General features: G+C 61.5%; 103 protein-coding genes, 1 other RNA gene and 1 pseudogene (1 of these 105 running past the window's edge). 50 read left to right on the top strand and 55 right to left on the bottom strand.

The features are described 5' to 3' along the window. Nucleotides 1-246 precede the first annotated feature (246 nt). The 5 genes and pseudogenes from EQW76_RS20770 (at nt 247) to EQW76_RS20790 (ending at nt 3,594) form a co-directional block, all read left to right on the top strand. Nucleotides 247-1,836, top strand: coding sequence for an NAD(P)/FAD-dependent oxidoreductase (locus EQW76_RS20770; protein WP_143123185.1), 1,590 nt, complete (start codon nt 247-249; stop codon nt 1,834-1,836). Between the two features lie 25 nt (nt 1,837-1,861). Further along, complete coding sequence (locus EQW76_RS20775) at nt 1,862-2,368, top strand: MarR family transcriptional regulator (RefSeq protein ID WP_142830794.1); 507 nt, start codon at nt 1,862-1,864, stop codon at nt 2,366-2,368. Nucleotides 2,369-2,553: 185 nt separating this feature from the next. Continuing rightward, nucleotides 2,554-2,883 (top strand): annotated as a pseudogene (locus tag EQW76_RS20780) (MarR family transcriptional regulator); the annotation flags it as partial. A 61-nt stretch (nt 2,884-2,944) separates the two neighbouring features. Then, complete coding sequence (locus EQW76_RS20785) at nt 2,945-3,244, top strand: nucleotidyltransferase domain-containing protein (protein WP_143123186.1); 300 nt, start codon at nt 2,945-2,947, stop codon at nt 3,242-3,244. After that, nucleotides 3,244-3,594, top strand: coding sequence for a HepT-like ribonuclease domain-containing protein (locus tag EQW76_RS20790; RefSeq protein ID WP_142830790.1), 351 nt, complete (start codon nt 3,244-3,246; stop codon nt 3,592-3,594). The genes EQW76_RS20785 and EQW76_RS20790 overlap by 1 nt, the downstream gene beginning before the upstream one ends. A gap of 111 nt (nt 3,595-3,705) precedes the next feature. Here EQW76_RS20790 and EQW76_RS20795 read toward each other — a convergent pair whose 3' ends face one another. The 4 genes from EQW76_RS20795 to EQW76_RS20810 form a co-directional block, all read right to left on the bottom strand. After that, complete coding sequence (locus EQW76_RS20795) at nt 3,706-3,885, bottom strand: hypothetical protein (protein WP_142830788.1); 180 nt, start codon at nt 3,883-3,885, stop codon at nt 3,706-3,708. Between the two features lie 187 nt (nt 3,886-4,072). Beyond that, nucleotides 4,073-5,377, bottom strand: coding sequence for an MFS transporter (locus EQW76_RS20800; protein WP_142830786.1), 1,305 nt, complete (start codon nt 5,375-5,377; stop codon nt 4,073-4,075). A gap of 232 nt (nt 5,378-5,609) precedes the next feature. After that, nucleotides 5,610-7,169, bottom strand: a complete 1,560-nt coding sequence (locus EQW76_RS20805; protein ID WP_142830784.1) for an indolepyruvate oxidoreductase subunit beta family protein — start codon at nt 7,167-7,169, stop codon at nt 5,610-5,612. Between the two features lie 10 nt (nt 7,170-7,179). Further along, nucleotides 7,180-9,333: an indolepyruvate ferredoxin oxidoreductase subunit alpha gene (locus EQW76_RS20810; protein WP_142830782.1), complete on the bottom strand. Its 2,154-nt coding sequence runs from the start codon at nt 9,331-9,333 to the stop codon at nt 7,180-7,182. Between the two features lie 371 nt (nt 9,334-9,704). Between EQW76_RS20810 and EQW76_RS20815 the strand changes: the two genes are divergently transcribed. The 14 genes from EQW76_RS20815 to EQW76_RS20880 all read left to right on the top strand — a co-directional run bounded on the left by EQW76_RS20815 (nt 9,705) and on the right by EQW76_RS20880 (nt 25,746). Continuing rightward, complete coding sequence (locus EQW76_RS20815) at nt 9,705-11,240, top strand: ABC transporter substrate-binding protein (RefSeq protein WP_142830780.1); 1,536 nt, start codon at nt 9,705-9,707, stop codon at nt 11,238-11,240. Nucleotides 11,241-11,720: 480 nt separating this feature from the next. Then, a complete protein-coding gene (locus tag EQW76_RS20820) occupies nt 11,721-12,728 on the top strand; it encodes an ABC transporter permease (RefSeq protein WP_142830778.1) in 1,008 nt (335 codons plus the stop codon). Further along, a complete protein-coding gene (locus EQW76_RS20825) occupies nt 12,721-13,614 on the top strand; it encodes an ABC transporter permease (RefSeq protein WP_142830776.1) in 894 nt (297 codons plus the stop codon). The genes EQW76_RS20820 and EQW76_RS20825 overlap by 8 nt, the downstream gene beginning before the upstream one ends. Then, nucleotides 13,611-14,495, top strand: a complete 885-nt coding sequence (locus EQW76_RS20830; protein ID WP_142830774.1) for an ABC transporter ATP-binding protein — start codon at nt 13,611-13,613, stop codon at nt 14,493-14,495. The genes EQW76_RS20825 and EQW76_RS20830 overlap by 4 nt, the downstream gene beginning before the upstream one ends. Nucleotides 14,496-14,881: 386 nt before the next feature. Continuing rightward, nucleotides 14,882-15,724 (top strand): ABC transporter ATP-binding protein, encoded by an 843-nt coding sequence (locus EQW76_RS20835; protein ID WP_142830772.1) that lies wholly within the window; start codon nt 14,882-14,884, stop codon nt 15,722-15,724. A 155-nt stretch (nt 15,725-15,879) separates the two neighbouring features. Continuing rightward, nucleotides 15,880-16,449: a VOC family protein gene (locus tag EQW76_RS20840; RefSeq protein ID WP_142830805.1), complete on the top strand. Its 570-nt coding sequence runs from the start codon at nt 15,880-15,882 to the stop codon at nt 16,447-16,449. A 158-nt stretch (nt 16,450-16,607) separates the two neighbouring features. Further along, on the top strand, nt 16,608-18,926 hold the full coding sequence (locus EQW76_RS20845; RefSeq protein WP_142830770.1) for a bifunctional salicylyl-CoA 5-hydroxylase/oxidoreductase: 2,319 nt from the start codon (nt 16,608-16,610) through the stop codon (nt 18,924-18,926). Nucleotides 18,927-18,935: 9 nt separating this feature from the next. Next, nucleotides 18,936-19,724: an SDR family NAD(P)-dependent oxidoreductase gene (locus EQW76_RS20850; protein WP_142830768.1), complete on the top strand. Its 789-nt coding sequence runs from the start codon at nt 18,936-18,938 to the stop codon at nt 19,722-19,724. Further along, entirely contained in the window at nt 19,721-20,572 is an 852-nt protein-coding gene (locus EQW76_RS20855) for an enoyl-CoA hydratase family protein (RefSeq protein WP_142830766.1), read from the top strand. The genes EQW76_RS20850 and EQW76_RS20855 overlap by 4 nt, the downstream gene beginning before the upstream one ends. Nucleotides 20,573-20,575: 3 nt before the next feature. After that, the gene (locus EQW76_RS20860) at nt 20,576-21,757 is read left to right on the top strand and encodes an acyl-CoA dehydrogenase family protein (protein WP_142830764.1); all 1,182 of its coding nucleotides are present in this window, start codon (nt 20,576-20,578) and stop codon (nt 21,755-21,757) included. A 14-nt stretch (nt 21,758-21,771) separates the two neighbouring features. After that, the gene (locus EQW76_RS20865) at nt 21,772-22,959 is read left to right on the top strand and encodes an acyl-CoA dehydrogenase (protein WP_111222448.1); all 1,188 of its coding nucleotides are present in this window, start codon (nt 21,772-21,774) and stop codon (nt 22,957-22,959) included. A 7-nt stretch (nt 22,960-22,966) separates the two neighbouring features. Then, the gene (locus tag EQW76_RS20870) at nt 22,967-23,398 is read left to right on the top strand and encodes a thioesterase family protein (RefSeq protein ID WP_142830763.1); all 432 of its coding nucleotides are present in this window, start codon (nt 22,967-22,969) and stop codon (nt 23,396-23,398) included. Next, entirely contained in the window at nt 23,376-23,771 is a 396-nt protein-coding gene (locus tag EQW76_RS20875; RefSeq protein WP_111222446.1) for a RidA family protein, read from the top strand. The genes EQW76_RS20870 and EQW76_RS20875 overlap by 23 nt, the downstream gene beginning before the upstream one ends. A 10-nt stretch (nt 23,772-23,781) precedes the next feature. Next, nucleotides 23,782-25,746 carry a 3-hydroxyacyl-CoA dehydrogenase NAD-binding domain-containing protein gene (locus EQW76_RS20880; protein WP_143123187.1) on the top strand — a complete coding sequence of 655 codons (1,965 nt, stop codon included), beginning with the start codon at nt 23,782-23,784 and terminating at the stop codon, nt 25,744-25,746. Nucleotides 25,747-25,752: 6 nt separating this feature from the next. On the opposite strand, the gene EQW76_RS20885 is transcribed toward EQW76_RS20880, so the two are convergent. Next, nucleotides 25,753-26,961, bottom strand: a complete 1,209-nt coding sequence (locus EQW76_RS20885) for an adenylate/guanylate cyclase domain-containing protein (protein WP_142830759.1) — start codon at nt 26,959-26,961, stop codon at nt 25,753-25,755. A 214-nt stretch (nt 26,962-27,175) separates the two neighbouring features. On the opposite strand from EQW76_RS20885, the gene EQW76_RS20890 reads away from it, so the two are divergent. Together EQW76_RS20890 and EQW76_RS20895 are read left to right on the top strand one after the other, a co-directional pair. Then, complete coding sequence (locus EQW76_RS20890; protein ID WP_142830757.1) at nt 27,176-28,522, top strand: LLM class flavin-dependent oxidoreductase; 1,347 nt, start codon at nt 27,176-27,178, stop codon at nt 28,520-28,522. A gap of 52 nt (nt 28,523-28,574) precedes the next feature. Next, nucleotides 28,575-29,117: a hypothetical protein gene (locus tag EQW76_RS20895; RefSeq protein WP_142830755.1), complete on the top strand. Its 543-nt coding sequence runs from the start codon at nt 28,575-28,577 to the stop codon at nt 29,115-29,117. Between the two features lie 5 nt (nt 29,118-29,122). On the opposite strand, the gene EQW76_RS20900 is transcribed toward EQW76_RS20895, so the two are convergent. Continuing rightward, nucleotides 29,123-29,551 carry an OsmC family protein gene (locus EQW76_RS20900; RefSeq protein WP_142830753.1) on the bottom strand — a complete coding sequence of 143 codons (429 nt, stop codon included), beginning with the start codon at nt 29,549-29,551 and terminating at the stop codon, nt 29,123-29,125. 158 nt (nt 29,552-29,709) lie between these two features. Between EQW76_RS20900 and EQW76_RS20905 the strand changes: the two genes are divergently transcribed. The 5 genes from EQW76_RS20905 to EQW76_RS20920 all read left to right on the top strand — a co-directional run bounded on the left by EQW76_RS20905 (nt 29,710) and on the right by EQW76_RS20920 (nt 36,599). Continuing rightward, nucleotides 29,710-30,975, top strand: coding sequence for a glycerate kinase (locus tag EQW76_RS20905; RefSeq protein ID WP_142830751.1), 1,266 nt, complete (start codon nt 29,710-29,712; stop codon nt 30,973-30,975). 95 nt (nt 30,976-31,070) lie between these two features. Beyond that, nucleotides 31,071-31,226, top strand: a complete 156-nt coding sequence (locus tag EQW76_RS29070) for a hypothetical protein (RefSeq protein WP_153816486.1) — start codon at nt 31,071-31,073, stop codon at nt 31,224-31,226. Between the two features lie 349 nt (nt 31,227-31,575). Then, entirely contained in the window at nt 31,576-33,255 is a 1,680-nt protein-coding gene (ggt, locus tag EQW76_RS20910) for a gamma-glutamyltransferase (RefSeq protein WP_224127983.1), read from the top strand. A gap of 236 nt (nt 33,256-33,491) precedes the next feature. Continuing rightward, nucleotides 33,492-34,940 carry an MFS transporter gene (locus EQW76_RS20915; RefSeq protein WP_142830747.1) on the top strand — a complete coding sequence of 483 codons (1,449 nt, stop codon included), beginning with the start codon at nt 33,492-33,494 and terminating at the stop codon, nt 34,938-34,940. An 84-nt stretch (nt 34,941-35,024) separates the two neighbouring features. After that, complete coding sequence (locus EQW76_RS20920) at nt 35,025-36,599, top strand: VOC family protein (protein ID WP_142830745.1); 1,575 nt, start codon at nt 35,025-35,027, stop codon at nt 36,597-36,599. A 146-nt stretch (nt 36,600-36,745) separates the two neighbouring features. On the opposite strand, the gene EQW76_RS20925 is transcribed toward EQW76_RS20920, so the two are convergent. The 4 genes from EQW76_RS20925 to EQW76_RS20940 all read right to left on the bottom strand — a co-directional run bounded on the left by EQW76_RS20925 (nt 36,746) and on the right by EQW76_RS20940 (nt 40,410). Further along, complete coding sequence (locus tag EQW76_RS20925) at nt 36,746-37,777, bottom strand: hydroxyacid dehydrogenase (RefSeq protein WP_142830743.1); 1,032 nt, start codon at nt 37,775-37,777, stop codon at nt 36,746-36,748. A 126-nt stretch (nt 37,778-37,903) separates the two neighbouring features. Then, entirely contained in the window at nt 37,904-39,181 is a 1,278-nt protein-coding gene (locus tag EQW76_RS20930) for an L-fuconate dehydratase (protein WP_143123188.1), read from the bottom strand. 222 nt (nt 39,182-39,403) lie between these two features. Next, nucleotides 39,404-39,790, bottom strand: a complete 387-nt coding sequence (locus EQW76_RS20935) for a hypothetical protein (RefSeq protein ID WP_142830739.1) — start codon at nt 39,788-39,790, stop codon at nt 39,404-39,406. A gap of 236 nt (nt 39,791-40,026) precedes the next feature. Continuing rightward, nucleotides 40,027-40,410: a DUF427 domain-containing protein gene (locus EQW76_RS20940; protein ID WP_142830737.1), complete on the bottom strand. Its 384-nt coding sequence runs from the start codon at nt 40,408-40,410 to the stop codon at nt 40,027-40,029. Nucleotides 40,411-40,626: 216 nt separating this feature from the next. Here EQW76_RS20940 and EQW76_RS20945 point away from each other — a divergent pair, with 216 nt between their 5' ends. Continuing rightward, nucleotides 40,627-40,935: a hypothetical protein gene (locus EQW76_RS20945; RefSeq protein WP_142830735.1), complete on the top strand. Its 309-nt coding sequence runs from the start codon at nt 40,627-40,629 to the stop codon at nt 40,933-40,935. A 5-nt stretch (nt 40,936-40,940) separates the two neighbouring features. On the opposite strand, the gene EQW76_RS20950 is transcribed toward EQW76_RS20945, so the two are convergent. Next, entirely contained in the window at nt 40,941-41,144 is a 204-nt protein-coding gene (locus tag EQW76_RS20950) for a hypothetical protein (RefSeq protein WP_142830733.1), read from the bottom strand. A 351-nt stretch (nt 41,145-41,495) separates the two neighbouring features. On the opposite strand from EQW76_RS20950, the gene EQW76_RS20955 reads away from it, so the two are divergent. From EQW76_RS20955 to EQW76_RS20975, 5 genes are all read left to right on the top strand, one after another. Continuing rightward, entirely contained in the window at nt 41,496-42,407 is a 912-nt protein-coding gene (locus tag EQW76_RS20955) for a hypothetical protein (protein ID WP_142830731.1), read from the top strand. 132 nt (nt 42,408-42,539) lie between these two features. Beyond that, on the top strand, nt 42,540-43,052 hold the full coding sequence (locus EQW76_RS20960; protein ID WP_142830729.1) for a 2Fe-2S iron-sulfur cluster-binding protein: 513 nt from the start codon (nt 42,540-42,542) through the stop codon (nt 43,050-43,052). After that, nucleotides 43,049-44,065: a xanthine dehydrogenase family protein subunit M gene (locus EQW76_RS20965; protein WP_142830727.1), complete on the top strand. Its 1,017-nt coding sequence runs from the start codon at nt 43,049-43,051 to the stop codon at nt 44,063-44,065. Before EQW76_RS20960 ends, EQW76_RS20965 begins: the two co-directional genes overlap by 4 nt. Next, nucleotides 44,062-46,329 (top strand): xanthine dehydrogenase family protein molybdopterin-binding subunit, encoded by a 2,268-nt coding sequence (locus EQW76_RS20970; RefSeq protein WP_143123189.1) that lies wholly within the window; start codon nt 44,062-44,064, stop codon nt 46,327-46,329. The genes EQW76_RS20965 and EQW76_RS20970 overlap by 4 nt, the downstream gene beginning before the upstream one ends. 10 nt (nt 46,330-46,339) lie before the next feature. Beyond that, nucleotides 46,340-47,443, top strand: coding sequence for a catalase family protein (locus EQW76_RS20975; protein ID WP_142830724.1), 1,104 nt, complete (start codon nt 46,340-46,342; stop codon nt 47,441-47,443). On the opposite strand, the gene EQW76_RS20980 is transcribed toward EQW76_RS20975, so the two are convergent. From EQW76_RS20980 to EQW76_RS20990, 3 genes are all read right to left on the bottom strand, one after another. After that, nucleotides 47,440-48,729, bottom strand: a complete 1,290-nt coding sequence (locus tag EQW76_RS20980) for a DUF763 domain-containing protein (protein ID WP_143123190.1) — start codon at nt 48,727-48,729, stop codon at nt 47,440-47,442. The two genes, EQW76_RS20975 and EQW76_RS20980, sit on opposite strands and share 4 nt — an antisense overlap. A 51-nt stretch (nt 48,730-48,780) precedes the next feature. Beyond that, complete coding sequence (locus tag EQW76_RS20985; protein ID WP_224127981.1) at nt 48,781-49,263, bottom strand: GAF domain-containing protein; 483 nt, start codon at nt 49,261-49,263, stop codon at nt 48,781-48,783. A gap of 127 nt (nt 49,264-49,390) precedes the next feature. Further along, nucleotides 49,391-50,464 carry a hypothetical protein gene (locus EQW76_RS20990; protein WP_142830718.1) on the bottom strand — a complete coding sequence of 358 codons (1,074 nt, stop codon included), beginning with the start codon at nt 50,462-50,464 and terminating at the stop codon, nt 49,391-49,393. A 428-nt stretch (nt 50,465-50,892) separates the two neighbouring features. Between EQW76_RS20990 and EQW76_RS20995 the strand changes: the two genes are divergently transcribed. Further along, nucleotides 50,893-51,639: a heparin lyase I family protein gene (locus tag EQW76_RS20995; RefSeq protein ID WP_224127979.1), complete on the top strand. Its 747-nt coding sequence runs from the start codon at nt 50,893-50,895 to the stop codon at nt 51,637-51,639. Nucleotides 51,640-51,821: 182 nt separating this feature from the next. Here EQW76_RS20995 and EQW76_RS21000 read toward each other — a convergent pair whose 3' ends face one another. Then, nucleotides 51,822-52,274, bottom strand: a complete 453-nt coding sequence (locus EQW76_RS21000) for an NUDIX domain-containing protein (RefSeq protein ID WP_224127963.1) — start codon at nt 52,272-52,274, stop codon at nt 51,822-51,824. Between the two features lie 209 nt (nt 52,275-52,483). On the opposite strand from EQW76_RS21000, the gene EQW76_RS21005 reads away from it, so the two are divergent. Beyond that, the gene (locus tag EQW76_RS21005) at nt 52,484-55,786 is read left to right on the top strand and encodes a cellobiose phosphorylase (protein ID WP_224127961.1); all 3,303 of its coding nucleotides are present in this window, start codon (nt 52,484-52,486) and stop codon (nt 55,784-55,786) included. 49 nt (nt 55,787-55,835) lie between these two features. On the opposite strand, the gene glmM is transcribed toward EQW76_RS21005, so the two are convergent. The 10 genes from glmM to ybgC form a co-directional block, all read right to left on the bottom strand. Next, a complete protein-coding gene (gene glmM, locus EQW76_RS21010) occupies nt 55,836-57,188 on the bottom strand; it encodes a phosphoglucosamine mutase (protein ID WP_111222419.1) in 1,353 nt (450 codons plus the stop codon). Nucleotides 57,189-57,396: 208 nt separating this feature from the next. After that, nucleotides 57,397-59,340: an ATP-dependent zinc metalloprotease FtsH gene (gene ftsH / locus EQW76_RS21015; RefSeq protein WP_142830713.1), complete on the bottom strand. Its 1,944-nt coding sequence runs from the start codon at nt 59,338-59,340 to the stop codon at nt 57,397-57,399. A gap of 127 nt (nt 59,341-59,467) precedes the next feature. Continuing rightward, on the bottom strand, nt 59,468-60,772 hold the full coding sequence (gene tilS / locus EQW76_RS21020; protein ID WP_142830711.1) for a tRNA lysidine(34) synthetase TilS: 1,305 nt from the start codon (nt 60,770-60,772) through the stop codon (nt 59,468-59,470). An 11-nt stretch (nt 60,773-60,783) separates the two neighbouring features. Further along, nucleotides 60,784-61,785: a tol-pal system protein YbgF gene (gene ybgF / locus EQW76_RS21025; RefSeq protein WP_142830709.1), complete on the bottom strand. Its 1,002-nt coding sequence runs from the start codon at nt 61,783-61,785 to the stop codon at nt 60,784-60,786. A gap of 178 nt (nt 61,786-61,963) precedes the next feature. Then, a complete protein-coding gene (pal, locus tag EQW76_RS21030) occupies nt 61,964-62,503 on the bottom strand; it encodes a peptidoglycan-associated lipoprotein Pal (protein ID WP_142830707.1) in 540 nt (179 codons plus the stop codon). A gap of 156 nt (nt 62,504-62,659) precedes the next feature. Beyond that, the gene (gene tolB / locus EQW76_RS21035) at nt 62,660-63,967 is read right to left on the bottom strand and encodes a Tol-Pal system beta propeller repeat protein TolB (RefSeq protein WP_142830705.1); all 1,308 of its coding nucleotides are present in this window, start codon (nt 63,965-63,967) and stop codon (nt 62,660-62,662) included. A gap of 21 nt (nt 63,968-63,988) precedes the next feature. Next, nucleotides 63,989-65,176 carry a hypothetical protein gene (locus EQW76_RS21040; protein WP_143123191.1) on the bottom strand — a complete coding sequence of 396 codons (1,188 nt, stop codon included), beginning with the start codon at nt 65,174-65,176 and terminating at the stop codon, nt 63,989-63,991. 9 nt (nt 65,177-65,185) lie between these two features. Next, nucleotides 65,186-65,650, bottom strand: a complete 465-nt coding sequence (tolR, locus tag EQW76_RS21045; RefSeq protein WP_142830701.1) for a protein TolR — start codon at nt 65,648-65,650, stop codon at nt 65,186-65,188. 21 nt (nt 65,651-65,671) lie between these two features. Beyond that, nucleotides 65,672-66,391: a protein TolQ gene (gene tolQ / locus EQW76_RS21050; RefSeq protein WP_111222411.1), complete on the bottom strand. Its 720-nt coding sequence runs from the start codon at nt 66,389-66,391 to the stop codon at nt 65,672-65,674. Nucleotides 66,392-66,766: 375 nt separating this feature from the next. Next, nucleotides 66,767-67,243, bottom strand: a complete 477-nt coding sequence (ybgC, locus tag EQW76_RS21055) for a tol-pal system-associated acyl-CoA thioesterase (protein ID WP_142830699.1) — start codon at nt 67,241-67,243, stop codon at nt 66,767-66,769. A 131-nt stretch (nt 67,244-67,374) separates the two neighbouring features. Here ybgC and EQW76_RS21060 point away from each other — a divergent pair, with 131 nt between their 5' ends. Genes EQW76_RS21060 through EQW76_RS21070 form a run of 3 tightly spaced genes read left to right on the top strand, consistent with a single transcriptional unit; the run spans nt 67,375 to nt 70,348 of the window. Further along, nucleotides 67,375-68,595, top strand: a complete 1,221-nt coding sequence (locus EQW76_RS21060) for an NAD-dependent epimerase/dehydratase family protein (protein WP_143123192.1) — start codon at nt 67,375-67,377, stop codon at nt 68,593-68,595. Continuing rightward, entirely contained in the window at nt 68,592-69,422 is an 831-nt protein-coding gene (locus EQW76_RS21065) for a glycosyltransferase (RefSeq protein WP_224127959.1), read from the top strand. Before EQW76_RS21060 ends, EQW76_RS21065 begins: the two co-directional genes overlap by 4 nt. Beyond that, the gene (locus tag EQW76_RS21070; RefSeq protein ID WP_142830696.1) at nt 69,419-70,348 is read left to right on the top strand and encodes an NAD(P)-dependent oxidoreductase; all 930 of its coding nucleotides are present in this window, start codon (nt 69,419-69,421) and stop codon (nt 70,346-70,348) included. The genes EQW76_RS21065 and EQW76_RS21070 overlap by 4 nt, the downstream gene beginning before the upstream one ends. A gap of 38 nt (nt 70,349-70,386) precedes the next feature. Here the strand turns inward: EQW76_RS21070 and EQW76_RS21075 are convergent, their stop codons facing one another. The 6 genes from EQW76_RS21075 to ruvC all read right to left on the bottom strand — a co-directional run bounded on the left by EQW76_RS21075 (nt 70,387) and on the right by ruvC (nt 73,594). After that, nucleotides 70,387-70,605 (bottom strand): DUF2945 domain-containing protein, encoded by a 219-nt coding sequence (locus tag EQW76_RS21075; protein WP_142830695.1) that lies wholly within the window; start codon nt 70,603-70,605, stop codon nt 70,387-70,389. Nucleotides 70,606-70,669: 64 nt separating this feature from the next. Next, nucleotides 70,670-71,710, bottom strand: coding sequence for a Holliday junction branch migration DNA helicase RuvB (gene ruvB / locus EQW76_RS21080; RefSeq protein WP_111222405.1), 1,041 nt, complete (start codon nt 71,708-71,710; stop codon nt 70,670-70,672). Beyond that, a complete protein-coding gene (locus EQW76_RS21085) occupies nt 71,707-72,105 on the bottom strand; it encodes a type II toxin-antitoxin system VapC family toxin (RefSeq protein ID WP_142830694.1) in 399 nt (132 codons plus the stop codon). Before EQW76_RS21085 ends, ruvB begins: the two co-directional genes overlap by 4 nt. Further along, nucleotides 72,102-72,362 carry a type II toxin-antitoxin system PrlF family antitoxin gene (locus EQW76_RS21090; RefSeq protein ID WP_143123193.1) on the bottom strand — a complete coding sequence of 87 codons (261 nt, stop codon included), beginning with the start codon at nt 72,360-72,362 and terminating at the stop codon, nt 72,102-72,104. Before EQW76_RS21090 ends, EQW76_RS21085 begins: the two co-directional genes overlap by 4 nt. A gap of 59 nt (nt 72,363-72,421) precedes the next feature. Then, nucleotides 72,422-73,036: a Holliday junction branch migration protein RuvA gene (gene ruvA / locus EQW76_RS21095; protein ID WP_143123194.1), complete on the bottom strand. Its 615-nt coding sequence runs from the start codon at nt 73,034-73,036 to the stop codon at nt 72,422-72,424. 42 nt (nt 73,037-73,078) lie between these two features. Further along, nucleotides 73,079-73,594 (bottom strand): crossover junction endodeoxyribonuclease RuvC, encoded by a 516-nt coding sequence (ruvC, locus tag EQW76_RS21100; RefSeq protein WP_142830691.1) that lies wholly within the window; start codon nt 73,592-73,594, stop codon nt 73,079-73,081. Between the two features lie 235 nt (nt 73,595-73,829). Between ruvC and EQW76_RS21105 the strand changes: the two genes are divergently transcribed. Continuing rightward, nucleotides 73,830-76,145, top strand: a complete 2,316-nt coding sequence (locus tag EQW76_RS21105; protein ID WP_143123195.1) for a methyl-accepting chemotaxis protein — start codon at nt 73,830-73,832, stop codon at nt 76,143-76,145. A gap of 129 nt (nt 76,146-76,274) precedes the next feature. On the opposite strand, the gene EQW76_RS21110 is transcribed toward EQW76_RS21105, so the two are convergent. Beyond that, the gene (locus EQW76_RS21110) at nt 76,275-77,021 is read right to left on the bottom strand and encodes a YebC/PmpR family DNA-binding transcriptional regulator (protein WP_142830689.1); all 747 of its coding nucleotides are present in this window, start codon (nt 77,019-77,021) and stop codon (nt 76,275-76,277) included. Nucleotides 77,022-77,178: 157 nt separating this feature from the next. Here EQW76_RS21110 and EQW76_RS21115 point away from each other — a divergent pair, with 157 nt between their 5' ends. Further along, nucleotides 77,179-77,682 (top strand): pyridoxamine 5'-phosphate oxidase family protein, encoded by a 504-nt coding sequence (locus EQW76_RS21115; protein ID WP_142830688.1) that lies wholly within the window; start codon nt 77,179-77,181, stop codon nt 77,680-77,682. 57 nt (nt 77,683-77,739) lie between these two features. Here EQW76_RS21115 and EQW76_RS21120 read toward each other — a convergent pair whose 3' ends face one another. From EQW76_RS21120 to EQW76_RS21155, 8 genes are all read right to left on the bottom strand, one after another. Further along, on the bottom strand, nt 77,740-78,564 hold the full coding sequence (locus EQW76_RS21120; RefSeq protein WP_142830687.1) for a YmdB family metallophosphoesterase: 825 nt from the start codon (nt 78,562-78,564) through the stop codon (nt 77,740-77,742). Nucleotides 78,565-78,581: 17 nt separating this feature from the next. After that, on the bottom strand, nt 78,582-79,154 hold the full coding sequence (locus tag EQW76_RS21125; protein ID WP_142830686.1) for a 5-formyltetrahydrofolate cyclo-ligase: 573 nt from the start codon (nt 79,152-79,154) through the stop codon (nt 78,582-78,584). Between the two features lie 43 nt (nt 79,155-79,197). Further along, nucleotides 79,198-79,869, bottom strand: a complete 672-nt coding sequence (locus EQW76_RS21130; protein WP_142830685.1) for an HAD-IA family hydrolase — start codon at nt 79,867-79,869, stop codon at nt 79,198-79,200. A 152-nt stretch (nt 79,870-80,021) separates the two neighbouring features. Next, on the bottom strand, nt 80,022-81,371 hold the full coding sequence (locus EQW76_RS21135; protein WP_224127978.1) for an AcvB/VirJ family lysyl-phosphatidylglycerol hydrolase: 1,350 nt from the start codon (nt 81,369-81,371) through the stop codon (nt 80,022-80,024). A 26-nt stretch (nt 81,372-81,397) separates the two neighbouring features. Beyond that, nucleotides 81,398-83,941: a bifunctional lysylphosphatidylglycerol flippase/synthetase MprF gene (mprF, locus tag EQW76_RS21140; protein ID WP_224127976.1), complete on the bottom strand. Its 2,544-nt coding sequence runs from the start codon at nt 83,939-83,941 to the stop codon at nt 81,398-81,400. A 328-nt stretch (nt 83,942-84,269) separates the two neighbouring features. Next, nucleotides 84,270-84,428: non-coding RNA, 6S RNA (gene ssrS / locus EQW76_RS21145), on the bottom strand. Nucleotides 84,429-84,590: 162 nt separating this feature from the next. Next, nucleotides 84,591-84,968 carry a cell division protein ZapA gene (locus tag EQW76_RS21150; RefSeq protein WP_142830682.1) on the bottom strand — a complete coding sequence of 126 codons (378 nt, stop codon included), beginning with the start codon at nt 84,966-84,968 and terminating at the stop codon, nt 84,591-84,593. 54 nt (nt 84,969-85,022) lie between these two features. After that, a complete protein-coding gene (locus EQW76_RS21155; RefSeq protein ID WP_111222393.1) occupies nt 85,023-85,298 on the bottom strand; it encodes a DUF4164 domain-containing protein in 276 nt (91 codons plus the stop codon). A gap of 391 nt (nt 85,299-85,689) precedes the next feature. Here EQW76_RS21155 and tkt point away from each other — a divergent pair, with 391 nt between their 5' ends. From tkt to EQW76_RS21180, 5 genes are all read left to right on the top strand, one after another. Beyond that, the gene (gene tkt, locus EQW76_RS21160) at nt 85,690-87,672 is read left to right on the top strand and encodes a transketolase (protein WP_142830681.1); all 1,983 of its coding nucleotides are present in this window, start codon (nt 85,690-85,692) and stop codon (nt 87,670-87,672) included. A 73-nt stretch (nt 87,673-87,745) separates the two neighbouring features. Further along, nucleotides 87,746-88,756, top strand: coding sequence for a type I glyceraldehyde-3-phosphate dehydrogenase (gene gap / locus EQW76_RS21165; RefSeq protein ID WP_142830680.1), 1,011 nt, complete (start codon nt 87,746-87,748; stop codon nt 88,754-88,756). Between the two features lie 267 nt (nt 88,757-89,023). Further along, the gene (locus tag EQW76_RS21170; RefSeq protein ID WP_142830679.1) at nt 89,024-90,862 is read left to right on the top strand and encodes a potassium/proton antiporter; all 1,839 of its coding nucleotides are present in this window, start codon (nt 89,024-89,026) and stop codon (nt 90,860-90,862) included. An 85-nt stretch (nt 90,863-90,947) separates the two neighbouring features. Next, nucleotides 90,948-92,156: a phosphoglycerate kinase gene (locus EQW76_RS21175; RefSeq protein WP_142830678.1), complete on the top strand. Its 1,209-nt coding sequence runs from the start codon at nt 90,948-90,950 to the stop codon at nt 92,154-92,156. A gap of 330 nt (nt 92,157-92,486) precedes the next feature. Next, a complete protein-coding gene (locus EQW76_RS21180; RefSeq protein WP_142830677.1) occupies nt 92,487-93,383 on the top strand; it encodes a fructose bisphosphate aldolase in 897 nt (298 codons plus the stop codon). 104 nt (nt 93,384-93,487) lie between these two features. Here EQW76_RS21180 and EQW76_RS29450 read toward each other — a convergent pair whose 3' ends face one another. Continuing rightward, the gene (locus EQW76_RS29450) at nt 93,488-93,649 is read right to left on the bottom strand and encodes a hypothetical protein (RefSeq protein WP_162854775.1); all 162 of its coding nucleotides are present in this window, start codon (nt 93,647-93,649) and stop codon (nt 93,488-93,490) included. Nucleotides 93,650-93,782: 133 nt separating this feature from the next. Between EQW76_RS29450 and EQW76_RS21185 the strand changes: the two genes are divergently transcribed. From EQW76_RS21185 to EQW76_RS21195, 3 genes are all read left to right on the top strand, one after another. Further along, nucleotides 93,783-95,060 (top strand): MFS transporter, encoded by a 1,278-nt coding sequence (locus EQW76_RS21185; protein WP_142830676.1) that lies wholly within the window; start codon nt 93,783-93,785, stop codon nt 95,058-95,060. 13 nt (nt 95,061-95,073) lie between these two features. After that, the gene (locus EQW76_RS21190) at nt 95,074-95,265 is read left to right on the top strand and encodes a DUF1192 domain-containing protein (protein WP_142830675.1); all 192 of its coding nucleotides are present in this window, start codon (nt 95,074-95,076) and stop codon (nt 95,263-95,265) included. Between the two features lie 380 nt (nt 95,266-95,645). Continuing rightward, nucleotides 95,646-96,158 carry a DUF1465 family protein gene (locus EQW76_RS21195; RefSeq protein ID WP_111222385.1) on the top strand — a complete coding sequence of 171 codons (513 nt, stop codon included), beginning with the start codon at nt 95,646-95,648 and terminating at the stop codon, nt 96,156-96,158. Between the two features lie 138 nt (nt 96,159-96,296). Here EQW76_RS21195 and rpmE read toward each other — a convergent pair whose 3' ends face one another. Then, entirely contained in the window at nt 96,297-96,518 is a 222-nt protein-coding gene (gene rpmE / locus EQW76_RS21200; RefSeq protein ID WP_111222384.1) for a 50S ribosomal protein L31, read from the bottom strand. A 192-nt stretch (nt 96,519-96,710) separates the two neighbouring features. Here rpmE and EQW76_RS21205 point away from each other — a divergent pair, with 192 nt between their 5' ends. Continuing rightward, the gene (locus EQW76_RS21205; protein WP_224127955.1) at nt 96,711-98,513 is read left to right on the top strand and encodes an ABC transporter transmembrane domain-containing protein; all 1,803 of its coding nucleotides are present in this window, start codon (nt 96,711-96,713) and stop codon (nt 98,511-98,513) included. Nucleotides 98,514-98,681: 168 nt separating this feature from the next. Continuing rightward, complete coding sequence (locus tag EQW76_RS21210) at nt 98,682-98,870, top strand: YegP family protein (RefSeq protein WP_142830673.1); 189 nt, start codon at nt 98,682-98,684, stop codon at nt 98,868-98,870. Nucleotides 98,871-98,964: 94 nt separating this feature from the next. Here the strand turns inward: EQW76_RS21210 and EQW76_RS21215 are convergent, their stop codons facing one another. From EQW76_RS21215 to EQW76_RS21280, 13 genes are all read right to left on the bottom strand, one after another. Then, a complete protein-coding gene (locus EQW76_RS21215; protein WP_142830672.1) occupies nt 98,965-99,996 on the bottom strand; it encodes a peptidoglycan -binding protein in 1,032 nt (343 codons plus the stop codon). Between the two features lie 2 nt (nt 99,997-99,998). Next, nucleotides 99,999-101,039 carry a MotA/TolQ/ExbB proton channel family protein gene (locus EQW76_RS21220; protein ID WP_142830671.1) on the bottom strand — a complete coding sequence of 347 codons (1,041 nt, stop codon included), beginning with the start codon at nt 101,037-101,039 and terminating at the stop codon, nt 99,999-100,001. A 135-nt stretch (nt 101,040-101,174) separates the two neighbouring features. Further along, nucleotides 101,175-101,975, bottom strand: a complete 801-nt coding sequence (locus EQW76_RS21225) for an inositol monophosphatase family protein (protein WP_142830669.1) — start codon at nt 101,973-101,975, stop codon at nt 101,175-101,177. 259 nt (nt 101,976-102,234) lie between these two features. Next, nucleotides 102,235-103,329 (bottom strand): chemotaxis response regulator protein-glutamate methylesterase, encoded by a 1,095-nt coding sequence (locus EQW76_RS21235; RefSeq protein WP_142830667.1) that lies wholly within the window; start codon nt 103,327-103,329, stop codon nt 102,235-102,237. Between the two features lie 15 nt (nt 103,330-103,344). Then, nucleotides 103,345-104,199: a CheR family methyltransferase gene (locus tag EQW76_RS21240; RefSeq protein ID WP_142830665.1), complete on the bottom strand. Its 855-nt coding sequence runs from the start codon at nt 104,197-104,199 to the stop codon at nt 103,345-103,347. 11 nt (nt 104,200-104,210) lie between these two features. Next, on the bottom strand, nt 104,211-104,699 hold the full coding sequence (locus tag EQW76_RS21245) for a chemotaxis protein CheW (RefSeq protein WP_142830663.1): 489 nt from the start codon (nt 104,697-104,699) through the stop codon (nt 104,211-104,213). Nucleotides 104,700-104,701: 2 nt separating this feature from the next. Then, on the bottom strand, nt 104,702-106,513 hold the full coding sequence (locus EQW76_RS21250) for a methyl-accepting chemotaxis protein (protein WP_142830662.1): 1,812 nt from the start codon (nt 106,511-106,513) through the stop codon (nt 104,702-104,704). Nucleotides 106,514-106,720: 207 nt separating this feature from the next. Further along, entirely contained in the window at nt 106,721-108,670 is a 1,950-nt protein-coding gene (locus EQW76_RS21255) for a methyl-accepting chemotaxis protein (RefSeq protein WP_143123196.1), read from the bottom strand. 260 nt (nt 108,671-108,930) lie between these two features. Further along, entirely contained in the window at nt 108,931-110,625 is a 1,695-nt protein-coding gene (locus EQW76_RS21260) for a methyl-accepting chemotaxis protein (protein WP_142830658.1), read from the bottom strand. 38 nt (nt 110,626-110,663) lie between these two features. After that, on the bottom strand, nt 110,664-111,161 hold the full coding sequence (locus EQW76_RS21265; protein WP_142830656.1) for a chemotaxis protein CheW: 498 nt from the start codon (nt 111,159-111,161) through the stop codon (nt 110,664-110,666). Then, the gene (locus EQW76_RS21270; protein WP_143123197.1) at nt 111,158-113,173 is read right to left on the bottom strand and encodes a chemotaxis protein CheA; all 2,016 of its coding nucleotides are present in this window, start codon (nt 113,171-113,173) and stop codon (nt 111,158-111,160) included. Before EQW76_RS21270 ends, EQW76_RS21265 begins: the two co-directional genes overlap by 4 nt. Further along, nucleotides 113,170-113,538, bottom strand: a complete 369-nt coding sequence (locus EQW76_RS21275) for a response regulator (protein ID WP_111222370.1) — start codon at nt 113,536-113,538, stop codon at nt 113,170-113,172. The genes EQW76_RS21270 and EQW76_RS21275 overlap by 4 nt, the downstream gene beginning before the upstream one ends. Next, nucleotides 113,535-113,864, bottom strand: coding sequence for a hypothetical protein (locus tag EQW76_RS21280; protein WP_224127953.1), 330 nt, complete (start codon nt 113,862-113,864; stop codon nt 113,535-113,537). Before EQW76_RS21280 ends, EQW76_RS21275 begins: the two co-directional genes overlap by 4 nt. A 351-nt stretch (nt 113,865-114,215) precedes the next feature. On the opposite strand from EQW76_RS21280, the gene EQW76_RS21285 reads away from it, so the two are divergent. After that, nucleotides 114,216-115,343, top strand: partial view of a chemotaxis protein gene (locus EQW76_RS21285; RefSeq protein ID WP_142830652.1) — the 5' portion only. Its footprint extends 615 nt past the window's final position; 1,128 of the gene's 1,743 nt are visible here — the first part of the coding sequence; it begins with the start codon at nt 114,216-114,218; the stop codon falls past the right edge of the window.

Consider the following 115,343-nt stretch of genomic DNA (forward strand, 5'->3'; position numbering starts at 1 on the left):
AGAGGCAGCAGAGGCAGCAGAGGCAGCAGAGGCAGCAGAGGCAGCAGAGGCAGCATCATTGCAAGCGCCTATCCCACTAAGGCAAGCCATCGGAAGCACCACTTCCCTCCCTCATTCCTGTGCACGTCACAGGAATCCAGCCACGGCACGTCCGCGCCGTGAAGGGACGTCTCTGGGCTCGTCATATACCCTCCCGGCCTCGACGAGCGGGCCCCATCCTCCAACCACTCTTTGCGGGACAACGGCATGAGCAGCCATGACTACATAATCGTTGGCAGCGGCATCAATGCGCTGGTTGCGGCGGCCATGCTGGGCAAGAGGGGTCGCAAGGTTCTGATCCTCGAGCGCAACGAGCGTATCGGCGGATGCCTGCGCAGCGAGGAGATCACTGAGCCCGGCTTCGTCCACGACGTCATGGCGACAACGATGGTGCTGTTCCTGACCTCGCCGGCCTACGGGGCGCTCGGTAAGGATCTGGAGGCGCGCGGCCTTGCTTTCTCGCATGCCGACCTGCCAACCGGCGTGCTGCGTCCGGACGGATCGAACGTCATCTTTTCCAGGGATCGCCAGCGCAACATAGCAACATTCGAAGCCCTCTCGGCAGGCGACGGCAAGACTTTCTCCGACGAAATGGACAAGCTCGGAGCCGATGCGCCATTCCTGTTCTCCCTGCTCGGCGGCGCTCTCTGGTCGGGCAACATCTTGAAGACTGTGTCCCGGCAGGCCTGGGGGCGAGGCCTTCGCAACCTTGCTGCCTGGTTCGGCAACGCTCTGACGCCCGCGCGCGGCTACCTGCAAACAGCCTACGGCTCGGACCTTGCCCGCGCACTCTGGGCACCTTGGGTGCTGCATTGCGGCCTCAGCCCGGAAGATGCCTATTCCGCCGAAATGCTGAAGGTCATCGGGTTTGCCATCGAACTTGCGGGCTGCCCGGTAGCGACAGGGGGCGCCGGCGTTCTGGTCACTGCTTTCGAACGGCTGATTGCGGACCAGGGCGGCACCATCCGTACGGGTGCCGATGTCGCAAGCATCCTGCCCGGCCCCGGCAACGTCGCCGGCGGCGTTCGCCTTGCGGGTGGTGAAACCCTCACCGCCACCGGCGGCGTCATCTGCTCGACGACCCCGAACCAGCTTTATGAGCGCCTGATGGCCGACTGGCCCGGGCCGCTGCCGGCACAGATCCGCAAGGATGTCTCCCAATATCGCTATGGCAAGGGCAACATGCAGATCCACTACGCGCTGTCCGCCCCGCCCCGCTGGAAACATAACCCTGAGCTCGGCCAGGTCGCGTTGCTGCACCTGACCCCCGGCCTCGACGGTGTCTCGCGCGCCTGCAACGAATGCGAACGCGGTCTACTGCCGGCGGAACCCACCGTTTGCGTCGGCCAGCCGGTATCCTTCGACCCCAGCCGGGCGCCCGAGGGCAAGTCCATCCTCTGGCTACAATTGCCGGAAGCGCCGCGCCTGCTGAAAGGCGATGCCGCGGCCAAGATCGAGACACCGGCGGATGGCCGCTGGACGGAGACGGTGCGCGAACAGTATGCGGATCGCATAGAGGCGTTGCTGGCGAGCCACATCGAAAACTTCGCCGAAATCAGGCTTGCCCGCCGCGCCTACTCTCCGGCCGATCTCGAGACGATGAACATGAACCTCGTCGGCGGCGACCCCTATGGCGGCCATTGTGGCCTCGACCAGTTTTTTCTCTGGCGGCCCTTCAAGTCTTCGGTTAATCACCGCACCCACATCAAGGGCCTGTACCATATCGGTGCGTCGTCCCACCCGGGCCCTGGCCTCGGCGGCGGTTCGGGTTTCCTGCTCGCATCCTCGCTGAAATAACAGGAAGACGAGGAGGCGTGTGTTCATGGAAGAACGGTTTTCAGGTGTCGTGCTCAGGCGCAAGGACGATGGCTACGATGCCCGCCCGACCATGGGCGAGATCGGCCTGAACCATTTCGCGCCCTATCTGATGAACCGGCTGATGTCCCGCTGGAACGCCAACATGGCCGACGAGCTGAAGGAACTGGACATCTCGACCGCCAAGATGCGGGCGCTGGCGGTGCTCAGCGTCTCGACCTCAGTGACCATCAACGAGCTGTCGATCTTCGCCGTGACCGAGCAGTCGACAATGAGCCGGACGCTGGATTCGCTGGAAACCCAGGGCTACATCCGTCGGCAACCGCGCGCCGAAGACATGCGCATCCGCGATGTCTCGATCACCGAGGAAGGCCGTGCCGCCTTCGAAAAAGTCTGGCCGACGATGTACGACCTGTTGCTGCAGATGTTCGACGGCGTCGAGGAAGCCGAATACCGCGCCTTCATCGGAACGCTGCACAAGGTGCTGCACAATATCCGCAAGCACGAGATCTGAGGACCGCAGAGCGGCTGTGGCGCGTCGTGACAAAATCTGCGGGAGTTGGTACTATCGGACCATGGACCGGAAAGAAGTCATTACCCGCCTGAAAGCCACCGAGCCGCAGATACGCGCGCTGGGTGTTGATGCTCTCTATCTGTACGGCTCATATGCCAGCGACAGCGCGCGCAGTGATAGCGATCAAGATGCGGGCGCTGGCGGTGCTCAGCGTCTCGACGTCAGTGACCATCAACGAGCTGTCGATCTTCGCCGTGACCGAGCAGTCGACAATGAGCCGGACGCTGGATTCGCTGGAAACCCAGGGCTATATCCGCCGGCAACCGCGCGCCGAAGACATGCGTATCCGCGATGTCTCGATCACCGAGGAAGGCCGCGCCGCCTTCGAGAAAGTCTGGCCGACGATGTACGACCTGCTGCTGCAGATGTTCGACGGCGTCGAGGAAGCCGAATACCGCGCCTTCATCGGAACGCTGCACAAGGTGCTGCATAATATCCGCAAGCACGAGATTTGAGGGCCGCGGAGCGGCTGCGGCGCGTGATGACAAAATCTTCGGGAGTTGGTACTATCGGACCATGGACCGGAAAGAAGTCATTACCCGCCTGAAAGCCACCGAGCCGCAGATACGCGCGCTGGGTGTTGATGCTCTCTATCTGTACGGCTCATATGCCAGCGACAGCGCGCGCAGTGATAGCGATATTGATGTCTTGGTCGATTTTGGTCCGGAGAGCGGCAAGGGCCTGACAGCTTTCATGATGCCTTACCAACTTTTGGAAGACCAGTTCCCAGGCGTCGAAATTGGTTACGGTACGCGGGAGTCAATTTCGCCTGCCTATCGCGCCTCTGTAGAGCAAAGCGCGATCAGAGTATTCTGATGACCTCAGCGAAGAGTGTGCATGTCCGCTTGCTGCACATTCTGGAGAACATCGATGGCATTCTGTCTGCCACAAAGGATGTGAAGCCGGATGCGATCGCCGACGATTTTTTGGTCCTGCGCGCCATAGAGCGCTGCATTCAGATTATATCCGAGGCAGCGAAGGAATTGCCCTCCAAAATGCGTTCGAGCGAACCCGATATTTCCTGGCGTGCCATCATTGGCATCGGCAATCTGCTGAGACATGAATATTACCGCATTCGACCGGGCGACCTATGGGACATTATCCACGTCCACTTGCCCAAACTACGACCAGCCATTGCAAGGCTTCTGTCAGAGGCAGAACAATGACTGCTACGCCAGTCAGTCCAGCAAATTATCACGCCTTCGACCCCAGCCCCAAAAGCATGGGGCCAGAGTGTGAGGTAGCCGCTACACATGTCCGGTTCGGACGCGGGCGTGCTATTGGGTCTGGGTGGTGACCGCAGGCTGCGGAGTGGTTGCGTCGGGGGCATTGGCCTTTCCGACGAAATACATTCCGCCCACAAAGATCACGCAGGCAACCACCGTGATCGCTGCCAGCTTGGCAATCGATCCCACGCTGGTCCGTTCCGTACCAAAACCCATCTCTTCTGAAGTCATCGTTTAAAAACTCCTCCGTTGATGCGAGCGCTTCTCCTCTTCGCCCGCATCTGGGAAGGGTAACACAGCTTTTCCCCGGTTACATCCCCTAAGATGTAACCCAGGCATATCTACACGTATTGCGGTGCAACATGCAGTGGCCGGAGAACTGGCGCAGTGCAACATCGACCGGTTTCCGACCGCCACGTTAACCTGCTGGTTTGTTGGGGATCAGCGCGGTTGCGCCGGCTGCAATTGCCGCGATGATCGCGAAGACGTAGAAATTCCACTCGGGCGCAACCGCGATGCTGGCGATATAGCCGCCGATCAACGGCCCCAGCAATGCTCCGATCCGCGCGAAGCTCAGAGCCCAACCGGTGCCGGCCGCGCGGACAGAGGGCTTGAGATAGTGGGCGAGATAGCCGGTCAGGATGAGCGACGCCGACACCGTGCCGAAACCCGCCACGGCTACGACCGCGTAGTTCAGCAGGATCGAACCCTTGAAGGCGAGTGCGGCGATACCGATAGCGCCGAGCAGGTACGACAGGGTGACCGTCAGCTTCACGCCGAATCTATCCGCCCATTGCCCGAGCACGATACCACCGATCGCCGACGTAAAGGAAAAGACGGCAAGGAAGAGCAGGCTGTCGCCAAGATCATACCCGCTCTTGCGCATGATCTGCGGCAGCCATTGCGCCAGCCCGTAGACCAGCAGCAGCCCCATGAACAGCGCTAGCCAGAAACATATCGTCGCAAAGGCGTTTTTCGGTGAGAAGATTTCGCCGAGTGCAGTTCGCCAGCCGACCATCTCCCTGGTGTGGGAAGGTTCAACCGGGACCGGCAGACGGAGCCGCGTGGCCAGCTTCGCAGCCGCCTCGTTGCGCTTGCGGGAGACAAGATAGTCCAGCGATTCTGGCAGCAACCAGGCCATGACGGGGACACAGAGCAACGGCAGCGCGCCGATCAGCACCACCGGTCGCCAACCGTAATCCGCAAGCAGCCCCCGACCGACCAAGGCCGCCGCAAACAGCCCCAGCGAATAGCCGGAATACATTATGCCGTAGTTCAGGCTCTTCCTCCTGGCCGGGGAATACTCGATAGTCAACGCCGCGGCGATGGGGATTATGCCGCCGAGACCGAGCCCCGCCACGAAGCGGCTGATGGCAAAGACGGTGGGCGTCGGCGCTGCCGAGGTGACGATCATGCAGACCGCGAACAGCGACAGGCAGCACAGAAACATCGGCTTGCGTCCGTAGAGATCGCTCAGCGTACCGATCAGGATACCACCGACCAGCATGCCGAAAATGGTGTAGCTGCCCATGGCGCCAAGCTGCATCGGCGTCAGACCCCAGGCGCTGTCGGTCGAGAGCGCCGGCAGGATGGCACCGAGCACGCCAACGTCATAGCCCTCAGCAAAAATGGCAAACCAGCACAGGAGTACCACCATCAAACCGGTGTTCTGGCGTCTGGCAGAGGTACCCGCGTCGACCCCGGATGCTTGAAGATCGTCCATCCAGTTCCCCTTTATTTTCAACCGTTCCGTCCTCACCCTCATCGCTGTGCTTGTCACAGCAATCCAGCCACGGTGCGCTGCGCCGTGAGGAGACCCTTGCCGCTCTGGAAAAAAAGCAGCTCGCCCAACGAATTAGGCACCTGACAACGGTGACGGGCACTAGAACGAGACAAAAGCGCCTCTCCCGCACACGATGGCCTTCGCCCCAAAGCGTCGGCAATCCCTCCACCCTCTAAAGCGTTGCCACCGTCTTTAGCGCGCCATCGAGCGCGATACCGCTTTCGTCGAGCAGGGCTGCTTGGCGCAGGCGCTTCATCCAGGCGGCACCGTCCTCCCGATCTCGCAACAGCGGCAGCGCCGACATGACACGGTCGAATTTCGACAGGCCGCGGGCGTGGGTGTCGGAGTAGCCCTTGACGAGGCGCCTGTTGTTGAGCACCTCGACGGCGAGATCGTAGTTGGCAGCGAGCAGGCCGGTGGCCATTGCGAGCCAGGCGTCACGGTGTGCCATCTCACGGGAATGGCGCAATGTTCCCCGGCGTGTCCCGCGCAAAGCCGAAACGGCATAAAGGCTTAGGAACCAGAACAGCGTTCCCGTTTGCACCCTTCGCCCCTTGTTGACGAGGCGATCGAGCCGGGCAAACAGCTTCGGCCGGTTTTCGATCCACAGGCCCAGCCGCTTCGGAAGAGTGCCGCAGATCTCCTCCATGCGCGGATGCATATACTCTGTCATGTAGACGATCTGGTCGGCCTTTGCCCCGACCTCCTTGCGAACCCGGTCGAAACGGGATGCCCGCACCTTCAGGTCGGCAACGCGGATGACATCGTCATAGGCCATCGAGATCGCGACGTATTTCGCTGCCTGAACGGTGAACGCGAAGCCTTTTCCCGCGCCGCCATATCTGCGGTCGAGTTCAAGCAGACTTGCCACGCGGCTCAGATATTCGTCGCCATAGGCCGGATCCTGGAAATCCGTCAGCTTCCTGGCGCCGGCAAAGAGCAGCGGATGAGCCTCTTCCGGAAATTCGGCACGGATGCGGTAGACGATCCTGTCGAGAGAGGGATGTCCTGCCGTCTCGGGCAGCGCGTCGAAATGCTTGTGCGGCGTCGCCGAGACCACATCGTTGGTCCTCGCCGTCGCCCGCTCGAAGGCGGCATTGAAAGCCTTCAGGCTCGGCTCGATGCCTTTTCCGCCGCCGCGAATGGTCGCCTCGAATGCCTCCCTTGAAAAGGGCAGCACACCGGCGGCGGCCAGCGCCCCGAACATGGACGCGGAAATGACGCTGCCGTTTTTGGCCGCCAGCGTATCCATGTCGAAGGCGATAATCCGCTTGGCGGCAAAATCCGTGGCTTCGACGACAACTTCGGGATTGCCGATGCCATCACCCGGCTTCTCCTTCTCGCCGACCGCCAGCGCGCGGTGCGTCGAGGCAATCAACGTCGTACGATCCGGCGTCACCAGGCCGCGCAGAACGGAGCGTCCGGCTTCCATCAGTTCGGCGGCCAGCACGATATCGACGTCGCCCGGCGTCGGCATCAGCGCAAAGATCGGATGGCGGCCCTCGCGGGCGGGCAACAGTTCGAGATAGTAGATGGTGGCGCCGGTACGCTGGGCGACGCCGGGGACAGACGTCGTCTGTGCCATCCAGCCTTGGCTTTCCGCCAGCCCGACGATCCAGTCGGCAAGCACCCCGCCGCCCTGGCCGCCCATGGCGAGAATGGCAATCGAGATCGGCTTGTCCGTCGACAGGCGAATGGCGCCGACGGCCGTTGTAGCAACATGCTCGTTCATGGCGATCCCCTCAATCTGCAAAGACGATGCGGCTTGCCTTGCGGCGGGCCTGCAGCCAGCCGATGACGGCACTGCGCATCCTAGCGAGAAAGCGGTCCCAGCCGGTCGGGTTGTGGATAATATCGGCGCGGTAGAACGACGGACAGAGGATGGCGGCCTCCGCCACCTCGCCGCAATTGCCGCAGCCGACGCAGCTGTTGTCGATGGCAGCGACCGGATCGTCCTTCAGCGGGTCGTCGGTGTGCTTGACCGACAGCGACGGACAGCCCGACAGCCGGATGCAGGCGTGGTCGCCGGTGCAGACATCCTCGTCGACGCCGAAGCGCTCCTTGACCATACGCTTGCCGTCCTTCACCGCCTTGTTGAACAAAGGCTTCACCCGGCGCTGCTTGTTGAGCATGCATTCCGACGAGGCGACGATGATCTTCGGGCCCGGCTCCTTGGTCGTCAATGCCTCGCGCAGGGTGTCGCGCATCTTGGCGACATCGTAGGTCCGGTCGATCTGGCGGACCCAGGTGGCGCCGATGCCCTTGACGGCATTGACGATGGAATTGTTGGTCTTGCGCCGCGGATTGTCCGCGCGCGACGACAGGATGTCCTGGCCGCCAGTGGCTGCGGAGTAGAAATTGTCGATGACGAGGATGACGCCGTCCTGCTTGTTGAACACCGCATTGCCGACTGAGGTCGCCAACCCGTTGTGCCAGAAGCCACCGTCGCCCATGACCGAGATCGAACGCTTGTCCGCTTCGACATTGAAGGCCGAGGCCGAGGCTGGTCCAAGACCGTAGCCCATCGTCGTGCCACCGATGTTGAACGGCGGCAGGATCGAGAACAGGTGACAGCCAATATCGGCGGCGACATGGTGCTCGCCCAGTTCCTGTTCGACCAGTTTCATTGCTGCAAAGATCGGCCGCTCCGGACAGCCGATGCAGAAACCGGCAGGCCTCGGCGGTACGACCTCGGCCAGCGCCCTGACCTTCGGATCGTTGAGAACGGGCGACGGATCCGGCAGCGGCGGCTGGTTGCCGAGCAGCACGCGCGCATGGGTCTCGAGGAAGGTCTTGATGCCCTTCATCAGCACCTGCGTCGTGTATTCGCCGCCCATCGGCAGGGTGTCCTTGCCGGCGATCCGCGTCTGGATGTCGCGGCGGCGCAGGATCGTGTTCAGCGACTGCTCGATATATTCCGGCGCCCCCTCCTCGACCATCAGAACGGCCTTTTTGCTGGCGCAGAATTCGGCCAGCTGGTCGTCGATCAGCGGATAGGCGACGTTGAGCACATACAGAGGCACGGAACAGTTGCCATAGACATCGGCAAGGCCAAGCTGCTGCAACGAGCGCATGACGCCATTATACATGCCACCCAGCAGTATGATGCCGACATCGCCTTCGCTGGGACCGAAATATTCGTTGAGCCTGCGGCGCTTGATGAACTCTACGGCAGCCGGCCAGCGGTGCTCCAGCTTCTGCTTTTCATGGACGAAGGTCGCTGGCGGCAGGACGATGCGGTTGACGTCGCGGACCGGATTTTCCAGCGCCTGGCGCAGCGTGAACTCCGGCCGCTTATTGTTCTTTGCTTCGAACTGGCCGTGCACATGGCAGCTGCGGATACCGACCTGCAGCATCACGGGTGTATTGGAGGCCTCGGAAAGCTCGAAGCCGGTTTCGACAGCATCGACGATCGACGGCAGGTTGGGGCGTGGATTGAGCAACCACATCTGCGACTTCATCGCATAGGCATGGCTGCGCTCCTGCATGATCGACGATCCCTCGCCGTAATCCTCGCCAATGATGATCAGCGCGCCGCCGGTCACCCCGCCGGACGACAGGTTGGAGAGTGCGTCGGAGGCAACGTTGGTGCCGGCCGTCGACTTCCAGGTGACGGCGCCGCGCACCGGGTACATCACCGAGGCCGACAGCATCGCCGCCGCCGCTGCCTCCGAGGCCGATGTCTCGAAGTGGATGCCGAGGTCTTCCATGACATCCTTGGCGTCGGCCAGCACGTCCATCAGATGCGAGATCGGCGAGCCCTGGTAGCCGCCGACATAGGAGACGCCGGACTGCAGCAACGCCTTGGTAATCGCGAGAATTCCCTCGCCGCGGAAGGTGTCGCCCTCCCCCAGCTTCAGGTCCTCGACTTCGCGGGCAAAAGACCGTTCAGCCATTTCAGTTCCCCTTCGCCCTTGTCAGGCGTTTTCTTCAATCATTTGCAAAAGCATATTTTGCGCTTCGACCGGCTGTCAATCAGCAAATGGCGTGAAGCCATCAACATGCGTTACCGCACGCCCGTTTGATCGGAGTAAAAGCAAACTGAGCCGAATAAATATGCAAAAGCATACATTATGCTCAACTGGATCTTGCGCAGTCTCCGGCAGATTCCGGGAGATGGAGACCGACACTGCTATTTTTCTACAACGCCAGAGAATCCGCTTGCGCTTCCCGATGGTTATTTTAAGATTAAAACATTCCGATAATAAATCGCCAGCGGCAGGCCGGCCACAGGTCATCTACCGCTGAACAGGGGAACGGAGTGACCATGGACCATCTGACACGGCGCCAGGCGTTGAGCCTAGGCGCGGCTACTTTCATCACGGGCATTCTCGCTGGCCGGACGGTCGTCGAGGCGGCCGATGTGAATACGCTGACGATCGCATTCAACGTCAACCTGCCGGCCTTCGACCCGACGACAGGCCCCTCGGCCGTCAATCCGACGATCCAGGCGATCTACCGCTCGGTCTTCGACCAGTTCATCGGCCAGGGCCCGGACCTGAAGTTCCAGCCCGGCCTGCTCACAAAATGGGGTTGGAACGACGACAAGACCAAAGTCTGGATGGACGTCCGCGAGGGCGTTACCTGGCACGATGGATCCAAATTTACCCCGGAGGATGTCGTCTGGTCGCTCAACCGCGCTGGCGACCAGAAGGGCGGCAACCCGATCTCCTTCATCTGGTCGACTGCCACCAACTACAAGATCGAGGGCAACCGGATTACCGGGGACGTCGTTCGCTACGAGCCGACCTATTTCATGTGGATGGCCTTCCTGACAGGCTATGTCCTGCCGAAAGACTACTTCACGAAAGTCGGTCCGGAGGGCTTCGAGAAGAAGCCTATCGGCACGGGCCCGTATATGGTCGATGCCTACGAGGGCAATTCCTTTCTGCGCCTCAAGGCCAATCCGAACTATTTCGGCGGCAAGCCAGCCTTCGAGACGGTCATCTACAAATTCGTCCCGGATACGACAAGCCGCGTCGCCGAGATCGAATCCGGCTCCTCCGACGTGACGCTGGAAGTGCCCTACGAGGATTTCGACCGCCTCAAGAAGAAGAAGGGCCTCGACGGCGTCGCAACGCCTGTCTCCGACATCGGCATGATCTTCATTTCCAATGTCGGCCCGATGCTCGACAAGAACGTCCGGCTCGCCGCCAACATGGCGATCGACAAGGACGCCATCATCAAGCGCCTGCTGCGCGGCTACGGCAAGCCGTTGTCGACGCTCGAGGCGCCGGAATATTCGGCATATGACGCCGCCATCAAGACGCCTTACGACCCGGAAGGTGCCAAGAAGCTTCTTGCGGCCAGTGGCTTCTCGCCGGAAAAGCCCGTGAAGTTCGCCATCAAGACCACCCGCGGCTTCAAGCCAAAGGACTACGAGATGATCCAGGCGATCGTCGGCATGTGGCGCAAGGTCGGCATCGAAGCGGAAATCGAAGTCTACGAGATCGCCAAGCACTACGAGCTTCGCGCCGCTCACCAGCTCGGTCCTGCCGCCTTCTACAACTGGGGCAATGCCATCGGCGATCCAACGACCTCGACCGGCTTTGCAATGTACAGCAAATCGCCGCATTCGGGCTGGAAGACGGACGATGTCGACAACCTGATCAACCCTCTCTGGGGCGAAAAGGACGAAGCCAAGCGCATCGCGGGCTGGAAGGCGGTCGATAAGTATATTGCCGAAGAGGGATACGTCATCCCGCTGCTGCAATATGCCCAGCCGATCCTCTACAAATCGAGCGTCAAGGTCACCCCGAACATCTCGGGCGCCCTGCAAGCAGCGCAGGTAGCGAAGGCCTGATAGAGGTTTGGACGCAAGCCACGGGCTAATCTCCCCCGTTGCGGGGGAGATGTCAGCAAAGCTGATAGAGGCGGGTTGGTCGCCACGCACTTCCACAGTGACGAGCGACACCTGTGCCTTGTCCCGAACATCCACAGGCGCCCACTCATCAGTCATTCCGGTCATCTTCCTTCCCGCCGGCGGGGAGATGAATTCCTCTTCATTGGCCAATTCAGCCTTATTCGATCGAACGGGCACCGACATGAACATATGGCGGCACCAGACCATCCTCCCTCACTCCTGTACTCGTCACAGGAATCCAGTGCGCCCAATTCCTTGGGCGCGGGAGATGTCACGGCTAGACTCATGGCGTTCTCTAACGGTGCCCCTATGGCGACGATCAACAGGTGGCAGGATGACCAAAGCTGATGCCGCGACTTTCACCAGGAAGCGGCCGAGAATTGGTTTATGCCGCTGCCTGACGGCCGGAAGCCATAATCCATGATAGCCATTGCCATTCTCAATCGCCTGGTCATGGCCCTTGTCACGCTGTTCGGTGTGGCGCTGATCGTCTTCGTGCTTTTGCGCGTTGTCCCCGGCGATCCGATTGCCATGATGATCTCGCCAGGCGCCACACCGGCCGACATCGCCGCGATGCGCGCCCATTACGGGCTCGACGCCAGCCTTCCGGTGCAGTTTGGCCTGTGGCTGAAGGCTGTCGCGATCGGTGATTTCGGCACCTCGATCTCGCTGAAGCGCAGCGTACTCGGCCTGCTCGGCGACCGGCTCCCGGCGACCCTCGAGCTGGCCTTTGCCGCCCTGGTGCTGGCAGTTCTGCTCGGTGGTCTTGTGGCGATTGTTGGCACACTGGTACGCCGTACCATCCTCGAGCCGATCATCGACAGCCTCAATGGGCTTTTCCTCGCCGTCCCCGATTTCGTCTGGGCGCTGGCCCTTGTGCTGGTCTTCGGCGTTGCCTTTCCGCTGTTTCCGCTGTCGGGCCGCATCGATCCCAGTATCGACGCGCAGTTCCACACGCCCTTCTACCTGATCGAGAGCCTTGTGACCCTGCGCTTTGACATCTTTGCCGACGTTGCCGCCCATATGGTAATGCCGGTGCTGGCTCTCGGCCTGCCGCTGGCCGCCATCGTCGCCCGGGTGCTGAAAGCAACGCTTTCGGAGGCTATGCTGCAGGACTACATCCTGCTTGCAAGGCTGAAGGGCATGTCCAACCTGCGACTGGTGCTGCAGGAGGCGCTGCGCAATGCCGTCGGACCGACCATTGCGCTGACCGGCGTGCAGTTCACCTTCCTCATCGGCGGCACCGTCATCGTCGAGCGCATCTTTGCCTATCCGGGCATCGGCAACATGGCGATCGACGCGGTGATCAACCGCGACCTGCCGCTGATCCAGGGTCTGGTGCTGGTCTTCGGCCTGCTGTTCATCGTCATCAACCTAATGGTCGACGCGCTCGTCGCGGCCTTCAATCCGAGGCTGGCTCATGGCTGAGATCATTACATACACCGCGCCGAGAACGCCGTCACGCTCCGCAAGACGCCTGCTGGCCCTGCTGCGCGAGCCGAAAGTCCTACTGGGCGGCGGCATTATCCTTTTGCTGGTCATCCTTGCCGTCTTCGCACCCTTCATTGCCCCGAAGGACCCGCTCGAGCAGGACCTGATGTCCGGCACCCTGCCCCCCGCTTGGATGGATGGCGGCGACCAGAACTTCCTTCTCGGCACCGACGATCTCGGCCGCGACGTGCTGTCGCGCATGATATTCGGCACCCGTATCGCCCTGACCGTTGCCTTCGTGGCCGCCGGGCTTTCCGCACTGATCGGCACCTTGCTCGGCCTGTTTGCCGGCTGGTACGGCGGGTGGCCGGACCGCATCATCTCGCGGCTGGTCGATATCTGGATGGCATTCCCGCCGGTGCTGCTGTCGATCCTGCTGGTCGCCGTGTTCGGCTCGGGCGTCCATTCGGTAATCGCCGCCATCGTCATCATCGACTGGACCCGCTTCTGCCGCGTCGTTCGCTCGGAAACCCAGGCGCAGGCGCAGATGGATTACGTCACCGCCGCCCGCACCATCGGCTTCTCCAGGCTGCGCATCCTGTTCTCCGAAATCCTGCCGAATGTGGCACCCGTCCTCATCGCGCTCGTCAGCCTTGAAATGGGCATTGCGGTCATCGTCGAAGCCATCTTGTCCTTTGTCGGACTCTCCGTCTCATCGGACACGCCGACCTGGGGGGGCATGATCGCCGAGGGCCGGCAGATCATCCATGACGGCTGGTGGGTATTGGTGGCGCCGCTGCTGGCGCTGTTTGCGACGGTGCTGGCCTTCAACCAGCTCGGCGATGGCCTGCGTCGCGCCCTGGACCCCGTGATGCGCCGATGAACCAGCCGCTTCTCTCGATAACCGGCCTCAGCGCCGTCTCCGACCGCGACGGCGGCGCGCCGATCCTGCGCGATGTCGGGCTGACGCTAGAGCGCGGCGAGGTTCGCGGCCTCGTTGGCGAAAGCGGCGCCGGAAAATCGACCATCGCCAAGGCGCTGCTCGGCATCCTTCCGCGCACTGTTCGAGTCGTGGGCGGGTTTATCAATTTCGAAGGTCGTGACTTGCTGCGATTGCCGCAGAAGGAACTGCGCTCGATCATGGGCAGCGAGATCTCGCTAATCCCGCAGGATCCGCAGACGGCCCTCAACCCCGGACGCCGCATCGAGGCACAACTGACGGACGGCCTGCGCCTGAAGCGCGGCCTGTCGTCGAGGGAGGCCGGTCAGCGGGCGCTAAACCTGCTGGAAGAAGTTCATATCCGCGATCCCGGACGGGTGCTGCGCTGCTATCCGCACGAACTTTCCGGCGGCATGCGCCAGCGCGTACTGATTGCCGCCGCCTTTGCGCTGGAGCCGAAGCTGGTCGTCGCCGACGAGCCGACGACGGCGCTCGACGTGACCGTGCAGAAGCAGATCCTGCGGCTGATCCGCCGACTGCAGGAGGCGCACGGCACCGCCGTCATCTTCGTCACCCACGACCTCGGCGTCGTCGCCCAGATCTGCGACAGCGTCACCCTGCTCTACGCTGGCAAGGTCATCGAGGAAGGTCGTACCGCCGAGGTGCTGTCGACCCCGCGCCACATTTACACGCAAGCCCTGATCGCAGCCGGGCCACGCTACGACCGTCCAAACGCCGGCCTGACGCCGGTGCCGCCCGAAATCTTCGAAGAACTCCGCCGCGAGATTGGCCTTCACGACGGGAGGCTGAGCAGCCATGCATGAGCGCTTTTGTAACCCGGCCGCCGGCTGCGACGTCAGCGATCGAGGACGGCAACCGTTGCCCATCCGGCATGATCTAAAGCTAGAACCATCACCAATGACTGCTTCCCGGCTGTCAATTGACCAACCGCAGGCCGACCTCGCTCTCCCTCATCCCTGTGCTCGTCACAGGGATCCAGTCACGGCGCGTCCGTGCCGTGGGGGAACTCGACCTCTCAATCGGAAGGGCCTTCTACGCCCAAGGACTTGGGCATGCCGGATTCCTGTGACAGGCACAGAAATGACGGACGGAGCGAGGCATCCGCTCCAATTTCCGCACCGAAGTCCGGCCTCTGAAAGCCTCCTCTCCCCTTCTCATGCGATAGCCCTGCACGACGGGAGCCGCCGCCATGTCTGAGCCCCTACTCACGGCCACTGGCCTCGAGGTCACCTATGGCGGGCGGCGCACACTGGCCGGCCGTCATGTCGATGGCGTCAAAGTGCTGCACGGCGTCGATATCGCCGTCCATCGTGGCGAAACCATCGGCATCGTCGGCGAGAGCGGCTCCGGCAAAACGACGCTCGGGCGCGCTCTGCTGCGGCTGGTCGACACCTCGGCCGGCGAGATCTGCTTCGACGGGACGGATATCACACGTCTGCCGGATGCCAGGATGCGACCGTTGCGGCGCCGAATGCAGATGATCTTCCAGGATCCGATGGCCTCGCTCAATCCGCGCCACTCGATCCGTCGCATCCTCGTCGAGCCGCTGCTGCTGCACGGCGTCGCCAAGGATCGGCGTGAAGCCGAGCGCAAGGTCGCTGCGATCCTCGATCGGGTGACCCTGCCGCAGGCCTGCCTCGACCGCAATCCGCACGAACTCTCGGGCGGCCAGCGTCAGCGGATCGGCATTGCAAGGGCGGCGCTGCTGGAGCCGGATTTCGTGCTCGCCGACGAGATCGTCTCCGGCCTCGACGTCTCTACGCAGGCTCAGGTACTCAACCTGCTGAAAGAACTTTCGACGGATCTTGGCCTGTCGATGGCTTTCATCAGCCACGATCTCTCCGTCATCCGCGCCATCTGCGACCGCGTCTATGTGATGCGGCAGGGCCGCGTCGTCGAGGAAGGTCCCTGCGAGCGAGTCTTCTCCGCGCCCGCCTCCCAATATACGCGCCTGCTGCTCGACGCCATTCCACTGCCCGAGGTCGACCCGGACTGGCTCTGGCGCGTCAGCGAAAACGAGGACTCGGCCTGACCTGAGGCCGAGCAGTATGTGCTTGCCATAGCCATGAGATACGCACCGGGGCCGCGGGCCTTCGGGGCGGAGGAAGACTGTTGCCTTCCGGAACACGCCCGCCAAAACAGGGGAACGTAGAAATGAAGAAGCATATCACTGCCTTCGCATTCGCCATGACCACTGCCCTCGCCAGCGCCGGTGCTGCCTCCGCAGACGGCATACCCGGCATGCGCGGTCACGACCACACCGGCATCACCGTGCCCGACATGAAGCAGGCGCTCGACTTCTTCGTCGGCGTCGTCGGCTGCGAAAAAGCCATGTCCTTCGGCCCGATCTCCGACGACAAGGGCACGCTGATGACAGACCTCGTCGGCGTCGATGCCAAGGCCAAGATCGACCAGGTGACGCTGGTGCGCTGCGGCTACGGCTCCAACATCGAGATCTTCCAGTACGAAGCCCCTGACCAGCGCGACCTCAAGGCCCGCAACAGCGATATCGGCGCCTTCCACATCGCCCTCTATGTCGATGACGTCGGAGCCGCCAAAAAATATCTCGACGGCAAGGGCATCGCCACCCGCATGGGGCCTGTGCCGATGAACGACGGCCCGATTGCCGGGCAGACGATCATGTATTTCCAGGCCCCCTGGGGCCTGCAACTCGAAGCCATCAGCTATCCCAAGGGGATGGCCTACGAGAAGGAGTCGAAGGTAATCCTGTGGTCGCCCAAGGACCCCGCGAAATAGGGCTGCGACACTTTGGCTGCCTGGTTTCGCTGGAAATCGGGCAGCCGGCGGTCAATTCCCGCAATTGCGACTTGACGCCCAGACGCCGCGTTTATATTTTAAACTTCAAATAACTTGCGACGCGCAGCGACCTGCGGGATGACAGGGAAGGATTGGCGATGAAAATCGTTTGTATCGGCGGCGGCCCGGCCGGGCTTTATTTCGGGCTGCTGATGAAGAAGCTGCATCCCGGCCATTCCATCCGCATCGTCGAGCGCAACAAGCCCTATGACACCTTCGGCTGGGGCGTGGTGTTTTCCGACGCAACAATGGAATCCATGAAGGTCTGGGATCCGGAGAGTGCGGCCGAGATACAGGATGCCTTCAATCACTGGGACGATATCGAAGTCTGGTTCAAGGGCACGAAACAGCGCACCTCCGGCCACGGTTTCGTCGGCATCGGTCGCAAGAAGCTGCTCAATATCCTGCAGCGCCGTTGCGAGGCGCTCGGCGTGGAGCTGATCTTCGAAACCGACGCCACCTCTGACCTCGATTACCCCGATGCCGACCTCGTCATCGGCTCTGACGGGCTCAACTCCAAGATCCGCAACCATTATCCCGAGATCTTCCAGCCCGACATGATCACCCGGCCGAACCGTTACATCTGGCTCGGCACCAACAAGCTGTTCGATGCCTTCACCTTTGATTTCCGCAAGACGGATCACGGCTGGTTCCAGGCACACATCTACAAGTTCGACGAGCAGACCTCGACCTTCATCATCGAGACGACGGAAGAGGCCTACCGCGCACACGGTCTCGACACCATGGAGCAGCAGGCCTCGATCGACTTCTGCCAGGACCTGTTTGCAGAAGCGCTGGACGGCGCGCCGCTGATGACCAATGCCCGCCACATGCGCGGCAGCGCCTGGCTAAATTTCAACCGGCTGATCTGCGGCAAGTGGAGCCATTTCAACGGCAATTCGCACGTCGTTCTGATGGGCGATGCCGCCCACACGGCGCATTTCGCCATCGGCTCCGGCACAAAGCTTGCCATCGACGACGCCATCGAGCTCGCCCGCCAGTTCGAGATCCACGAGCACAGCGCCGACAAGATCCCGGCCGTTCTGCATGCCTACGAGGAGATCCGCCGGGTCGACGTCGCCCGCATCCAGAACGCCGCGCGCAATGCGATGGAATGGTTCGAAGTGGTCGGCACCCGCTATGCCGACGCGCTGGAGCCGGAACAGTTCATGTATTCGATGCTGACCCGCTCGCAGCGTATCAGCCACGAGAACCTGCGGCTGCGCGACAGGCACTGGCTGGAGGGCTATGAGCGCTGGTTTGCCGAGAAATCAGGCCTGACGGTTGGCAATGGCCGCTGCCTGCCGCCGATGTTCACGCCCTTCACCCTGCGCGGCGTCACCCTGCCGAACCGCCTCGTCGTCTCTCCGATGGCGATGTATTCTGCAAAGAACGGCTTGATCAATGACTTTCACATGGTTCATCTCGGCGCCCGCGCTCTGGGTGGCGCCGGGCTGATCTTTGCAGAAATGACCTGCGTCTCGCCGGATGCGCGCATCACGCCCGGCTGCCTCGGTCTCTGGAACGAGGAACAGGCCACCGGCTGGCGCCGAGTCGTCGATTTCATCCACGGCAATGGCGATGCCAAGGTCGGGATCCAGATCGGCCATGCCGGCCGCAAGGGTTCGACCAAGCTCGCCTGGGACGGCATCGACCAGCCGCTCACCGATGGCAACTGGCCGCTGATCTCGGCCTCTGCCATTCCCTACCTGAAGAACAGCCAGGTGCCGAAGGCGATGGACCGCGTCGACATGGACCGCGTCAAGGCCGACCACGTCCGCTCGGTGGAGCTTGCCGTCACCACCGGCGCCGATTGGCTGGAGCTGCACTGCGCCCACGGCTACCTGCTGTCGAGCTTCCTGTCGCCACTGACCAACCAGCGCACCGACGACTACGGCGGCAGCCACGAAAACCGCGCCCGCTACCCGCTGGAAATCTTTGCCGCCATCCGCGCCGTCTGGCCGGACGACAAGCCGATCTCCGTGCGCCTTTCCTGCAACGACTGGGCCGACGGCGGCAATACGCCTGAAGACGCAGCCATCTTTGCGCAGATGTTCAAGGATGCCGGCGCCGACCTGATCGATTGCTCCTCGGGACAGGTATCGAAGGAGGAAAAGCCGGTCTATGGCCGCCTGTTCCAGACGCCGTTTTCCGACAAGATCCGCAACGAGATCGGCATCCCGACGATCGCCGTCGGCGCCATCTCGGAGGCCGATCATGCCAATTCCATCATCTCGGCTGGTCGCGCCGATCTCTGCGCCATTGCCCGGCCGCATCTTGCCGATGCCGCCTGGTCATTGCATGAGGCCGCAAAAATCGGCATCACTTCCATTCCCTGGCCAAAACAGTACCAGTCGGCCAAATCGCAGTATGAAAACAATCTCGCCCGTGCGGTTCCCGCCGCGCCGGCCAAGTGAGAGCCTGACATGACCCATTCGGGCAGACTTGGCGGCCGCCACGCGCTCGTCACCGGAGCCGGAAGCGGCATCGGTGCGGCGATTGCCCGTGCTCTGTCCGCCGAGGGCGCCAACGTCACGCTGGCCGGGCGGCGGCTGGAGCCATTGCAGGCGCTGGCCTCCCAACTGGGCGTGGCGACCTTCGTTGCGGACGGCTTCGACGTCACCAGCGCAGACGCCATCGCCGCAGGCTTTGCAGCCGCGAAGGCTAAATTCGGTCCGATCGATATCCTGGTCAACAATGCCGGCGAGGCACCGAGCGCGCCTTTCGAAAAGACCAGCCTCGAGATGTGGTCGCGGGTCATCGCCGTCGATCTCACCGGCGTCTTCCTGGTGACGCAGGCCGCGATGTCAGATTTGCGCGCCCACGGGCAAGGTGCCCGCATCATCAACATCGCCTCCACGGCCGGCCTCACCGGCTATGGCTATATTTCTGCCTACACCGCCGCCAAGCACGGCGTGGTCGGGCTCACCCGGTCGCTGGCGGTCGAGCTCGCTCGGACCGGCATCACCGTCAACGCCGTCTGCCCCGGCTTCACGGATACGCCGATCCTCGAGCAGTCAATCGACAGGATCGTCGAGAAGACCGGCCGAACGCGCGAACAGGCGAAGGCGGAATTTACCAGATCCAATCCGCAGGGGCGGCTGGTGAGACCCGAGGAAGTGGCCGACACCGTGATATGGCTGGCCTTGCCCAGTAGTGCCTCTATCAACGGCCAGGCAATAGCCGTCGCCGGCGGGGAGGTTCTGACAGGATGAGCGAGCGCGACATGACGATGCGGGGCCATCTGCGCCCTTTCAGGGACTATCGGCCGAGGACCTTCCTCTGGGATGTCAGCGAAGACGGACGGGTGGCATTGCTGCGGCTGAACCGCCCGGAACGCAAGAACCCGCTGACATTCGACAGCTATGCCGAGCTGCGTGATCTCTTTCGCGACCTCGCCTATGCCTCCGACGTCAGAACCATCGTCATCACAGGTGCCGGCGGCAATTTCTCATCAGGCGGCGACGTGTTCGAGATCATCGAGCCGTTGACACGCATGGCCATGCCCGAGCTGCTGGCCTTCACACGCATGACCGGCGATCTCGTCAAGGCGATGCGCAAATGCCCGCAGCAGATCGTCGCCGCCGTCGATGGCATCTGCGCAGGTGCCGGCGCCATCCTCGCCATGGCCTCCGACCTGCGCGTGGCGACGCCGGAGGCCAAGACCGCCTTCCTGTTTTCCCGCGTTGGGCTTGCCGGCGCCGACATGGGTGCCTGCGGAATGCTGCCGCGCATCATCGGCCAGGGCCGTGCCGCCGAATTGCTCTATACCGGCCGCTACATGTCCTCGGCCGAAGGCCATGCCTGGGGCTTCTACAATGCCCTGCATGCAAGCGCGGATCTCGAAGCCGAGGCCACAAAGCTTGCCCGCTCGATCGCCGATGGCCCTTGGTTTGCGCATGGCATGACCAAGACCATGCTGAACCAAGAATGGGCGATGGGCATCGACGAAATGATCGATGCGGAAGCCCAGGCCCAGGCGATCTGCATGGCGACACAGGATTTCCGCCGCGCATTCGAGGCCTTCGCCGAAAAGCGCCGGCCGGAATTCAAGGGAGACTAGGCGATGCAGCCGGTAGCCACCCTGAAAGGACCGACCCGCGACCATCTCGACTGGCCGTTCTTCGACGCCCGTCATCGGCAGTTCGCCGAACGGCTCGATGCCTTCGCCGCATCGACACCGATGGCTGCCATCGATCACAGCGATGTCGACGGCGCCTGCCGCAAGCTGGTACGCGCACTTGGCGATGCCGGCCTGCTGGAAGCCGCCGTCGGTGCGCCCGACGACCCGACGCCGATCGATTCCCGCAGCGTCTGCCTCGCCCGCGAAACGCTCGCCTGGCACGATGGACTGGCCGATTTCGCCTTCGCCATGCAAGGCCTCGGCACCGGCGCTATCGGCCTGTCCGGCTCCGGGGAATTGCGGTCGGCCGTATTACCGAAAGTCCGCTCCGGCGAATGGCTTGCTGCCTTCGCTTTGTCGGAAAAGGATGCCGGCTCCGATGTCGCGGCCATGAGCTGTGCCGCCCGCCTGGAGGGCGACCACTACATTCTCGATGACGAGAAGACCTGGATTTCCAACGGTGGCATCGCCGATGTCTACACCGTTTTTGCCCGTACCGGCGAAGCACCGGGCACGCGCGGTATCTCTGCCTTCGTGGTCTTTGCGGACGACCCCGGCTTTTCCGTCACCGAACGTATCGAGGTGATCGCGCCCCATCCGCTGGCAACGATCCGCTTCGATGCCTGCCGCATCCCGGCATCGCGACGCTTGGGCTCACCCGGCGAGGGCTTCAAGATCGCCATGCGCACCCTCGATATCTTCCGTGCCTCGGTGGCAGCCGCCGCCCTCGGCTTTGCGCGCCGGGCCTTGGATGAAACGCTCGTTCATGTCCAGGAGCGCCCGATGTTCGGCGCCAGGCTTGCCGACCTCCAGTTGACGCAGGCAGCGCTCGGCGATATGGCGACCGGCATCGACGCAGCGGCTCTTCTCACCTACCGCGCCGCCTGGCGCCGCGACGTGCAGCAGCTGCCGACGACCCGCGAGGCGGCGATGGCCAAGATGACGGCAACGGAGACAGCGCAAGTCGTAATAGATCGCGCCGTCCAGCTGTTTGGCGGGCGCGGCGTGAAAACGGGCGAGATAACCGAGAAACTCTACCGCGAGATCCGCGCGCTGCGCATCTACGAAGGTGCGACCGAAGTGCAGAAGCTGATCGTCGCGCGCGAACTGCTGAAATCAAAGTGATGGGAGAGAAACCAATGGCGCATAGCCGCGAGATATTCGACTGGGCCGACCCTTTCCGTCTGCAGGACCAGCTGACCGACGACGAGCGCATGGTCCACGACACCGCACGTGCCTATGCGCAGGACAAGCTGGCGCCGCGTGTGCTGGAAGCATTTCGCCATGAAAAGACAGACCCGGCGATCTTCCGCGAAATGGGCGAACTCGGCCTGCTCGGCCCGACCATCGCACCCGAATATGGCGGCTCCGGCCTCGGCTATGTCGCCTACGGCCTGATCGCCCGCGAGGTCGAGCGCGTCGATAGCGGCTATCGCTCGATGATGTCGGTACAGTCCTCGCTGGTGATGGTGCCGATCGATGCTTTTGGCTCGGAAGCGCAGAAGCAGAAGTACTTGCCGAAGCTTGCCACCGGCGAGTGGATCGGCTGCTTCGGCCTGACGGAACCGAACCACGGCTCCGACCCCGGCTCGATGGCCACCCGCGCCAAGAAGGTCGACGGCGGCTACCAGCTGACCGGGTCGAAGATCTGGATTTCCAATTCGCCGATTGCCGACGTCTTCGTCGTCTGGGGCAAGACCGAGGACGGCGTCATCAGGGGCTTCATCCTCGAAAAGGGATGGAAGGGCCTGACGGCACCGGCCATTCACGGCAAGGTCGGCCTGCGCGCCTCGATCACCGGCGAAATCGTCATGGACAACGTCTTCGTGCCGGAAGAAAACCTGCTGCCCAACGTCACCGGCCTCAAGGGCCCGTTCACCTGCCTGAACTCGGCCCGCTATGGCATCGCCTGGGGCACGCTCGGGGCTGCCGAGGATTGCTACGCCAGGGCACGCCAATACGTCCTCGACCGGCATCAGTTCGGCCGGCCGCTCGCCGCCAACCAGCTGATCCAGAAGAAACTCGCGGACATGACGACCGAGATCGCACTTGGCCTGCAAGGTTGCCTGCGGCTCGGCCGGATGAAGGAGGAAGGCCACCCGCCGGTAGAGCTGACGTCGATCCTGAAGCGCAACTCCTGCGGCAAGGCGCTCGATATCGCCCGCAACGCACGTGATATGCTCGGCGGCAACGGCATTTCCGACGAGTTCGGCATCATCCGCCACATGGTCAACCTCGAAGTGGTCAACACCTATGAAGGCACCCACGATATCCATGCCCTGATCCTCGGCCGTGCCATCACCGGCATTGCCGCCTTCGCGAACTGAGGCTGTCGTGGCATTCAAGACGACAAGACCGTTGCGCTTCGGCGATTGCGATCCCTCCGGGATTGCATATTTCCCGTCCTACCTGAACATCCTTGTCGGTGTTCTCGAGGACTATTTCGCTACGCTCGGTTTTCCCTGGAAGACGATGATCGATGAGCGGCGGATCGGCGTGCCGACCGTCCGCCTGGACCTGACCTTCTCGTCTCCCGGCTTTCAGGGCGACGAACTGGAATTCGCCGTGATCGTCCGCCGCATTGGCCGCGCCTCCCTCGATCTCGAGCATCAGGTTTCGGCCAGGGGCAAGATCCTCTGGACCGCCACCCACCGCGTCGTTGCCACGCACCTCGACACACAGCAATCGCTTGCCTGGCCGGACGACATCAGGGCCGCGCTGGAACACCATCTGGAGAAGACCGATGCACACGATCCTGCAGCCTGAGGGCTGGGCCAAGCCGATCGGATACGCCAACGGTGTCGCCGCGACTGGTCGCACGGTATTCGTCGGCGGCCAGATCGGCTGGAATGCCGCTTGCGAGTTCGAAAGCGACGATTTCGTCGATCAGGTTCGCCAGACGCTTTCCAACATCGTCGCCATCCTCGCCGAAGGCGGTGCCGGGCCGCAGCACATCACGTCGATGACCTGGTATTTCACGGACAAGGCCGAATACCTCGCCAACCTCAAGGGCGTTGGCCAAGCCTATCGCGACGTCATCGGCCGGCATTTTCCGGCGATGGCTGCAGTGCAGGTCGTCGGCCTCGTCGAGGACCGCGCCAAGATAGAGATCCAGGCCACTGCCGTCGTTCCGGAATAGGAGAGCGGCGATGTCGGTAACGACCTTTTCGGAGAGCGTCTCGGGCGAGACGTCGGACGGCGTACTGGTTGTCACCCTCGACAATCCGCCCGTCAACGCGATGTCGAGCCACGTGCGCGCTGGCATCATGGCAGCGCTGGATCACGCAGCGGCGGCGGCGTCGATTGTCGGCATCGTCATCACCGGTGCCGGTCGCACGTTCGTCGGCGGCGCCGATATCAGGGAGTTCGGCAAGCCATCGATCGAGCCCCATCTGCCAGATCTCATCAACCGCATCGAAGCCTTTGAAAAGCCTGTCGTTGCAGCCGTCAATGGCGCGGCGCTGGGCGGCGGTTGCGAAATCGCTCTTGCCTGCCACGCCCGGATCGCTAACCCAAGCGCCAGTTTCGGACTGCCGGAAGTCAAACTCGGCCTTGTGCCCGGCGCCGGCGGTACCCAGCGTCTTCCAAGGCTCATCGGCACGGTTGCCGCTATTGACCTGATCGGAACCGGGCGGGCGGTCAAGGCTGCGGAAGCAGCATCGCTCGGTCTTGCCGATGCCACCGATGCCGACGAGCGGTCAGCGGCGATTGCCATGGTCCAAAGGCTTGCCGGAACTCCGCTACGGCGCACCGGTCAACTGGCCGTACCGCAACAGAATATCGCAGCGGTAGAGGCTGCAGCGGCGAAGGTCGTCGGAAAATCTCGCGGCCAGACAGCGCCCGTCGAAGCCGTGCGGCTTGTCAGGCTCGCCACCTACGCAACCCTTGCCGATGGCCTGTCGGACGAACGGACGACATTCCTTGGCTTGCGGGACTCCGAGCAATCGGCAGCCCTCCGCCATGTCTTCTTCGCCGAGCGCGCCGCCGGCAAGGTCGATGGGCTCGCAGGCATAGCGCCCCGCAGCATCGAGACCGTCGGGATCGTCGGCACCGGCCTCATGGGTTCCGGCATTGCGGTGGCGACGCTTGGCGCCGGCTTCCGGGTCGTCGCCGTAGAGCAGACCGAAGACGCCGCTGACAAAGGTCGCGAGCGCATCGCAGCCACGCTGCAAAAGGCGGTGCAGACCGGCCGTCTCGACACCGACGGCCTTGCCGATCAGCTCGGCCGCCTGACCGTCACCAGCGACATGACGGCCCTCGCCGATGCAGATCTGGTCATCGAGGCTGTGTTCGACGACATGGCGGTCAAGACGGCGCTGTTCCAGCGGCTCGACGGCATCGTCCGCGCAGATGCCATCCTTGCCACCAACACCAGTTATCTCGATCCCGACGCCATTGCCGCAGAAACGCTTCATCCCCGTCGAATCCTCGGCCTGCACTTCTTCTCCCCCGCCAATATCATGCGGCTGGTGGAAGTGGTGAATTGCGCGGAGACGGCACCGGATGCGCTGGCCAGTGCCCTGGCCTTTGCCAAGCGGCTCGGCAAGCTGCCGGTCGTCTGTGGCGTCACCGAAGGTTTCATCGGCAACAGCGTCTTTTCCGCCTACCGCCGGGAGGCCGAGTTCATGCTCGAGGATGGCGCGCTGCCCCACGAGATCGACGCAGCGCTCGAAGCTTACGGCTTCCCCATGGGGCTCTTTGCCGTCTACGACATGGCAGGCCTCGAAATCGCCTGGGCCCGCCGCAAGCGTCAGGCGGCAACGCGCAATGCGGATGAGCGCTACGTCCCCATTGCCGACCGGCTTTGCGAGGCTGGCCGATTTGGCCAGAAATCCGGACGCGGCTGGTATGCCTACCCGGACGGCACGCGGACTGTCGATCCCGAAGTGACAGCGTTGATCGAGCGGGTGCGGGCCGAAAAAGGCATCACCCCGCGCAGTTTTTCGTCGGACGAAATCGTCGCAAGGCTATTGCGGGCGATGGCCGACGAAGGCAAGGCCTTGCTCGAACGTGGTATTGCCGCCCGCCCGGGCGACATCGATCTGGTGATGATCAACGGCTACGGCTTCCCGCCTCACAAGGGCGGTCCGATGTTTGCCGCCGGCAAGCGCTGAAGCCCCTCAGGCCGCGTGCATCAGCGTGAACAGTTCCTGCGCCCGCTTGACGCCCCGCAACGCGTAGCGGCCGACGGAGACGAGATCGTTGCGCTGCGAGACCTCTGCCGCTGCAACGAAGTTCGACGACATGAGCACATCGCGGTCGACGGAATGGCACATCGAGGCGATGCGGCTGACCTCGTTCACCGCCGGCCCGATGACGGTGAAATCAAGCCGGTCTTGGCTGCCGATATTTCCGTAGAACACCTCGCCGATATGCAGGCCGAGATAGATCTCCGTCACCGGCCTGCCCTCGACCTGCCGCTGGGCATTGAGATTGCGCAAACGCTCCCGCAGCAGCGATTCTGCCTTGAGGGCCGCCGCACAGGCATCGCGTTCGTCACGCGCCTTGAAGATCGCCAGCGTGCCGTCGCCGATCAGCTTCAGCACGTTGCCGCCTGCCTCGTGGATCGACGAAATGACGGCGTCGGCGTAGTCGTTGAGCATCGGGATGATCTCGTCGGGCTCCGCCGTATCCGAGATGCGCGTATAGTTGGCGAGATCTGAAAACCAAAGGGCCGCCGAGATGCGCTCCGTCTTGCCGCGCGTGATCTTGCCACCGAGCACATGCTGCGCCGCGTCTTCGCCGAGATAGACCTCGGCGATCGTACGGGCAATCCGGTCGAGCGCGGTGCACTTGATCGCCAGCGCGAGCGCAGGCACCAGCCGGCGCAGCGTGGCGATGTCGTCGTCCAGGAAACCATCCTTGTCGGCAGTGGCGAAATGCGCAAAGAAACAGTCCATGTCGCCGATTGTACCGGCATCCTCGAATGGGTGGGCAAAGGCGATGAAGTCCGTAACGCCCGCCTCCTTCAAGACATCCAGCGTGTAAAAATCGACAGGATCGCCAAAGCCTATTCGGCGGCGAACTTCCGATGTCATGGTTTCCTGCAGATAGTAAAACGCCGATTTCAGCCAGTTTTCCGCAGCGATACCCTGGTTGGTGGAGCCATATTCGAACACAGGCTCGATGACCTCGGTGCTGTCCCAGCGAAACACGCGACCTTCGTAGACCGGATGCAACGTGTCCATCAGCGCCATGCCGCGACTAAGTTGCAGCCCGCTTCGGCGACAGGCCTCGCAGAAGCCGCTCAAAAGATCGATTTCAGTCGCGCCCTTCAGACCTCGCTGCATCAGCCATGCGGTAATATCTGCGATGTCTTTCTCATGCATGGATTGGTGTCCCCGAGGCTTGAAAGCTTGGTCTATTCCCAATTGGCCGCACGGAAAAGGCGAACAAGCAAAAAAGATTGGTCACCTATGTATTTTCGACGCGCCACTTCTAGCTCCCGGCCGTTGATTGATACGAAGGCGTCCCCCATCTCAAGTCATGGTTTTGCTGCATCGCAGTCAAGCTGTGCCAAGAGGTTTTGAAAAGGATCCCCTGATGTCCGGCCAAAAGCAAATGAAGCTCGGCGCTTTCATGCGTCCTGTCAGCCTGCACACCGGCGCCTGGCGCTACCCCGGAGCCTATCCGGATGCCAATTTCAACTTCAGGCACATCAAGAGTTTTGCCCGGAAACTCGAAGCTGCCAAGTTCGACGCTTTCTTCATGGCCGATCATCTGGCCGTCCTCAACATGCCCATCGAGGCCCTGAAGCGCAGCCATACGGTGACCTCCTTCGAGCCGTTCACGCTGCTCTCGGCGCTGGCTGCGGTCACCGAGAAGATCGGCCTGGTCGCCACCGCCTCCACCACCTTCGAGCAGCCCTATCATATCGCCCGGCGCTTCGCCTCGCTCGACCACATCAGCGACGGACGCGCCGGCTGGAACATCGTCACCACGTCCAACCCCGATGCCGCCCTCAACTTCGGCCTCGAAGATCATGTCGAGCACGACGAGCGCTATCGCCGGGCGCGCGAATTCTATGACGTCGTCACCGGCCTCTGGGACAGCTTTGCCGACGACGCCTTCATCCGCGACACCGAAACCGGCATCTTTTTCGACCCGGACAAGATGCACGTGCTCGACCACAAGGGCGAAAGCCTGTCGGTGCGCGGCCCGCTCAACATTGCCCGTACACCGCAGGGCTGGCCGGTCATCGTACAGGCCGGCCAGTCCGAGCCCGGCAAGCAGCTGGCAGCCGAGACCGCCGAGGTGGTGTTTGCAGCGCCCCGCGATCTCAAGACCGCAAAGTCGCTCTATGCCGATATCAAGGGCCGCATGCCTCGCGTCGGTCGCAACCCGGACCACCTTAAAATCCTGCCGGCGGCATTTGTCGTCGTCGGCGACAGCGTCGAGGAGGCGCGCGCCAAGCGGGCCCGCCTCGACAGCCTGGTGCATTACGACAGCGCCATCGCCTCGCTGTCGATCTCGCTCGGCCACGACGCCTCGAAGTTCGACCCCGACGCCCCTCTGCCGCAAATACCCGAAACCAACGCCAGCAAGAGCGGCCGCGAACAAGCGATCCGTATGGCCCAGCAGGAAAACCTGACCGTCCGCCAGCTTGCCCAGCGGCTGGGCGGCTACGGCGGACTGGCCTTCGTCGGCACGCCCGAGACCATTGCCGACGAAATGGAAACATGGCTGTCGGAAGAGGGCTCGGACGGCTTCAACGTGGTCTTCCCCTTCCTGCCGCAGGGCCTCGACGATGTCGCCGACCGCCTGGTGCCGGAGTTGCAGCGGCGCGGCCTTTTCCGCAAGGAATACGAAGGCACCACGCTGCGCGACCATCTCGGCCTGCCACGCCCGGAAAATCGTTTCTTTCCGGCTGTTTCGGAAGCCGCGGAGTGACAGAGTTGCGGAAATCGGCAAAAAGAGTGCGATCCCTCCGAGAGCAGCACCGATGAGCCATCTGTCACACTTCGACTACGCCACAGCATCCGATGAGGCCCGTGCCGAGCATGACCGCGAGGTACTCCTTCGCGGCCGGATGACCAACATGAAGCGGACGCTGCTGCATTCGCCTGTGGCCCACCGCATCTATGCTGAATGGTTTACCCTCCGCGAAGAGCTGCGCCCCGATCTCGACGACCGCGCCGTATGGCTCTTCTGCCAGGCAATCGCCATCGAGTGCCGCTCCATCATCCCCGTCGGCTTTTTCCGTCGCGCGCTGATCAATGCCGGCCTGAAACCCGAGACGATAGAGCCAAGCCCAGACGAGGCCACGCTGATCGCCTTCGGCAAGGCAATGGTCGCGGATTCGAACGCCATTCCTGACGAGATCTGGGCGCGCCTCAAAGCCCGCTACGATGAGCCGACGCTGGTCAACCTCGTGGCCTTCGGGGGCATCATGATCGCTACGGCGATCTTCAACAACACGGTCAAGATCGACATCGATCCCGAACTTGGCCCCTTTCTTGAAGGTTTCGTGATGCCGCCCCGCTAATGGGCCTAGCCAACCACCACCGTTGAAAATTCGGGGTTGCCGCGGATGGTGTTGCTGACGGTGCAGATCTCGCCTTCGGCGGCGTGAGCGATGGCGTTACGGGTTTTGTCGTCGAAGTCGCCCTTAATGGTGAAGACGATGTGGAACGTCTCGACGCGCGACACGCCCGAGGCTGCCTTCTGTCCGGTTACCTCGGCCGTCACTTCGGACAGCTTGTCCAGCACGCCCATCTGTCCTGCGGCCATGCGGGCGCTGAGCACGAGGCAGGCGGACAGCGATGCGTAGAGCAGGTCGAGCGGGTTGAAGCCGACCTGCGACGGCGCCGTCACCACGTTGATCTCGCCGCCGGTAACCGACGTCACCTGCGGAAAGCCGGTGCGGCCGAGCACGGCCCTAGCGCCCGTCTGCCGTTCCTTGCCCTTCAACTCAACCATGTCGAAAACCCCTGCCTGCAATTTACCTGTCGATGCGAAACAGATAGGCATTTCGCGTCAGGGAAACAATCGCCGTCCTTGTGTCAATCCCGCCGTTGAGGCTTGCAACGCGAGCGGCGTTGGTTCATGCCCGTGTTAACGACATCAGGCAGACAACCATGACCGTCACCGATCCCCGCGCCTTTCTCACAGCCCTGTTCGATGTGGCCGTCGCTGCGGCCGATCCACTGGCAGGCATCCGCCGCCATCTTCCACGGCAACCGAAAGGCCGAACCATCGTCATCGGCGCAGGCAAGGGCTCGGCGCAGATGGCCGCAGCGCTGGAAAGCTGCTGGGACGGACCGCTGGAAGGGCTCGTCGTCACACGCTACGGCTTTGCCGTTGCCTGCGAGCGCATCGAAATCGTCGAAGCGTCGCACCCCGTCCCCGATAGATCTGGGCTCGATGCCGCGACGCGGCTGCTGCGTCTGGTGCAGGGGTTGAGTGCCGACGATCTGGTGATTGCGCTGATATCGGGAGGCGGCTCGGCGCTGCTGCCTTCGCCGGCCGTAGGGCTGACGCTTGACGACGAGATTGCCGTCAACCGCGCCCTCCTCGCATCCGGCGCGCCGATCTCCGTCATGAACACCATCCGCAAGCATATCTCGACCATCAAGGGCGGCCGGCTTGCCGTCGCCGCCTATCCCGCCAAGGTCGTCACCCTTGTCGTCTCCGATATCCCGGGCGACGACCCGGCGCTCGTGGCCTCCGGCCCGACGATTGCCGGTACCGGCGATCGCTCCGACGCACTGGACTTCATCCGGCAATATTCTCTCGCCCTTCCCGCCAATGTCCTCGCGCACATCGGAAGCCCGCAAGCCGATGCACCGGCCACCGACGACCCGCGTTTTGCGCGCAACGAAGTCCACGTGATCGCCTCGGCAGGCGTTTCGCTGGAAGCAGCCGCGAACGCATCCCGCGCCTTCGGCATCGAAGCAGCCATCCTGTCCGATTCGATAGAAGGCGAGGCCCGCGAGGCGGCCCGTGTGCATGCTGCCATTGCCCGCGAAATAGCGGCGCGCAATCGCCCGTTCGCAAAACCCGTCGTGCTTCTGTCAGGGGGCGAGACCACGGTGACGGTGGCCGGCGACGGCAAGGGTGGCCGGAACTCGGAATTCCTGCTGTCTCTCGCCATCGATATCGACAGTTTTGAGGGCATCGACGCCATCGCCGCCGATACGGATGGTATCGATGGGAGCGAGGACAATGCGGGAGCCTTTGCGGACGGCAGCAGCGCTGTCCGCATGCGCGCGGCTGGCATCGTGCCCGCCGATCGCCTACGCAACAACGACGCCTGGTCGGCTTTTCACGCCATCGGCGATATCTTCGCCCCGGGTCCGACCGGCACCAACGTAAACGATTTCCGCGCCATCCTGATCCGCTAGCGCAGCAACCCTGCGGGCCTATTGATTTAGGATTTGGAGCAATCGTCGCATCGACCATAGGCAGCGGCGGTGGATGTCCAGCGGAAGAAATGGCTGTGGCAGCCAACGCATTCGATTTTGGTGACGGGACTTTTCTTGGCGGGACGCGCAAGAAATGGCAGGCGATTCTCGGTCTTCCACTGCTCAAGCCTGGTGACGATCATGTCGCCCTCCCGCAAACCGCGTTCTGTCTCGAAACAAGACTGCCCTAGTTTGGAAATTTTGCGAGAGCCCGGCCTGTCCAGACACATTAAATTTTTTCAACAGCGTTAATCGATAGTAAAAATACAATAAGTAGCCCGTGAGAAATAACGTTTCTATTGTTGAAATCTGCAGACAAGCTCCACCATACAGCTGTTCACCAGCCGATTTTCAAGCGACTCACATCCCTGCGCCACAGGACGGTATCGCCATTACTTCCGATTCAATTATGACTGGACATATGGGGAAGGCAGCGCTCTTCTGGCGTTTATCCTGTTTCGGAGAACCGACGACATGCACCTGACTGCCAAGCGCTTGACCCTGACCGCCCTGATCCTGACGCTCGACCTGATAGCAGTGATGCCGGCCTCTGCAGCTTCCCCGCAACCGGTGAAGGCAGATCACGGCATGGTGGTCACGGCCCAGCACCTGGCAACAGATGTCGGGGTCGCAGTCCTGAAAAGCGGTGGCAACGCTATCGATGCCGCTGTCGCGGTTGGCTATGCCCTCGCGGTTGTCTATCCGACAGCTGGCAACATCGGCGGAGGCGGCTTCATGACCATCCGCCTGAAGGACGGCAGGACAACCTTTCTCGACTTCCGCGAGCGGGCGCCGCTTGCCGCCACCAAGACGATGTATCTCGATGACAAGGGCAACGTCGTCAAAGGCGCCAGCACCGAGGGCTACCTTGCCGTCGGCGTGCCGGGATCGGTGATGGGCCTCGAGACGGCGCGCGAAAAATACGGCACGAAATCGCGCGAGGAGCTGATGGGGCCGGCAATCCGCTATGCCCAGGAAGGCTTCACGCTCGACCAAGGCGATGTCGTCGAACTCGGCGGCGGCCAGAAGCGCCTGTCGCGCGACCCGGCTGCGGCTGCCATCTATGTCAAGCAAGATGGCAAGTCGTTTGCGGTCGGCGACCAGTTGCGCCAGCCGGACCTCGCCGCCACCTTGTCGCAGATTGCCGAGAACGGTCCTGACGGATTCTACAAGGGCCGGACGGCAGATGCGATCGTCAAGGCGAGCCAGGACAAGGGCGGCGTCCTCGCCAAGGCAGACTTCGACCAGTACAAGGTCCGCGAACTCGCACCGGTCACCTGCAATTACCGGGGTTACGAGATCGTCTCTTCGCCCCCGCCCTCCTCCGGCGGCGTCATCATCTGCGAAATCCTCAACGTGCTCGAAGGCTATCCGCTGTCCTATCTCGGTTACGGCTCGGCAGAAACAGTACATCTGATGGTCGAGGCCATGCGCCACGCCTATGTCGACCGCAACGCGCCCCTTGGCGACCCCGACTTCGTCGACAACCCGGTCGCAAAGCTGCTCGACAAGGGCTACGCCAAGCAGATCCGCGACAGCATCGATCCCTACCGCGCCGGCGTCTCCAAGGACCTGATGCCGAAGGGTTTTGGCGAGAGCCACGAGACCACCCATTATTCGATTATAGACAATGACGGCAACGCCGTGGCCGTCACCTATACCCTGAACGGCTCGTTTGGCGCCGGCGTCGTCGCACCCGGTACCGGCGTGCTGCTCAACAACGAGATGGACGATTTCACCTCCAAGCCCGGCGTGCCCAATCTCTATGGCCTAGTGCAGGGCGAGGCCAACGCCATCCAGCCGAAGAAGACGCCGCTGTCGTCGATGAGCCCGACCATCATCGCCAAGGACGGCAAGCCCTTCATGGTCATCGGCAGCCCTGGCGGTGCCCGCATTATCACCATCACGCTCGAGACGATCGTCAACGTCATCGATTTCGGCATGGATATCCGCCAGGCCATCGATGCACCGCGCATCCATCACCAGTGGCTGCCGGACAAGGTCTTCACCGAGCCCTACGCGCTGTCACCCGACACGATGCGGCTGCTTGCCGCCATGGGCTACAACGTCGCGGTCGACAAGGACTGGCCGATCTGGGGCCAGGCAGCCGGCATCTTGGTCGGCGGCAAGAGCGTTGCCGAGATCGCGGCCGGCGGTGGTGCGCGCTACAACGGCGCGATGGACAGCAGGGCCGGTTCCGGCACGGCGAGCGGCTACTAGCGCGGTATCTGCCGGCAAAATCCGGCCGTCGCCTGCCAGATCCGGGCAAAACTGTTGCAGGTCTGCAAAATAAGTCTGCCTTTCTAGTTTTGCGGGGTTGATCTGCATAATTGCATATAGCAAAGCTGGAAAACGAGGCGTATACCGGCCCGGTTCAAATGCGGCTCTTGCGCCGTTACCAGATTTGCGGGTCTGCCCCCGGGCTCCCACCGCACCACCGAGAGCGATAACCGACGATGTCGGATCAGACCTATCCGTCCGCCTCCCGGCCGGCGGCACCAAATTTCCGTACGATTGCGCTGATCGTCGCCAGTTCGATGTTCATGGAACAGCTGGACGCCACCGTGCTGGCAACGGCCCTGCCGACGATGGCGCGCGACTTCAACGTCAGCCCGCCGGCAATGAGCATCGCGCTGACATCGTATCTGCTCAGCCTGGCGATTTTCATTCCCGCCAGCGGCAAGATCGCCGACCGCTTCGGCTCGCGCACCGTGTTTCGCAGCGCCATAGCCGTGTTCGTATTCGGCTCCATCCTCTGCGCACAGGCTCCGACATTGTCCTTCCTCGTGGTCGCCCGGCTGATCCAGGGGATCGGCGGCGCCATGATGATGCCGGTCGGCCGTCTCGTGCTGATGCGCAGCGTCGACCGCAAGGATCTGGTCTCGGCCATGTCCTGGCTGCTGGTGCCGGCGCTGATCGGCCCGATCGTCGGACCGCCGGTGGGCGGCATGTTCGTCACCTACCTCGACTGGCGCTGGATCTTCTACATAAACGTGCCCATCGGCATCCTTGGCTTCGTGCTCGTCAGCATCTTCATCGAGGACGTCAAGGGACCGGCGAACGGACCGTTCGATCTCTCCGGCTTCATCCTGTCCGGCATTTCGCTGGGCTCCCTGCTGTTCGGCTTCGAGATGTCCAGCCGCTCGGGCGAAGGCTCCATGGCCATCATGCTGATTGCGATAGGGGTGCTGTTCGGCATCGCCTATCTCAGACACGCCAAGAAGCATCCGTCGCCGATCATGGATTTCTCGCTGATGCGGGTGCCGAGCTTCGGGGCGTCCGTCATTGCAGGCTCGCTGACCCGCATCACTCAAGGGGCACAACCGTTTCTGATCCCGCTGATGCTGCAGCTCGGCTTCGGCATGTCGGCAGCCGCTGCCGGCCGGATCGTCATCGCCACGGCCATCGGCTCCATGGCCATGAAAGCCCTGCAATCAAAGGTGCTGAAACGTTTCGGCTTCCGCAACAGCCTCATGGTTTTCGGCGTCATCGGCACGCTCGGCTACGGCACCTGCGCCGCCTTCCGTCCGGATTGGCCGATGCCGCTGATCTTCGTGATCCTGATGCTGTGCGGCTTCTTCATGTCGTTCCAGTTCACGGCCTACAACACCATCGCCTATGACGAGATCGACAGAGACCGGATGAGTGCTGCCACCAGCTTCTACACGACCTTCCAGCAACTGATGCTGTCGCTCGGCATCTGCGTCGCAGCCCTGGCGCTGCACGGCTCGATGTTCATCCAGGATCACCAGCAGGCCGAACTCAACGACTTTTCAGCCGCCTTCATCGTGGTCACGCTGATTTCGCTGAGCGCGACGATCTGGAACTCCCGCTTTTCGAAGACCGCCGGCGCCGAAATGAGCGGCTACAAGAGCAAGCGTCCGTCGCCGATCAGTGAACACTGAGGGCTCGCCGGGCGCATTGATGCCAACCCTCCTTCCGGTCTAGATGAGCTCAGGTCGCAAAGCGGGCAGAGCCCTGGAGCAGAGATGGTCGCCGGTATCCACCACATCACGCTGATTACCCGCAAAGTGCAGGCAAACGTCGATTTCTACGCGGGCTTCCTCGGGCTGCGGCTAGTTAAGCGTACTGGCGGTTTCGAGGATGCGACGCAACTGCACCTGTTTTACGGTGACGCCAGCGGCTCGCCAGGCTCGCTGGTAACCTTCCTCGTCTGGGAAGACGGGTCGCCCGGCCGCGCCGGCTACGGACAGACCGGCGAGATCTCGCTTGCCATTGATCCCCTCAGCATCGGCTTCTGGCTAACCCGATCCCTCACCTTCGGCCTGAAGGTGGAAGGGCCCATGGATGAATTCGGCGAACCGGTGCTGCGGCTGAAGGACCCGGATGGCATGATCGTCAAGCTGGTCGGGAACACCGGATTGCACGCCGGCACGCCATGGGCATCGGACGGCATTCCCGGGGAACACGCCATCCGCCGCCTGCGCGGCGCGACTCTGTTTACCGAGAAGCCCGGGGAGACGCAGTCTTTCCTCGAACGACATTTCGGCTACCGGCCGCAGGCGACCGCCGGCAACATCCGCCGCATGGTCTCGGAGCCCGGCGACATCATTGATGTCCGGGATGCCGCCGGCTTCTGGTCGAGCGCGCCGGGAACAGGCACCGTCAATCACGTCGCCTTCCGCGCCAACGACGATGCAGAACTGCAGGCCGTTCTCGGCACTCTGCAGGATTCAAATTCGGGCACCGTCAACGTCCACGACCGAAAGTATTTCCGGTCGCTCTACGTCCGCGAGCCCGGCGGTATCCTGTTCGAACTCGCGACCGATACGCCCGGCATGCTGATCGACGAGGAGAGCAGTACACTCGGAACGAAACTGTTCCTCCCGGCCGGCAATATCGAGCGGGAGCGCGAACTGACACTGCTGATGCCGCAATTTGCGATGCCCGGCGAGCCGAGGGTGATCTATCGCGACCTGCCCTTCGTCCACCGCTTCTATACGCCCGAAGACGCCGACGGCAGCGTGATCGTGCTGCTGCACGGCTCCGGCGCCAACGAAACCAGCCTGTTGCCGCTTGCCAACCGCATCGCACCGCGCGCCACGCTGCTCGCAGTACGCGGCTGCGCCGAAGAGGACGGGCTACCGCGCTGGTTCCTGCGCCTCACGCCTTTCACCTTCGTCCAGAGCGATATCGTCAGCGAGGCCGAAGCCTTTGCCGCCTTCATCGAGGGCGCTATCAAGGCCTATGGTCTCAAGGCTCAAAGAACCGTCTACCTCGGCTATTCCAATGGCGCCAACCTCCTCAACGCAATGCTGTCGCTCCATCCGCACGTGATCCACCGTGTCGTACTGCTGCGTTCGATGCCGGTCCTCGACCAGCGTCCGCAGGCTGATATGAGTGATGTGGACGTGCTGATGATCTCGGGCGAATTCGACGACTACGGCCGCTACGCTGAGACGCTGCGCACCGAACTTGCCACTGCCGGTGCCGACGTCGAGCTCCGGATCGTGCCGCACGGCCACGAGTTGACCGATGACGATGTGGGGATCGTGCGGGCTTGGCTGGATAAGACGCATCGAGCCGAGGACAGCGTGGTCTGAGACACTGCTGAGTTAGGTCGTTCGACGCAAGACGCCCCCCTCTGTCGGCGACGCCGACATCTCCCCCACAAGGGGGAGGGGAGATGAGCCGTAGGCTTCCGGGCTGCCTTACAAGAAATCCGAGCACCGGCGTTAAATCCAACCCCTCAGTTCTTCGTCACCGGCTTGGAGCGCATCCGCGATACCGTTTCGCGCTCGGCGCGCTTGCAGCGCATCGGCGGCAGGCCTCGGTCCATGAGGTCCATGTCCTCGATGACCATGTCGCCCATCTTCTTGAAGGCGCTATTCAGCGCGCCTGCGCGGTGTGCGGAGCGGATGAAGCCCTTCAAACGGCGCACCGGGTGGTCCTTGCCCAGCGGCTCTTCCGGATAGACGTCACTGGCAGCGACGATGTGGCCCGAGGCTACGGCGGCCATCAGCGCGTCGAAATCGACGACGTCAGCGCGGCTGAGCAGGATGAAGGCCGCCCCCTTGCGCATGCCGGCAAAGGCCTCGGCACCAAGAAAGCCCTTGTTCTCGCTGGTGACGGACGCGACTACGAAGACGAAATCGCTGTTCGCCAACACGTCGTCGAGGCTGGCAGGCTGCACGCCAAAATCCTCGAGAATGGAGCGCGGCATCCAGGGATCGTAGACCTTTATCTTCACCCTGAAGCCACTGAGGACCCTGTTCAGCGCCTTGCCGAGATCGCCGAAGCCGACAATGCCGATATCGGAGCCACTGATCTGGCGGGCGCCGGCATTGCCGTCGCCGCCCCAGAGTTCGTTGCCTTCGCGAAACGCGACGTCCGCATCGACGATATCGCGCGCCAGACTGAGAGCGAAACCGAGACCGATCTCGGCCACGGGCTCGGCAAACACCTGCCCGGTGGTCACGACATGGATGCCGCGCTGGAACAGCACGTCATAGGGCATGTTGTTCATCAGGTTGCTCTCGACGTTCAGAATGCAGCGCAGCTGCGGCATCCGGTCGAGCGTTTCATGGGAAAGCGGCGGCTGACCGATGATGTAGCGAGCCCTGCCGAGAATATCGTCGCCAAGGCCGGCGATGTTTTCCGGGTCGGCTTCGACGATCTCGTATGTCGCCCTGAGATGCGCTAGCGCTTCCGGCGTGAAGATCAGTTCGAGCGTGCGCGGCTCGGGCGCGCTGATGGCCAGCGGCCGGTGTGTGGTGGGCATAGAATCTCCTGTCGTCTGACGCCACTCCCCGGGCGCGTCTCGGTGAAACATGGCGAGTAACGGAAAAAACCGCAATGGCCGCGAACGCTCCTCTCGTCCGCGGCCCGCCGCAGGCCTGAAACGCGTTCAGCCGCGGAATGTGTATGTTTCGATCGATTGCGGCTTCATCTCAATCGAGAAGCCCGGCATGCTCGGCGGCATGTAGGCGGCGTCCTTGATGATGCAGGGATCGAGGAAATGCTCGTGAAGATGATCGACATATTCGATCACACGGCCGTCCTTCGTGCCGGAAACCGCGATGTAGTCGATCATCGACAGGTGCTGCACGTATTCGCAGAGACCGACGCCACCGGCGTGCGGCCAGACCGGCAGATTGTATTTGGCCGCAACCAGCAGCACAGCCAGCACCTCGTTCAGACCGCCCATGCGGCACGAATCGATCTGCACGATATCGATCGCCCCCTCGGCGATAAACTGCTTGAACATGATGCGGTTCTGGCACATCTCCCCAGTCGCCACCTTCACCGGCGCCACGGCTTCGCGGATCTTGCGATGGCCGGCGATATCGTCCGGGCTGGTCGGCTCCTCGATAAAGAACGGTTTGACAAAGGCCAGCTGGTTCACCCAGTCGATGGCCTCGCCGACTTCCCAGACCTGATTGGCATCGATCATCAGATAGCGGTCGGGGCCAATGACCTCGCGGGCAATCGTGAGGCGACGGATATCGTCCTCGAGGTCGCGGCCGACTTTCATCTTGATATGATTGAAACCGGCATCGATCGCTTCCTGGCAGAGACGTCGCAGCTTGTCGTCGCTATAGCCGAGCCAGCCGGCCGAGGTCGTGTAGCAGGCATAACCGTCGCGTTCGAGGGTGGCGATGCGCTCCGCCTTGCCGCTTTCGGCTTTCTTCAGCAAAGCCACGGCCTCGTCGCGCGTCAGCACGTCGGTCAGGTAGCGATAATCGACGATATCGGCGATCTGTTCGGCGTCCATCTCGCTGACCAGCCGCCAGACCGGCTTCCCCGCCTGCTTGGCGAGCAAATCCCAGACCGCGTTGACGACGGCGCCGGTTGCCAGATGCATGGCGCCTTTCTCAGGGCCGATCCAGCGAAGCTGGCTGTCGCTGGTCAGGTGCCGCCAGTATTTTCCGGGATTTTCGAGCACAGTCGCAAGATCGGTGCCGACAACCAGATGCGCCATCGCCTTGATTGCCATGCAGCAGATCTCGTTGCCGCGGCCGATGGTGAATGTCAGGCCATGGCCGGAAAGGCCCGGCTGGTCGGTCTCGAGAATGACGTAGGCCGCCGAATAGTCCGGGTCGGGGTTCATCGCATCGGATCCGTCAAGGCTGAGCGAGGTCGGGAAGCGGATGTCGAATACGCGGAGATCGGTGATACGCGTCATGGCGGCTGCTCCTTGGAATCAGCGACTGGGCGCTGGCGCTAACGGGCCGCAAAATCCAGCAGGCGCCCATGCGGATTGTTCTTATGTGAAGAATATTTTCACAGATGGGTCGCGCGTGCAAGATCGCCAAGCGCACAGAGAGGTCGGGAGTGCCCTTTTCACGACACTAAAAAGCCGCCGGTCTTTGCAAACCGGCGGCCTTTCAATCCATCCCGAACCGACCTAGCGGTCGGAAATATCTTCCGCCTGGCGCTCGGCCACTGCGGCAACCGGCACTGCGCTGTCATCGGCCAGAAGCCGCTTGCGCACCAGGACGCTCATTACGCGGGCGGCTGTCGAAAATGTCATCGTGTCGAGCGGGCCTTCGCCTTCCCAGGGTTTTGTGAGACGCTCGGTCACCGCGCCGAGCAGGTTGCTCGGCATGATGTCGGTGCAACCCCGCATCGCCTCGAAGGCGGCACTGATCGGAAAGATCCGGCCTTCAAAGGTGACCAGCGGCTCGGAGCTGTCGGCGCCCCATTCCTCGAAAGCATGGATAGCTTCGCGAAAAAGCTGCTGCAGGGTGATCGGTGCGTGCCCGTCATGGAGGGCTGGCAGTACATTGGTCATGGCTGTCTCCTTCTATGAAGGTCCGAGGACCTCCGGTAAGGCCGGCAACATGGGTAACGAAACGTATTCCCGTTGGCCAACTAACACGACCGAGTCTATAGATTAATCAGGATTAGGAAAGCCCCCAATGGGCAGTTCGTCGATTACGCTTCACTTTCAAGAGCTTATTTAGAATATCATGCTGATGAAAGTTGATGCAGCGCACCGGCTGAGCGCCTCCGTGGGGGCATATGCTGTCACGTCGCCGGGGTGATTTTGATATCATCGACGCGATTGGGATAGAAAGCCATGAAGCCCTTTATGGCTGCAACTGCCTCGTGGGGCGTCTCGTAGGTCCATATCGCATTCTCCGAGCGCTCGCCGCCACCGGGTATGCTGTAGTAGGAACAGTCGCCCTTGTAGGGACAATGGGTGCTGTGATCGGTTCTCTGCAACGCCGTCATGTCGACGTCCTCGCGGGGTATGTAGAGCACCGGCGGATATGACGCCTCCCGCAAGCTGAGCGCGCGGCGCGTGTCGGCGATTGTCTTGCCTGCCACCGTAACGACGACATGATCGTTCGTTTGCTCGATCGAGATGGGGTGGTCGGGTCCGGGGATCTTCATCGGGTTTTGCGGCATGTCCATTCCTCCACCGTGCCCGGCGCCTTGCCGGGCTATCTTCACGATATAGGGTGGCGCGGCGTCGACGCAATGCACGCCTCGGGCGTACCCTCTTCCCTTGTGGTTACGCGTTAAGGTTTACAGCGGAAGCGGCTGGAAGTAGCAATCGCGCTGGCATAGGGATGCCCGGTAAATAGCTGCAATGATTGCAGTCCAAGCCGGGAGGCCCGATCCATGCTCATGACCTCGCGCGAAGCTGCAGATCTCGGTTTTCAGGTAATCCTGGCGATCGGCGCAGTCACCTGGGGCATGGCGGTGGCGGATGTCTCGCTCAGGGGCCGGCAAACGACAGTTCACATCATAGACATCGGACGTCCCGTCCTCTGGGCAGCTGTGCCCATGCACATCGATCGACTTGATCAGATGTTTGCCGTCAACGCAGCAACACCGATGGCACCCCGGCCGGAAAACGACATCTGTATCGACGCGATCGGACTGAGAATGGCGTGCGACCTCATCGCCCCACGTCCGCGATCATCGTAAGCCGTTCAACCCTCGAGCATGGTCCTGAGTTCGGCGGGGTCGCTGATGCCGAACTCGTACCAGTCGATCAGCGAACGTGCGGCCACCTGAGCATCGGGGCTGTGGATGTCGACAGACTTGTCCACGCACCAGGCGTCGAGCACCGCCTGCAGCATGCCGAGATCGCTGGATTGAATGCCTTCCTTGGGCCAGTCCGTCGTTGTCGTCATCACTCGCCCTCGCCTTCGATCCCTGAAGCACAGACCTTACCCGCAATCGCCACATTTTCAACAAATTTGCTCAGCTTGCCGGGCTGTTAACTCCGACCCGTGGGATATTTGCCGCATTTGGGCAAGCCACAAGGCGAGCTGCAACTTTTGCCATGAAATCAGGAACCAACTTTCCACTTGCTAGTTCCTGCTACGGTTGGTCGCGCCACATTTGCGGCAACTCAAGATAAATGCATAAGGCCAGTCATCTGGCAGGAGGTTATTATGGGTCGTGGTATTTTGCTTTGGTTGCTCGGCATTCCGATTCCGCTCATCATCATCATTCTCCTATTCGTTCGATAGGAGGTCGCAGTGACCATTCCAACAACCGGCTACGAGGCGGCTGCCCCAGTCGAATCGTCGGCCTCCGCCGTAAGCTGGGCACCGGTGATCGCCGGTGCCGTGGCTGCCACGGCGATCACCCTGATACTTCTGCTGGTCGGCTCCGGCCTTGGCCTGACGATGGTGTCTCCTTGGGCTAACGCAAGCTCGTCGGCGGCTACTGTCGGCGTCGCTGCAGCCGTATGGCTCATCGTCATCCAGTGGCTTTCGGCTGGCGTCGGTGGGTACCTGACCGGCCGGCTTCGCACGAAATGGACCGGCGTCCATACTTACGAGGTCTTCTTCCGTGACACTGCCCATGGGTTTCTGTCATGGGCAGTGGCAACGATCGTCGTCGCCGGCCTGTTGAGCTCGGCTGTCAGCTCCGTTATCGGTGCTGGCGCGCAGGCAACGGCAGTTGTCGCCGGCGGTGCTGCAGCAACGGCTGGTTCCGCTGCTGCCTCGAGTGCTTCCCAGTCTTCAAGCACCTTCTCGCCTGCCTACTACACCGATGCACTGCTGCGGCCTTCGCGTCCTCAGGCTGCTCCCGGCAGCGACAGCAACGAGAACGTCACTGCCGAAGTGTCGCGCATCTTGCTGACTGGCGCGGCCGATGGCGGTATTTCGCCTGACGACCGCACCTATCTGCAGCAGGTGGTCGCCTCGCGCGCCGGCCTGTCCGATGCCGACGCCAAAGCCCGCGTCGATACCGTCCTCAAGCGTATCGACGATGCCAAGGTTGCCACGCAGCAGGCAACCGACAAGGCTCGCAAGAGCGCATCGGTCGTTGCTCTTCTTGGAGCCCTGTCCCTGCTTGTCGGCGCCTTCATCGCCGGTGTAGCCGGCGCCATCGGCGGCCGTCAGCGCGACGAGGACGAAGAACGCATGGCGCTCAACGCCTGAGCCAGCTTTGCAATTGATCCGGGAGGCGGCCTCAAGCGGGCCGCCTTTTTTATTTGCTCTGCAACCGGTGAGCGTCTTCGGAACAAACTGCGCCTTTTGAGGTTTGACCCCTGTCCCACTGAAAGGTTTCCTATGCAAAACCGATCCCCAACGCCGTCCGGCTTCACGGTGCCGGTCGTCCTCACCATCAATGGCGAAAAGCATGATCTTCAGGTGGCGCCCTGGACGACACTGGTCGATCTCCTGAGGGAAGATCTGCATCTGACCGGAACGAAGAAGGGCTGCGACCACGGCCAATGTGGCGCATGCACGGTGCTGATTGACGGTGTTCGCCTGAATTCGTGCCTCATCCTCGCTGTCACCCGTGACGGCGCCGAAATCACCACCATCGAAGGTGTCGGCGAACGCGACAATCTCCATCCGATGCAGCGCGCCTTCGTCGAAAACGACGCCCTGCAGTGCGGATACTGCACCCCCGGCCAGATCTGTTCCGCCATCGGCCTCGTCAACGAGGGCAAGGCCAGCAACCGAACAGAAATCCGCGAGCTCATGAGTGGCAACATCTGTCGGTGCGGAGCCTACACCAACATCGCCGATGCGGTCGAAGACGTGCTGTTTGAAGACCACCGGGAGGCAGCCGAATGAACCGGTTCGAATACATCAAGCCCGCCAACGTCAGCGAAGCGGTTGCCGCACTCGCATCGAACGCCGGTGCGCAGGTTATCGCTGGCGGCACCAACATAGTCGATCTGATGAAATACGACGTTGTCGCCCCTTCCGTGCTCGTTGACATCAATGGCCTCCAGCTGAAAGACATCGAAGCGCTGCCCGACGGTGGATACCGGATCGGAGCACTCGCATCCAACAGCGACATCGCCTATCACGAAGGTATCCAGCGGGACTATCCGCTGCTCTCCAGCGCAATTCTTGCCGGCGCTTCCCCGCAGCTCCGCAACGCGGCCACAGCGGGCGGAAACCTGCTGCAGCGGACACGTTGCTATTATTTCTATGACCCGTCGACGCCGTGCAACAAGCGCGAGCCGGGCAGCGGCTGTTCCGCCATCGGCGGCCTCAACCGGATCCATGCCATTCTCGGCACGAGCGATAGCTGCATTGCAACCCATCCATCCGATATGTGCGTCGGGCTGGCGGCGCTCGATGCGGTTGTCGAGGTCACCGGCCCGGACGGCGAACGCACCATCGAATTCGCCGATTTCCATCGGCTTCCCGGCGATATGCCGGAAAAGGACAACACGCTGATGCACGGCGAAATTGTTACCGGCATCCGGATCGATGGCAAGCCGAGCACCACCCATCACACGTACCTGAAACTGCGCGACCGTCTTTCCTATGCCTTCGCGCTGGTATCCGTGGCCGTGTCGCTGGACATGGACGGGGGTGTTGTATCCGGCGCCCGTATCGCGCTCGGCGGCGTTGCCCACAAGCCATGGCGTGACAGGCAGGCCGAGGCAGCGCTCATCGGGCGCCAACCTTCGGAGGCCGATTTCCGCGCCTTCGCCGCTACGCTGCTTGCACCCGCAAAGGGCCAGGGCAGCAATGATTTCAAGATACCGCTGGCAGAGAAGGCCATCCTGCGTGCCCTGAGGCAGGCCGTTGCCGGAACCCCGCAGGTCCAGTCCGTAAAGGCGATCGCATGAAAGAGAGCCCCTTGAGCACCAACACACGCCATATCGGCCATCCCGTCCCGCGCGTCGACGCAGGGCTGAAAGTCACTGGCCAGGCGACGTATTCCGCCGAATATTCCGAACCTGGCCTGCTGCACGGCGCCGTCGTGCTGAGCACCATAGCCGTCGGCAAGATCGTCAGCATCGACACCACGGCCGCGAAGGCCTTTCCCGGTGTCGTGGAGGTCTTCACCCACGAAAACCGGATGGACGTCGCCACGTCGGACAAGAAGTGGCAGGACGATACCGCAGCCCCGGGCCATCCCTTCCGACCGCTCGATTCCGACAAGATCCTCTTCGACGGCCAGCCCGTCGCTTTCGTCGTCGCCGATCGATTCGAGACCGCCCGCGATGCGGCGGCACTGGTGAAGGTACAATACGAGGCAGCCGAGGCGCATACCGACATCGAGGCGGAGCGCGGCAACAGCTACGTGCCGCCTACCAAGAGAAACGGCATAGCACCTCCCCCGAAGCCCCGCGGCAAGGCAGAAGAAGCCTATGCATCGGCGCCCTTCAAGGTATCGGCGGATTACGCGCTGGAAGGTGAACACCACAATCCGATGGAGATGTTTGCCACCACCGTGCTGTGGGAAAATGACAAGCAGCTGACCATCTACGACAAGACGCAGGGCTCGCAGAACTCGCAAAAATTCGTTTGCAATGTCTTCGGGCTGGAGCAGGACGACGTGCGCGTCATCAACGCATATGTCGGCGGCGCCTTCGGTGCCGGCCTGCGCCCGCGCCACCAGCTTTTCCTCGCTGTCATGGCAAGCCTGCAGCTGAAGCGCTCCGTGCGTCTGGAACTGACACGTCGCGAAATGTTCTATCTCAGCTTCCGCCCGCTGATGTTGCAGACGGTGTCGCTTGGCGCCGATGCCAACGGCCAGCTGCAATCCGTCATGCACGACGTGGTTTCCGGCACGTCGCAGTTCGAGGACTACCAGGAAGTCGTCGTCAACTGGTCGGGGCTCGCCTACCGCTGCGAGAACGTCAAGCTGGGCTACGAACTCGCCAAGCTAGACACGATGACACCGGGCGACATGCGCGCCCCGGGCGCCGCCTCCGGTTTGTTCGCGCTGGAATCTGCGATGGACGAACTCGCCTATGAGATCGACATCGATCCGCTCGAACTCAGGACCCGCAACTTCATCCATTTCGACCAGAACGACGACAAGCAGCTGACCAGCAAGGCGTTGCATGCCTGCTACCGGCAGGGTGCGGAACGCTTCGGATGGTCGAGGCGCCAGATGCAGCCGGGCTCGATGCGCGACGGCAACGAACTGGTTGGCTGGGGCATGGCCACAGGCTTCTGGGACGCGATGCTCAGCCCCGCCGAGGCCAAGGTTCGCTACACCGGCAATGGCCAGATCGTCGTGGAAGCGGCAGCCAGCGATATCGGCACCGGCACCTACACGATCCTGATGCAGATCGCCGCCGAAGCCTTCGACGTTGCCATGGACCAGGTCGTCGTTCAGATCGGCGATTCCACCCTGCCGACGACCACGGTCGAGGGTGGCTCCTGGACAGCCGCCTCCACGGGTTCAGCCGTACAGGCCGGCTGTCAGGCTGTAATCCAGCAGATCCTGACGCTGGCACAGAAGACCAAGGGATCGCCACTCGACGACGCCAAGATAGGCGATGTCGTCATCCGCGAGGGCCGCCTGGTGCTGAAGACGGACGAAACCAAGGGAGCGACCATCGCCGATCTCCTTGCCGCCGAGGGGCTGTCGTCTCTCGAGGGCGACGGCTCGGTGGCACCGGACAAGATGCAGATGATGAAGTTCATCAGCTACACCCATTCCGCAGTGTTTGCGGAGGTGCGTGTCGATGCGGAACTGGGTGTCGTTCGTGTCACCCGCATCGTCAGTGCGATCGCTGCCGGCAAGATCCTCAACCCGAAAACGGCACGCAGCCAGATTCTCGGCGGCGTCGTCATGGGGATTGGCATGACATTGCATGAAGAAGGCATGTGGGACCACCGCAGCGGCCGGATCATGAACCACAACCTTGCCGAATATCACGTGCCGGCCCATGCCGACATCGACGATATCGATGTGATCTTTGTCGAGGAATTCGACGACAAGGCAAGCCCCATCGGCATCAAGGGCCTCGGCGAAATCGGTCTCGTCGGCGTCAGCGCGGCGATTGCCAACGCGATCTTCCACGCCACTGGCAAGCGCCAGCGAAACCTGCCCGTGACCATCGACAAGATTATCGACCAAACGATGCCAGCCTGAGGACGACCCCATGACAAAGAGCCCACCGCACAATCCGCAGGCCTACCGCGACGATCTGGAAACCGTCGAAAAGGACGAACCGGAGACCGCCCGCGCACTGGCGGACACCATGCTGTCGATCTCGCACAAGACCTACCGCGACGGAGGCCATGCCATCCGCAGCGTCCATGCTAAGAGCCACGGCCTGCTGGAAGGCGAGTTCCGGGTCATGGACGGCCTGCCGCCCGAACTGGCGCAGGGCCTGTTTGCAAAGCCTGCCAGCTACAAGGCTTTCGTGCGGCTATCGACGACGCCCGGAGACATTCTCCATGACAGCGTCTCGACACCGCGCGGTCTGGCGTTGAAAATCGTTGATGTCGATGGCCCGAGGCTTGACCCGGAAGACGACAGCGCATCCCAGGATTTCCTGATGGTCAACGGCAAGCAGTTCAACGCGTCGAGTGCAAAGGCCTTTCTCCTAAACCTCAAGGCACTGGCGGCAACCACGGACCATGCCGACAGCCTGAAGGAAGTTGCCTCAAAAGTCCTGCGTGGCATCGAAAGCGTTATCGAGGCTGTAGGAGCAAAAAGCGCCTCGATCATCTCGCTGGGCGGCCACCCCGAGACGAATATCCTCGGCGAAAGTTTCTTTGCACAGCTTCCCCTTCGCTACGGCGATTATGTCGCCAAGTTCGCGCTCGTTCCACAATCCGAAGAGCTGAAAGCGTTGACCGGCCAGGAGTTGGATCTCAACCACAATCCAGACGGGCTGCGCGAGGCCGTATCCGACTATTTCCGCAGAAACAAGGCGGTCTGGGAGTTTCAGGTGCAGCTCTGTTCGAACGCGGAGGAGATGTCGATCGAGGATGCCGCTGCCGTCTGGGACGAGGAAAAAAGCCCGTTTATCACGGTCGCCACCCTGACGGTCGAGCCGCAGCCGTCCTGGACGCAAGAGCGCGACCGCGAGATCAACGACGGCATGTCCTTCCGCCCCTGGAACGGCCTTGCCGCTCACCGTCCGCTCGGCAGCATCATGCGGATGCGCAAGCTTGCCTACGCCCGCTCCGCAGCCTTCCGCTCGGAACGCAACCAGACCCCGGTCGAAGAGCCTACCGAGAAGGCCCTGACCGCCTAGCTAAGATCAGCCTTGCGGCGGCCGCTTTCAGCATCCCTAATTTCAACACTGTCTTCGGCTGATTCCCAGCCGAAGACGCTCCGGCCGCCCCACTCCGCCGAGCGGCGGAATTCGCCGGCGACGATCTCCTTCAGATCGGGGCCGGTAACGTAGCGCTCCAGCTGGCGTGTCTGGTCGTCGAGCCGTTTCAGCGCCTGCATCTCCTCGTCACGACCGAGGCGCCCTTTGCGCACCGCCGATTTCATCACGTTGATCGTCTCGTCATAGACCTTTAGCGGCACCGGAAACGGATGCCTATCCTTGCCGCCATGGGCGAGCGAGAAACGCGCCGGGTCGGAAAACCGGCAGGGCGCGCCGTGCACCACTTCCGCCACCATGGCCAGCGCCCGCACCGTGCGCGCGCCGACACCGGGCACCAGCAGCAATTGCGAAAAGTCCTTCGGACCACGATCGGCCGCAGCAGCTATCGCGCCATGCAGCCGTCGCATGTTGACATCCTCCTGCCGAACATCGTGATGGGCGGGCATTATCAGATGCGGCAGCGTCATTTGATCGGATAGTTTGCGCGGTTTTCCGGCAGCCTCGAGATCGATGACTTCGCGCAGGATGCGGTCGGGACCGAGGGAGGCCAGCAGATCCAGCTGGCCGGAGCGCGATTGGTCCGCTCGCCGGTCTGCAAGATTGACGATCTCGCCGAGGCTATGACCTTCGATAGCGGCGTGCGGCGAATCGAGGAAGCTTTCGAGCCCGGCCGATTGCCAATGGTAGCGCCGCGCCTGCCTCGCCTCGCCGTTCATGCCCTGCTGCACCACCACCCACTTGCCGTCGTCGGTGACGATGAAGCCGTGCAGATAGAGATCGAAGCCGTCCTGCAGCGCTGCACTGTCCACCTTGGCGACGAGCCGGCTGGTCGTCGCCAGTGCTGCGCCATCGATGCCGACACGCCGCCCGATGGCCATCAGCTCGTCCGGCGTCTTGCGCGATTGCGCGCCTCGACCGCCGCAGACATGGATGCCCAGTTCACCGGCCATCGGCGCCAGCCCGCGCTTCAGCGCTCCGATGACGCTCGTGGTGATACCGGACGAATGCCAGTCCATCCCCATCACCGAGCCAAAGGATTGAAACCAGAAGGGATGAGCAAGTCGGCTGAGAAACTCGTCGCGACCGTAATGCTGGACGATGGCCTCGGTGATCAGCGCACCCAGCCGTGTCATGCGCTGCCCCAGCCACGGCGGCACACGACCACCATGCAGCGGCAGATCCGCGCTTCCCGCCCTTTTCGTCACGAACCCATTCCTCTCAGCCGATTACCCCCAAATCACAGGCGACGATGGTTGTCAGCCATCCCAAGCCGTCGCACCGATAAAGATCGCCGCCATCGCTTCGATGCCGGCCTGATCGACACGGTCGAAACGGCCCGGCAGCGGGCTGTCGAGATCGAGCACCCCGAACACCTGGCCATCGCGGATCAACGGCACGACCAGCTCCGAGCGCGAAGCGGCATCGCAGGCGATATGGCCGGGAAAGGCATGGACATCCTCGACCAGCATGGTCTGCGCCTTCTCCACCGCCGTCCCGCACACACCACGGCCCACGGCGATCCGCACGCAGGCAGGCTTGCCCTGAAAAGGCCCGAGCAGCAATTCGTCCTCCGACTGGAGAAAATAGAAGCCGGCCCAATTGATATCGGGCAGCATCTGGAAGATCAGCGCCGAGGTATTGGCAGCATTGGCAATCGCATCCGTCTCGCCGGCAAGCAGGCCGCCCAGCTGCGCCTGCAGCGCATGGTAGAACTCCGCCTTGTCGGCATGTGCAATCATGGTTTCCTGGAACATCGCCTATCCCCCGCATTTCTGTACTGCCGATGGCCGGGGATGCCTTATCCCCATGCCCGCACCTGTCGTCTTGCCCTTTTATCGTCCCGGACCGTGTATAGGCCAATTCGCATCACGCTGACAGGGACTGTCGCGGGCGGCCCAGCCGCCATAGCCAGCGGAGAATGCGATACCCCGCAAATACCGCTGCCAGCACCCACATCAGCCCCGCCAAAAGCCAGCCGGATACGGTTGCAAGAAGGCCTGCCGCGGTCAAAGCGGCACCGCCGACCAGCACCAGCGCGCCACGGAACCGCGGGCCGAAGCTTTCGGCAAGCCGCCGGAAACGCGAGATATCGGCGGGACTGTCCGCAAGCTTCAGCACATCGTGCGTGGCACGGTAGCCCGCGCCCTTCGCGAGGGCGCCGAGTTCGGTCGCGGTGGTCGTTAGCGCCGCCAGCGGTTTCGCACGCACCGAACGGGAGAGCGTCAACCGGGCCGCGCCAAGATCGCCGGCGGAGGCAAGATCGACCGTTTCCCGCACAGCGTTCGCGTCGATAAGATCAGTCGCCACCGAGGTCATTGCTCGGCGGAATGGCGGCCGCAGCAAATCCGCCTTGTCGGCGGCCTTCAGCACCGTGACGCCGACCCGCGCCGGCGATGCCATGCCGAAACTCGCGATCGTCACGCCCGTAATCACCAGCCCTGCGGCGGCAAGCCCCATCGTCAGCGGACTGTAGGCCTCACCATTGATATAGGAGCGGCCTTCGTGCACCAGGTCGCGGGCGTCGCTGATGCCGGTGAGATCTGCTGTAACGGCACCCGCCAGCGCCTCGGGGCTCCTGGCGTCACCGCCGGCAAGCCCGCTCCAGGCATCCCGCAGGCTGCGTCCGGCATCAAAACCCTGTGCCGCCGCGACACGCTGCCGAAGATCGGCTGGAATGATGACATCACGGCTATCGGCGAGTGCCAACAGGCTTGCAGCCAGATCCGGATCGTCATCGCCAAGCGCCTTGCCGATCGCATCCTGGTAGGCAGTGGCCGGAACCCCGCGCAGGCGATAAGCGACAATCTCCGCCTCGCTCGCCCCCGACCGCAACACCGCAACCCCCTCCACCGCCTCCGGCACGATGACAACCCCCGCAACCAGCCCGCAAGCAAGGATCACAGAGAGCGCAAAGCGGGATACGGAAGAAAGTAAAACCACGAAAACCTCGCTGGCTCGAAGGCTTCGGCCATGCGCAGGATATAGGGAGCGCAGGGGAAACGGCAAATTTGGGTGGGGAGATCTGGGCAACCGTGAACAACACAGTTTGCGCTTTTGCAGACCGCCAGCCGCGCTCTTCAGAGCGCGCCCTGACTTGCACTTTGTGACTGAGTGAGCAGGATTTGAAACTTTGCTGTCGTGATCTTGTCCCATAAGCTGCTTGTAGCCACCGGCTCGCAAGCCCTGCGCTCTCGAGGGAAATGCTGATGATGATGACCACGAGATCCATAAAACTCGCATCCATCCTGTTGGGCCTGCTTGGTTTCGGTCTATCCTCAGCCGTTGCGCAGGATGTAGCAGCACCGCTCTCGGCGGGATTTTAGGACCTGTGTGTCGCTGATAGCGCCCATCCACCGAAGCTCTGGAAGATCAGCGGCAAACTCGACCCCAATGCATGGAGATCGCGTATTGTCTGCGACCTCTCGTCGCCTGCGCGGCCCTTCTTGCATATCACGGTGCATCCCGGCGACGCGCCTGACCAGAGCGTCGGTGACGCACCGATAGAGCGCGTCGAAATCCAGATCAGGAAGCAGGTCATCAAGTTCGACAAGCCGACCTGGTATCACTTCACCTTCAGGCTCGACGCGCCATGGTCAGGGATTGGCAATCGCACCGTCATCCATCAGGTAAAGCAGAATATCCCGACAGAAGAGACGAAGCCTCTCGGTTCCTGCCAGTCAGCCAACCCGCTGTTCAAGATCGAGGCGATCCCCTCCAAGACCGGCGCAGATTTCGTTGCAAAGGTGAGGGGAACATCGGACTGCAATGCCGGTACGTCCCAGATCGTCTGCGGACCCTGGCCCCTAGAGATAGGCGAATGGAACGATGTCAACGTCATGCTGAAGCCAAGCCTGCAGGAAGGCGCAAGCGCCTTGCAAGTCGCCCTCAACGGACGCGCCTGCGCAATTTCCTACACCGGACGCCTCGGCTATCTCGATCACGGCATGCGCGACGAAGACGGGCACCCGTACATCGACGTCCAGCCACGCTTCGGCATCTACAGGGACACCCTGCCCGATCTCATCCAATCCATCGACTTCGCCGATATTAAATTCTGGTCCACCGACCCTACCGGCGATCCCGCCTGGTCGAAACTGGCAGGATCCGGCAGGTAAGGAGAGCCGCCGCAAAAGCATTTTTGCTTCACGCTCAGAATGCTCTTGTGGAATTCCTCCTGGCTTGATCCACGACTATCATCGCCAGAGGTGGCACTGGTGGTCTCACGCTGGGGGATGTCAAATCGGACGGGAGGTCGGCATTCGGAGCTAAGGGAAATAGTGTTTATCGGGTCATCCCCTTAGTTCGGATCTGCCAACTTCAATTTGGCCAGCGCGCTCTTCAGCCCCTTGGGATAGAGTTCAGGGTAGCCATCGCGATCGAGATCGTCAGGGTGGTACCAGCGCGCGACGTTGGGGGTGCCGTCGCTTTCGTGAAAGACGATGTGATCGCCTGTCATGGATTCTTTGAGAGGGAATTTGACCTCGAAGACGAAAATCACTTCATGACCGGGCACGCCGCCAAACGTGTAGAGGTTTTCAAAAACCTGCGGTCCACCGACAATTTCGATCTCGACACCCAGTTCTTCCAGGAACTCACGCTTCAGTGCGACTTCGGAAAGTTCGCCGAACTCGATACTACCACCCAGCGGACGAACGCCTGCAACGCGACCTTGGCCGTCTGAAACCTCGGCTGCAAGAAGGCGCCCTTGGTGCCAGACCAGGCCTATTGCCTTCACGCTGATTGGCGTCATTGGATGCGATGTGCTCATCGTCGATACAATTAGAAGAGTAAATTAACGGCCGCAAGTCGTCGAACCGCGCTCCGGCGGCAGATAAAAGACAACCTCCGCCGTTTCCCCGAACCCACTATCCCGCTCATCCCGTTTTGCCGCAGATTTTACTGCGCTTTCTCTGCGGCTTGTGATGTAGTCCCCGCAGGCCGCAATCAGCGAGAGACATCATGGCATCCGACCTCGACCGTAGTTTCCAGACATCCCGTCGCGAAGATCTTGGCCTTACGACGATCGGCAATCCGGCCGGCCTCTCGGTATCGGCGCTTGCCAGTGGCGCACTGTTTGCCATCGAGCATCGCGACGCCGCAGGCGTGCAGGTGATGATCAATCAGGTGCTGGGCTCACCTATCTATGGCGGCATCGGCCGGCTTTATTTGAGAACCGGCGGCCCCGATCCGGTGTTGGCCGAGATCGTCGGCCCGCGCGCAAAGGTTCGCTTCGCCAGCAGCGACAGCGCATTCTCATGGACCGGCGAAACCGGCGGCATCCGTCACCGCGTCCGCCTCGAGTTGCACCCAGCCGAGCCGATCTGGCTTTGGCGCGTCTCGCTGGAAAACACCCGCTCTGAACCCGTCGATGCCGACGTCGTGCTGGTCCAGGATATCGGGCTCGGCGACCGCGGGTTTCTGATGAATAGCGAAGCCTACGCCTCGCAATATATCGACCACCACGTCGCGACGCATGAGCGCTTCGGCCCGGTGATCATGAACCGCCAGAACCTCAAGCAGGGCGGCGGCCACATACCGTGGCTGGCACAGGGTTGCCTCGAAGGAGCCGCGGCCTTTGCCACCGATGCGATCCAGCTCGTCGATACCCGCAGGCCGGACGGACAGCTCGTGCCCGCCTTCGGGGTGGCCCTGCCGAGCGAACGGCGCCAGCACGAGGTCGCCTGCCCGGCGCTCCAGTCGCCACCGATGTCGCTTGCGCCCTCAGCCTCCGGCAGCGCGACGTTCTTCGGCCTGTTTGTCGCCGATCATCCGGAGGCATCGAGCGATGCCGATCTCGCACTCCTGGCACCGCTGGCGGATCTGCCAACCGCCACCACCGGTCCGCTCATTGAGGCGCCACCCGTGCGCAGCCTGGTGCAGGATGCGCTGCTGCTGGCGGCGGCGGCCCTCGACGACGCAGCCGTTGCCAATCTCTACCCAAACCGTGAGCTGGAGGAACGTGTGGACGGCAAGCTGCTATCGTTCTTCGTGCCCGGCGGTTTTCGGAACCGCCACGTGGTTTTGCTCGAAAAGGAGCTCCGTGTCGCGCGTCGCCATGGTGCTATCCTGCGCAGCGGACAGAGCATGCTGCCGGACGACAACACGCTGGCGGCAACATGCTGGATGCAGGGCATCTTTGCCGCCCAGCTGACCATCGGCAACACCTCCTTCCACAAGCTGTTTTCCGTCTCGCGCGATCCCTACAATCTCACCCGCAACAGCGGGTTGCGGATCATGGTCGATACCGGCTCCGGCTGGCAGCTGCTCGGCGTCCCCTCGGCATTCGACATGGGCCTCAGCGACTGCCGCTGGATCTACCGGCTGGCCGACCGCACCATCACTGTCTCGGCAGTTGCTGCCGGCGACGATCCCGCCATGCAGTGGACCATCGCCGTCGAAGGCCCGGCCTGCCGCTTCCTTGCCTACGGCCAGGTGACGCTCGGCGAGCGCGAATACGAGACGAGCGGGCGGATCACCCTCGATGCCGAAGCAAAGCAGGTCACCCTGCAGCCGGATCCGAACTGGCTCTGGGGGCAGCGCTATCCCGATGCCAGCTACCGGCTGGTGTCATCGACGAAAGACGCCGTCGATGTCGTCGGCGGAGATGAATTGCTCTATATCGACGGTGTCGCGCGGAACGGACCTTTCATCGCCCTCAGATCGCATGCGACGCAATCGCTGACCTTCGCCGTCGTTGGGTCGATGGTCGATGCCACCGAGGCCGAGCGCCTTGCCAGCCGATACAAGGCTGGCGTCTCCAAAGCCGCCATGCTCGACCCCGCAGACCGCTTCTGGAAACACGCGACACGCGGCCTCGAAATCACCGGCACCGGCCCGGATCTAGCAGCCCATGCGGCGATCCTGCCCTGGATGGCCCATGATGCCATCGTCCATATTAGCGTGCCGCACGGGCTGGAGCAGTATACCGGCGCCGCCTGGGGTACGCGCGATGCCTGCCAGGGGCCGATCGAATTCCTGCTCTCCTACGAGCACGATGCGGAAGCCAAGCAGGTCCTGAAGATCATCTTCGGCGAACAGTTCCGCGACCGGGGCGACTGGCCGCAATGGTTCATGTTCGAGCCCTACGCCAATATCCGCTCGAGCGAAGCCCATGGCGATATCGTCGTCTGGCCGCTGAAGGCGCTCTGCGACTATATCGAGGCCACCGGCGACCTCGGGTTCCTTAACGAGACCACGGCCTGGCGCGATGATGGCAGCATGGAGCGGACGCCGGAGAAGGCATCGATCGCCGACCATGTCGAAAAACTGCTGGCGACAATCCGCACCCGCTTCATCCCCGGCACCAGCCTGATCCGCTATGGCGAAGGCGACTGGAACGATTCGCTTCAGCCGGCCGATCCGCACCTGCGCGACTGGATGGTCAGCAGCTGGACCGTGGCCCTTCTCTACGAGCAGATCGTCCGCTACGGCGCGATCATGGAAAGCATCGGCAAGATCGCCGAGGCAAGGCGGCTGAGGACCAGCGCAGCGGCGATGCGCAGCGATTTCAACCGGCTGCTGATCCGCGATGGCATCGTCGCGGGCTATGCCATCTTCGATCCCGCCCACGACGGTGTCGAGCTACTGCTGCATCCGGAAGACCAGCGCACCGGCCTGCATTATTCGCTGATCTCCATGACCCAGCCGATGCTCGGCGGCCTGTTCACCGCAGACCAGCGCCACGATCACAAGGCTCTCATCCGCGACCACCTGCTGTTTCCGGACGGCACCCGCCTGATGGAAAAACCCGCCACCTATTCTGGGGGTCCCGAGACGCTCTTCCGCCGCGCCGAATCGTCGTCCTTCTTCGGACGTGAGATCGGCCTGATGTATGTGCACGCCCATCTGCGCTACTGCGAGACCCTGGTGCTCGACGAAGATGCCGATGGTCTCTGGCTGGCTCTGGCGCTCGCCAACCCGATTGCCGTCACCGACCGTCTTGCGCACGCATCCCTGCGCCAGCGTAACACCTATTTCAGCAGCAGCGATGCCGCATTCCATGACCGCTACAGCGCAGCGCGCGAATGGGATGAGGTGAAGGCGGGCTCCATTGCCGTCGATGGCGGCTGGCGCATCTATTCGAGCGGCCCGGGCCTCTACACCAAAGGCCTGCTGCAAAACGTCTTCGGCTTTCAACGGAAAGCGGGCAAGCGTCTCGCGAAGCCGTTGATCTCGTCATCGATCAACGTCTCCCGTATGACCCGGGAAGATATGCCATCGGATAGCGCCACTCAGGGTATCGAGACCTCAAAGCCGATATAATGAAAAAAGGTCCCGCCGGGAGAACTCGGCGGGACCTTGGTCTGCAACGTCAAGCGGCAGTCCGAACGTTCGAAATCACGCCGATCAGGTCGTTGACGATGCGCTCGACCTGAACGCGGTCGTCGCCCTCGGCCATCACCCGGATCAGCGGTTCGGTTCCTGACGGGCGGATGACGAGGCGACCGTTGCGGGAAAGCTCGCTCTCCGCATCGGCAATCGCCTGCTTGACCTCGATATTTTCCAACGGCCGGCCGCCGGTGATGCGCACGTTGCGCAGCAGCTGCGGCACAGGTTCGAAGCGGCGGCAGACTTCGCTGACCGGCTTGCCGGAACGCTTGGCACAGGCAAGGATCTGCAGAGCCGCGACCAGGCCATCGCCCGTCGTGCCATAATCCGACAGCACGATATGGCCCGACTGCTCGCCGCCGACGTTGAAGTCGTGCTGGCGCATGTGCTCGACGACATAGCGGTCGCCGACCTGCGTGCGGGCCAGCTCAAGACCCTTGTCGCCAAGGAAGCGCTCGAGCCCGAGGTTGGACATGACGGTGGCGACGATGCCTTTGCCGCGCAGGCGCTGGGTATCGGCCCAGCTCTCGGCAATGACAGCCATCAGCTGGTCGCCGTCGATGACCGAACCGTTCTCGTCGACGATGATGACGCGGTCGGCATCGCCATCGAGGGCAATGCCGATATCGGCACGCACCTCGTCCACCTTCTTCTGCAGCGCCATCGGGCTGGTGGATCCGCAATTGAGGTTGATATTGATGCCATCGGGCTCGTTGCCGATCGTCACGACCTCGGCGCCAAGCTCCCAGAGCACGGCCGGCGCTACCTTGTAGGCGGCACCGTTGGCGCAATCGATGGCGATGCGCAGGCCCTGCAGCGTCACGTCGCGCGGCAGGGTGCGCTTGGCGTTCTCGATGTAGCGGTCATGGACGCCGTCGATGCGCTTGGCGCGGCCGATGTCGTCCGATTTCGCCAGCTGAAGGCTCAGGTCCTGGTCGAGCAGGTCCTCGATCTGCATTTCGATATCGTCGGAGAGCTTGTAGCCATCGGGGCCGAACAGCTTGATGCCGTTGTCCTTGTAGGGATTGTGGGAGGCGGAGATCATCACGCCGATATCGGCACGCAGCGAGCGGGTCAGCATGGCGACGGCAGGCGTCGGGATGGGGCCGAGAACGAAGGCATCGATACCGGCAGCCGTGAAGCCTGCCACGAGCGCGTTCTCGAGCATGTAGCCGGACAGCCGCGTATCCTTGCCGATCACGACGCGATGGCGATGATTGCCACGGCGGAAGATCGTGCCGACTGCGATGCCGACCCGCATGGCAAGATCGGGCGTCATGGGGAAGACGTTGGACTGCCCACGGATTCCGTCCGTGCCGAAATAGCGACGCTTCATAGTGTCTCCCGCAAATTTAAGCGCCTCCCCCACGGAGGCGCGTCCCGACTTGGTTGATGTCCGGGTCATCGAATGCGACGCTCATGCCACAGATCGCCGTCTTCATCACGTCAATTAACGCAAAGAACTATCACATGTCGTGACCGACGAAAAAGGCCGGCTCCCGCATGACGGGAACCGGCCTGATGTTATGAACGCTATTTTGAGATCAGCGCGGCTGCGGCTCGAGACCGCCTTCGGCTTCGTCGCCCTTGGCACCAATGGAACCGTCCTTCTTCGTGCCAGTCTTCGGCACGGCGGAGCCACGGCTTGGCGGCGTATCGTCGCCCATATCGCGCGCCGGCTTTTCGCCACGGATCAGCGCCTTGATCTCCTCGCCGCTCAGCGTCTCGTATTCCAGCAGCCCTTCGGCCACGATGATGAATGCGTCGTGCTGTTCGGTCAGGATAGTACGGGCCTGCGTGTAGGCTTCGTCGATCAGGCGACGGACTTCGTTGTCGATCTTCTGTGCCGTCGCTTCGGAAACGTTCTTCGACTGCGACACGGAGTGCCCAAGGAAGACCTCCTGCTGGTTTTCGCCATAGGCAACCTGGCCGAGCTGGTCGGAGAAGCCCCACTGCGTCACCATGGCGCGGGCAAGCTTGGTGGCTTGCTCGATATCCGAGGATGCACCGGAGGTGATGTTTTCCTTGCCGAAGGTGAGTTCTTCCGCGACGCGGCCGCCCATCATGATGCACAGACGCGAAATCATCCACGTGTAGCTCATTGAGTAGCGGTCGCCTTCCGGCAGCTGCATGACCATACCGAGCGCACGGCCGCGCGGAATGATCGTCGCCTTGTGGAGCGGATCTGCGACAGCAACATAGAGCGCCGTCATCGCATGGCCCGCTTCGTGGTAGGCGGTCAGCTTCTTTTCTGCCTCGGTCATGGCCGACGAGCGACGCTCGGCACCCATCATGATCTTGTCCTTGGCGTCTTCGAATTCAGCCATGGTGACCATGCGCTTGTTGCGCCGTGCCGCCATCAACGCCGCCTCGTTGACGAGGTTCATCAGATCGGCGCCCGAGAAGCCCGGAGTACCGCGAGCGAGAACCTTGAGGTCGACATTCGGTGCCAGCGGCACGTTGCGTGCGTGCACCTTGAGGATACGCTCGCGGCCGATGATGTCCGGGTTCGGTACGACGACCTGGCGGTCGAAGCGGCCCGGACGCAGAAGTGCCGGATCGAGAACGTCGGGACGGTTGGTAGCGGCGATGAGGATGATGCCTTCATTGGCTTCAAAGCCGTCCATCTCGACCAGCAGCTGGTTCAGCGTCTGTTCGCGTTCGTCGTTACCGCCGCCGAGACCGGCGCCACGATGGCGACCGACGGCGTCGATTTCGTCGATGAAGATGATGCAAGGCGCGTTCTTCTTCGCCTGTTCGAACATGTCGCGCACGCGGCTTGCGCCGACGCCGACGAACATTTCGACGAAGTCGGAGCCCGAGATCGTAAAGAACGGCACATTGGCTTCACCGGCGATGGCACGGGCCAGAAGCGTCTTACCGGTACCGGGAGGGCCAACCAGCAGCACGCCGCGTGGAATACGACCGCCGAGGCGCTGGAATTTCTGCGGATCGCGCAGGAATTCGACGATTTCCTCGAGATCCTGCTTGGCTTCGTCGACGCCGGCGACATCCTCGAACGTGACGCGACCATGCGCCTCTGTCAGAAGCTTTGCCTTCGACTTGCCGAAACCCATGGCGCCGCGCGACCCGCCCTGCATCTGGCGCATGAAGAACAGCCAGACACCAAGGATCAGCAGCATCGGCAACAGCGTGCCGAGATAGCTGAGGAAGCTAGACGAGCCATCCGATTCCGGACGAGCCGAGACGACGACGTTCTTCGCCTGCAGCTTGTCGAGCAGGCCGCTGTCTATGACCGGAGAGTAGGTCTGGAAGGCAGCGCCATTCTCCACATAAGTGCCGACGACACGGTTGCCGGTGATCACGGCATCGCGGACGCGACCGGAATCAACTTCGCGAAGGAACTGCGAATACGGGATATCCCGCGAACTCGTCTGCGAGGGCGAGGTCTGGAACATGCTGAACAAAGCGATCAGCAACAAAGCGATAATCGCCCAGAGAGCGAAATTACGAAAATTAGGGTTCATTGAACTCCCCAGGGACTGAAACAGCCCGGCCTTTTGGCGACTGCATTACTTGGCTGCTAACATAGGGTTACGCCGGGCCCTTGCCAAGGCAGTCAGCGCAACCACATGCGATTTCCGTCAATAACTCTTAAAACGGAGGTGACACATAGGCTGACCGACCGAAAGCATTCGCCAGCCGATCCGCGAGAGTGAGATCGAATCGTGTCAAAAAGCGGTCGAATGGCGCCAGATGCGGTGCAAAACGGACCGGAGAGTGCTCGTAACGCGGGTCTTCATCGTCGAAACGGATTGTTGGCGCCGACGCCGCTGCGCGCATCGCCGCACCTTTTGGGGTGCTCGCAGCGAAAGCCATCCGCGAAGTTGCGCCGGCTGCGACAATTTGCACCCCGCCATGGCCGTCATTGAAAACCTCGAAACGGCCATCCCAGATGCCCCTCGCTCCCGGGGCAAGATGCAGAGCGTCGATGTTGCGGCTTTCGCGCATGAGGAAGAGACCGTTGCGCCTGAGGTCGAAGACCACTCCGCCCGCCGTTCGCCGACCGGGCTCGCCGGTGCCGATAAACCCAAGGATACGCTCCATCCTTTCCTGCCCAAGTCCATAAGGCTGGCCGCCGAAGATGGCTGCAAGGCAGGAGAGCCCGTAGGCAAACTCGGGCGCTGCAGCATCGATGCCCTCGGGAGAGATGCGGCAGAGCAAACCGCCTTCTATCACGACAGACTGTTCCACCCAGCGCGCCGCTGCCGATGACAGATCGGCCTTAGCGCTCCCGCCGCCATCCGATGCCATGAGGTTGCCGGTGGCGAGACCCGCCCGGACACGGACGCGCTCGTAGTGAAGGTCGAGATTGCTCGGGTCGTCGATCCAGCCGATATTTCGTTCGGTGAGAAAAGCCCGAATGTCATTGCGCAGGCAGGACAGAAACGGGCGTACCACCCAGATGCGCCGATCGAACAGCACCGCATCGGCAATACCGGTCGCAGAAACCCGCCCTGCCCGCACACGCGCAGTGCGCATCGCCAGCGTCTCCTGCTGGTCGTCAAGCGTATGGCCGGTGACGATCATGTCGGCTCTGACCTCGGCCGCAACGTCGGCCAGCAGGTCGTAACGGGCCTCGCGCGCGGCGGCCATGATGCCGGTCGCAGGCTTCTCACCAAGCCAGCGACGCGTGCTGTGGGCGATCCCCAGTTTTAGGCAGAGATTGGCCACGGATTTCGCCTCGTCGGTCGAACCGGGGCGCAGGTCGTGATCGACGGTGGCAGCGGAAAGCCGGTGCGAGGGGTGGCTGGCACGGATCGCATCGGCAAGAGCTATCAACAACCCGGTCGAATCGCTGCCGCCAGAGATAGCGACCAGGATGTGCGAGGGCTGGCGAAGCGATGCCAGCAGGCGGGCTGCAGCGGCCTGGGGTGAAGAGACCGGACCGCCGGCCATGACCTTGCCGCTCAGCAGGCGAGACGTTTTTCTTCGCTGGCGACCTTGGCCACGACGGGCTTGGAAGCCTTTGGATATTTCTTGGTCACTTCATGCAGCGTCGCGCAGGCCGTGTCCTTCTTGTCGAGGGCAGCGAGCGACATGCCAAGCTTCAGCAACATTTCCGGCGCCTTCTCGGAGGTTCCGTATTTTTTGTAGGCATTGACGAAAGTCGTCGCCGCATCGTTGTATTTGCCCTGCGAGTACAAGGCTTCGCCCAGCCAGAAATTGGCATCCGGCGAGCGTGCGCTTTCCGGATAGGTACCGAGATACTGGCGGAATTCTTTTTCGGCGATGGAGTAATCACCCGACAGCACATGGCCATAGGCAGCCTTGTAGGTATCGCCCTCGTTGCCGAGCGACGCAGTCTTGTCGCCGACGGCAGGCGCCGGGCCAGACCCAACGTCATCCGTATTGACATTGCCGCCGACCGGCTGGCCGTTCTGGTCGAACTGGATCGAGCCGAGCTGTGCAGGCGGTGGCGCGAGAGTGCTGCCCGCAGCGCGGTTGGCATCGGCACCCTGGGGTGTCTCGATCACCTTGGCGACATCGTCGGACTGGCCTGCGCCTGATGTATCCGCTTCGCTCTTCTTGATCGGCGCGCCCGCGGCCGGTGCGACACCCGTGGCGCCACCCTTCTTTTCCAGCATCTGGAAGCGAATTTCGTTGTCGGCCTGCGCCTTGCGGATGGTCTCCTGCATCTGCAGAAGCTGATAGCTCATTTCCTCGATGCGACCGTTCAGCTGCCGCATCTGGTCTTCCGCCTGCTGGAGGCGGATTTCCGCGTCGCCGCTCTGAACCATGATCGGCTGCTGCGGCTGCTCGCGCTGCTGCGAGAGCGGCGCCGGCGGAACCTGGTCGGACGAACTGCGGTCGCCGAGGTGAAGGCCGAACAGGTTCATCGAATAAGCTTCACGTTCCGTGCCGGACAAGGCCACCAGACAAACCATGCCTGCGACGACGAGTTTTCTCATAGGTTCGATCCCGTCTCTTTTTGATTCTTGTGCCCAACGGCACCAGCCGGGGATTTTTAACAATTGCCGTCAAAAAGCAACGGAGTTCGGCCAAAGTGTGGTTGAAAATACAAACCCGCGTTGAAAACGAAGAAGGCGACCTCTCGGCCGCCTTCAAAATCAAGTGATATCGAAGATATCAGGAGCCGGCGCCGTTGAGAACGGTAACTGCGCGGCGGTTCTGCGACCAGCACGAGATGTCGTCGCAAACGGCGACCGGACGTTCCTTGCCGTAGGAAATCGTCTTCATGCGACGTGCGGGCACGCCCTTTGAAATCAGATAGTCCTTCGTCGAGGCGGCGCGGCGCGCACCGAGAGCAAGGTTGTATTCGCGGGTGCCGCGTTCGTCGGCATGGCCTTCGACGGTGATGGCGTAGTTCGGATAGCGGGCAAGCCACTGTGCCTGACGATCGAGCGTCTGGGCAGCATCGGCGCGGATCGACGTCGAATCGGTGTCGAAGAAGATGCGGTCGCCGACATTGACGGTGAAGTCCTGAGCCGAACCCGGGGTTGCCGAGCCGCCATTGGCACCGTTGAGGCCAAGATCGCCTGCGTTGTTCGGCAGGTTCTTCTTGGATGCGCAGCCCGCCAAGGACAGGCCCAGGAAGAGGGCAAGCATCATCGGGTTGCGGGCGAAGCTCTGCATGCGGCTTGTGGCCGAATTGTCAATACGGCTCATGGCCGGTCTCTCCTTACGACATTATCACGGTTGCCAGACTGTAACCGCACGCGGTTAATGCTGTTTCAACGGTTATGGTTAATTTTTTCTTATAGCGTCCCGCCGCATGAAGTCACAGAACTTTTTGCGGCGGGAAGTTGCAGGCGTATTTACGAACTATTCCATCAGCGGCGACCAGGCCGGGTCCGAGGCGAAGGACGGGGTCTTGATCTTCTGCTCATTATAGCCGGTCAGGTCGATCGAGTAGAGTTGCGGGCCGCTCGATCCGGCCGGCTCGCGGAAGAACATGATGACACGGCCATTCGGTGCCCATGTCGGGCCTTCATTGTGGAAGCCGGACGTCAGCAGGCGGTCGCCCGAACCATCCGGCTTCATGACGCCGATACCGAAAGTTCCGCCCGACTGCTTCGTGTAGGCAATCAGGTCGCCGCGTGGCGACCAGACCGGCGTCGAATAGGAGCCGTCGCCGAAGGAAATGCGGTGCTGGTTGGAGCCATCTGCATTCATCACGTAGATCTGCTGCTTGCCGCCGCGGTCGCTTTCAAAAGCGATCTGGGTGCCATCCGGCGAATAGGACGGCGACGTGTCGATGGCAGCCGTCGAGGTCAGCCGGGTCGTCGTGCGCGAGCGCAGGTCCATCGTATAGATGTTGGCATTGCCTTCCTGCTGCAGCGACAGCACGACGCGCTGGCCATCCGGCGAGAAGCGCGGCGCAAAGGTCATGCCCGGAAAATTACCGACAACCTCGCGCTGACCGGTGGCGATATTGAGCAGGTAGACCCGCGGCTGCTGGTTGGCAAACGACATGTAGGTCACTTCCTGCTTGTTCGGCGAGAAGCGCGGCGTCAGCACGAGGTCGCTGCCGTCTGTCAGCATACGGGCGTTGAAGCCGTCCTGGTCCATGATGGCCAGCTGGTTCTTGCGGGCAGTCTTTGGTCCGCTTTCGGACACGAACACGACGCGCGTGTCGAAATAGCCCTTTTCACCGGTGATCTTCTCGTAGATCGCGTCGGCGATGATGTGGGCAACGCGGCGCCAGTTTTCCGGCTGGGTGTAGAACTGCTGGCCGGTCATCTGCGTTCCGGCAAACGAGTCCCAGAGGCGGAACTCGGCGCGCAGGCGACCATCGGGCTGCTGCGTCACGCGGCCGGTGACCAGCGCCTGGGCATTGATCGACTTCCAGGACGCAAACTGCGGCGCTGCATCAGGATTGGTGATCTTCTCGATGAACGCGGCTTTGTCGATCGGCGCGAAAAGCCCCGAACGCTTCAGGTCGGCGGCGATAACGCCGGAGATCTGGGCTCCGAGGTCGCCGTTCGAGATGAAATCGGTGATGGCAATCGGCAGGGGCTGAACATTGCCCTTGTTGATGTTGATTTCCACCAAGGCGTAGGCCGGCGAGATGTAGGTCGCCATCAGGCCACCCATCACCAGCATCAGACGAACGAGAGAACGCATTTTCATGTGTACACAGCCTTTCAGCATTTATAGTCCCAGGTCACTGGGGTCGAAATTGACGATAACTTCGTTCCAGGCGTCGTATTTGTCGCGCGGTAGGTTCTTGAAGGGCGAGGACATCATCACCGCCCGGGTGGCACTGCCTGACAGGGCCTGTTGAGCCGACTCGGAGCCGCCCGTCACCTGCACGTCCGGCATTCCGACGATGGTGCCGGATTCGTCGAGCTTCATGTGTACCCGGATCACCATGCCCTCGACGCCCGACATGCCCGCCGGAACATTCCAGTTGTTCTGGATCTGGCTGCGCAGGGCATCGATCTCGCTCTGGCTCAGCTTTGCGCCGTTCGCGGGCTTGTCGGTACCGAGGGCTGCCTGCTGCTGCTGGCGCTTGGCGCCGCCGCCGGTGGCCTGCTGCTTGTTCAACAACGCTGAGATCTCGTCGGCGTCGAAGTCGCTTTCCTTGGAGGACGCGGCCTTGGCCATCTCGCGCTTCTTGTCGTCCTTTTTCTTGTCGGTATCGGACGACTTGTCCGCCGTCTGCACAGGCTTTTCGGCCGGCTTTGTTTCCGGCTTCTTCTCCGGCGGCTTTTCAACCGGCTTTTCGGCAACCTTCGGCGGCGCCGGCGGCTGCGGCTTGATTTGCGGCACGGGAACGTTGTCGGGCGTCGCCTGGTCGCTGGGCGCCAGTTCGGCCTTGTCCTGCGCCGGCACGGGCGTTGGCGGCGGTGGAGTCGGGGTCGGGATTGGGGGCGGTGTGGGGGTTGGCACCGGTGTCGGCGTCGGCGGCTTCGGAGCCTCCGTCGGGGTCGGCGGCGGCGGCGCGACGTCGGTCTCTTCCTTTTCGACGGACTTCACGTCGTTCGGGGTCGGATCGACCTTCGGCGTCGGCGCCTCGACTTTTTTCGGCGCACCCGTGGACTGGTTTTCGGTAGGTTTGGGAACCGGCTTCGGCGCGGATTTCAGGTCGACATCGTTCTCGCCGGCATTCTGCGCATTGGCAATTTCGGTCTGCTTTGTCGTCGGCTTGGGCGCCGCCTTGTCCTTCTGCGGGGCCTTCTTGTCACCGGTCTGCGTCATCGACACGTCAGTCACGATCTCGACCGGCGTCGATTCGTCAGGCTGTACCTCGAAGGATTTGGGAGCGCCAATAGTCACCAGCGCCCAGACGAGGACCAGGCCGTGAACAACCGCCGATGTGACAATGCTGGCCTTCATTGAATGGGTTTACTTCGTCTTTTCTTGCTGGGTTACCAGACCGATGTTCTTAAAGCCTGCAGACGATATCCGCGCCATCACCTTCATGACGGTGCCATAGCCGGCGGCACTGTCGCCGCGCACATAGATCCGCTCGTTGTAGCCGGTCTTGGCGATAGCCTGTAGCTTCGGGACGATCTCATCGAGCGCGATCGGCGATTCCTGCATGAAGATGTCGCCGGCCGGATTGACCGACACGGTGATCGGCTGCGTGTCCGAATTCATTTCCTTGGCGGCCGTTTCCGGCAGGTCGATCGGCACGCCGACCGTCAGCATCGGTGCAGCGACCATGAAGATGATCAACAGCACGAGCATGACGTCGACCAGCGGCGTCACGTTGATTTCCGATATAGGTCCACCGCGGCCATGACCGCCACGACGGCTGCCGCGACGACCACCGCCGCCACCGCTACCGCCTCCACCTGACATTCCCATAAGCTTACTCCGGTTCTGTCGTTACTGCGCGGCCGCGCGGGGCTGCAGCTTCTCATCGATCTGGCGCGAAAGAATGGCGGAGAACTCATCCGCAAAACCTTCCATGCGGCCAGACAACTTGCCGGCATCTGCGGAAAACTTGTTGTAGGCGATAACCGCAGGGATAGCCGCGACAAGGCCGATGGCTGTCGCGAGCAGCGCTTCCGCAATACCGGGTGCAACGACCGCGAGATTGGTGGACTTCGATCCGGCAATAGCCTGGAACGAGGTCATGATACCGACGACCGTACCGAACAGGCCGATGAACGGGCCAGCCGAACCGATGGTAGCCAAAGAACCGAGACGGGCACCGAGATGTTCCGATTCCCGCGCCAGCGTCACGTCCATGGCGCGGTCGATACGCATCTGCAGGCCAATCGGCGAGCGTGCGCCGCGCTCAAAGGACTTTTTCCACTCGCGCATGGCGGAGACGAAAATCGCTGCGAGCCCGGTATTGGTGCGCTCGGACAGCGTCCGGTAAAGCTCTTCCAGCGACTGGCCGGACCAGAATACCTGCTCGAACTGGTCGAACTGCCGGCGAGCACGGCTGAAGCTCAGATATTTGTCGATGACGATTGCCCAGGTCCACACGGATGCCGCTATCAGTCCGAGCATCACCAGCTTGACGACAAGGCCAGCCTCCATGAAGAGAGACAGAAGCGTCACGTCACTTGTCGCTGCAGCCAATCCAACTTGTTCCATTTGATCCAAATTCCCCGAATCCAAACGCCCGGTGCAGGACCGGGCGGCAAAAAAATGATCGCACAAGAAATGTCTGGCAGCTGCCGCTGAACGCCGTCGTCAGGCTTCCAAGTCTACATCTGCCTTCTTGCCGTCAAATTTGGTCAAAGGAAGGCGTGCACCGCACAATCTCTGACCATAATATTAAGACACTATTATGGTTAAGAGATCGTTAGTGTCCGCGTGATCGGTAATTTTTCTTGCACGCGGATACACGTTGTAGAGAAACACAAGGCGTAAGCAGCAGCGAACGAGAACTTCCCGCACACCGCGGAAATTCCTTCTCACGCCAGTCATGTTTTAACAAGACACGTTTTCAGGCATCTGCCCCGCGTTTCAGGCAACCGCACCTGATGCATCGACCGACCCTGAAGCCTGCAGCAGCTGAGCCGCCAGCGCTTCCGGCAACCGGCGGGGACGGCCGCTGGCATTGATGACGGCAATGATCACCCTTGCAGCGATCAGCAGCGCACCGTCACGACGTATCTCCTGCGTCAGCACCATTTTGGCACCACCGGCCTTTTCGGTCACCGTCTGAATAGTAAGCACATCGTCCATGCGGGCCGGTCCCTTGAAGTCGATCTCCATGCGATGGACGACGAACACCAGACCTTCCTCATCGGCGGTAATTAGCTCACGCTGCTCCACGCCGAGGCAGCGCAGATAATCTGTGCGGCCGCGTTCGAGGAAATGCAGGTAGCGGGCGTGATAGACCAGCCCTGAAAAATCCGTATCCTCGTAATAAACACGCTGCAGCAGCCGGTGGCTGCCTTCGATCAGTTCCCCGGCAATCAAAAAGGGACCATTCGTCATCAAAAGCTCCAAAACCTGTGGAGAGCCTGTTTGGCCGAAGTCGGTTTGGCAGGCAAGTATTGAACAATTGTCATACTGCCTAATTATTTGAAAACAAGCGGTCGGCGACCGGCCAGCAAGGAGACGATGTGATGAAAATTGCGATCATAGGCGGCGATGGATTTATCGGATGGCCAACATCGCTGCATCTGTCCGATGCCGGTCACGACGTTCATATCCTCGATAACCTCTCCCGCCGCTGGATCGACACAGAGCTCGGCGTACAGTCCCTGACCCCTATGGACAGCATCCAGGAACGCACCCGGATCTGGCACGCAGAGACAGGTCGCCGCATTCACTTCAACCTGATCGACCTTGCCAAGGACTACGAGCTTTTAAAGAACTGGCTCGCCGAGCACCGCCCGGATGCCATCGTGCATTTCGCCGAGCAGCGTGCCGCCCCCTACTCGATGAAGAGCGACCGGCACAAGAACTACACCGTCAACAACAATGTCAGCGCTACCCACAATCTCCTGAACGCGCTGACGGAGCTGAACCTCGACACCCACCTCGTGCACTTGGGCACGATGGGAGTCTACGGCTATTCAACGGTCGGCGCCGCTATTCCGGAAGGCTACCTGCCGGTCGGCATCGAGACGGTCGACGGCCGTACAGTCAGCCAGGAAATTCTCTACCCGGCCAATCCGGGCTCAATCTACCACATGACAAAGTGCCTGGATCAGCTGCTGTTCCAGTTCTACGCCAAGAACGACGGCCTGAGGATCACCGACCTCCACCAAGGCATCGTCTGGGGCACGCACACGGAGCAGACACGGCGGCACGAGCAGCTGATCAACCGCTTCGACTATGACGGCGACTACGGCACCGTGCTCAACCGCTTCCTCATCCAGGCGGCGATCGGCTACCCCCTGACGGTGCATGGTACCGGCGGCCAGACGCGCGCCTTCATCCACATCCAGGATTCGGTCCGCTGCATCGAGATCGCCTTGAAAAACCCGCCGTCGCGCAATTCCAAGGTGGAGATCTTCAACCAGATGACCGAGACGCACCGCGTCCGCGACCTTGCCGAGATGATTGCCGGCATGACCGGGGCCGAGATCGCCTGGCTGCCCAATCCGCGCAAGGAAGCGCCCGAGAACGACCTCGTCGTCAGGAACGAGAAATTCCTCGGTCTCGGCCTCGAGCCAACAACCTTGAAAACCGGCCTGCTCGGCGAGATCGTCGATGTTGCCCGCAAATACGCCTACCGCGTCGACCGCGCTCGGGTGCCGGCTGTTTCGGCATGGACAAAGGACCTTGCGGCCAAGCTCAACCACGATCCGGAAGGCAAGCGGCTGAAGTCGGTTTCGTGAACGCCTCCCCCCGCGCGACGAGAGCCTACGTCACGCTCGTCACCAATGCCGATTACGCCATGGGCGCGGCGGCACTCGTCCGCTCTATAAGGCGAACCGGCACGAAAGCCGACATCGTCGTGCTGCACACCGCCGGAGCCAGCTCCGACGATCTTGCGCCGTTAGTGTCGCTCGGATGCCGGCTGGTACCCGTGGACCATCTGCCGCTCTCCGACGCGTTCAATGCGCGCCATGGCCGCACCGCCCTGCATTCGGCCGCTCCCTTTACCAAGGGTCGCAAGCCGTCCTTCCACTCACCGCTCGACAATTTCTGCAAGCTGCGACTTTGGCAGCTGGTGGAATACGAAGCTTGCGTCTTCATCGATGCCGATGCCCTAGTGCTAAAGCCGATCGACAAGCTGTTCGATTACCCGGAATTCTCCGCTGCGCCGAATGTCTACGAGGGACTGGCAGACTTTCAAAGGCTGAATTCGGGCGTCTTCGTTGCCAGGCCGTCGCTGCAAACCTTCGATGCGATGATCGATAGTCTCGACCAGCCGGAGGTCTTCTGGAAGCGCACCGACCAGACCTTCCTCGAGACCTTTTTCCCGGATTGGCACGGCCTGCCCGTTTATATGAACATGCTGCAATATGTGTGGTTTACCATGCCCTTGCTTTGGGACTGGAAGAGTATTTCGATCCTGCACTACCAATATGAAAAGCCCTGGGAGACGAATCATCCCAAGGCTGACAGACTGGCACCGCTGATCGATCTCTGGCAGCGATTCCATCAGGATCTGGACATTCCGGACATTGCTGCGCTGGCAAACCCGAAAGTGACGACATGAAAGTTTTGGTAGCGGGTGGGACGGGCCTCGTCGGTCGCTATATCGTCGAGGATCTTCTTTCCCATGGCTATTCGGTCGCTGTCGGCGGCCGGCATCAGCCGGAGCCCGGCCTGTTTTCAAAGCCCGTCAGCTTCGTTCCGCTGCGGCTCGATCCGAACGCAGACCAGGGTCACGCCTTCGACGACGCCTATTTCTTCGTCCACGCCGGCTTCCATCATGTCGCTGGCCGTTATCGTGGTGGTGAAGGCGACGACCCCGCAGCCTTCCAGAGGCTCAATCTCGATGGAAGCGTCAAACTGTTCGAGACTGCCCAGCGCGCCGGAATCCGCCGCTGTGTCTTCCTGTCGACGCGCGCCGTCTATGGCGATCGCTCCGCCAGCGAGGTGCTTTTTGAAACCTCGGAGGCCAACCCGAATACGCTCTATGGCCGCGTCAAGCTGAATGCCGAGCGCGCGCTTTCCGCGATCAATGCCCCCGGCTTTGCCGCCGCAAGCCTCCGCCTGACCGGCGTCTATGGCGATCTCCGGCCCAACAAGTGGACCGACATCTTCAGCAACTACCTCGCCGGCAAGCCTGTCCCGTCGCGCGCTGGTACCGAGGTTCACGGACGCGACGTCGGACAGGCTGTCCGTCTCATGCTCGAAACCGACACCGCCCGCATTGCCAATGAAGTCTTCAATGTCTCCGACGTCCTGACGGAAACCCACGAGATCCTCGCCATTCTCCAGCGCGTCACCGGCAGCCCTCACCCGCTGCCGGCCCGAGCACCGGGCAACATCATCAGCGAGATGGACACATCCAAGATCGCAGCACTGGGCTGGCGCGGCGGCGGCAGGGCCCTGCTGGAAAAGACGGTTGCCTCGCTGGCGCAGGGACTGCCGCATGCCACCGAGGCGGTTCCGGCCACGGTGTCCAAGCGGGGATAGTCGTTTCGTCAGCGGCGCAGGCTTGTAGCCGTCCGATCTCAGGAAGCAGCCTTGATTTCGGAGTGGCTTTTCAGGACACGCCCGCCGTCTTCCTGTTCGATGAGATAAGCTGGCTCTTCGGCGCTGGCCTTGCGCTTGATCACCGACCCCTCGATAGTTTTCTCCACATCGTCGGTGAAACTCTCCGTCACCTTGCCGGTGCCCGTTCCCTTGCCCCACTTCCACTCGACCTTGGACCCCACGCGAAATTTGTGCATTGCGATGCTCCTCTCGAAGCCTCCCAAATGCAGATGCCGGGCTCGTTGTTCCCTGAACGGGCGATCACTCCTCTTCCTGGAACAGCCGGAACTGCGCCGCTTCCAGGTCTTTCGGCGGCTGCAGATCCAGATGCCGCCAGGCGGTCGGTGTCAGCACGCGGCCACGGGGCGTGCGCTGGATGAAACCCTGCTGGATCATGTAGGGCTCAATGATATCCTCGATGGCATCGCGCGGCTCGGACAAGCCGGCTGCGATGGTCTCGATACCCACCGGTCCGCCACCGAAGTTAACGGCGATCATGTTGAGGTAGCGCTTGTCGAGCTGATCGAGCCCGAGATTATCGACGAGCAGCCGCGTCAGCGCCTCGTCGGCAATCTGCCGCGTGACTGATTCCGCCCGCGCCACCTCGGCGAAATCGCGAACGCGGCGCAAAAGCCGGCCTGCGATACGCGGTGTCCCGCGCGCGCGGCGGGCAATCTCCCGCGCACCGTCATCGGCAATCGGCAGACCCATCAGCCTTGCGCCACGCCGGACGATCAGTTCCAGCTCCTCGACCGTGTAGAAGTTGAGCCGCACGGGGATGCCAAACCGGTCGCGCAACGGTGTCGTCAGCAGACCGAGCCGAGTGGTGGCGGCGACCAGCGTGAATTTTGCCAGGTCGATTTTCACGGAACGCGCCGCTGGGCCCTCGCCGATGATCAGGTCCAGCTGGAAATCCTCCATCGCCGGATAGAGGATTTCCTCGACTGCAGGGCTCAGCCTGTGAATTTCGTCGATGAACAGGACATCGCGGTCCTCGAGATTGGTCAGAAGTGCTGCCAGGTCGCCGGCCTTGGCAATGACCGGCCCTGAAGTCGAGCGGAAATTGACGCCGAGCTCCTTGGCCATGATCTGCGCCAGCGTCGTCTTGCCGAGACCGGGCGGACCGACGAACAGCACGTGATCCAGCGCCTCGCCCCGGTTCTTCGCCGCCTCGATGAAAACTTTCAGGTTGGCGCGGGCATCCGCCTGGCCCGTGAACTCGTCGAGCGACTGCGGCCGCAGCGTCGTATCCAGGTCTTCGCCACGCTTCTCGGGCGTGATCAGGCGGGCGGGTTCGGTCATGCGAGCAGTTCCATTCCCTCGATCGTCTTGGCGGCGCGCTCGTCGAATGTGAAGGTTGCGCTACACCCGGCATTGCGATTGCGGACGGCAATGAACGCGTCTGCAAATTCAGCCTGCGAGCGGCTCATTACGTCAAGAACCTCTTCGACAGCTTCTTCGTCTTCCAGAATTATGTCTTCCGAATCCAGCAGATCCGCAATTCCGTCAGCGATCTGCTCTCTCGTGAGCTTGATACGCTGTCGCAAAAACCAAGCGAATTCCATAAGCGTGATACAGCTTATATATCCGGGACCTATTTCACCGAGACGCGCAAACAGTTCAGCGACCTTAGCGCTTTGCGCCACATCGTCTTTCAAGAAGACGCGAAGCAAGATGTTTGTATCCAGACCGATCATTGCGTTCCAACAATATGGTCGAAAATAGCCTCGCCAACGGCACGTTTCATTTCGTCCACGGGGATCGGAAGCCGATCCGGGTCGTAGAACTTGCCCAGAAGATCGACAGCACGTTTGTTTTTAGCCTTGATAAAGATTTTGCCATCCTGGTGGACATAGCGAATTTTGTCCCCGGGCTTCAAATTCAGTATGTCACGAACTTCTGATGGCACGGTAGTGTGCCCCTTTGATGTTATCGTTCCATAGTAAATCTTCATTGGCAGCATCTCCTTACTTTCCAGCGATAGCAAGGAGTTTCGGGGGCCGCAAGGAATTCTCACTTCGACAACTCCCTCAGCCCCAGCCTGATGAGCTTGGCGCTGTCGGCACCCTCGCCCGCCGTCTTCATGGCGGCGGCAACGGCGTTGGCGGCCTGGTCGCGCGAGTAACCGAGATTGGTAAGGGCCGACATGGCATCCGACACAGGCGCTGCAGCAACGCCCTCGCCGATCTCCTGCTTGAGGCCCATGTTCAGCGCCTCGCCTGCAAACGCCGGAGCCTTGTTCTTCAATTCCAGTACCATCCGCATTGCAACCTTCGGGCCGACACCGGGTGCTCGCGAAATGACGGTCTTGTCCTGCAGGGCAATGGCGTTGGCAAGCTCCGAGGTCGTCAGCGTCGACAGCACCGCCAGCGCCACCTTCGCCCCGACGCCCTGGACGCTCTGCAGCAGAATGAACCACTCCCGCTCCAGCACTGTGAGGAAACCAAACAGCTTCAGCTGGTCTTCGCGCACATAGGTTTCGATGAACAGCACGCAGGCCTCGCCGACGCCGCCTAACCTTGCCAGCGTCCGGCTGGAGCAATAGGCGACATAGCAAACGCCGTGAACATCGACGAGCGCGTAGTCCTCGCCGATTTCCTCGATGGTGCCTTTGAGTTTGCCGATCATGGGATATCCGTCAGGTTTTGGTGGTGGTGACGTATCAAAACGCTATCCGGCGGCCAGCAAGGCCTGTCGCATGCGGTTGCCACCACGATTATGCGCATGGCATATGGCGATGGCCAGCGCATCGGCGGCATCGTTGCCCTTGAACTCCGCCTTCGGCATCAGGATCTTCAGCATCATGTGGATCTGCTGCTTTTCGCCGTGGCCGACCCCGATGACCGCTTTCTTGACCGCGTTCGGAGCATATTCGGCGACCGCGAGCCCCGCCCGTGCCGGCACCAGCATGGCGATGCCGCGTGCCTGGCCGAGCTTGAGCGTTGCGACAGCATCCTTGTTAACGAAAGTCTGCTCCACCGCGGCTTCATGCGGCTGGTGAGTGTGCACCACATCAGACAGCCCGTCATGCAGCTGGCAGAGCCGCGACGCCAGGTCCATGTCGCCATCGGACAGCACTGTGCCCGATGCGACAAACCGCAGGGAGTTTCCGAGCACGTCGATGATGCCCCAGCCCATGCGGCGCAGGCCTGGATCTATGCCGATGATACGAATCGTGTTCTGCATGGTCGTCAACCTACCGTTCATGGCAACCATGTGCCAGAAAAATGTGAACAAAGCGAAAACATCAAGATAATTCATCACGCGTCTTTACGTGCGATTAAGCCATTTTGCCGACTCTTCCCGGATATTGCCTTCGCAGGTGGTTCGGCTGCGGCCGCACCCCAGTTTACATCTTGACAACTTTTTCGCTGCACATCGTTTCGCGCTATCGACGAAACGAGAGTCTAGAGGTTACGCCATGTCTCGCCGGTTCCAGTCGCTGTCCTTCAAGGTGATCGCCACCTTCCTGCTGCTGACGCTCCTCTCCGTCGCCGTTCTAGACGGCCTCGCCTATATCGCCAGCAACAGGCTTTCGGACGATCAGGCGCTCGAGGCAAAGAAGAGCGTCCTGGTTTTCCGCGGCGACATGCTGCAGGACCAGTTGCAGCAGATCGGCACCCAGGCGGATTCGATTGCCCGCATCGAGGCGGTACAGATGACAATCACCAGCCTTAGAAGCGGCTGGAAAACCATCGAGAAGACCTCCGGCGACGCGCGTGCGGAATTACAGAGAGTATTCGTCAGCCAGAACCCCAATCCGGCCGACCAGCGTGAAAAGCTTCTGAAGCCCGTCGGCCCCAGCGGGTTCTATTACTCCAGCCACGAGACTGCCCAGACGGAAATCGGCCGCGACCTCCAGGGCTCGCCTTTCAGCGACCTGCTGATTGCCGACATGGATGGCGCGGTGATCTATTCCTACAAGAAGGGCCCCGCCTTCGCAGAAAACCTCAAGAGCCCGGCCTGGGTCGCATCGAGCCTCGGAAAAACCTACGCAGATGCTGTCGCAAACGTCGCCAAGGCAACCAACGACACCGCCCCGAGCGCCTTTTCCGGCCTGCGTGTAGACCCCGCGACCCAGAAGGGCGCCGTCTACTTTGCCGTCCCCATCCTCAAGCTTGGCGCACCCAAGGGCGTGATGATTTTCCAGGTGCGCGACGATATCCTCGCCTCCATCCTGTCCAAGGGCAACCCGGCCACGAGCACGGCGAGGTCGGTCGTCGTTTCGGAAGACGGTTCGGTTATCGGCGTCGACGAAGCCGGACACCTCGTAGCTGTCGATGGCGCCGCTTATGGTTTTGCTGCCGAGGCATTGGCCGGCAACGATATCAGCGTTGCTGACCTCATGCGTCCCGATGGTGAGGCGCGCGCCTATGCCCGCCCGATCGCGTTTGGCGGCAAGCATTTCCTGATTGTCGAGAGCCTTCTGAAAAGCGAACTCAATGCCGGCTCGATCGCGATTGCCAAGTTGTTGACACTCATCGGCCTCGGCGTACTCATCCTCGTGGCGCTGGCAACCGGCCTTGTGATGAAGCTTCTCTTTGCGCCGCTGGCCCGTCTGGCCGCGGTTACTCGCGATGTCGCGGATGGCAAGCTGGACAACGAGATCGGCAGTCAGGATCGCAACGACGAGATCGGCACGATGGCGAAGGCCCTTGCACGCTTCCGCCAGTCGCTCATTGACCAGCGCCTGCTGGAGGCTGCCAGCGCCGAGGCTCAGAAAAATGCGGCAGCCGAGCGCCAGGCAAGGCTGACGGAGCGCGAGGCGGAAGCCCGCGTGCTGCAGGATGTCGTCGAAAACCTGGACGAGGGTCTGCATCATCTGGCTGCCGGCGATCTCGCCTACCGCTTCGATACCGCCTTCCCCGCCGAACTCGAAGGCCTGCGCGTCAATTTCAACAAGGCCCTGGCAACGCTCAGCGACACCATGACGGCGATCGGCGGCAACTCCATGGCCGTCCATTCCGGCTCTGAGGAAATGCGCGGCGGCGCAACCGAACTTGCGGGCCGCACAGAACGCCAGGCGGCCTCGATCACCGAGACCGCAAGTGCAGTCGGCGCCATCACCGATGCCGTCCGTGTGCAGATCACCCGTGCGGAGCAGGCCGAGCGCATAGCACGCGACGCACAGGCCGAAACGCAAGGGTCGGGTCGCATCATGCGCGAGACGATCGCCGCCATGGAAGCCATCCAGGGCTCGTCGCGACAGATGAACCAGATCATCAGCGTCATCGATGGCATTGCCTTCCAGACCAATCTTCTGGCGCTCAATGCCGGCGTCGAAGCGGCTCGTGCGGGTGAAGCTGGCAAAGGCTTTGCAGTCGTCGCCCACGAAGTGCGGGAACTGGCACAGCGCTCGTCCAGCGCCGCCAAGGAAATTGCCGGCCTGCTGGCGAAATCGACCGGGGAAGTCGAAAACGGCGTAGCGCTGGTCGAACGCGCCGGCGTCGCACTCGACGGCATCAGCACCCATGTCGAGAACATCAACGTTCAGATCCGCGAAATCATGCGCTCGACACACGAGGAAGCGGAGACACTTCGGCAGATCAACCTTGCCGTCACCGATCTCGACGCCATGACACAGCAGAACGCCGCCATGGTGGAAGAAACGACCGCCGCAATCCATCGCCTCGCCTCCGAGGCGGGCGAGATGGACAACAGGCTGGGCAATTTCACGCTGACAGATCCGGTGCGACGCAAGACCGCCGAGATCCACATCCTGCACCGCCGCCGCTGAGGCTGCGGGCATGGACGACGGTTTGGCCACTTCTCCAGCTTGCCACAACGGACCTGGCCTCAAAACAGAAACACCCACCTTCCGCAGAAGCGGGTGGTGGGTGTATCAACTCGGTAGCCCGCTAAAACGTCAGGCCGACAGCTTGGCCATGACCTCGTCGGAAACCTCGAAGTTCGAATAGACGGACTGGACGTCGTCGTCGTCCTCGAGGCTGTCGATCAGTTTCATCACCGAAACTGCCTTTTCCTCGTCGACCGGCACTGTGTTTTGCGCCTTCCAGACGATCTTGACAGTTTCCGCCTCGCCCAGCGTTGCTTCCAGCGCCTTGGAGACCTCGTTCAGCGCTTCGAAGCCGCAGATGATCGTGTGGCCTTCATCATCGGTAGTCACGTCGTCGGCGCCGGCCTCGATTGCCGCTTCCATCACCTTGTCTGCATCGCCGACCGCGAGCTTGTAGGTGATTTCGCCAACGTGGTCGAAGGAGAAGGAAACCGAGCCTGTTTCGCCAAGCGTACCGCCGGCCTTGGTGAAGGTCGAGCGAACGTTCGAGGCGGTGCGGTTGCGGTTGTCGGTCAACGCTTCGACGATCACTGCAGTGCCGCCGGGGCCGTAACCTTCGTAGCGGATCTGCTCGTAGTTTTCGCCTTCGCTACCCGATGCCTTCTTGATCGCACGGTCGATGTTGTCCTTCGGCATCGACTGCGCCTTGGCGTTCTGGATAGCGAGACGCAGGGCGGCGTTCATCGTCGGGTCGGGCAGTCCGGCCTTGGCGGCGACGGTGATTTCGCGCGCCAGCTTGGAGAACATTTTCGACCGCACGGAATCCTGGCGACCCTTGCGATGCATGATGTTTTTAAACTGTGAATGGCCAGCCATGGCACCCCTGCTCAGTCTTTTGATATGAATGGCGCCTTATAGGTGCGAAGCCACCGGCATTCAAGCGAAAAGCCCTGCCACGCCGGAGGTTGACTGAAGGAACAAAGGTGGCCCACCTCACGTTTCAGGACGCATTATCAAATCGAAAGGATTGGCCATGGCCAGCTTCAGCGAAGCACAGGAACATCCGGCAAAGCAGTTGTGGGAGCAGATCGATGCGGTGCACGCCGGCATGCTGGGTATCGACGGCATCGACATGCACATGCAGCCAATGGCGCCGCACGCCGATCCGACGACAAACACCATCTGGTTCTACACCAAGACGGATGCAGATATCGTCAAGAGCATCAAGACCGGCGCACGCGCCCGCTTCTGCGTGGTCGGCAAGGATCACGACTACCATGCCAGCCTCGCCGGCAAGATCGAGGTCCGCGCCGACCAGGCGAAGATCGACGAGTACTGGAGTTCGGTGACCGCCGCCTGGTATCACGACGGCAAGAAGGACCCGACCCTGACGATGCTTGCGATGCATGTCGAAGACGCGGAACTGTGGATCTCGACCGGCAGCAAGCTGAAATTCGGCTGGGAGATCGCCAAGGCCAATCTCGACGACGACAAGATGCCGGACGTCGGCGTCAAGCGCCACCTGACGTTTGCCTGAACGAGAATAGCCCGGGCCGTCAACGGACAGCCCGGGCTACTTCAAAATCTGTTTGGGTCAGTTCCAGAACGAGGGAACGGTCTCAGCCAGGCGAGGCCCGATCCGCAGCGGCGCTATATTTTCCGCCAGCCCGGTCGAATCGGAGATTTCCACGCCGACCCCACATATCGTCGCCGGCCCGGATGCGGCCTCGAAGCGGCCTTTCGGCATCTTCGAAATGAACCGGTTGAGCGGTTCTTCCTTTTCCATGCCCAGCGAGGAATCATAGTCGCCACACATGCCAGCATCGGACATGTAGGCGGTTCCGCCGTTGAGGATCTGCGCATCGGCTGTCGGCACATGGGTGTGGGTCCCGACGACGAAGCTCGCGCGGCCATCGACGAAATGGCCGAAGCATTGCTTTTCGCTGGTAGCCTCCGCATGGAAGTCGAAGACGATCGCGTCGGCCTGCTCCTTCAGGGGGCAGGCAGCCAGGATGGCCTCGGCCGACTTGAAGGGATCGTCGAGTTCGGGATGCATGAACACGCGGCCCATGATGTTGGCGACCAGCACGCGGGCGCCATTGCGCGCATAGTAGAGGCCGGAGCCGCGTCCGGGCGTTCCGGCCGGATAATTGGCCGGGCGCAGGAACTGGTCATGTCGGCCTGCAAAGGAAACCGCTTCCTTCTGGTCCCACACATGATTGCCCGTCGTCACCACGTCGGCGCCGGCATTGATGGTTTCCAGGAAGATTTCTTCGGTGATGCCGAAACCGCCGGCCGCATTCTCGCCGTTGACGATGACAAAATCGAGCTTGAGATCGGACACCAGCCCCGGCAGGCGGTTCCAGACACTCACGCGCCCGGTCTTGCCAACCATGTCACCCAGAAATAGCAGTCTCATTCCACGTCGGTCTCCGGTCAGAAAATGCGAAGGCCGCTTTCGGTCAGAATGGCGTCAAGGGGAACGTCGTGCGGCTCGGCGGGTACTGATGGCACTTCTTGGCAATCGAATGCAATGCCGATCAGGCGCCGCGCAAGGCCTTTCCGTCGTAAAAGCGCAATCGCCCTGTCATAATAGCCGCCACCATAGCCAATCCGCCGTCCGCTAGCGTCGAACGCCGATAGCGGCACCAGCAGGATATCGGGTTCCAGCAGCGCTGCGGTCTCGTCAGGTCCGAGGGTACCGAAGGCACCGGGAACAAGCGAACGGGCATCTGCCAGTTCGCGAAAGACGATCGTTTGCCTGTCGATGACGACGGGCAGGCAAACGCGCGCGCCCCGCGATCGCAATTGATCGAGCAACGGCCGGATGTCCGCCTCGGAGCGGATGGGCAGGAAGCCGGCGATAACCGCTCCCGGCTCGAAGCGGATTTCCGCATCACCACACCGCACCATGGTGGCGCTTTTTTGCGCCCGCAAATCCGCCGGCAGCGCGTCGCGAGCCGCCAGCCGTTGCTTGCGAACCTGTGCTTTCATCTCACTCGAAGCCATGTCGTCCATCCCGCAAGCCAACGCCCGGGCGTGGCTGCGCCCCTCAGGCGCGCACCACCGACAGCTTTCCGTTGGCGCCGATACGGGCGCGGACGCTATCATAATTGGGGATCGTCGTGTGCGGTGTCTGCATCGGGTGGCCATGCGTCGCGGTGATGACCATGACGTCGGCGCCTGCCGCCTCGCCAGCCTTGATACCAGCCGGCACGTCCTCGAACACCAGGCATTCGGTGACGCTCACGCCCAGCCGTTCGGCACCCAGAATGTAGCACTGCGGATTGGGCTTGCCGACCTTGACGTCCTCGGCAGTCACGATGAAACGCGGCATCGGGATTCCCGCCTCCGCCAGCCGCGCCTTGGCAAGCGCAATCGGCGACGAGGTAACGATGGCCCAGCGGTCGGCAGGCAGCGAGGCCAGAAAATCGATGGCACCGGAAATCGGCACGACGCCGGCGACATCGGCGATCTCGTCCCTCTCGATTGCAGCGGCTTCGACAGCAGGATCTACGCCGGGAAGATTGAGGTTGCGGATCGTATCGATACCGCGGGCGCCGTGCATGGTGGGCATGAATTTCTCGACATCCAGACCCTGGCGCGCAGCCCAGGCGCCCCAGACCCGTTCTGCGGAGGCGATCGAGTTCATGATCGTCCCGTCCATGTCGAACAGGAAGGCGGCGTAGCTTTTATCGAAGACGGAAACGTTATCAGCGGACAAGGAGTATCTCTTTCGGTTGGCAGATGATCGACCGGGCCGACGCAGGCGTCGCAGGTCGAAGATTGCCCCAGATACCGTCAGCCGCAGTCAGATGCAAAGCTAGATAGTCTTGCCGGGGCACTGCGACAAGCAACGACCCGGCGGGATGTTCCCTATTCGCCGAGACGGCTTTTGACGCCGGCGATGATCGTCTTCGACAATGTCTCGTAATCGTCGTCGAAATGGTGACCGCCGGCCATGGCGACGACTTCGGCGCCGGTGCCCTTCAGATCGGGGCAGGCAACGTCCTCGTCGTCATCCGTGCCATAGACGCACTGCACGATCTTCGGGTTGATCTTCTTAAGGTCCTTGAGCGGATCGCCGCCCTTGCCCTCGCTGGAAGCGCCGAGCCAGCCCATTACCGAGATGACATAGTCGACCTTGCGCGACAGCGACAGCAGCGACATCTGCACCACCTGGCTGCGTTCCTTCGGCTTCAGCAGATTGTAGCTGGCCGGGATGACGTCGGCACCGAACGAGTAACCGATCAGCACGACGTGCTGCACATTGAAGTGCTTGGTGTAGTAATCGATGATGCGGCCCAGATCGTCTGCAGTTTCCTGTGGCTTACGCTCCGACCAGAAATAATGCAGCGTATCGACGCCGACCACCGGAATGCCCTGATCCTGCAGGTAGGAGCCGACTTCCTTGTCGATGTCGCGCCATCCGCCGTCGCCGGAATAGATGATCGCCAGCGTGTCCTCGGTCGGCTTGGTTTCAAGCACGTTGATGGGAAGGCCAAGCGGCGACTTTTCGGCGCTCAGCGACTTTACCAGATCGACCAGGGTGTTGCTGAGGGTCGTCGTGGCGTCGTCCGTGGAATCGCGGATTTCGATTTCCGGATGATCCTTCTGCATCGCCTCGACATGGTCGCGGCCATCCTTGGGCGCTGCCGGGGTGAAGCTGGCAATGATCGGGTTTGGCAGCACGCCGTCCATCAGTCCGATGACGACGTTGTCGCCGGTCTTGACCTTTTCGGCAGGCGTGCAGAGATCCTTGGTGAGGGCGATGCCTGCGGCAGGATCGACGGCCAGCGTCTGTGACACAGTGGCGTCCGGTGTCTGCGCGGCAATTGCCAGCGCCATGGTGCCACCAGCACCAACACCGGCGATGATCGGCAGCTCGTAGGCGCTGTCGGCGACAGACCGCTGTACCTGCTGGCTCAGCGACTCGATGTCGGAAACCATGTAGATGCAGCCATCGTTCTGGCTGACATCGTAATTGTTGAGTGCCTTCAGGAAGGAAGGATAGTCGATCCCGATGACCATCGAGCCCTTCGCCAGCAGCGTCTGTGCAACGGCGTTTTCCTTATCGCCCCAGCCACCGATATCCGAGATCAGCACGACTTCGCCAACTACCTTGCCCGTCGGCACAAGGATGTGCGGCGACGGGATGATGCCGGTGTCGTATTTCTTATTGACCTCGTCCGCGTGGGCGACACCCAGCGTGAGCAAGGCCGCCATTGCGAAGGAAGCTGCGTATTTCAAGATCATTTCCTGACGACTCCTCTTAGTCCGCCGCCGATCAGGAACGTCGCGTCCATCAGCGCAATCATCGGACTGACCCCGCCTGAAACCGCGAGATAGCGCGGCTGCCAGTCGGGATGAAATTTTGCTTTGAAGGCTCTTAGCCCTTTGAAGTTATAAAACCGTTCACCGTGTTCGAAAACCGTGCCGCCGATCCGGTCCCAGACCGGCGCCGATTCACGCTTCGACATTCCGGATAGAGGTGCCATCCCGAGGTTAAAGCGCTGAAATCCGGCATTCCTAAGATGCTCGAGGATCTGGACGAAGAGAAAGTCCATGGAACCCTTCGGTGCGTCGGGCGAAAAGCGCATCAGGTCGATCGAGCCCTCTTCGTGGGTCGACGTCACGAGTATGTTTGCAAAGGCAACGATGCGGCCGTCCTTCCTGAGAACGCCGACCGGCTGCGACAGGATATAGTCGGGATCGAAGGCGCCGAGGGAGAAGCCCTTTTCCTTGGCGTTGTGGTCTTCCAGCCAGGCGTTCGAGACTGCCGCGAGTTCGTCCAGCACCTCGCCTACGTCCTGCGGCTCGATGACCGCGAATTCAAGCCCGTCGCGCACCGCACGGCTTGCCGTCTGGCGGAGATTGGCCCACTTGCCGCCCTTCAGCTCGAAGGTATTGAGATTGACGACGGCGAGTTCGCCGAGCTTGTAGGCCCGCATGCCGGCATCGGCGCAGTGCGACAGGAGCCCTGGCGAGATCTGGTAGAATACCGACCGACAGCCCGCCGTACGCGCGGATTCGACAAACCGCCAGACGAGATCGGCCAGCGCGTGCCGCGGTCCGATCGGGTCGAACAGGGCGATCCAGGAGCGACCGCGCTTGCCGTACATGATGAAGGCATCGCCCTTTTCGGAGAACATTATGCTCTTGTCGCGCATCCGCACAAGATTGGCGTCGGCGATGCCGTGCGCTTCGACAATGGCAACGGCCCGCTCGACATCGTCGTCCGAGACCGGCAGCAGTCGCGAGGTCGCCGGACGGAGCAGGCTGAACGCGGCAATACCGGAGGCAACGATGCAAAGGCCGAGCACGGCACGCAGGCCACGCGGCGCCTCGTCGGCAAACTCGAACTGCCACCAGAGCTGGTTGCTGTAGGCGACGTCGCGATAGACGAAGAACAGGATGACAATGGCGCAGATGCAGATGACCGCAATAGCCATCAGCCATCCGGCTGTCAGCGCCTGGTTGACGAGCGAAGCCGGGCGGTTGAACAGCTTTCGGCTGACGAACAGGCCGAAAATGAAAAACAGCAGGAACGACGCCTCGACGAGCGCGATCGCCTTCAGCAGCGACAGCGTTACCGCTGCAACCGCGCAGCCCACCGAAACCCACCAGGCGCCATCGAGGCGCTGGCCAAGGCCACGGGCTGCGACGACCATGGCAAGGCCGACGAGGCTCGACAGGAAATGTGCACCTTCGACCACAGGCAGGGCAAGATAATCCGACAGGAACTCGAGGTTTTCATCCGGCGTCGGCGTGACGCTCGAAAAGATCAGCATGACGCCCAGCAATAGCGCGAAGGTCGACAGCAACTGCGGCATAAGCCGCCCGCCGACACGCCGCACACTGGAAGCAGCGGGATGGTCGACGAAGCGGCGCAGTTCGGTCACCGCAACGACCATGATCGCAAGCAGCAGCGGGATCACATGGTAGATCACCCGGTAGAGTACCAGCGAGCCCAGCACCGCATCGACGTTGACGGCGCTGCCAAGCGACGCGACGATCACGGTCTCGAAGACACCAAGGCCGGCCGGGACATGGCTGAGGACGCCGAGGCCGACGGCGATGGCATAGACCGCGAGGAATGTCGGCCAGCCGATCGACGATTCCGGCAGCAGCACGTAGAGAACAGTCGCTGACGCCGCGATATCGAAGGCGGTGACCAGGAACTGGCGCGACCAGGTGCGCGAATCCGGCAGACGCAGCGTGAAGCTGCCGATGGAAATCACCCGCCCGCCGCGGCCCATGTAAAGCAAGACCGCCAGTAGGCCCAGGATGACACCGGCGACGCCGCGCAGCACGAGGCTGTCGACATTGATCAACGGCCCCATTTCATCGGCAATAATCATCAGCGCGATCGAACCGACGGCGGCAAGGCCAAGGCCGAACGACAGCGTCACGAAGGCGACGATGCGCCCGATGTCTTCCGGTGTCAGCCCCATGCGCGAATAGGCGCGGTAACGGATCGCGCCTGCGCTCAATGCGCCGAAACCGGCAGTGTTGCCGACGGCGTATGCACTGAACGCCGTCAGCGCCACATGCGGAAACGGCACCTTCTTGTCTATGAATTCAAGCGCATTGGTATCGTAGAAGATCAGCGCGAAGAAGCTGAGGCCGGTAAACAGCAGCGCAAGCAGGATCGCACGGGCAGAGGTGTCGCTCAAAGCGAGCACGATATCGTCGTACCGGACTTCTGTCGTCAGGTGGAAAATCGCGTAGGCGACCATGCCGAAGACGACGACGCTGCCCAGCGCCAGCAGCTGCGTGCGATAGCGGCGCAACATCGTGACCAGCCAGCCGCGCTCCTCGAGGTCGTCTTCGGCTGGTTCCAGATCGATCGGGCTCGACATACTTTACCTGTTTGAATGGGTCACTTCTGCGCCCCGCTTAGCAGATGTACGTCAACGCGAATATTTCTATTCGGCGGTTGTACGCAGATTCTTTCAAGGCGACGACATGTCGCCGTCACATCTCTCTGAATTCAGGCATTTTTGGCGCAGCGCCTTGATCGGCGACAATATTCTCTTCAAAAAAGGAAGATTATAGTGGGCGCGACGGGCGCGGAGACAGAAGTCGCAAGGCAAATTGCGTAAAACCCGCCCGAAGGCGAAAGTGCGATCCACGACGACCGGTGGTTTTTTACGATCCTGGGTGCCTACAAACGTAGGTGGGCGCCATATGTCCAAGCCCACGGGCCTGGCCAGGGACAGCTCCCTTTGGATCGAGTATGGCCCCAGGGATTGTGGTACCTGCCGGGAAGCGCAGACCGCAATTCGACATATAATGCGCTTTGGGTTTGCGCACCAGTGCCATCGGTCGAGAATTAACGCTCGGCGACGTCATCGACGAACGCTACCCTCTACGGATTTGCCGTTCAGGGTTTTATCGCCGTCATGTTCAGATGCCAGGGTTCGCAATCGATGCTATCTAAACTCAGTGCGCTTCCGCGCCCGGCTTGGCGACCAGTTTTTCGGTGATGCCGCGAATGCTGCTGGCGACTTCGTCCAGAACGCCGGCCAGCGCCTCTTCCGTCTGTGCACTGGCGGCGAGCGCTGTGTCTCGGTTACCGCGCAAGGCGTCGAGTTCTGCCTCCAGCCCGGATACCTTGCGCGTCAGGTCGGCCACTTCGTCCATGATCATGATGCCGGCCATGACTGTCACCCGGAGATCGCCGATCTCGCCGAACTGCTCCTTCAGGTGGCTGACATAGCGATCGAACCGTGTGGCGAGATCCGTCAGGTGATCTTCCTGCCCCTCCTCGCAGGCCATGCGATAGGCCTTGCCGTCGATCGTTACCGTTACCTGCGCCATGCGATATTCCGTCCTGTCTTGCCCGATACGGCAAAGGTTGTCTGCGACGCTGCGTCAGCGATCGAGTACGGCCCTGATCGTTTCCATGGCGGTGACCAGCCGGCGGGAAACCTCGCGGTTTACCTCCTCCAGCCGGTTGGCGCGAAATTCCGCCTGGTCGAGTTCCTGTGCCAGCCGTGAACGGTCGGCGTGGGTCCGGCGAACCTCAGCGTCGATCTCGCTTCGCTCGCGCTCCCGTTCGAAACGCACGTCGACCGCATTATCCAGCGCTGCCAGCGCCTGACGCAGTGACGTGATGGCGGCGTCCACTGTCTTGCCTGTGGGCATCATGTCTTCCCGGTTCCACGCACAATGCTCCGAATCGCCATGGTGGCGCATTGCCCTGATCTGTCACAGTATTCAACTCGGCAACTGGCCGTCAATAAAGGCCTGCATGCGGCAAGGCCGCTAAACTGTGGATGACATGCGACTTTCCTCAGTTCCGGCAGCCTATCAGGCTCATGTCGTCTTTTGTACAAGACAAAAGGCAAATGTTAAATATTTGCGACGGAGGCCGGGTTTGGCCGCCGGATTTATTGACTTGCTCGCCCCAACTGCTATGTCTCAGCCGCCTGAGGCAGACTGCGATCCAGGGTTCCAAGCATCCCTCCCTCGCTGTGCCTTCCAACCGGTGGTCCATCCCTCTCGAGACCGAGACCATCCCAAACCTTGCGGAACGACCATGATCTCTCGCGAAAAACACGACCGGATGGCAAACGCGATCCGTTTCCTTGCCATGGATGCCGTTGAGAAGGCCAATTCCGGCCATCCCGGCCTGCCGATGGGCATGGCTGACGTCGCCACCGTACTCTTCTCCAAATACCTGAAATTCGATCCGAAATCGCCCCATTGGGCAAACCGCGACCGCTTCGTGCTGTCGGCCGGCCACGGCTCGATGCTGCTATACTCGCTTCTGTATCTGACCGGCTATGAAGACATGTCGATCGAGGATCTGAAGAACTTCCGCCAGCTGGGCTCAAAGACTGCCGGCCACCCGGAATACGGTCACGCCACCGGCATCGAAACCACGACCGGTCCGCTCGGCCAGGGCATTGCCAACGCCGTCGGCATGGCGATTGCAGAACGCAAGCTCGCCGTCGAGTTCGGCTCCGAGCTGCAGGATCACCACACCTACGTGATGTGCGGCGACGGCTGCCTGATGGAAGGCATCAGCCACGAGGCAATCGCGCTCGCCGGGCACCTGAAGCTCAACAAGCTCATCCTGTTCTGGGACAACAACTCGATCACCATCGACGGCGCCGTTTCGCTGTCGGACTCGACCGACCAGATTGCCCGCTTCAAGGCTGTTCACTGGAACACCATCGAAGTCGACGGCCATGAGCCGGACCAGATCTCTGCCGCGATCGAGGCAGCCCAGAAGTCCGACCGTCCGACCCTGATCGCCTGCAAGACGATCATCGGCTTCGGCGCTCCGCACAAGCAGGGCACCCACAAGGTCCACGGTTCGCCGCTCGGCGCCGAGGAAATTGCGGCTACCCGCAAGGCTCTCAACTGGGATGCCGAGCCCTTCGTCATTCCTGCCGACGTGCTCGACGCCTGGCGCGAAGCCGGCAAGCGTGCCGTTCCCGATATGAAGGACTGGCAGTCGCGCCTCGCTGCAGCCGATGAAGCCAAGAAGGCCGAGTTCAACCGCCGCTTCGCCGGCGACCTGCCGGCTGGCTTCGACGCCGCCATCAGCGACTACAAGAAGAAGCTGGCCGAGACGAAGCCGACCGTTGCGACCCGCAAGGCGTCGGAAGACGTGCTCGAGGTCATCAACGGCTTCCTGCCTGAAACGCTCGGCGGCTCCGCCGACCTGACGCCATCGAACAACACCAAGACCAGCCAGATGGTGTCGATCACGCCGACGGATTTCGCCGGCCGCTACATGCACTGGGGCATCCGCGAACACGGGATGGCGTCTGCCATGAACGGTATCGCTCTGCACGGGGGCCTGATCCCTTACGGCGGCGGCTTCATGATCTTCTCGGACTATTGCCGTCCGCCGATCCGCCTGGCGTCGCTGATGGGCATTCGCGTTATCCACGTTTTGACGCATGACTCGATCGGCGTCGGCGAAGACGGCCCGACCCACCAGCCGGTGGAACAGATGGCCTCGCTGCGCGCCATCCCGAACCTGATGATGTTCCGCCCGGCCGATGCCACGGAAACGGCCGAGTGCTGGCAGATTGCGCTGAAGACCAAGGACCGTCCGTCGGGTCTGGCCCTCACCCGCCAGAACATGGTTGCCGCTCGCCTGGAATACAGCGAGAAAAACCTCTGCGAACTCGGCGCCTACAATCTGGCCGGTTCTGCCGATGCCAAGGTGACGATCTTCGCTTCTGGATCTGAAGTCGAAATCGCCGTTGCCGCCCGCACCGCGCTTGAAGCCAAGGGCATCACGGTCCGCGTCGTCTCGGTTCCCTCGACGGAATTGTTCTTCGAACAGCCCGAAGCCTACAAGGCGGAAATCCTCGGCAACTCGCCAGTCAAGATCGCCGTCGAAGCCGGCGTCCGCGAAGGCTGGGATGCCTTCATCGGACCGGAAGGCACGTTCATCGGCATGAAGGGCTTTGGCGCTTCCGGCCCGGCCAAGGAAGTCTACAAGCATTTTGGTATCACGGCGGAAGCCGTCGTTGCCGCTGCGGAAGCTAAGCTTTCCTGATCCCAATACAGGGCGCCACGGCGCCCTGCTTCCATCAAATAGAAAAGTCCTGTCCGATTTGGGAGTGTCCACCATGACTGTAAAAGTTGCCATCAACGGCTTCGGCCGCATCGGCCGCAACATCCTGCGCGCCATCGTCGAATCCGGCCGCACCGACATCGAAGTCGTTGCCATCAACGACCTCGGCCCGGTCGAAACCAATGCCCACCTGCTGCGCTACGATTCCATCCACGGCAAGTTCCCGGCCTCGGTCAAGGTCGAAGGCGACACGATCATCGTCGGCAACGGCAAGCCGATCAAGGTCACCGCGATCAAGGATCCGGCAGCCCTGCCGCATGGCGAACTCGGCGTCGATATCGCCATGGAATGCACCGGCATCTTCACATCGCGTGAAAAGGCCGCCCTGCATCTGACCGCCGGCGCCAAGCGCGTTATCGTCTCGGCCCCTGCCGACGGTGCCGACCTTACCGTCGTCTTCGGCGTCAACGACGACCAGCTGACCAAGGAACACCTGGTCATCTCCAACGCGTCGTGCACCACCAACTGCCTGGTTCCCGTCGTCAAGGTCCTGAACGATGCCATCGGCATCGACCACGGCTTCATGACCACCATCCACTCCTACACCGGCGACCAGCCGACGCTGGACACGATGCACAAGGACCTGTACCGCGCCCGCGCCGCAGCCCTGTCCATGATCCCGACCTCGACCGGCGCCGCAAAGGCCGTCGGCCTCGTGCTGCCGGAACTGAAGGGCAAGCTCGACGGCACGTCGATCCGCGTTCCGACACCGAACGTTTCCGTCGTCGACTTCAAGTTCGTCGCCAAGCGCAACACCACGGTTGAAGAGATCAACCAGGTGATCAAGTCTGCCTCCGACGGCAAGCTGAAGGGCATCCTCGGCTACACCGACGAGCCGCTGGTTTCGCGCGACTTCACCCACGACAGCCACTCGTCGATCTTCGCCTTCGACCAGACCAAGGTCCTGGAAGGCAATTTCGTCCGCGTGCTCTCCTGGTACGACAACGAATGGGGCTTCTCCAGCCGCATGTCCGACACAGCCGTCGCCTTCGCCAAGACCATCTGAGCGACTGCACCGCCACGTTAGAAAAACGGCTCGGGAAACCGGGCCGTTTTTTGTTTAGACACTTGATATTCCACATTTCGCCCAGCTATCGACCAGATTGATCATTAAGCCTTTGAGAGCAAATCTGGATGGCCTACAATCGGCGGGCAATCATTTGCGCTGGGGGATTCGGCGTCGGGGACGGGAGCGCAGGGAGGGCTCGCGTCGCGGCTACGGGCTGACGTGGGGCGTCCGGCACTGGCCGGATGCGAGAAAAGGGAAGTGTCCGTGGAAGCATTTTATGTCGTCGTCCTGGTCTGCACCGTCCTGATCCTCATTGCCGCCTTCTCCAGCCTTCTCGCATTCCGCTTCGGCGCGCCCCTGCTACTGCTGTTTCTCGTCATCGGCCTGCTGGCCGGCCAGGATGGGCTCGGCATCGCCTTCAGCAACAATTACCTCGCCTATATCCTCGGCTCGATCGCGCTGGCCGTCATTCTTTTCGATTCCGGCTTTGGCACCTCGCTGTCCTCCTTCAAGGCGGCTGCCGTCCCGGCTCTGACGATAGCCTCGCTCGGGGTCATCATTACCGCCTCCATTTTCGGGCTGGCCGCATCCTGGCTTCTCGGTTTCAGCTGGATGGAAGGCCTGCTTCTCGGCTCGATCGTCGCCTCGACGGATGCCGCCGCCGTCTTCTTCCTGCTACGCATCGGCGGCATCAATATCCGCGACAAGGTGCGCTCGACGCTCGAAGTCGAATCCGGCACCAACGACCCGATGGCGATCTTCCTGACCATTGCGCTGGTACAGGCGATCGGCAGCGGCGAAGGCGTCGGCGGCGTCAATATCGCCATGCTGGCCATGTTCGTCCAGCAGATGGGCCTCGGCGTCATCCTCGGCTTGCTCGGCGGCATGATGATCGTGCTGGTCGCCGGCAAGCTCGAAACCGACCGCGGCCTGACGCCGATCTTCGTGCTGGCGCTGGCGCTGCTGGTGTTCTCGTTCACCGGCGCCGTCGGCGGCAGCGGCTTTCTTGCGGTCTATGTCGCGGGCATCTACGCCGGCAACCACAAGATGCCGGCCTCTGCGACCATCAAGCGCTTCCAGGACGGCATGACCTGGCTCGCCCAGATCATCATGTTCCTGGTCCTCGGCCTGCTTGCCTCCCCGTCGGAGTTTCCAGCCATCGCCGTGCCGGCCGTACTGCTGGCGCTGGTGCTGATCTTCGTCGCCCGACCGGTTGCCGTCTGGCTCTGTCTGCTGCCGTTCGACTATACCCAGCGCGAGACAGGCTTCCTCGCCTGGGTCGGTTTGCGCGGCGCCGTCTCCATACTGCTTGCCATCATGCCTATCCTCGGCAATCTCGATTTCGGCCAGACATATTTCAACGTCGCCTTCATCATCGTGCTCGTCTCGCTGATGCTGCAGGGCTGGACGATCAAGCCGGTGGCCAAGAAGCTCGGGCTCATCATTCCGCCGCGCATCGGCGCCGTTCACAAGGTCGAGGTCGATCTGCCCGGCGCTGCCAACCACGAACTGCTCTCCTACCGCGTTGTCAAGGACAGCCCTGTGCTATTGGGAGAGCGGATCCCGCGCTGGGCCATGCCATCGCTGGTGGTGCGCGACGGCAAGTCGATGCGCTATCAATATGCCGGACGGCTGCGGGAAAACGATCTGGTCTACCTGTTCATCGCGCCAAGCTTTTCGCGGCTGCTCGACAGGCTTTTCGCCACCCGCGCACCGGTCGATCCGGAAGATACCGAGTTCTTCGGCGCCTTCTCCATTTCGCCGCAGCGGCAGGCAGCGGATCTCGATGCTGCCTATGGCCCGGGCCTCCTGCACGAAAACGAGAAGAACCTGACGATTTCCGAACTGATGCGCCAGCGCTTGGGCGGCAAGGCGGACTATGCGGACCGGGTGCGTCTCGGATCGCTCATATTGATCGTTCGCGACCTCGACGAGAACGACCATATCAAGGCTGTCGGCATGTCACTCGAAGTGGTCGATTCCACCGATGCGCTGCCGCTGTTCATCAACATGCGCGAAATCGCCCACCGCATTCGCGATGCCCTCAGGCGGCGCCGCGCACGGGCCGCGAAGGCGAATTCAAACGATTCGAGTAGCGACTAAAACCCAGGCCGACAGCCTTGCGTCTCCGACCATCCGTAGTATGGTCGGCGCATCTTCCGACCATATCAATTTGCGGATCTTTCCCATGCCAAGCTTCAAGACCCTCGACGATCTCACCGAAATTGTCGGCAAGCGCGTGCTTGTCCGCGTCGATCTCAACGTGCCGATGAAGGACGGGAATGTCAGTGACACCACGCGCATCGAGCGTGTTGCCCCAACCATCCTCGAACTGTCGGCCAAGGGCGCCAAGGTCATCCTGATGGCACATTTCGGTCGCCCCAAGGACGGCCCGACACCGGAATTTTCGCTGTCGCAGATCGTCTCCTCGGTGAAGTCGGTGCTCGGCCACGACGTCCTTTTCGCCTCCGATGCCATCGGCGCACCCGCCACGGAAGCGATCGCCAAGATGAAGGATGGCGACATCCTGCTGCTCGAGAACACCCGCTTCCACAAGGGCGAGGAAAAGAACGACCCTGCCTTCACCCAGTCGCTGGCAGACAACGGCGACATCTACATCAACGACGCCTTCTCGGCTGCCCATCGCGCCCATGCCTCGACCGAAGGTCTGGCAAAGCTGCTGCCGGCCTACGCCGGGCGGACGATGCAGGCTGAACTTGAAGCCCTCGAAAAAGGCCTGGGCAATCCCGTCCGCCCGGTAGTTGCGATCGTCGGTGGCGCCAAGGTGTCGAGCAAGATCGATCTGCTGATGAACCTCGTCAAGAAGGTCGATGCACTGGTCATCGGTGGCGGCATGGCCAACACCTTCATCGCCGCCCGTGGCACCGAAGTCGGCAAGTCGCTCTGCGAACACGACCTTGCAGATACGGCACGCCAGATCATGCTTGAGGCAGCCCAGTCCGGCTGCTCCATCGTGCTGCCGGAAGACGGTGTGGTTGCCCGCGAATTCAAGGCCGGCGCTGCGAACGAAGTCGTCATCATCGACAGCATTCCAGCCGACGCCATGGTCCTCGATGTCGGCCCGAAAACGGTCGAGCAGATCAAGGCCTGGGTCGGCCGCGCCGAAACGCTGGTCTGGAACGGCCCGCTCGGCGCCTTCGAGATCACGCCTTTCGATGCAGCAACCGTGGCTGTCGCCAAGTTTGCCGCCGAATGCACCAAGTCGGGCAAGCTGACATCGGTTGCCGGCGGTGGCGACACGGTTTCGGCGCTCAACCACGCCGGCGTTTCCGACGACTTTACCTACGTCTCCACCGCCGGCGGCGCCTTCCTGGAATGGATGGAAGGCAAGGTCCTGCCGGGCGTTGCAGCGCTGGAAGCTCAAGCCAAGGCGTGAGTTGCATAATGGCGGTTCGCCCGTCCAGTTGAAGTTTTGATGACCGTGAAAGCGAAAGCTTTCGCGGTCTTTTCGTTGGTGCTAGTGTAGCCGCAGACATTACAAACGATTGAATTCATTTCAATCGTTTCAGTAGCTTAACCTAGGATTTTCCTTTTAAAATTCTTCTGGTATCGCAGGTCCGGCAGTGTTGGGAGAGCATGAAAGGACCGAACGTCTTGGAGATGCAGATCCATTAGTTTGATCGATAGAGGCGTTGCCGGTCGGTCGTGAAATGAAACAACATCCGTGCGTGCGCAATGCGCCGCTTCGAGGGATAGGGAGTGAACTATGGTAGACGCGAAGATGTTGGACAAGATGAGCTCTGCACCGGGATTCATTGCGGCGCTGGACCAGAGCGGTGGTTCGACGCCCGGTGCGTTGCGTCTCTACGGCATTTCCGAGACCGACTACCAGGGCGACGATGAAATGTATCGCCTGATGCACGCCATGCGCGTCCGCATCATGAGCGCGCCTGCCTTTACCGGTGACAAGATTATCGCCGCCATCCTTTTCGAGCGGACCATGGACGGCGACGTCGACGGCCAGCCAGTTCCCTCATTTCTTTGGGAAAAGCGCGGCGTCGTGCCTCTCCTCAAGGTCGACAAGGGATTGCTTGCCGAAGAAAATGGCGTCCAGTTGATGAAGCCGATGCCGGAGTTGGACGCCCTCCTGAAGCGCGGCCGCGAAAAGGGAATTTTCGGCACCAAGATGCGCTCGGTGATTGGCAATGCCGACAAGGCCGGGATTGCCGCCGTCGTCAAGCAGCAGTTCGAGGTTGCCCGCCAGATCATCAGTCACGGCCTGATGCCGATTATTGAGCCTGAAGTCTCCATCAAAAGCGCAACGAAGACAGAGGCCGAAGCCATTCTTCGCGACGAAATCGCAAAGCAGCTCGATCTGCTGCCTGCATCCGAAACCGTGATGCTGAAGCTGACGATCCCGACGGTCGCCGATTTCTACGCTCCGCTCATTTCTCACAAGTCGGTCGTCCGGGTCGTAGCCCTTTCCGGTGGCTACAGCCGCACGGATGCATGCGAGAAGCTCAGCCATAACCATGGCATGATCGCCAGCTTCTCGCGCGCGCTGACAGAAAACCTGCGCGTCACGATGAGCGACGCCGAATTCGACGCCAACCTGGCCGAAACGATCGATGAGATCTACTCAGCCAGCGTCAACAAGGCCTGATACTGTCCAGACGCGGCAAGCACTTGAAGGTTGCCTAACCGAATGCTCGTAGACTCCATGGCCCGGCTTGCCACAGCCGGGCCATTTCTATTGCTACATCAGCATCAGAGCGCTTCGCGAAACACCAGCGCGAACGTCCAGATGGCGAAGGCCAAAATCGCGATCTTCCAGAAGTCCGCGCGCCGCCGCAGCCCGGGCAGGCCGAGCGGTCGGATCAGATGCACCACCATCGCCAGAAGCAGCAGCAAGCCTATGAGTTTGGACATAAAATTCTCTGTTGTCTGGTCACGGCCACAGACAGGACATTTTTCTCCTCGAAAAACTGGCCTGAACGGGCCTACCGATGCCTGTCCCCGCCGTCTTATCTGATTTTTAAGCCTGACCAGCGGACAATAGGATATGAAAAGAAATATTCTGCCCGTCCTCGCGCTCCTGTTCGGAACCCTGTTCCTGTTCATGGGCAACGGCCTTCACAGCCTGCTGCTACCCGTTCGCGGCACGGCCGAGGGCTATGCAACGACGACGCTCGGCCTGCTCGGAACGACATGGGCAACGGGCTTCGTGCTGGGTTGCCTGACGGCGCCCAAGCTCGTCCGTCGAGTCGGTCATGTCCGCGCCTTTTCGGGCTTCATCGCCGTCATCGCCATCATCGCCCTGCTGACCGGCCTGATCGTCGATTCCGCCTGGTGGGTGGCGCTGCGAGCCGTCACCGGCTTCTGCACCGCCGGCACCTCGATGATCATCGAGAGCTGGCTGAACGAGCGCGCCACCAACGAAAGCCGGGGCGCGATCTTTTCGCTGTACATCGGCATCACCCTGATAGGCGCCGTCGGCGGCCAGATGATGATCCCGTTCGGCGACATCCATACGCCGATGCTCTTCATGGTCTGCGGCATCTGCTACTGCGTAGCCATGCTGCCGACGACGCTGTCCAACGCCGCCTCGCCGCAGCCCCTGAAGGCCATCAAGCTCGACCTCCCGGCCATCTACAGAAACTCACCCGTCTCGTGCATCGGCATCCTGCTCGTCGGCATCGCCAACGGTGCCTATGGCACGCTCGGTGCTGTCTTCGGCGCCCGTGCTGGCCTTGACGAAGGCAACATTGCCATCATGATGAGTTCGACCATCTTTGCCGGCGCGATGATGCAACTGCCGGCGGGCCGGCTCTCCGACCGTATCGACCGCCGCTACGTGCTGGCCATCATGGCCGCGATTGCTGCCGTCGATGGGCTGCTGTTGTTTATCTTCCAGCCCAGCACGCCCTATCTGCTGATCAGCCTCGTTATCGTCTACGGCGCTGCGGCCAACACGCTCTATCCGATCACCGTCGCCCATGCGAACGACTTCGCCTCGCCGGAGGAATATGTGAAGGTGTCGGGCGGCCTGCTGCTGCTCTATGGGATAGGCACCATCATCGGACCGACCATGAGCGGCCCGATTATGTCTGCCATTGGCCCCTACTCACTGTTCCTCATCACCGCGATCGCCCATCTGGCGATCAGCGGCTATTCCATCTTCCGCAGCCGCCAGCGCGCCGCCATTCCAGCCGGAGAGCGCGATGCCTACACGAACATGCCGTCTGCCAACAACCAGATGATCACGCCGGAAAGCATGTCGATGGCCAACCCCATGGACACGCCGACCGAAACGGACGATCCTGCCGTCAAATACGGATGAAGGAGAAACCGCGATGAGCCTGTTTGACGACGACCGTCCGAAAAAGCCGGGTATCCACGAGATCGGTAGCGATATCACCCTGCTGTCGGTCGATGAGCTGAAGGAGCGTATCTCTCGTCTTCACGAGGAAATCGCGCGTCTCGAACTTGCCTGCAACGAAAAGGCCTCCGGTCGGAGGGCAGCCGAGAGCCTTTTCCGTTCCTGAAATTTACCCGCCGCCTCGGCAATCTGCATAGCAGCAAGTACAATTTCGGGGCGTCTTTAACTAAAAATTAAGCTTTATCATTCATTACTGTGAACATCCGGATTTTGTCTGGACTCAGACAGTTTTTCACCATTTGGCGAATTGGTCTGATTTTTCTCCCTGTTTCACCTTCAGAGCCGCTTTTTGCGGCTCTTTTTTTGTCTTTGCCTGCCGGCGCAGGCCAAGGAAACTGTGGAGATTAACCTTCTATTAAGAATCGACTTGCAGATCTGGGGTAAAACTACCATCTTGAAGTCAATCAGCGCCGCCTAATCGAAACCTTTTGCGACCTGCCGGCGTTACATAAGCAAAACTGACTGTCTGCAACAGGGACTACTCTGATGTCTGAACTTGGATTGAACACCGTTAGCTTTGCAGGTCGTGCCGCCTCGTCGTCGCAATTCAAGGCGCTGTATGCAGAGGGTATGTCCCTCGTGGAAGAGACAGCGGCTTACCTCGATGGTAATGGTCGTGCTGCTTCCAAGGTCCTGCCGCGCATGGCATCGGTGCTTTACGCAGCGGAATCCATGCGCCTGACCACACGTCTGATGCAGATGGCTTCTTGGCTCCTGCTGCAGCGTGCCGTCAACAACGGCGAGATGTCGCGCGACCAGGTCCTCACCGAAAAGAATAAGGTCCGCCTGGACGGTTTCAACGTCGACAAGACGGCGCCTGGCTGGGGTGATCTTCCGGAATCCTTCCGCGACCTCGTAGAGCGCTCCCTTCGCTTGCAGAACCGCGTAGCAATTCTCGATCGCGAGATCTATCGCCCTTCAGAGACCATCGTTCCGGACAACCAGAACAGCGTCAAGGCGCAGCTTAGCCTGCTCCAGACCGCTTTCGGCATGAACTGATCCGATCAAACCTCTCTTTCTTGGAAAGCCGGCCCGCTCATCGCGCGGCCGGTTTTTTGTTGTCAACCGCCTGGCGGCAGGACAAAGAAAAGCCCGGCAAAACCGGGCCCCTCAGAAACATAACGATAAAGCGGCGTATTAGACGCCGAGACCGCCGAAACGCTTGTTGAACTTTGAGATACGGCCGCCGCGGTCCATCATCTGCTGATTGCCGCCGGTCCATGCCGGGTGCGACTTGGAGTCGATTTCGAGGTTCATCGTGGCGCCTTCAGAACCCCAGGTGGAGCGGGTTTCATATTCGGTGCCATCGGTCATGACGACCTTGATGGTGTGGTATTCGGGATGGATGTTTGCCTTCATAACAATATTCCTGCCATGCCAGGGTCCATTTGTCGCAAGCCATTGCAGCGACCGACCCGATTGAATAAATGAAGCCGCAGCAGATGGCGGCCACGGCTTCCAATTACGATGCGGTGCCTATACAGCAAGGCCACGCAGATAACAAGGGCCGATCAGGGCCCAAAGCCTGGCTTTACAGGGATAGGAGACGACGTGTCAGAAACGGGAGAGGCAGGCGCCAAGCCACGCAAATCCATTCGACCGCTCGGACGCCTGCTGCCCTATCTGCAGCGCTACCGTCGCATGGTTACGGGCGCCGTCATCGCTCTCGCGCTCGCAGCGATCACCTCGCTGGCCCTGCCGCTTGCCGTCCGCCGGCTGATCGACCACGGGTTTGCGCAAAGCGACGGAACCTTCATCAACAGCTACTTCGTGATGCTGATGGTGATGGCCGTCGTTCTCGCCATGTCGAGTGCGCTGCGCTACTATTTCGTCATCACGCTGGGCGAACGCATCGTCTCCGACCTGCGCCGCGAGGTCTTCGACCATGTGACCCGTCTATCCCCATCCTTCTTCGATATAAACCAGTCCGGCGAGATCATGTCGCGGCTGACCGCCGACACCACGCAGATCAAGTCGGCCGTCGGCGCTACCGCGTCTGTCGCCCTGCGCAACATCATCCTCTGTTTCGGCGCCATAGGCATGATGATCTTCACCAGCCCGAAACTGTCAAGCATCGTGCTGATCGCCATTCCGCTGGTGGTGTTCCCACTGGTCGCGTTCGGCCGCAACGTCCGCAAGCGCTCGCGCGCCGCCCAGGACATGCTGGCGGACGCCTCTGCCTATGCCAACGAGACAATCGGCGCTACCCGCACCATCCAGGCCTTTAACGGCGAGAACGCCGCTGCTGCCCGCTATGGCAGCGCCGTCGAGAACGCCTACGAGGCCGCTCGCTCGGCCGTCAAATCCCGCGCCCTGCTGACGGGCTTTGCCATCACCATGATTTTCGGCAGCGTGGTTGCCGTCCTCTGGGTCGGTGCCCAGAATGTTCTGTCAGGAACCATGTCGCCGGGAACGCTGAGCCAGTTCCTGCTTTACTCCGTCATATCGGCTGGATCGCTTGGCGCACTTTCGGAAGTCTGGGGCGAGCTTTCCCAGGCCGCCGGCGCCGCAGACCGCATCGGAGAACTGCTGGCGGAACGGTCGGCCATCGCAGAGCCGGAATATCCCCTCCCCCTGCCGACGCCCCACATTGGCCGCGTCGAGTTCTCGGATGTGCATTTCGCCTATCCGTCGCGCCCCGGCAAGGCAGCCCTTCACGGCCTGTCACTCGGCGTCCGGCCGGGCGAGACGGTCGCTATCGTCGGACCGTCCGGTGCCGGCAAGAGCACCATATTCTCGCTGATCCTGCGTTTCTACGACCCGCAGAGCGGCACCGTCTCTGTCGACGGTATCGATACCCGCCAGTTATCTCTCGATGCCCTGCGCTCGCAGATCGCCATCGTGCCCCAGGATGTAACGATCTTTGCGGCCTCTATCCATGACAACATCGCCTTCAGCCGCCCTGGAGCGACGCGCGAAGAGGTCCGTGCGGCCGCCATTGCGGCCCAGGCGGATGAATTCATCAGCCGTCTCGACGAAGGCTACGATACGCCCACCGGCGAACGCGGCATCACGCTCTCCGGCGGCCAGCGCCAGCGCATTGCGATTGCCCGCGCCGTGCTCAAGAACGCCCCGATCCTGCTGCTCGACGAAGCAACGTCGGCGCTCGATGCCGAGAGCGAGATGCTCGTGCAGAAAGCACTCGACGACCTCATGGAAACCCGCACCACCATCGTCATCGCCCACCGGCTGGCGACCGTGCTGAAAGCAGACCGCATCCTCGTGCTCGATCATGGCCGCATCGTCGAGGAAGGCACCCACCAGAGCCTCGTGCAGCACGGCGGGATCTACGCCAAGCTTGCCCGGCTGCAATTCGACACCGGCATCGAGCAGCGCCTGACGATGGTGAACTGACACCCCGGGCGACTGCACGGAGGCTGAACCCTCCGCCCAAGGCAGCTCTCGCCCTGCAGCTTGCATTTTGCCGCCCGCTCCATCTTGACAGACCTCCATCTTTCAGGCGGCATTGCCAAGCGCTGCAAGCAGCCGAAAGACGAACGTCCAGACAGGGAGACGAGCACCATGTACAAATTTGAAGTCTACAAGGACAAAGCCGGCGAATTTCGTTTCCGGTTCAAGGCATCGAACGGCGAAACGATGTTCTCGTCGGAAGGCTACAAGGCAAAGGCCTCGGCCATGCATGCTATCGAATCGATCAAGAAGAACACACCCGGCGCCGACATAGACGACCAGACGAGCGCCACGGTCTGAGGCCGGACTGTAGCCTTCCCAAATCAGCAAAGCCGACGCCCGCGCGCCGGCTTTGCTTGATCATCGGGTTGGTCAGGGAACCAGATCGTGCCGATTACTTCTCGGTCAACTTGAGCTCGATGCGCCGGTTGGTGGCGCGAGCCTCCGGCGTATCCCCCGGCGCAATGGGCTGGAATTCGCCAAAACCTGCCGCTACCAGCCGGTCCGCAGGAACACCTTGCGAGATCAGGTATTTGACGACCGCGATGGCGCGGGCGGACGACAGGGCCCAGTTGTCGGCATACTTGCCGGTCCCGGACAGCGGCACATTGTCGGTATGACCGTCGACACGCAGCACCCAGTTGATCTCCGGCGGGATTTCCTTGGCGACGTCGATCAGCGCCTTTGCGAGCTTGGTCATTTCGGTCAAGCCCTGCGGGTTGAGATCTGCCCCGCCTGACGGAAACAGGACTTCCGACTGGAATACGAAGCGGTCGCCGACGATGCGGATATTGTCGCGGTCGGACAGGATTTCGCGCAGGCGCCCGAAAAAGTCCGAACGGTAGCGGTTGAGCTCCTGAACCTTCTGGGCGAGAGCGACATTCAGCCGCCGGCCGAGATCGGCAATCTTTACCTGTGAAGAATCGTCTTTGGCTTCCGATGCCTGCAGGGCCGCCTCGACCGCCGCGATCTGGTTGCGCAGCGCGGCAATCTGCTGGTTCAGCAAGTCGACCTGGCTGAGGGCACGGCTGCTCGCCTGCTTCTGGTCGTCGAGCTGCTGCGTCAGGCTGCCAATCCTCGCCTGCGAGGCCTCAGTGCTGCCGGAGCCAGCAGCCAGCAACGTCTGCAGCCGGGACTTCTCGCTTTGCGCCGAGGCCAGCGACGCCTGCAGGTTGGCAACGGAATCCTCGAGATCCTGCTTGCCGCTCTTTTCCAGCGCCAGCAGTTGCGTCAGTTCGTTGATCTGGCCGTTCAGCCGGGCAAGCACCTCGTCGCGACCGCTGAGCTGCCGGCTGAGGATGAACTGGCCGATGACGAATACCGTCAGCAAGAACATGATCGCCATCAGCAGAGTCGACAGCGCGTCGACGAAGCCGGGCCAATAGTCGATCGTCCGCTGGGTCCGGCGGTTGCGCGAGAGCGCCATGGCTACTTGCTCCCGGTCTTTTCGATACTTCCGATACGATCCGACAGCCGGTCCAGCGTCCGGCGCATCGACTTCGCTTCTTCCTGCTGCGCTTCGATCCAGTCCCGCAGCATCTGCTGCTCGTTGCGCATGTTCTTGACCAGTCCCTGGATGCCGTCGGCAAGGTTGGCCATGGCCGCGACCGATCGCTGGCCGCTGCCGCCTTCTTCAGCGATCTGGCGCATCTGTTCAGACAAGGCGCGGACATCATCCGCAGAGGCTCCATTAGTAGCGTCGGGCACGGACGACATGTCGGAACCGACATCGGTGACCGATGACAGCCAGTTTTCCAGTTCCGTGTAGAAACGGCTCTGCGCCCGCCCGGCCTGCAGGTCGAGGAAACCGAGGATCAGTGAACCGGAAAGACCGAGCAGTGAAGACGAAAACGCCGTACCCATGCCGACCAGCGGCGCGGCGAGACTTTCCTTCAGCGTGCCCAGGATGTCGCCACCCTCGGCCACATCGAGCGACTGGATGACCTTGTTGATCGATCCGATCGTGCCGATCAGGCCCCAGAAGGTGCCGAGCAGGCCGAGGAAGACCAACAGTCCGATCAGATAGCGCGATATATCCCGGGATTCGTCGAGCCGCGAGGCAATCGAATCGAGGATGGAGCGCAGTGTTGCAGTCGAAAGCGACATCGACTTGCGGCTGCCGAGAAGAGCGCGCATCGGCGCCAGCAGTTTTGGATTGAGGTCGACCTTGTCGGCATCGCCAACAACGCGGAAGGAGTTGAACCAGCGGACTTCCGGCCTGAGGGAAAGCACATGGTTGAAAACAAGGATGATGCCGACGACGAGAACGCCGAGGATCAGGCCGTTCAGGCCCGGATTGTGCATGAAGGCTTCCTGCCCCTGGCGGAACAGGATGGCGGCGATAAAGCCGACAATGATGAGAAACAGGATCATCGTCCAGAAAAAGGCCATCGGGCTCGATAGCCTGTACGCGCGGCTCTGCATCGGATCGTCAGTCGACCCAAGATCCGACAATTTCACATTTTTCATGAATACCTCAGCCACCGCAGATTTTCCGCCTGCGAAGACTAGAGCATCATTGCGCCGAATTGAAGAGTATCGGCCCACAAAACATGTGCGTTGCGGTAGGCTATCCGACTGGCCTAAGCTGCGTGTTTGCTTGGCTTAACGGGTCGGGATCGGACGCTTGACGACTTCCAACAGCGCCTTCTGGATGTACTCGTTGCCGCAGATGATCGAGCCTTTCGCAAGCATCTCGGTGCCACCGTCGAAATCGGACAGGAAGCCGCCGGCTTCGCGGATCAGCAGCACGCCGGCAGCGATATCCCAAGCGTTAAGCCCGGTTTCCCACATGCCGTCGAAGCGACCGGCAGCCACATAGGCCAGATCGAGCGCCGCAGAGCCCAGCCGGCGAACACCGGAGACTTCGCCCATGACATGGCGCAACTCGACAAGGAACTTGCCGTGGCTGCCGCGACCCAGATGCGGGACGCCGCAGGTGATGACGCAATCCGACAGCACACGGCGGCCGGCAACACGCAGGCGACGATCGTTGAGGAAGGCACCGCCGCCACGCTCGGAGGTGTAGAGTTCGTCCGTCGCCGGATTGAAGATGACGCCGGCGACGATCTCGCCGTTGCGTTCCAGGCCGATCGAAACCGCAAACAGCGGAATGCCGTGCAGGAAGTTCGTCGTACCATCGAGCGGATCGACGATCCAGCGATGGGCACCGTCGGTGCCGATGATTTCCTGGCTTTCCTCGCCGAGGAAGCCGTAGGTCGGCCGCGCCTTCATCAGCTCTTCGCGGATGATTTTTTCAGCCTTGAAATCCGCCTGCGAGACGAAATCGCCGGGGCCCTTGACGGAGACCTGCAGGTTCTGCACCTCGCCGAAATCGCGGCTCAGGGACTTGCCAGCCTTGAGGGCGGCCTGGACCATGACATTGAGAAGAGCAGAGCGAGCCATATGGCAATTCCTTGAAACACGAAAGACGCCATCCGGACCCGGATCAGGGTCCCGGCGGAGCGGGATCGGCGGCGCGATAAAGATTGGCGGCCTCAAGACCACAAAATCGTGCGCATTTCAAGGGCACAGCCGCATAGCTGCGTTGCGCCGCTCAAGGATCGTTAATTTAACGAGCCCGATCCCACCGCTTGAGACGATAGCCAAATGCGGATGTCGCCGCCGCTGGAAGCAGCGCAAGGCGGCAACCAAGAGCCTGAGCCTAGAACTTCTGCTGCGCAATCAGGATTTCGCGGGCCAGCTGGTCGAGCGGCAGGATACGGTCGACGCCGCCATGGGCGATGGCTTCCTTCGGCATGCCGAAGACCACGCAACTTGCCTCGTCCTGGGCAACCGTATAGGCGCCGGCCTGCTTCATCTCCAGCATGCCGCGCGCACCGTCGTCGCCCATGCCGGTCATGATGACCCCCATGGCATTCGAGCCGGCAGCCCGTGCGGCCGACCGAAACAGCACGTCGACCGATGGACGGTGGCGGGAGACGAGCGGCCCCGGCTTTACAGACACCGAGTAGCGGGCACCGTGGCGTTCCAGAAGCATATGCCGGTCGCCGGGCGCAATCAGCACGTGGCCGCGCAGGACCGGATCGCCGTCGACAGCTTCCTTGACCTCGACCTCGCAGAGGCCATTCAGCCGCTTTGCGAAGGCTGCCGTGAATTTCTCCGGCATGTGCTGGACGATGACCATGCCCGGCGCGTTCGCAGGCAATGCCTCGAGCAGCGCACGCAGCGCCTCCGTCCCGCCCGTCGAAGCTCCGACGCAAACGACCATCTCAGTGGTCTTTGCCATCGCCCTGCCGGTTGGCGGTGGCAGCATGACGTCGGCCGTCAGCTTTGCGGCGGGAGCGCCAGCCCGTGCGGCAACTCCCTCGGCCGCCCGCTTGCTGCCCGGAATTCGAGCATGCGACGCGGCCTTGACGACCTCGCGGATCCGCATCGCTTCTTCGGCCAGATAGTCTGCAGCGCCGATCCGGGGCTTGAGGATGATATCGACGGCGCCCGCCTCAAGCGCCTGCAGCAAGGTCTCTGAGCCCGCCTCCGTCAGCGACGAGCACATGACGACCGGGATCGGCCGCTGCAGCATCAGCTTGCGCAGAAAGGTAATGCCATCCATCCGCGGCATCTCGACATCCAGGGTGATGACATCCGGGATTTCCTCCTGGATCTTCCGTGCCGCCGCAAATGGGTCCGCAGCCACTCCCATGACTTCGATTTCGGGATCGTCGGACAGGATCGCGGTCAAGGTTTGCCGGACACTGGCGGAGTCATCGATAATCAGAACTCGAATTTTCTTTGGCATACCTTTTCCATGCATTTAGAGGCGCTGAAAGACAGTGTTTGACACCTGCTTCAAGGGCAGGTCGATGCCGGCAAGCGATTCCGAGTGGCCGATAAACAGATAGCCGCCCGGAAGCAGGCAGTCGCACAGGCGGCCGATGACATCTGCCTGGGTGGGTTTGTCGAAGTAGATGAGAACGTTGCGGCAGAAGATAATGTGCATGGGACCGCCGACACCGTAGGACTTGTCCATCAGGTTCATCCGGCCAAAACCGACATGCGACCGCAAACGCGGCGCGATGCGCACCTCCCGCCGTTGCTGCTGCTTCGAGCTCATCACATATTTCCGGCGAAGATTGGCAGGCACCGGCTCAACGAGGCTGTCGGCGTAAATCCCGATACGGGCCGCCTCCAGCACGTCGGTGCTGAGATCTGTTGCAAGCACCGAATAGTCGATACCGGGCACGCGTTCGGCAAACTCTGACAGCACCATCGCCATCGTGTAGGGCTCGGCGCCTGTCGAGCAGGCAGAACTCCACGCCCGCAGCCGCCGTTCCCCGCGTTTGACGAGATCGGGCAAGGCCACAGCTTCCATGTATTCGAAGTGCTTCGGCTCACGAAAGAAATCAGTCTTGTTGGTCGTGACCGCATCGATCAGGTGCACCGTCTCGGTTTCGAGCCCGTCGCCGTTGAACAGGAAATCGCAATAGTCGTCGAAGGAAGTGATCCCCGTTGCCCGGAGGCGCCGGCGCAGGCGGCCCTCGAGCATCGTCAGTTTCGTCGTCGGCATCTTGATGCCGCTATACTCGTAGATGAACTGGGCAAGCTTTTCGAAATTGCGCTTGCTGATGTGATCGCCGAAAGCCTGGCTTTCCTGTTGGGCCACTCTCATCCGCTGCCCACTCACGCTGCTTGGCCGGTGCGCGGGGAGAGCATCGCGGTGTCCTCGCGCGACAGCAATTGCGCTAGGTCGACGATGACGACGAAGCCGTTCTCGCGGCGGACGACGCCGGCGATGTAGTCGGAACGCCAGCGAATGCCGATATCCGGAGCCGCTTCGATCTGGTCACGCAAGAACGGCGTCACCTCGAAAACCCTGTCTGCAACGAGGCCAAGCGTCAGAGTTTTCGGACCGATTGGAATGTCGAGAACCAGCACGCGGGTATGCGGTGTCGGGATGGTCTTCGATAGACCGAGCTTCAGCCTGAGATCGATGGTGGGTACCCCCTGCCCGCGCACATCGCGCAGGCCGAGCAGGTAATCCGGACCGTTGGGGATCTTGAAAGCCTCGGCATAATCGAGAATTTCGCGAACCACTTCGACCGGCACGGCGAAGACTTCCTCGCCGAGGCTGAAGGTGACGAATTGCGATTCGAGAGGTGCTGTGGCCATGATTATGCGCTTTCCTTGAAGTCCATGTCGCCATCGTCCGGGCCGCCCATGGAGAGATCGAGTGCGTAGCCCTTCAGCCGTGCCTGCTGGCCTGCGACCGTATTGCTTGCCTTCGAGCCCGGAGCTTTGCGGGCGGAAGTGACCGGTGTCCGGGCGGTGGTCCGCACGGCAGGGGCACGGGTAGTTTTCTTGGAACCCTGGTCGACCTTGAAGAAGGCGATCGACGTCTGCAGCTCTTCGGCCTGGGCAGCCAGTTCTTCCGATGTTGCCGACATCTGCTCCGAGGCACCAGCGTTCTGCTGGGTGACCTTGTCGAGCTGCTGGATCGCTTCGTTGATCTGCGAGGCACCGATATCCTGCTCGCGGCAGGCGGCACTGATTTCCGAGATCAGCTCGGCAGTCTTGCGGATATCCGGCACCAAGCGACCGAGCATCTCACCGGCTTCAGCGGCTGCCTTCACCGTATCGCTCGACATCGAGCCGATCTCGGCAGCCGCCGACTGGCTGCGTTCGGCAAGCTTGCGGACTTCGGAGGCGACGACGGCAAAGCCCTTGCCATGTTCGCCGGCACGTGCGGCTTCGACGGCTGCATTCAGGGCCAGCAAATCGGTCTGACGAGCGATTTCCTGGACGATGCCGATCTTCTCGGCGATGGTCCGCATGGCGCTGACGGCGCGGGTAACGGCTTCGCCAGAGGCTTCCGCATCCTTGGCAGACTGACGGGCGATCTTTTCCGTCTGGGCGGCGTTGTCGGCGTTCTGCTTGATGTTCGAGGCCATTTCCTCCATCGCCGCAGAGGCTTCCTCGGCGGAGGCCGCCTGCTCTGTTGCGCCCTGGGAGACCTGCTCGGAGCTGGCCGAGAGTTCCTGGCTACCGGAAGAAACGTTATCGGAAGCGGACAGGGCATCGGCAACGACGCCACGAAGGCGGTCGACCATCTGCTCCAGTGCCATGCCGAGCGTATCCTTGTCCGACAGCGGCTTCGGCGCAACCGTAAGGTCGCCGTCCGAGATCTGCGATGCGATCGTCGCTGTGTTGCGAAGGTTCGCCGTCATCCGGCTCATCGAGGTCACCAGATCGCGGATTTCGTCGTTGCTTTTGTGTTCGATCTCCTGATCGAGATCGCCAATGCTGACGGCATCGGCAAGGCTCACCGCGCGCTTCAGGCCGCGAGAGATATTGAGCAGTATCCAGAGCGCGGAAATGGACGCCACGATGATCAGTCCGATGGTCATCGAGACCAGAAGATTGCGCGAGGTGGCATACTGGTCGTTGGTGGCCGAATCCGTTTCGGCGACGTTGCCGGTGACGGTGCTGCTCAGCTTGGACAGGACCTGCAAGAGCTGGACGGTAATCTGCTGACCTTCGCCCATCGAGATGTTACCGGCCTGGCTGTTGGATTCGGTAGTATTTTCCTTTGCGAGGACGATGACGCGATCCTGCAACGGTAGCCATTTGCCATAGAGATCAGCAAACTGGGTTATGCCATTGCGGACATCAGGGTCGGGCGATGTCGAAAGACGTTGCACCAGAGTTTTGACCAGTTCGCGCTGCTGCGTGACTTCGTCGACGTAACCATTGATCTTGGATGGATCGGTGTTGATGATAGCGTCCTTCTCCGAGCGGATAGAACGCAGGACGGCATCCGAAAGCTCTCCGGAATCTCGCAGGTTGGCAACGGGGCCTGCAACCATTTCAGAAATGTCGTTGTTGAGCGAGGACAGGTTGTAGATCGACAACCCGGCCATGGCGCAGGTGAGGAGGACAATGAAACCGAACACTAGGCTCAGTTTTAATTTGATCGTGAAACGCATGTGGAGGCTCCAAGCGGGTGGTGTTGTTCGGGACAAGCCTATGACCGGCGGCCACCAAGGCACGCCGGAGGTTGATGATTGAGTGAAGAGCTTGACATCTACTCCCGCGTCGATCGGCTCGGAGCCTTTCACGCATCCAACGGCCACATCCGTTGGCTCAGGCACGTTCGGGGCCGCGTGGACCCCGTATCGGGATAGCCTCTCGGCTTAGGCGCTTTCGCGGAAGTCTTCGTCTTCTGCGTCAGGTCCGCCCATGGACATATCCAGTGCAAAACCCTTGGCACGAGCCTGCTGCGCGGCAATGCTCTGCGAGGACTTGCCGTAGGTCGGTGCGATGGACTTTCGTGCCTGAAGAGGGGCGGAGACGATTTTCGTCGAAGCCCTCACCGGTGTCTTCTTCGAGGCCGAAGCCCGCGAGTTCGACGTCTCGACCTTGAAGAAGGCGATCGACGTCTGCAGCTCTTCGGCCTGGGCCGCGAGTTCTTCTGACGTTGCCGACATCTGCTCGGAAGCACCGGCATTCTGCTGGGTCACCTTGTCGAGTTGCTGGATCGCTTCGTTGATCTGCGAGGCACCGATATCCTGCTCGCGGCAGGCGGCACTGATTTCCGAGATCAGCTCGGCGGTCTTGCGGATATCCGGAACCAGGCGGCTCAGCATGTCGCCGGCTTCAGCGGCTGCCTTCACCGTATCGCTGGACATCGAGCCGATTTCGGCGGCAGCCGACTGGCTGCGTTCGGCAAGCTTGCGGACTTCGGAGGCGACGACTGCAAAGCCCTTGCCATGTTCGCCGGCACGGGCCGCTTCGACGGCTGCGTTCAGGGCCAGCAAATCGGTCTGACGAGCGATTTCCTGGACGATGCCGATCTTCTCGGCGATGGTCCGCATGGCGCTGACGGCGCGGGTAACGGCTTCGCCGGAGGCTTCCGCATCCTTGGCCGATTGGCGGGCGATCTTTTCGGTCTGGGCGGCGTTGTCGGCGTTCTGCTTGATGTTCGAGGCCATCTCTTCCATCGCCGCAGAGGCTTCTTCGGCAGAGGCTGCCTGTTCGGTTGCGCCCTGGGAGACCTGCTCGGAGCTGGCGGACAGTTCCTGGCTACCGGCAGACACGTTGTCTGCTGCAGAGATCGCGTCGGCAACGACGCCGCGCAGGCGTTCCACCATCTGCTGCAGCGCGATACCGAGCGTATCTCTCTCCGACAGCGGCTTTGGCGAAACAGTCAGGTCGCCTTCCGCAATCTGGCCGGCGACATCAGACGTCGTCCGCAGGTTGGTGATCATGCTCTGCATGGCAAAGCCCAGAACGTCCTTGTCGGACAACGGCTGCGCCATGACCGATAGGTCACCTTCGGCAATCTTGCTTGCCATAGCCGCTGTGCCGCGCAGGTTGACAGCCATCCGGCTCATCGAATCGACGAGATCGCGGATTTCGTCGTTGCTCTTGTGCTGGATCTCCTGGTTAAGGTCGCCAAGGCTGACGGCATCGGCAAGGTTCACCGCGCGCTTCAGGCCACGGGAGATGTTGAGCAGTATCCAGAGCGCCGAAGCCAACGCGATGACGATCAATCCGGCGGTCATCGCCACGAGCAGATTGCGCGAGCTGGCATACTGTTCGTTCGTCGCTGTATCCGTTTCAGTCACGTTGCCCGTGACGGTGTCGCTGAGCTTTGCCAGCACCTGCAGAAGCTGCACGGTGATCTGCTGGCCCTCGCCCATGGAGATGGACCCGGCCTGGCTGTTGGATTCCGTGGTATTCTGCTTGGCAAGTCCGGTGACACGATCCTGCAACTGCACCCATTTGCCATAAAGATCGGTGAACTGGGTCATGCCGTTGCGGATATCCGGATCCGGCGAGGCGGAAAGACGTTGTACCAGCGACTTGATCTGATCGCGCTGCTGCGCGATCTCGTCGATGTAGCCGCCAATCCTCGTCGGATCTGTGTTGATGATGGCATCTTTTTCCGACCGGATGGAGTGCATGACCGCATCCGAGAGTTCACCCGATTCCCGCAGGTTGGCGACGGGGCCGGCCACCATTTCAGAGATATCGCCGTTGAGCGAAGACAGATTGTAAATCGATAGGCCGGCCATCGCGCAGGTGAGCAGGACGATGAAACCGAATACGAGGCTCAGCTTTAACTTGATCGTGAAACGCATGAGGAGACTCCAAGCGGGTGGCATTGATCGGGACAAGCCTGTGACCAAAAGCCACTCAGGATCGCCAATTTTAGATCGGAGGTAAGAGCTTGACATCTACTCTCGCGTCGAACGGCTCTCGGCCCTTCGCGCATCCAACGGCCACATCCGTTGGCTAAGACATTTCAGGACAAGGTAATTTCCTGAATAAAAACGAGCGCATAAATACGTTGGCTCAGTGCGCCGGCGGCCTTAGTGGCCGCCGGTAACATTCGGTCAGATCAAGCGCTTTCGCGAAAATCGTCGTCGTGTGCATCCGGTCCGCCCATCGACAGGTCGAGTGCAAAACCCTTGGCACGGGCCTGCTGGGCGGCAACGCTGTTCGGCTTGTTGGCGACAGCAGGCCGGCGGGCATTTGCTGCGGCCATTGGCGCCTTGGCGAACGCCCGTACGGCGATCTTCTTGGCGGCCGGCTTGTGAGCGATGCTGTCGACCTTGAAGAAGGCGATGGATGCCTGCAGCTCTTCGGCCTGGGCGGCGAGTTCTTCTGACGTCGCAGACATCTGTTCCGAGGCGCCGGCATTCTGCTGGGTCACCTTGTCGAGCTGCTGGATCGCTTCGTTGATCTGCGAAGCGCCGATGTCCTGCTCGCGGCAGGCGGCACTGATTTCCGAGACCAGTTCCGCAGTCTTGCGGATATCCGGCACCAGGCGACCGAGCATTTCACCGGCTTCGGCCGCTGCCTTGACGGTATCGCTCGACATTGCGCCGATCTCGGCAGCCGCCGACTGGCTGCGTTCGGCAAGCTTGCGGACTTCGGAGGCGACGACTGCAAAACCTTTGCCATGTTCACCGGCACGTGCCGCTTCGACGGCTGCGTTCAGGGCCAGCAGGTCAGTCTGGCGGGCGATTTCCTGGACGATACCGATCTTCTCGGCAATAGTCCGCATGGCGCTGACGGCGCGGGTAACGGCTTCGCCAGAGGCTTCCGCATCCTTGGCCGACTGACGGGCGATCTTTTCAGTCTGGGCAGCATTGTCGGCGTTCTGCTTGATATTGGAAGCCATTTCTTCCATCGAAGCCGAAGCCTCTTCGGCGGAGGCAGCCTGTTCGGTGGCACCCTGCGATACCTGCTCGGAACTGGCTGAAAGTTCCTGGCTACCGGAAGAGACGTTGTCGGAAGCGGACAGCGCATCGCCGACCACGCCGCGCAGGCGTTCGATCATGACGTTGACGTTTCCGAGCATCTCGCCGATTTCGTCGCGGTTGGTGATTTCAGCGGTCTTTGTGAGGTCGCCTTCTGCAACATCGCGGACCACGGCGTTGGCACGGGCAAGACCCTTGCCGATCGTGCTTGCGATCCAGTAGGCGGTGATGGCAGCAATCAGCAGCGCCGCGCCGGCGACTGCCAGCATCATCATACGGATATGGGCATACTGAACGTCCGCATCGTCGTCCGCAAACTTCATCTTGACCTTTTCGTCCTCGAGCTTGTCGTTGAGGCTGGCTCCGATGGAGTTGGCGGCCTTGCGAGCTTCGCCGACAGAAACGGCATAGGCGCCTTCCTTGTCGCCGGCATTCAGCAGGTCGCGGATCTGGTCATCGGCGCGAACGAACATTTGCGCCATCTTCTCGGTTTCGCCCCACGCTGCGCGGCTATCCGGCGACAGGATCTTGTTGAGCGACGCAAAATCGTCTGTCAGGGCCTTGCGGGCTACATCACCGGCAGCAATCGCCGCCTTGCTGTCTTCTGCTGTACGCGCTGCCAGCAGGTTCTTCTGCTGACGGATGATCTGCAGCTGATCGATATTGATCTGCTGTGTCAGCTCAAGCCGTGCGGCCGGTCCCTCGAGGACGTCGCTGATGGTGTCGTTGAAATTGCTTAGGCTCATGATGGCGTAACCGGAGGTGCCGATCAGCATGAGTATGATAAAGGCGAAGGCCCCCACCAGTTTGGCCTTGATCGTAAATCGCATAATATTGTCCCCTATATTTCGTCTCATAGCTGCCTTGGTCAGGCAGCCAGCGCGTGATCCCGTCGCGTCGCGAAAATGGCCTGCAGGTTTGGAAGGATGATGAATTCGCCGCCTCGCTTGACGAGGCAGCTGATGTAGTCCGGCCGCCAGCGCATGCCGACGCTCGGAGGCGCTTCGCTGGAGGCTTTCGCCAGCGTGGTGACTTCATTCACCTTGTCCGTTCGCAACCCGACCAGTGTCGGTTCGTCCTGGATCGTCAGGGAGATGACGACGATGCGGCTGTCGATGGTCGCTGCTGCCGCTTCCATGCCGAAGGCAAGGCGCAGATCGGCGAGCGGAATGACTTTGCCGCGAAAGTTGATGACGCTGGCAACGAAAGGCTGGCTTCCCGGCACCGCAGTTTCCGGCAAGAGATCGAGGATTTCCTGAACCATTGCCGCCTCGAGCGCAAATGTCTCGCCGTTCAGATCGAACGTCAGGACCTCGAGTTCATCGGTGTCGTTCCAGTGATTATCGTTCTGAAGGGACTGGTTCATCCTGCTGCACGCAACTGCGCCTCCTGTTGCTGACCGGCGGCGACCAGGTGGACGACGTCGAGAATAAGCGCGACATTGCCGTCGCCGAGAATGGTGGCACCAGAGAATGTCGAGACATCCTGATGCAGCTTGGACATCGACTTGATGACCGTCTGGTGGTCGCCGATGATCTGGTCGACGACGAGACCAACCCGTTCCGTGCCGGTCGAGATGACCACCACCTTCTGATGCACATCCGGCTTGGTGCCGGTGCGGAACAGCTCGCGCAACCTGAGGAAAGGCACGAGGCTGTCTCGCAGCGAGATGAAGCTACGACCGCGCGAGCGCAGATCCTCCTCCAGCGACAGTTCGAGGCATTCCTCGACTGCTGAAAGCGGAATGACATAGCGACCGGTGCCGACCCGCACGAGCAGGCCATCGATGATCGCCAGCGTCAGCGGAATGCGCAAGGACACTTCCGAGCCCTGCCCGTCATGGCTGGTAACGTCGATGGCGCCGCGCAATGCCTCGACTGTCTTCTTGACTACATCCATCCCGACGCCACGGCCGGAAAGATTGGTGATCTGCGCCGCAGTGGAAAATCCCGGCGCGAAAATAAGCTGCAGCAGGTCGCTGTCGGACAGCACCTGGCCCGGCTGGATAAGCCCCGAGCTTTCAGCCTTGGCACGGACTCGCTGGCGATTGATGCCACGGCCGTCATCCTTGATCGAGATGATAACCTCGCCACCCGATTGCCGCGCCGACAGCGTGACTGTGCCGCCCTCGGATTTGCCGGCGGACAGGCGCTCGGCCGGCGGCTCGAGGCCGTGGTCGATCGAATTGCGCACCAGATGCACCAGCGGATCGGCGAGGCGTTCGATGACCGTCTTGTCGACTTCCGTGGTTTCGCCTTCCGTGATCAGCTCGATGACCTTGCCGGTCTCGCGGGCGAGATCATGCGTCAGGCGGCGGAAGCGGCTGAACAACGTTGCGACCGGCACCATGCGCAGTACCATCATCGTGTCGCGCAACTCGCCGGACAACCGTTCGATTTCTTCCGATACGGAGCGCAGTGCGAGATCGGAGCTGGAATTGGCCAACTGGCGCAGGCGTGACTGGGCGATCACGAGTTCACCGACGCGATCCATCAGCTCGTCGAGCCGTTCGGCCGGGACACGGACGCTTTCGGATGCCTTGGCCTGACGGGCATCGGTCGGAGCCGCGGCCGATGGCGTCTCGGCCTTGGCAGGAACGGTCTCGGCAGCGGCCGGTGCAGGTGTCGCGACAGGCAACGACACCACCACGGCAGGCTCTCCGACAACCGCGACGACCGGAGCCGGCGCTGGCGCCTCGCTGAGGGTCTCGACCTCGAGCTGCATGTCGTCCATAACGAAAATAAACACGTCGTCAATGGCGGAGCGCGGCTGGTCGGAGGTCAAGAGCACCTCCCAGGAGAGGTGCAGTTCCGTCGGCACCAGCACGTCGAGTGGTGGAATTCCAGACGTATCGGCAACGATCCGGCATTCGCCGAGATCGCGCAATTCGTCCAGCAGACCGAGCGGGTTGGTGCCGTTGATCATCGCGTTATGCGGCAGGCTGAAGCGGATGCGCCAACGGTTCAATGGGTCCTTTGCAGCAGCTACGACCGGCTCTGCGGATTTGCCATCGACGGCAGCACGCAGCAGTTCCAGCAGGCGATCGCCCGCCGCCTGATGATCGCCGTTCGGCGTCTCGACCAGGGCACGCATGTGATCCTGCGCCGCCAACACCGCAGCAACCAGTTCGGCAGTTGCCGGCACTTCACCCTTGCGGACACGGTCGAAGGCCGTTTCGCAATGATGGGTGAACGCGGCCAGCGCGTCGAAGCCGAACATCGACCCGGAACCCTTCAGCGTATGTAGTCCGCGGAACACCGCGTCGATCTGCGCCTTGTCGTCGAGCCTGTGGGTAAGGTCGAGGAGGCCGCTTTCGATCTGTTCGAAAACCTCGGCAGCTTCAATGCGGAAGACGGCAACCGGATCGAGCATGTTCATCGGCCGAGTACCTTGCGGGTTATCTTGATCAGGTTTTCAGGATCGAAAGGCTTCGTCAGCCAGCCGGTGGCACCGGCAGCCTTGGCGCGGGCCTTCAGGTCGGCATCTGATTCCGTCGTCAGGAAGATGATCGGCACGCCCATGTGCTCGGGCAGCTTGCGCAGCTCCTCGATCATCGTCAGGCCGTCCATGACAGGCATGTTGAGATCGGTAATGATGAGATCGAATGCCCCACCCTTGGCCTTTGCCAGTCCGTCCGAACCATCCACCGCTTCGGTCACGGTATAGCCGGCGTTGGAAAGGGAGATCTTGGTCGTCATTCGAATGCTGGCGGAATCGTCGACCGTTAAAATGTTCGCAGTCATACTCGTACCTCTTGATGTAACCAGAATTGCGCGTCTTCCGCCGACTGGGCGTCGGTGAAACCACCGCGCTTCAATACCTTAAGCACCGACCCTGTCGCAGGAGCGGCCAGCCGCATCGTCTTGCCGGCGGCACGGGCATCCATGCGGGCAGATTCAACCAGCTGGACAAAGCTCAGATCAGCCTCGGCATCCTCGGGGATCTCAAGCGTAATTTCCGGGCTTTCCGTCAGGCGCATATGAATAATGCCATGCACTTCCGCGATATTCTTTATAACCAAAGAATTTGGAAGCTGCACAACGTCCTTATACTTACGATCCGCTGTCAAAATTGCCTCCTGAGTGGACAGATGCATAACCTCTGATAGAGGAATCTCATGACAGCCTTAACAGGCAGTAAACCCGGGTTGCACCGAAGCACAATTACAGCGAGTCCCCATGGTGCGATTTATTACCTGAAATAAATTGGGATTTAGTTTAAGGATTTCAGTAAAATTGAACAATTTCCGTTACTTATGGGATATTGCAATAAAGCTTAGTATAACTGATGAGTGATTGTTAACGATGCTTCGAGATCGATGCCGATACAACGTCTGCGAGTCACCGCAATTTACCGGAACTTTCCATCCTTGAGTCTAGTATTGAGCCAGAGAAGACGAGATTCAAGTAAAGGAAGAACAATGACAAGTGGAACAGCTCTGGCGCATCGCCCTTTACAGATGCCGGTCGCCGACGTCCGCGACACATTGGAGTCGGCCCGCAATCAGGTCGAGAAGCGCTTCCTGGACGGCGGCGCAGTGCTGGTTTCGGTGATGGAGGTCATCAACGAGCTGCTTGCATCCCTGGATCGTCTGACGAAATCACTGGACAGCGATGGCACGAGCGACACGGCGGCGGATCTGCTGCAGACCGTGACGACGCTGGTCGACCTGCCCGACCTCGAAGCCAGGCGCCAGGAGAATTTTGCAGTCCTGTCGGCGGCCGGCGCCGTGCTGAGCACCCATGTCATGGATATGCAGGAAACGATGCGCTACCTGCGGACCTTTGCCATTACCGTGAAGATTACCGGCGCCGGTATTGCCGAATTCGGCGGCTTCGCGCAGGAGATACTCGAGCGGATCCAGTCCGGCACCAACGAGGTCAACAGTTTCGCCGACCAGCTGACCACGCTGGAGCGGGACCTCAAGGTTGCGATGAATGTCGGGGCAACAACGACCAAGGACTATGGCCACACCATTCCGAAAGTCGTCGATGCTCTTGAGAAAGACGTAAAAACCATCGCCAGCCACCGCAAGGATCTTGCAGCGATTGCCGGCCAGGTCGGCGCCATCGCTCGCGGGGTCCAGGGCAAGGTCGCCTCCACCCTGTCTGCGCTGCAGATCGGCGACATCACCCGCCAGCGTATCGAACACGTACAGAGCGCCTTCACCTTTCTCGAGGAATTCCTCGAAACCGAGGAAGGCCGCGCACTCGACAACGATGCACGCTACCGCCTCGAAAATCTCATTCACCACCTGACGGCGGCGCAAATGCGCGACATGGTTGAAGACTTCCAGCGAGAATCCCGCAATGTCGTCCAGACGATCACCAGCTTCAGCCACGATACCCAGGAAATCCTGAAACTGCGCGATGACATGAAGGGCAGCGGCGAGGAAACCGGCGGCAATTTCATGCGCACGCTGGAAGACAGCGTCTCCACCGCCCTTGGCATCGTCAAGCAAGTGGAGACGGCGCGCACCCAGACAAACCGGATCAGCCAGTCCACCCTCGACACGACATCCAACCTTTTGAAAAGCATCGCCAATATC

The sequence above is a fragment of the Rhizobium sp. rho-13.1 genome, assembly GCF_007000305.1.
GTDB lineage: Bacteria > Pseudomonadota > Alphaproteobacteria > Rhizobiales > Rhizobiaceae > Rhizobium > Rhizobium rhododendri.

Bases quoted from the DNA above. Each gene is read 5' to 3' on its own strand.
- EQW76_RS20770 (WP_143123185.1), top strand. From the start codon at position 247: ATGAGCAGCCATGACTACATAATCGTTGGCAGCGGCATCAATGCGCTG.
- EQW76_RS20775 (WP_142830794.1), top strand. From the start codon at position 1,862: ATGGAAGAACGGTTTTCAGGTGTCGTGCTCAGGCGCAAGGACGATGGC.
- EQW76_RS20785 (WP_143123186.1), top strand. From the start codon at position 2,945: ATGGACCGGAAAGAAGTCATTACCCGCCTGAAAGCCACCGAGCCGCAG.
- EQW76_RS20790 (WP_142830790.1), top strand. From the start codon at position 3,244: ATGACCTCAGCGAAGAGTGTGCATGTCCGCTTGCTGCACATTCTGGAG.
- EQW76_RS20795 (WP_142830788.1), bottom strand. From the start codon at position 3,885: ATGACTTCAGAAGAGATGGGTTTTGGTACGGAACGGACCAGCGTGGGA.
- EQW76_RS20800 (WP_142830786.1), bottom strand. From the start codon at position 5,377: ATGGACGATCTTCAAGCATCCGGGGTCGACGCGGGTACCTCTGCCAGA.
- EQW76_RS20805 (WP_142830784.1), bottom strand. From the start codon at position 7,169: ATGAACGAGCATGTTGCTACAACGGCCGTCGGCGCCATTCGCCTGTCG.
- EQW76_RS20810 (WP_142830782.1), bottom strand. From the start codon at position 9,333: ATGGCTGAACGGTCTTTTGCCCGCGAAGTCGAGGACCTGAAGCTGGGG.
- EQW76_RS20815 (WP_142830780.1), top strand. From the start codon at position 9,705: ATGGACCATCTGACACGGCGCCAGGCGTTGAGCCTAGGCGCGGCTACT.
- EQW76_RS20820 (WP_142830778.1), top strand. From the start codon at position 11,721: ATGATAGCCATTGCCATTCTCAATCGCCTGGTCATGGCCCTTGTCACG.
- EQW76_RS20825 (WP_142830776.1), top strand. From the start codon at position 12,721: ATGGCTGAGATCATTACATACACCGCGCCGAGAACGCCGTCACGCTCC.
- EQW76_RS20830 (WP_142830774.1), top strand. From the start codon at position 13,611: ATGAACCAGCCGCTTCTCTCGATAACCGGCCTCAGCGCCGTCTCCGAC.
- EQW76_RS20835 (WP_142830772.1), top strand. From the start codon at position 14,882: ATGTCTGAGCCCCTACTCACGGCCACTGGCCTCGAGGTCACCTATGGC.
- EQW76_RS20840 (WP_142830805.1), top strand. From the start codon at position 15,880: ATGACCACTGCCCTCGCCAGCGCCGGTGCTGCCTCCGCAGACGGCATA.
- EQW76_RS20845 (WP_142830770.1), top strand. From the start codon at position 16,608: ATGAAAATCGTTTGTATCGGCGGCGGCCCGGCCGGGCTTTATTTCGGG.
- EQW76_RS20850 (WP_142830768.1), top strand. From the start codon at position 18,936: ATGACCCATTCGGGCAGACTTGGCGGCCGCCACGCGCTCGTCACCGGA.
- EQW76_RS20855 (WP_142830766.1), top strand. From the start codon at position 19,721: ATGAGCGAGCGCGACATGACGATGCGGGGCCATCTGCGCCCTTTCAGG.
- EQW76_RS20860 (WP_142830764.1), top strand. From the start codon at position 20,576: ATGCAGCCGGTAGCCACCCTGAAAGGACCGACCCGCGACCATCTCGAC.
- EQW76_RS20865 (WP_111222448.1), top strand. From the start codon at position 21,772: ATGGCGCATAGCCGCGAGATATTCGACTGGGCCGACCCTTTCCGTCTG.
- EQW76_RS20875 (WP_111222446.1), top strand. From the start codon at position 23,376: ATGCACACGATCCTGCAGCCTGAGGGCTGGGCCAAGCCGATCGGATAC.
- EQW76_RS20880 (WP_143123187.1), top strand. From the start codon at position 23,782: ATGTCGGTAACGACCTTTTCGGAGAGCGTCTCGGGCGAGACGTCGGAC.
- EQW76_RS20885 (WP_142830759.1), bottom strand. From the start codon at position 26,961: ATGCATGAGAAAGACATCGCAGATATTACCGCATGGCTGATGCAGCGA.
- EQW76_RS20890 (WP_142830757.1), top strand. From the start codon at position 27,176: ATGTCCGGCCAAAAGCAAATGAAGCTCGGCGCTTTCATGCGTCCTGTC.
- EQW76_RS20895 (WP_142830755.1), top strand. From the start codon at position 28,575: ATGAGCCATCTGTCACACTTCGACTACGCCACAGCATCCGATGAGGCC.
- EQW76_RS20900 (WP_142830753.1), bottom strand. From the start codon at position 29,551: ATGGTTGAGTTGAAGGGCAAGGAACGGCAGACGGGCGCTAGGGCCGTG.
- EQW76_RS20905 (WP_142830751.1), top strand. From the start codon at position 29,710: ATGACCGTCACCGATCCCCGCGCCTTTCTCACAGCCCTGTTCGATGTG.
- ggt (WP_224127983.1), top strand. From the start codon at position 31,576: ATGCCGGCCTCTGCAGCTTCCCCGCAACCGGTGAAGGCAGATCACGGC.
- EQW76_RS20915 (WP_142830747.1), top strand. From the start codon at position 33,492: ATGTCGGATCAGACCTATCCGTCCGCCTCCCGGCCGGCGGCACCAAAT.
- EQW76_RS20920 (WP_142830745.1), top strand. From the start codon at position 35,025: ATGGTCGCCGGTATCCACCACATCACGCTGATTACCCGCAAAGTGCAG.
- EQW76_RS20925 (WP_142830743.1), bottom strand. From the start codon at position 37,777: ATGCCCACCACACACCGGCCGCTGGCCATCAGCGCGCCCGAGCCGCGC.
- EQW76_RS20930 (WP_143123188.1), bottom strand. From the start codon at position 39,181: ATGACGCGTATCACCGATCTCCGCGTATTCGACATCCGCTTCCCGACC.
- EQW76_RS20935 (WP_142830739.1), bottom strand. From the start codon at position 39,790: ATGACCAATGTACTGCCAGCCCTCCATGACGGGCACGCACCGATCACC.
- EQW76_RS20940 (WP_142830737.1), bottom strand. From the start codon at position 40,410: ATGCCGCAAAACCCGATGAAGATCCCCGGACCCGACCACCCCATCTCG.
- EQW76_RS20945 (WP_142830735.1), top strand. From the start codon at position 40,627: ATGCTCATGACCTCGCGCGAAGCTGCAGATCTCGGTTTTCAGGTAATC.
- EQW76_RS20950 (WP_142830733.1), bottom strand. From the start codon at position 41,144: ATGACGACAACGACGGACTGGCCCAAGGAAGGCATTCAATCCAGCGAT.
- EQW76_RS20960 (WP_142830729.1), top strand. From the start codon at position 42,540: ATGCAAAACCGATCCCCAACGCCGTCCGGCTTCACGGTGCCGGTCGTC.
- EQW76_RS20965 (WP_142830727.1), top strand. From the start codon at position 43,049: ATGAACCGGTTCGAATACATCAAGCCCGCCAACGTCAGCGAAGCGGTT.
- EQW76_RS20970 (WP_143123189.1), top strand. From the start codon at position 44,062: ATGAAAGAGAGCCCCTTGAGCACCAACACACGCCATATCGGCCATCCC.
- EQW76_RS20975 (WP_142830724.1), top strand. From the start codon at position 46,340: ATGACAAAGAGCCCACCGCACAATCCGCAGGCCTACCGCGACGATCTG.
- EQW76_RS20985 (WP_224127981.1), bottom strand. From the start codon at position 49,263: ATGATTGCACATGCCGACAAGGCGGAGTTCTACCATGCGCTGCAGGCG.
- EQW76_RS21000 (WP_224127963.1), bottom strand. From the start codon at position 52,274: ATGACGCCAATCAGCGTGAAGGCAATAGGCCTGGTCTGGCACCAAGGG.
- EQW76_RS21005 (WP_224127961.1), top strand. From the start codon at position 52,484: ATGGCATCCGACCTCGACCGTAGTTTCCAGACATCCCGTCGCGAAGAT.
- glmM (WP_111222419.1), bottom strand. From the start codon at position 57,188: ATGAAGCGTCGCTATTTCGGCACGGACGGAATCCGTGGGCAGTCCAAC.
- ftsH (WP_142830713.1), bottom strand. From the start codon at position 59,340: ATGAACCCTAATTTTCGTAATTTCGCTCTCTGGGCGATTATCGCTTTG.
- tilS (WP_142830711.1), bottom strand. From the start codon at position 60,772: ATGGCCGGCGGTCCGGTCTCTTCACCCCAGGCCGCTGCAGCCCGCCTG.
- ybgF (WP_142830709.1), bottom strand. From the start codon at position 61,785: ATGAGAAAACTCGTCGTCGCAGGCATGGTTTGTCTGGTGGCCTTGTCC.
- pal (WP_142830707.1), bottom strand. From the start codon at position 62,503: ATGAGCCGTATTGACAATTCGGCCACAAGCCGCATGCAGAGCTTCGCC.
- tolB (WP_142830705.1), bottom strand. From the start codon at position 63,967: ATGAAAATGCGTTCTCTCGTTCGTCTGATGCTGGTGATGGGTGGCCTG.
- EQW76_RS21040 (WP_143123191.1), bottom strand. From the start codon at position 65,176: ATGAAGGCCAGCATTGTCACATCGGCGGTTGTTCACGGCCTGGTCCTC.
- tolR (WP_142830701.1), bottom strand. From the start codon at position 65,650: ATGGGAATGTCAGGTGGAGGCGGTAGCGGTGGCGGCGGTGGTCGTCGC.
- tolQ (WP_111222411.1), bottom strand. From the start codon at position 66,391: ATGGAACAAGTTGGATTGGCTGCAGCGACAAGTGACGTGACGCTTCTG.
- ybgC (WP_142830699.1), bottom strand. From the start codon at position 67,243: ATGACGAATGGTCCCTTTTTGATTGCCGGGGAACTGATCGAAGGCAGC.
- EQW76_RS21060 (WP_143123192.1), top strand. From the start codon at position 67,375: ATGAAAATTGCGATCATAGGCGGCGATGGATTTATCGGATGGCCAACA.
- EQW76_RS21070 (WP_142830696.1), top strand. From the start codon at position 69,419: ATGAAAGTTTTGGTAGCGGGTGGGACGGGCCTCGTCGGTCGCTATATC.
- EQW76_RS21075 (WP_142830695.1), bottom strand. From the start codon at position 70,605: ATGCACAAATTTCGCGTGGGGTCCAAGGTCGAGTGGAAGTGGGGCAAG.
- ruvB (WP_111222405.1), bottom strand. From the start codon at position 71,710: ATGACCGAACCCGCCCGCCTGATCACGCCCGAGAAGCGTGGCGAAGAC.
- EQW76_RS21085 (WP_142830694.1), bottom strand. From the start codon at position 72,105: ATGATCGGTCTGGATACAAACATCTTGCTTCGCGTCTTCTTGAAAGAC.
- EQW76_RS21090 (WP_143123193.1), bottom strand. From the start codon at position 72,362: ATGAAGATTTACTATGGAACGATAACATCAAAGGGGCACACTACCGTG.
- ruvA (WP_143123194.1), bottom strand. From the start codon at position 73,036: ATGATCGGCAAACTCAAAGGCACCATCGAGGAAATCGGCGAGGACTAC.
- ruvC (WP_142830691.1), bottom strand. From the start codon at position 73,594: ATGCAGAACACGATTCGTATCATCGGCATAGATCCAGGCCTGCGCCGC.
- EQW76_RS21105 (WP_143123195.1), top strand. From the start codon at position 73,830: ATGTCTCGCCGGTTCCAGTCGCTGTCCTTCAAGGTGATCGCCACCTTC.
- EQW76_RS21110 (WP_142830689.1), bottom strand. From the start codon at position 77,021: ATGGCTGGCCATTCACAGTTTAAAAACATCATGCATCGCAAGGGTCGC.
- EQW76_RS21115 (WP_142830688.1), top strand. From the start codon at position 77,179: ATGGCCAGCTTCAGCGAAGCACAGGAACATCCGGCAAAGCAGTTGTGG.
- EQW76_RS21120 (WP_142830687.1), bottom strand. From the start codon at position 78,564: ATGAGACTGCTATTTCTGGGTGACATGGTTGGCAAGACCGGGCGCGTG.
- EQW76_RS21125 (WP_142830686.1), bottom strand. From the start codon at position 79,154: ATGGCTTCGAGTGAGATGAAAGCACAGGTTCGCAAGCAACGGCTGGCG.
- EQW76_RS21135 (WP_224127978.1), bottom strand. From the start codon at position 81,371: ATGGCGGCCTTGCTCACGCTGGGTGTCGCCCACGCGGACGAGGTCAAT.
- mprF (WP_224127976.1), bottom strand. From the start codon at position 83,941: ATGTTGCGCCGCTATCGCACGCAGCTGCTGGCGCTGGGCAGCGTCGTC.
- EQW76_RS21150 (WP_142830682.1), bottom strand. From the start codon at position 84,968: ATGGCGCAGGTAACGGTAACGATCGACGGCAAGGCCTATCGCATGGCC.
- EQW76_RS21155 (WP_111222393.1), bottom strand. From the start codon at position 85,298: ATGATGCCCACAGGCAAGACAGTGGACGCCGCCATCACGTCACTGCGT.
- tkt (WP_142830681.1), top strand. From the start codon at position 85,690: ATGATCTCTCGCGAAAAACACGACCGGATGGCAAACGCGATCCGTTTC.
- gap (WP_142830680.1), top strand. From the start codon at position 87,746: ATGACTGTAAAAGTTGCCATCAACGGCTTCGGCCGCATCGGCCGCAAC.
- EQW76_RS21175 (WP_142830678.1), top strand. From the start codon at position 90,948: ATGCCAAGCTTCAAGACCCTCGACGATCTCACCGAAATTGTCGGCAAG.
- EQW76_RS21180 (WP_142830677.1), top strand. From the start codon at position 92,487: ATGGTAGACGCGAAGATGTTGGACAAGATGAGCTCTGCACCGGGATTC.
- EQW76_RS29450 (WP_162854775.1), bottom strand. From the start codon at position 93,649: ATGTCCAAACTCATAGGCTTGCTGCTGCTTCTGGCGATGGTGGTGCAT.
- EQW76_RS21185 (WP_142830676.1), top strand. From the start codon at position 93,783: ATGAAAAGAAATATTCTGCCCGTCCTCGCGCTCCTGTTCGGAACCCTG.
- EQW76_RS21190 (WP_142830675.1), top strand. From the start codon at position 95,074: ATGAGCCTGTTTGACGACGACCGTCCGAAAAAGCCGGGTATCCACGAG.
- EQW76_RS21195 (WP_111222385.1), top strand. From the start codon at position 95,646: ATGTCTGAACTTGGATTGAACACCGTTAGCTTTGCAGGTCGTGCCGCC.
- rpmE (WP_111222384.1), bottom strand. From the start codon at position 96,518: ATGAAGGCAAACATCCATCCCGAATACCACACCATCAAGGTCGTCATG.
- EQW76_RS21210 (WP_142830673.1), top strand. From the start codon at position 98,682: ATGTACAAATTTGAAGTCTACAAGGACAAAGCCGGCGAATTTCGTTTC.
- EQW76_RS21215 (WP_142830672.1), bottom strand. From the start codon at position 99,996: ATGGCGCTCTCGCGCAACCGCCGGACCCAGCGGACGATCGACTATTGG.
- EQW76_RS21220 (WP_142830671.1), bottom strand. From the start codon at position 101,039: ATGAAAAATGTGAAATTGTCGGATCTTGGGTCGACTGACGATCCGATG.
- EQW76_RS21225 (WP_142830669.1), bottom strand. From the start codon at position 101,975: ATGGCTCGCTCTGCTCTTCTCAATGTCATGGTCCAGGCCGCCCTCAAG.
- EQW76_RS21235 (WP_142830667.1), bottom strand. From the start codon at position 103,329: ATGCCAAAGAAAATTCGAGTTCTGATTATCGATGACTCCGCCAGTGTC.
- EQW76_RS21240 (WP_142830665.1), bottom strand. From the start codon at position 104,199: ATGAGAGTGGCCCAACAGGAAAGCCAGGCTTTCGGCGATCACATCAGC.
- EQW76_RS21245 (WP_142830663.1), bottom strand. From the start codon at position 104,699: ATGGCCACAGCACCTCTCGAATCGCAATTCGTCACCTTCAGCCTCGGC.
- EQW76_RS21250 (WP_142830662.1), bottom strand. From the start codon at position 106,513: ATGCGTTTCACGATCAAATTAAAACTGAGCCTAGTGTTCGGTTTCATT.
- EQW76_RS21255 (WP_143123196.1), bottom strand. From the start codon at position 108,670: ATGCGTTTCACGATCAAGTTAAAGCTGAGCCTCGTATTCGGTTTCATC.
- EQW76_RS21260 (WP_142830658.1), bottom strand. From the start codon at position 110,625: ATGCGATTTACGATCAAGGCCAAACTGGTGGGGGCCTTCGCCTTTATC.
- EQW76_RS21265 (WP_142830656.1), bottom strand. From the start codon at position 111,161: ATGAACCAGTCCCTTCAGAACGATAATCACTGGAACGACACCGATGAA.
- EQW76_RS21270 (WP_143123197.1), bottom strand. From the start codon at position 113,173: ATGAACATGCTCGATCCGGTTGCCGTCTTCCGCATTGAAGCTGCCGAG.
- EQW76_RS21275 (WP_111222370.1), bottom strand. From the start codon at position 113,538: ATGACTGCGAACATTTTAACGGTCGACGATTCCGCCAGCATTCGAATG.